The 115343-nt window shown below is 52.4% G+C and carries 90 protein-coding genes and 1 tRNA gene (1 of these 91 running past the window's edge); 55 read left to right on the plus strand and 36 right to left on the minus strand.

Features of this window, described 5'->3' with window-relative positions:
* The first annotated feature begins 72 nt into the window (after positions 1-72).
* Positions 73-708, plus strand: a complete 636-nt coding sequence (locus ACTUJZ_RS02155) for a response regulator transcription factor (RefSeq protein WP_463634616.1) — start codon at positions 73-75, stop codon at positions 706-708.
* A 78-nt stretch (positions 709-786) separates the two neighbouring features.
* Here the strand turns inward: ACTUJZ_RS02155 and lipA are convergent, their stop codons facing one another.
* The 14 genes from lipA to ACTUJZ_RS02225 all read right to left on the minus strand — a co-directional run bounded on the left by lipA (position 787) and on the right by ACTUJZ_RS02225 (position 14428).
* A complete protein-coding gene (gene lipA, locus ACTUJZ_RS02160) occupies positions 787-1749 on the minus strand; it encodes a lipoyl synthase (RefSeq protein ID WP_463634617.1) in 963 nt (320 codons plus the stop codon).
* Positions 1742-2326, minus strand: coding sequence for a lipoyl(octanoyl) transferase LipB (gene lipB, locus ACTUJZ_RS02165; RefSeq protein ID WP_463635226.1), 585 nt, complete (start codon positions 2324-2326; stop codon positions 1742-1744). Before lipB ends, lipA begins: the two co-directional genes overlap by 8 nt.
* A 72-nt stretch (positions 2327-2398) precedes the next feature.
* Entirely contained in the window at positions 2399-2662 is a 264-nt protein-coding gene (gene ybeD, locus ACTUJZ_RS02170; RefSeq protein ID WP_463634618.1) for a DUF493 family protein YbeD, read from the minus strand.
* 89 nt (positions 2663-2751) lie between these two features.
* Entirely contained in the window at positions 2752-3945 is a 1194-nt protein-coding gene (locus tag ACTUJZ_RS02175) for a serine hydrolase (protein ID WP_463634619.1), read from the minus strand.
* A 175-nt stretch (positions 3946-4120) separates the two neighbouring features.
* Positions 4121-5068, minus strand: coding sequence for a septal ring lytic transglycosylase RlpA family protein (locus tag ACTUJZ_RS02180; RefSeq protein WP_463634620.1), 948 nt, complete (start codon positions 5066-5068; stop codon positions 4121-4123).
* The gene (rodA, locus tag ACTUJZ_RS02185; RefSeq protein WP_463634621.1) at positions 5065-6186 is read right to left on the minus strand and encodes a rod shape-determining protein RodA; all 1122 of its coding nucleotides are present in this window, start codon (positions 6184-6186) and stop codon (positions 5065-5067) included. The genes ACTUJZ_RS02180 and rodA overlap by 4 nt, the downstream gene beginning before the upstream one ends.
* Positions 6183-8102 carry a penicillin-binding protein 2 gene (mrdA, locus tag ACTUJZ_RS02190; RefSeq protein WP_463634622.1) on the minus strand — a complete coding sequence of 640 codons (1920 nt, stop codon included), beginning with the start codon at positions 8100-8102 and terminating at the stop codon, positions 6183-6185. The genes rodA and mrdA overlap by 4 nt, the downstream gene beginning before the upstream one ends.
* A gap of 6 nt (positions 8103-8108) precedes the next feature.
* A complete protein-coding gene (gene rlmH / locus ACTUJZ_RS02195) occupies positions 8109-8579 on the minus strand; it encodes a 23S rRNA (pseudouridine(1915)-N(3))-methyltransferase RlmH (RefSeq protein ID WP_463634623.1) in 471 nt (156 codons plus the stop codon).
* 72 nt (positions 8580-8651) lie between these two features.
* A complete protein-coding gene (gene rsfS, locus ACTUJZ_RS02200; protein ID WP_463634624.1) occupies positions 8652-9002 on the minus strand; it encodes a ribosome silencing factor in 351 nt (116 codons plus the stop codon).
* Positions 8995-9645, minus strand: a complete 651-nt coding sequence (nadD, locus tag ACTUJZ_RS02205; RefSeq protein WP_463634625.1) for a nicotinate-nucleotide adenylyltransferase — start codon at positions 9643-9645, stop codon at positions 8995-8997. Before nadD ends, rsfS begins: the two co-directional genes overlap by 8 nt.
* Entirely contained in the window at positions 9645-10667 is a 1023-nt protein-coding gene (gene holA, locus ACTUJZ_RS02210; protein WP_463634626.1) for a DNA polymerase III subunit delta, read from the minus strand. Before holA ends, nadD begins: the two co-directional genes overlap by 1 nt.
* Positions 10668-10670: 3 nt before the next feature.
* Positions 10671-11177: an LPS-assembly lipoprotein LptE gene (locus tag ACTUJZ_RS02215; protein ID WP_463634627.1), complete on the minus strand. Its 507-nt coding sequence runs from the start codon at positions 11175-11177 to the stop codon at positions 10671-10673.
* Positions 11177-13780, minus strand: a complete 2604-nt coding sequence (leuS, locus tag ACTUJZ_RS02220) for a leucine--tRNA ligase (RefSeq protein WP_463634628.1) — start codon at positions 13778-13780, stop codon at positions 11177-11179. The genes ACTUJZ_RS02215 and leuS overlap by 1 nt, the downstream gene beginning before the upstream one ends.
* A 120-nt stretch (positions 13781-13900) precedes the next feature.
* Positions 13901-14428, minus strand: coding sequence for an SRPBCC family protein (locus tag ACTUJZ_RS02225; RefSeq protein ID WP_463634629.1), 528 nt, complete (start codon positions 14426-14428; stop codon positions 13901-13903).
* A gap of 145 nt (positions 14429-14573) precedes the next feature.
* Here ACTUJZ_RS02225 and ACTUJZ_RS02230 point away from each other — a divergent pair, with 145 nt between their 5' ends.
* Positions 14574-16967: a Lon protease family protein gene (locus ACTUJZ_RS02230; protein WP_463634630.1), complete on the plus strand. Its 2394-nt coding sequence runs from the start codon at positions 14574-14576 to the stop codon at positions 16965-16967.
* A gap of 92 nt (positions 16968-17059) precedes the next feature.
* On the opposite strand, the gene ACTUJZ_RS02235 is transcribed toward ACTUJZ_RS02230, so the two are convergent.
* Both ACTUJZ_RS02235 and yhbY read right to left on the minus strand, forming a co-directional pair.
* Entirely contained in the window at positions 17060-17836 is a 777-nt protein-coding gene (locus ACTUJZ_RS02235) for an SDR family oxidoreductase (RefSeq protein WP_463634631.1), read from the minus strand.
* A gap of 96 nt (positions 17837-17932) precedes the next feature.
* Positions 17933-18226, minus strand: a complete 294-nt coding sequence (yhbY, locus tag ACTUJZ_RS02240; RefSeq protein WP_463634632.1) for a ribosome assembly RNA-binding protein YhbY — start codon at positions 18224-18226, stop codon at positions 17933-17935.
* A 520-nt stretch (positions 18227-18746) separates the two neighbouring features.
* Between yhbY and ftsH the strand changes: the two genes are divergently transcribed.
* The 7 genes from ftsH to ACTUJZ_RS02275 all read left to right on the plus strand — a co-directional run bounded on the left by ftsH (position 18747) and on the right by ACTUJZ_RS02275 (position 24688).
* A complete protein-coding gene (gene ftsH, locus ACTUJZ_RS02245; RefSeq protein WP_463634633.1) occupies positions 18747-20696 on the plus strand; it encodes an ATP-dependent zinc metalloprotease FtsH in 1950 nt (649 codons plus the stop codon).
* A gap of 99 nt (positions 20697-20795) precedes the next feature.
* Complete coding sequence (gene folP, locus ACTUJZ_RS02250; protein WP_463634634.1) at positions 20796-21635, plus strand: dihydropteroate synthase; 840 nt, start codon at positions 20796-20798, stop codon at positions 21633-21635.
* Between the two features lies 1 nt (position 21636).
* Positions 21637-22983, plus strand: coding sequence for a phosphoglucosamine mutase (gene glmM, locus ACTUJZ_RS02255; RefSeq protein WP_463634635.1), 1347 nt, complete (start codon positions 21637-21639; stop codon positions 22981-22983).
* A 96-nt stretch (positions 22984-23079) separates the two neighbouring features.
* Entirely contained in the window at positions 23080-23820 is a 741-nt protein-coding gene (tpiA, locus tag ACTUJZ_RS02260; protein ID WP_463634636.1) for a triose-phosphate isomerase, read from the plus strand.
* A gap of 10 nt (positions 23821-23830) precedes the next feature.
* Positions 23831-24187 carry a preprotein translocase subunit SecG gene (gene secG, locus ACTUJZ_RS02265; RefSeq protein ID WP_463634637.1) on the plus strand — a complete coding sequence of 119 codons (357 nt, stop codon included), beginning with the start codon at positions 23831-23833 and terminating at the stop codon, positions 24185-24187.
* Positions 24188-24194: 7 nt separating this feature from the next.
* Positions 24195-24279, plus strand: a tRNA-Leu gene (locus tag ACTUJZ_RS02270).
* Between the two features lie 250 nt (positions 24280-24529).
* Positions 24530-24688 carry a YqaE/Pmp3 family membrane protein gene (locus ACTUJZ_RS02275; protein ID WP_463634638.1) on the plus strand — a complete coding sequence of 53 codons (159 nt, stop codon included), beginning with the start codon at positions 24530-24532 and terminating at the stop codon, positions 24686-24688.
* A 179-nt stretch (positions 24689-24867) separates the two neighbouring features.
* Here the strand turns inward: ACTUJZ_RS02275 and ACTUJZ_RS02280 are convergent, their stop codons facing one another.
* From ACTUJZ_RS02280 to ACTUJZ_RS02300, 5 genes are all read right to left on the minus strand, one after another.
* On the minus strand, positions 24868-26187 hold the full coding sequence (locus ACTUJZ_RS02280; RefSeq protein WP_463634639.1) for a DUF2254 domain-containing protein: 1320 nt from the start codon (positions 26185-26187) through the stop codon (positions 24868-24870).
* Positions 26188-26361, minus strand: a complete 174-nt coding sequence (locus ACTUJZ_RS02285) for a DUF1328 domain-containing protein (RefSeq protein WP_463634640.1) — start codon at positions 26359-26361, stop codon at positions 26188-26190.
* A 29-nt stretch (positions 26362-26390) separates the two neighbouring features.
* Complete coding sequence (locus ACTUJZ_RS02290; RefSeq protein WP_463634641.1) at positions 26391-26834, minus strand: hemerythrin domain-containing protein; 444 nt, start codon at positions 26832-26834, stop codon at positions 26391-26393.
* A 170-nt stretch (positions 26835-27004) separates the two neighbouring features.
* Positions 27005-28345: an NADP-specific glutamate dehydrogenase gene (gene gdhA, locus ACTUJZ_RS02295; RefSeq protein ID WP_463634642.1), complete on the minus strand. Its 1341-nt coding sequence runs from the start codon at positions 28343-28345 to the stop codon at positions 27005-27007.
* Positions 28346-28409: 64 nt separating this feature from the next.
* Positions 28410-30035, minus strand: coding sequence for a diacylglycerol kinase family protein (locus ACTUJZ_RS02300; protein ID WP_463634643.1), 1626 nt, complete (start codon positions 30033-30035; stop codon positions 28410-28412).
* 232 nt (positions 30036-30267) lie between these two features.
* On the opposite strand from ACTUJZ_RS02300, the gene ACTUJZ_RS02305 reads away from it, so the two are divergent.
* Both ACTUJZ_RS02305 and ACTUJZ_RS02310 read left to right on the plus strand, forming a co-directional pair.
* A complete protein-coding gene (locus tag ACTUJZ_RS02305; protein ID WP_463634644.1) occupies positions 30268-30816 on the plus strand; it encodes a DUF2878 domain-containing protein in 549 nt (182 codons plus the stop codon).
* On the plus strand, positions 30813-31502 hold the full coding sequence (locus tag ACTUJZ_RS02310) for an SDR family NAD(P)-dependent oxidoreductase (RefSeq protein ID WP_463634645.1): 690 nt from the start codon (positions 30813-30815) through the stop codon (positions 31500-31502). Before ACTUJZ_RS02305 ends, ACTUJZ_RS02310 begins: the two co-directional genes overlap by 4 nt.
* Positions 31503-31537: 35 nt before the next feature.
* On the opposite strand, the gene ACTUJZ_RS02315 is transcribed toward ACTUJZ_RS02310, so the two are convergent.
* A complete protein-coding gene (locus tag ACTUJZ_RS02315) occupies positions 31538-32092 on the minus strand; it encodes a hypothetical protein (RefSeq protein ID WP_463634646.1) in 555 nt (184 codons plus the stop codon).
* Between the two features lie 392 nt (positions 32093-32484).
* Between ACTUJZ_RS02315 and ACTUJZ_RS02320 the strand changes: the two genes are divergently transcribed.
* The 6 genes from ACTUJZ_RS02320 (at position 32485) to ACTUJZ_RS02345 (ending at position 39211) form a co-directional block, all read left to right on the plus strand.
* Positions 32485-33000 carry a hypothetical protein gene (locus ACTUJZ_RS02320; protein ID WP_463634647.1) on the plus strand — a complete coding sequence of 172 codons (516 nt, stop codon included), beginning with the start codon at positions 32485-32487 and terminating at the stop codon, positions 32998-33000.
* Positions 33001-33009: 9 nt separating this feature from the next.
* Positions 33010-34017, plus strand: a complete 1008-nt coding sequence (locus ACTUJZ_RS02325) for a DNA topoisomerase IB (RefSeq protein ID WP_463634648.1) — start codon at positions 33010-33012, stop codon at positions 34015-34017.
* 335 nt (positions 34018-34352) lie between these two features.
* On the plus strand, positions 34353-35852 hold the full coding sequence (gene putP, locus ACTUJZ_RS02330) for a sodium/proline symporter PutP (protein ID WP_463634649.1): 1500 nt from the start codon (positions 34353-34355) through the stop codon (positions 35850-35852).
* Positions 35853-35865: 13 nt separating this feature from the next.
* Complete coding sequence (proB, locus tag ACTUJZ_RS02335; protein ID WP_463634650.1) at positions 35866-36975, plus strand: glutamate 5-kinase; 1110 nt, start codon at positions 35866-35868, stop codon at positions 36973-36975.
* The gene (locus ACTUJZ_RS02340; RefSeq protein WP_463634651.1) at positions 36972-38219 is read left to right on the plus strand and encodes a glutamate-5-semialdehyde dehydrogenase; all 1248 of its coding nucleotides are present in this window, start codon (positions 36972-36974) and stop codon (positions 38217-38219) included. Before proB ends, ACTUJZ_RS02340 begins: the two co-directional genes overlap by 4 nt.
* A gap of 113 nt (positions 38220-38332) precedes the next feature.
* Positions 38333-39211, plus strand: coding sequence for a mechanosensitive ion channel family protein (locus ACTUJZ_RS02345; protein WP_463634652.1), 879 nt, complete (start codon positions 38333-38335; stop codon positions 39209-39211).
* On the opposite strand, the gene ACTUJZ_RS02350 is transcribed toward ACTUJZ_RS02345, so the two are convergent.
* Entirely contained in the window at positions 39208-39762 is a 555-nt protein-coding gene (locus ACTUJZ_RS02350; RefSeq protein WP_463634653.1) for an HNH endonuclease, read from the minus strand. The two genes, ACTUJZ_RS02345 and ACTUJZ_RS02350, sit on opposite strands and share 4 nt — an antisense overlap.
* 342 nt (positions 39763-40104) lie before the next feature.
* Between ACTUJZ_RS02350 and pnp the strand changes: the two genes are divergently transcribed.
* Both pnp and ACTUJZ_RS02360 read left to right on the plus strand, forming a co-directional pair.
* The gene (gene pnp / locus ACTUJZ_RS02355; RefSeq protein WP_463634654.1) at positions 40105-42222 is read left to right on the plus strand and encodes a polyribonucleotide nucleotidyltransferase; all 2118 of its coding nucleotides are present in this window, start codon (positions 40105-40107) and stop codon (positions 42220-42222) included.
* A 58-nt stretch (positions 42223-42280) separates the two neighbouring features.
* Positions 42281-42589 (plus strand): DUF1244 domain-containing protein, encoded by a 309-nt coding sequence (locus ACTUJZ_RS02360; protein WP_463634655.1) that lies wholly within the window; start codon positions 42281-42283, stop codon positions 42587-42589.
* An 18-nt stretch (positions 42590-42607) separates the two neighbouring features.
* On the opposite strand, the gene cdd is transcribed toward ACTUJZ_RS02360, so the two are convergent.
* Complete coding sequence (cdd, locus tag ACTUJZ_RS02365) at positions 42608-43189, minus strand: cytidine deaminase (RefSeq protein ID WP_463634656.1); 582 nt, start codon at positions 43187-43189, stop codon at positions 42608-42610.
* On the opposite strand from cdd, the gene nlpI reads away from it, so the two are divergent.
* Entirely contained in the window at positions 43184-44077 is an 894-nt protein-coding gene (gene nlpI, locus ACTUJZ_RS02370) for a lipoprotein NlpI (RefSeq protein WP_463634657.1), read from the plus strand. The genes cdd and nlpI overlap by 6 nt on opposite strands.
* Before the next feature lie 8 nt (positions 44078-44085).
* Positions 44086-45525, plus strand: coding sequence for a tetratricopeptide repeat protein (locus tag ACTUJZ_RS02375; protein ID WP_463634658.1), 1440 nt, complete (start codon positions 44086-44088; stop codon positions 45523-45525).
* On the opposite strand, the gene cysZ is transcribed toward ACTUJZ_RS02375, so the two are convergent.
* Positions 45522-46259 (minus strand): sulfate transporter CysZ, encoded by a 738-nt coding sequence (gene cysZ, locus ACTUJZ_RS02380; protein ID WP_463634659.1) that lies wholly within the window; start codon positions 46257-46259, stop codon positions 45522-45524. The two genes, ACTUJZ_RS02375 and cysZ, sit on opposite strands and share 4 nt — an antisense overlap.
* A gap of 220 nt (positions 46260-46479) precedes the next feature.
* Here cysZ and smc point away from each other — a divergent pair, with 220 nt between their 5' ends.
* From smc to ligA, 3 genes are read left to right on the plus strand one after another with little or no spacing between them, the layout of a single operon-like run.
* Positions 46480-49944, plus strand: coding sequence for a chromosome segregation protein SMC (gene smc / locus ACTUJZ_RS02385; protein WP_463634660.1), 3465 nt, complete (start codon positions 46480-46482; stop codon positions 49942-49944).
* Positions 49945-49964: 20 nt separating this feature from the next.
* A complete protein-coding gene (zipA, locus tag ACTUJZ_RS02390) occupies positions 49965-51203 on the plus strand; it encodes a cell division protein ZipA (protein WP_463634661.1) in 1239 nt (412 codons plus the stop codon).
* A gap of 58 nt (positions 51204-51261) precedes the next feature.
* Positions 51262-53301, plus strand: a complete 2040-nt coding sequence (gene ligA / locus ACTUJZ_RS02395; protein ID WP_463635227.1) for an NAD-dependent DNA ligase LigA — start codon at positions 51262-51264, stop codon at positions 53299-53301.
* 37 nt (positions 53302-53338) lie between these two features.
* Here the strand turns inward: ligA and ACTUJZ_RS02400 are convergent, their stop codons facing one another.
* Positions 53339-53878 (minus strand): DUF2062 domain-containing protein, encoded by a 540-nt coding sequence (locus tag ACTUJZ_RS02400; RefSeq protein WP_463634662.1) that lies wholly within the window; start codon positions 53876-53878, stop codon positions 53339-53341.
* A gap of 293 nt (positions 53879-54171) precedes the next feature.
* Between ACTUJZ_RS02400 and ACTUJZ_RS02405 the strand changes: the two genes are divergently transcribed.
* The 7 genes from ACTUJZ_RS02405 (at position 54172) to ACTUJZ_RS02435 (ending at position 61766) form a co-directional block, all read left to right on the plus strand.
* Complete coding sequence (locus tag ACTUJZ_RS02405; protein WP_463634663.1) at positions 54172-56277, plus strand: DNA internalization-related competence protein ComEC/Rec2; 2106 nt, start codon at positions 54172-54174, stop codon at positions 56275-56277.
* Positions 56278-56370: 93 nt separating this feature from the next.
* Positions 56371-58116, plus strand: a complete 1746-nt coding sequence (gene msbA, locus ACTUJZ_RS02410) for a lipid A export permease/ATP-binding protein MsbA (protein WP_463634664.1) — start codon at positions 56371-56373, stop codon at positions 58114-58116.
* Between the two features lie 12 nt (positions 58117-58128).
* The gene (gene lpxK, locus ACTUJZ_RS02415) at positions 58129-59151 is read left to right on the plus strand and encodes a tetraacyldisaccharide 4'-kinase (RefSeq protein WP_463634665.1); all 1023 of its coding nucleotides are present in this window, start codon (positions 58129-58131) and stop codon (positions 59149-59151) included.
* Positions 59151-59345 (plus strand): Trm112 family protein, encoded by a 195-nt coding sequence (locus tag ACTUJZ_RS02420; protein ID WP_463634666.1) that lies wholly within the window; start codon positions 59151-59153, stop codon positions 59343-59345. The genes lpxK and ACTUJZ_RS02420 overlap by 1 nt, the downstream gene beginning before the upstream one ends.
* Positions 59346-59349: 4 nt before the next feature.
* Positions 59350-60096 carry a 3-deoxy-manno-octulosonate cytidylyltransferase gene (gene kdsB / locus ACTUJZ_RS02425; protein ID WP_463634667.1) on the plus strand — a complete coding sequence of 249 codons (747 nt, stop codon included), beginning with the start codon at positions 59350-59352 and terminating at the stop codon, positions 60094-60096.
* 18 nt (positions 60097-60114) lie between these two features.
* The gene (locus ACTUJZ_RS02430) at positions 60115-60774 is read left to right on the plus strand and encodes an SDR family oxidoreductase (RefSeq protein ID WP_463634668.1); all 660 of its coding nucleotides are present in this window, start codon (positions 60115-60117) and stop codon (positions 60772-60774) included.
* Entirely contained in the window at positions 60768-61766 is a 999-nt protein-coding gene (locus ACTUJZ_RS02435) for a Kelch repeat-containing protein (protein ID WP_463634669.1), read from the plus strand. The genes ACTUJZ_RS02430 and ACTUJZ_RS02435 overlap by 7 nt, the downstream gene beginning before the upstream one ends.
* 13 nt (positions 61767-61779) lie before the next feature.
* Here ACTUJZ_RS02435 and rimO read toward each other — a convergent pair whose 3' ends face one another.
* On the minus strand, positions 61780-63240 hold the full coding sequence (rimO, locus tag ACTUJZ_RS02440; RefSeq protein WP_463634670.1) for a 30S ribosomal protein S12 methylthiotransferase RimO: 1461 nt from the start codon (positions 63238-63240) through the stop codon (positions 61780-61782).
* 137 nt (positions 63241-63377) lie between these two features.
* Between rimO and ACTUJZ_RS02445 the strand changes: the two genes are divergently transcribed.
* A complete protein-coding gene (locus tag ACTUJZ_RS02445; RefSeq protein ID WP_463634671.1) occupies positions 63378-63851 on the plus strand; it encodes a DUF2919 family protein in 474 nt (157 codons plus the stop codon).
* Between the two features lie 17 nt (positions 63852-63868).
* Here ACTUJZ_RS02445 and ACTUJZ_RS02450 read toward each other — a convergent pair whose 3' ends face one another.
* Positions 63869-64276 (minus strand): hypothetical protein, encoded by a 408-nt coding sequence (locus tag ACTUJZ_RS02450; protein ID WP_463634672.1) that lies wholly within the window; start codon positions 64274-64276, stop codon positions 63869-63871.
* A gap of 37 nt (positions 64277-64313) precedes the next feature.
* Entirely contained in the window at positions 64314-65090 is a 777-nt protein-coding gene (gene tcdA, locus ACTUJZ_RS02455; protein ID WP_463634673.1) for a tRNA cyclic N6-threonylcarbamoyladenosine(37) synthase TcdA, read from the minus strand.
* 202 nt (positions 65091-65292) lie between these two features.
* Between tcdA and ACTUJZ_RS02460 the strand changes: the two genes are divergently transcribed.
* From ACTUJZ_RS02460 to ACTUJZ_RS02470, 3 genes are all read left to right on the plus strand, one after another.
* The gene (locus ACTUJZ_RS02460) at positions 65293-66258 is read left to right on the plus strand and encodes a glutathione S-transferase family protein (protein WP_463634674.1); all 966 of its coding nucleotides are present in this window, start codon (positions 65293-65295) and stop codon (positions 66256-66258) included.
* A gap of 307 nt (positions 66259-66565) precedes the next feature.
* Positions 66566-67984, plus strand: coding sequence for a mannose-1-phosphate guanylyltransferase/mannose-6-phosphate isomerase (locus ACTUJZ_RS02465; protein ID WP_463634675.1), 1419 nt, complete (start codon positions 66566-66568; stop codon positions 67982-67984).
* Positions 67981-69456 carry a phosphohexomutase domain-containing protein gene (locus ACTUJZ_RS02470; protein ID WP_463634676.1) on the plus strand — a complete coding sequence of 492 codons (1476 nt, stop codon included), beginning with the start codon at positions 67981-67983 and terminating at the stop codon, positions 69454-69456. Before ACTUJZ_RS02465 ends, ACTUJZ_RS02470 begins: the two co-directional genes overlap by 4 nt.
* Here the strand turns inward: ACTUJZ_RS02470 and ACTUJZ_RS02475 are convergent.
* Both ACTUJZ_RS02475 and ACTUJZ_RS02480 read right to left on the minus strand, forming a co-directional pair.
* Positions 69453-69875, minus strand: coding sequence for a DUF3429 domain-containing protein (locus ACTUJZ_RS02475; RefSeq protein ID WP_463634677.1), 423 nt, complete (start codon positions 69873-69875; stop codon positions 69453-69455). The genes ACTUJZ_RS02470 and ACTUJZ_RS02475 overlap by 4 nt on opposite strands.
* Positions 69876-69975: 100 nt before the next feature.
* Positions 69976-71256: a citrate synthase gene (locus ACTUJZ_RS02480; protein WP_463634678.1), complete on the minus strand. Its 1281-nt coding sequence runs from the start codon at positions 71254-71256 to the stop codon at positions 69976-69978.
* A gap of 687 nt (positions 71257-71943) precedes the next feature.
* On the opposite strand from ACTUJZ_RS02480, the gene sdhC reads away from it, so the two are divergent.
* The 12 genes from sdhC to ACTUJZ_RS02540 all read left to right on the plus strand — a co-directional run bounded on the left by sdhC (position 71944) and on the right by ACTUJZ_RS02540 (position 96237).
* Positions 71944-72318 (plus strand): succinate dehydrogenase, cytochrome b556 subunit, encoded by a 375-nt coding sequence (gene sdhC / locus ACTUJZ_RS02485; RefSeq protein ID WP_463634679.1) that lies wholly within the window; start codon positions 71944-71946, stop codon positions 72316-72318.
* Positions 72312-72659 (plus strand): succinate dehydrogenase, hydrophobic membrane anchor protein, encoded by a 348-nt coding sequence (gene sdhD, locus ACTUJZ_RS02490; protein ID WP_463634680.1) that lies wholly within the window; start codon positions 72312-72314, stop codon positions 72657-72659. Before sdhC ends, sdhD begins: the two co-directional genes overlap by 7 nt.
* Position 72660: 1 nt before the next feature.
* Complete coding sequence (gene sdhA, locus ACTUJZ_RS02495; protein ID WP_463634681.1) at positions 72661-74433, plus strand: succinate dehydrogenase flavoprotein subunit; 1773 nt, start codon at positions 72661-72663, stop codon at positions 74431-74433.
* A 15-nt stretch (positions 74434-74448) separates the two neighbouring features.
* Complete coding sequence (locus tag ACTUJZ_RS02500) at positions 74449-75159, plus strand: succinate dehydrogenase iron-sulfur subunit (RefSeq protein WP_463634682.1); 711 nt, start codon at positions 74449-74451, stop codon at positions 75157-75159.
* A 173-nt stretch (positions 75160-75332) separates the two neighbouring features.
* Entirely contained in the window at positions 75333-78152 is a 2820-nt protein-coding gene (locus ACTUJZ_RS02505) for a 2-oxoglutarate dehydrogenase E1 component (protein WP_463634683.1), read from the plus strand.
* A gap of 9 nt (positions 78153-78161) precedes the next feature.
* A complete protein-coding gene (odhB, locus tag ACTUJZ_RS02510; protein WP_463634684.1) occupies positions 78162-79718 on the plus strand; it encodes a 2-oxoglutarate dehydrogenase complex dihydrolipoyllysine-residue succinyltransferase in 1557 nt (518 codons plus the stop codon).
* A 153-nt stretch (positions 79719-79871) separates the two neighbouring features.
* On the plus strand, positions 79872-81038 hold the full coding sequence (gene sucC, locus ACTUJZ_RS02515) for an ADP-forming succinate--CoA ligase subunit beta (RefSeq protein WP_463634685.1): 1167 nt from the start codon (positions 79872-79874) through the stop codon (positions 81036-81038).
* Complete coding sequence (gene sucD, locus ACTUJZ_RS02520; RefSeq protein WP_463634686.1) at positions 81038-81910, plus strand: succinate--CoA ligase subunit alpha; 873 nt, start codon at positions 81038-81040, stop codon at positions 81908-81910. Before sucC ends, sucD begins: the two co-directional genes overlap by 1 nt.
* Positions 81911-82362: 452 nt before the next feature.
* Positions 82363-85203, plus strand: a complete 2841-nt coding sequence (locus ACTUJZ_RS02525; RefSeq protein ID WP_463634687.1) for a TonB-dependent receptor — start codon at positions 82363-82365, stop codon at positions 85201-85203.
* 337 nt (positions 85204-85540) lie between these two features.
* A complete protein-coding gene (locus ACTUJZ_RS02530; RefSeq protein WP_463634688.1) occupies positions 85541-88570 on the plus strand; it encodes a TonB-dependent receptor in 3030 nt (1009 codons plus the stop codon).
* Between the two features lie 9 nt (positions 88571-88579).
* Positions 88580-92959 (plus strand): alpha-1,6-glucosidase domain-containing protein, encoded by a 4380-nt coding sequence (locus ACTUJZ_RS02535; protein ID WP_463634689.1) that lies wholly within the window; start codon positions 88580-88582, stop codon positions 92957-92959.
* A gap of 263 nt (positions 92960-93222) precedes the next feature.
* Entirely contained in the window at positions 93223-96237 is a 3015-nt protein-coding gene (locus ACTUJZ_RS02540) for a TonB-dependent receptor (RefSeq protein WP_463634690.1), read from the plus strand.
* 79 nt (positions 96238-96316) lie between these two features.
* Here ACTUJZ_RS02540 and ACTUJZ_RS02545 read toward each other — a convergent pair whose 3' ends face one another.
* The 4 genes from ACTUJZ_RS02545 to hutI all read right to left on the minus strand — a co-directional run bounded on the left by ACTUJZ_RS02545 (position 96317) and on the right by hutI (position 102111).
* On the minus strand, positions 96317-99157 hold the full coding sequence (locus tag ACTUJZ_RS02545; RefSeq protein ID WP_463634691.1) for a family 16 glycosylhydrolase: 2841 nt from the start codon (positions 99155-99157) through the stop codon (positions 96317-96319).
* Complete coding sequence (locus ACTUJZ_RS02550) at positions 99154-99816, minus strand: hypothetical protein (protein WP_463634692.1); 663 nt, start codon at positions 99814-99816, stop codon at positions 99154-99156. The genes ACTUJZ_RS02545 and ACTUJZ_RS02550 overlap by 4 nt, the downstream gene beginning before the upstream one ends.
* A gap of 152 nt (positions 99817-99968) precedes the next feature.
* The gene (gene hutG / locus ACTUJZ_RS02555; protein WP_463634693.1) at positions 99969-100916 is read right to left on the minus strand and encodes a formimidoylglutamase; all 948 of its coding nucleotides are present in this window, start codon (positions 100914-100916) and stop codon (positions 99969-99971) included.
* The gene (hutI, locus tag ACTUJZ_RS02560) at positions 100906-102111 is read right to left on the minus strand and encodes an imidazolonepropionase (protein WP_463634694.1); all 1206 of its coding nucleotides are present in this window, start codon (positions 102109-102111) and stop codon (positions 100906-100908) included. The genes hutG and hutI overlap by 11 nt, the downstream gene beginning before the upstream one ends.
* Before the next feature lie 188 nt (positions 102112-102299).
* Between hutI and hutU the strand changes: the two genes are divergently transcribed.
* From hutU to ACTUJZ_RS02585, 5 genes are all read left to right on the plus strand, one after another.
* Positions 102300-103994, plus strand: coding sequence for a urocanate hydratase (hutU, locus tag ACTUJZ_RS02565; RefSeq protein ID WP_463634695.1), 1695 nt, complete (start codon positions 102300-102302; stop codon positions 103992-103994).
* Positions 103981-105543 carry a histidine ammonia-lyase gene (gene hutH, locus ACTUJZ_RS02570; protein WP_463634696.1) on the plus strand — a complete coding sequence of 521 codons (1563 nt, stop codon included), beginning with the start codon at positions 103981-103983 and terminating at the stop codon, positions 105541-105543. Before hutU ends, hutH begins: the two co-directional genes overlap by 14 nt.
* A 42-nt stretch (positions 105544-105585) precedes the next feature.
* Positions 105586-106146: an RNA methyltransferase gene (locus ACTUJZ_RS02575; protein ID WP_463634697.1), complete on the plus strand. Its 561-nt coding sequence runs from the start codon at positions 105586-105588 to the stop codon at positions 106144-106146.
* 740 nt (positions 106147-106886) lie between these two features.
* A complete protein-coding gene (locus tag ACTUJZ_RS02580; protein WP_463634698.1) occupies positions 106887-107720 on the plus strand; it encodes a PEP-CTERM/exosortase system-associated acyltransferase in 834 nt (277 codons plus the stop codon).
* Positions 107721-107812: 92 nt separating this feature from the next.
* Positions 107813-109708 carry an alpha-amylase family protein gene (locus ACTUJZ_RS02585; protein WP_463634699.1) on the plus strand — a complete coding sequence of 632 codons (1896 nt, stop codon included), beginning with the start codon at positions 107813-107815 and terminating at the stop codon, positions 109706-109708.
* Positions 109709-109790: 82 nt separating this feature from the next.
* Here ACTUJZ_RS02585 and ACTUJZ_RS02590 read toward each other — a convergent pair whose 3' ends face one another.
* Entirely contained in the window at positions 109791-110393 is a 603-nt protein-coding gene (locus tag ACTUJZ_RS02590) for a hypothetical protein (protein WP_463634700.1), read from the minus strand.
* 415 nt (positions 110394-110808) lie between these two features.
* On the opposite strand from ACTUJZ_RS02590, the gene ACTUJZ_RS02595 reads away from it, so the two are divergent.
* The 3 genes in view from ACTUJZ_RS02595 to ACTUJZ_RS02605 are tightly spaced (at most 60 nt apart) and all read left to right on the plus strand, a layout consistent with a single transcriptional unit that may run on beyond the window.
* A complete protein-coding gene (locus ACTUJZ_RS02595; RefSeq protein WP_463634701.1) occupies positions 110809-112686 on the plus strand; it encodes a glycoside hydrolase family 13 protein in 1878 nt (625 codons plus the stop codon).
* A gap of 35 nt (positions 112687-112721) precedes the next feature.
* Positions 112722-114185: an MFS transporter gene (locus ACTUJZ_RS02600; protein ID WP_463634702.1), complete on the plus strand. Its 1464-nt coding sequence runs from the start codon at positions 112722-112724 to the stop codon at positions 114183-114185.
* Between the two features lie 60 nt (positions 114186-114245).
* Positions 114246-115343 carry the 5' portion of an alpha-amylase family glycosyl hydrolase gene (locus ACTUJZ_RS02605; RefSeq protein WP_463635228.1) on the plus strand. 540 nt of this gene lie beyond the right edge of the window, so only the first 1098 of its 1638 coding nucleotides appear in the window; its start codon is at positions 114246-114248; its stop codon lies beyond the right edge, outside the window.

Here is a 115343-nt window from a genome sequence, read left to right on the forward strand (position 1 = left end):
GGCTTTGTCAGCTGGGCGGATTAGTCTAAAGTGTAATAAACAAAAACCGTATAACGATAGTAGAGCTCAACTATGACGCAGATTTTAGTGGCCGACGATCATCCGTTGTTTCGTGAGGCATTGCGCAGTGCGTTGACCCCATATTTTGCTGAGGCAGAAATACTGGAAGCCGACTCGCTTGAATCCATGATGATGGCTCTGGATAGCCAGCGCGATATTTGCCTGGTCCTGCTTGATTTGACCATGCCTGGTGCCGAGTACTTTAACGGCCTGATTACTCTCAAAGAAGCCTACCCGGACATGCCGGTAGCGGTGATTTCAGCCAGTGAAGGCATCGAAGTGGTGGCACAGGTGATGAGCCTGGGCGCCAATGCGTTTATTCCCAAATCAACACCCACCCGCGAGATTGCTGATGCCCTCATGGCTGTGCAGGAAGGTCAGAGCTGGGTGCCTGAAGCCATGCAACATGATTTGGCAGCGGTGAATGAAGATTTGGCGCAGCTGCTGCAGCGCTTTCGCGAACTGACGCCCAAGCAAATTCAGGTGTTGTCATTTTTACGTGCCGGCCTGATGAACAAACAAATTGCTCATGAGATGAATGTCACTGAAGCCACTATCAAGGCTCACATCAGTGCCATATTGCGCAAACTGGAAATCAACACCCGCACCCAGGCGGTGTTACTGATGGACAAACTACAGTTGTCGTAGCGCATTAGCGATAAAAAAAGCCCCGCTTTAATGCGGGGCTTTTTGTTTCTAATGCTTAGACAGGGCAAACCTGGCAGATTATTTGACTTCTTTACCGGCGGCTTGCTGGTCGGCATGGTAGCTGGAGCGAACCATCGGGCCACAGGCAGCCTGACTAAAGCCGATATCTCGAGCATAATCACCTAACATATCAAACTCAGTCGGGTGCACATAACGTTTAACCGGGTAGTGGTGGCGGCTAGGCTGCAGATACTGGCCAAGGGTAAGCATATTCACACCATGGTCACGTAAGTCTTGTAAGACTCCTTTGATTTCTTCGGCATCTTCACCCATGCCCATCATCAAGCCTGACTTGGTGGGGATCTCTGGGTGCTGCTCTTTGAATTTTTTCAGCAGGTCCAGTGACCACTGATAGTTGGCGCCCGGACGACACTCGCGGTACAAGCGTGGAATGGTTTCCAGATTGTGGTTGAACACATCCGGGACCCCGTTTTTGAAGATTTCCAGCGCCCGGTCCATCCGGCCACGAAAATCTGGTACCAGCACTTCAATGGTGGTTTGAGGGCTGTGCTCTCGAATGGCATTGATACAATCGACAAAATGCTGGGCGCCGCCATCACGTAAATCATCGCGGTCCACCGACGTGATCACCACATATTTTAAGCCCATCTCAGCGATGGTAGTGGCCAATTTTAATGGCTCTTCAGCGCTCGGTGGCAGCGGTTTACCATGGCCCACATCGCAAAACGGGCAGCGGCGGGTACAAATGTCACCCAAAATCATAAAGGTGGCGGTACCATGGTTAAAGCATTCTGCCAGATTGGGGCAGCTGGCTTCTTCACACACCGAGTGCAGTTTATTTTTGCGCAGGGTTTGCTTAATGTGATCGATGCGCTCTGTGGTGCGCGGCAGTTTGATCTTGATCCACTCCGGCTTGCGCAGCATTTCTTCTTTTTCCGTGGGGATCACGGTGACCGGAATGTGTTTGACTTTTTCATCGTCGCGGAGTTTTACCCCGGCTTTAGGACGTGCATTACTCATCAAAACCTTCTTTATACTCTGTTTGCTGAATGTCGAGCTCATCCAGTAATTTATTTATGAGGGCAGGGCCGCAATCTTCAAGCGAGCCCGGGCCGCCCAGGGTGGCACAATCCACCATTTGCATGCCGGCATAGCCACACGGATTAATGCGACTAAACGGGCTTAAGTCCATCGCAACATTTAATGCCAGCCCGTGAAACGAACACCCGCGGCGAATACGCAGGCCCAGCGAGCAGACCTTTTGCTCATCCACATACACGCCAGGCGCATCTTTTTTGGCATAGGCCTTGATATGATAATCGGCTAATAGCGCTACCACCGCATTTTCCATGGCGGTGACTAGATGACGCACACCCAGTTTACGGCGCTTGATGTCCAGCAGCAGATAAATCACCTGCTGACCCGGCCCGTGGTAGGTTACCTGACCGCCGCGATCCACATTGACCACCGGGATATCCCCGGCCATCAAAATGTGCTCGGCTTTGCCGGCCTGGCCCTGGGTAAATACCGCATCGTGCTCCACCAGCCAGATTTCATCGGCAGCGTCGCCATCCCGGGTATCGGTAAACGCCTGCATCTTTTGCCATACCGGCGTATATGCCTGGCGGCCTAACTGGCGTACTACCAGCTCAGGTGTGTGGCTAGTCACTTATAATACAACCCTGACCAGTTCAATCTTGGCCAATTCGGTGTAAATGGTTTCCATATGCTCTTTACTGGTCACTTTAACGCTGACCGACACCGAATGATAATTGCCCTTGCTACTGGGTTTTACCGTGGGGGTATAGTCGCCTGGCGCGTGCTCTTGTAAACAGGCCACGACCTGATTGGGCAGATCATCATCTGCCACACCCATCACCTTAAACGTCTGGTAGGTGGGGAAATCCAGTAACTCATCAAAACGGGTATCCATAAGATATCCTTTACTGCAAAACTAAAAACGGCCAGATTGTAACAAATCTGGCCGCAGGTAAACTAGGTTTTGTTGTGTTTTAGGCGGGCTTACTCTTCCCAGCCCACCTGCAACATGGCCCAATCCCAGATGCGGTCGAACAATCCGCCCTGATTAACTTCCTGTAAGGTCACCAGCGGATACTGAGCCACATCTTTGCCTTCCAGCTGGATATACAAAGTACCTACAACCTGGCCTTTATCCAGCGGCGCTTCCAGTTTTTTGTCCAGTTCGAAGTTGGCTTCCAGATTATCCGCCTGACCCCGTGGGATGGTAATTGGAGTAGCCTGGTTGATGCCCAGGTCAACCGTTTCCCGGTCACCCATGTAGATGCGGTGAGCCACAAAGCTTTCGCCGGCTTTGTATGGGGTCACGGTTTCATAAAAACGGAAGCCATACCGTAATAGCTTCTTGTTTTCGACTTTACGGGCGCGCTCAGAATCGGTACCCATTACCACTGAAATCAGACGCATATCGCCTTGTTTGGCCGAGGTGATCAGGCTGTAGCCGGCATCTGAGGTATGCCCTGTTTTAATGCCATCCACGTTCAGGCTTTTGTCCCACAGCAGACTGTTACGGTTGTACTGCTTGATGCCGTTGTAGCTGAATTCTTTTTCGCTGTACATGTCGTAGATGGTAGGCGATTCACCCACCAGGGCTTGTGACAAAATAGCCATATCGCGGGGCGAGGTGTAGTGGTCAGGGTCATGCAGGCCGTGGCTGTTGACAAAATGTGACGAGGTCATGCCCAATGACTGGGCATGGGCATTCATCATACTGGCAAACGCACTTTCTGAGCCGGCTACATGCTCGGCAATGGCCACACAGGCATCATTCCCAGACTGGATGATGATACCGCGCAGCAGATCGGCGACCTTCACCTGGGTGCCTACTTCGATAAACATTTTGGAAGAGTCCGGGAATTTTTTTGCCCAGGCATTTTCAGAAATGGTGACTTCGTCGTCCAGGCTGATATTACCGGCTTCCAATTCTTTGCCCACCACATAGGTGGTCATCATCTTGGTCAGACTGGCTGGTGCCAGCTGCATGTCGGCATTTTGCTCGGCAATGACATGGCCGGTATCATAATCCATCAGAACAAACCCTTCGGCCGCCACATCGGGCGCCGGCGGAGTCACTACTGCCGCCTGGGCAGTGGCACACACCAGGCTAAGGCTGATAAGTAAAAATGAGAAAAAACGGACACAGGCCGACTGGTTAGCGCGTTGACTATTATTATGCATGATTGATTTGATACCGTGTTGATGTTGCTAACTGGGTCTTGCGGGCAATTCTAACGCAAGCCCTGCGGTAGGACTAGCTTCTGGCCCAAAAGTTTACTGTATTTACCGGCAAATTGCATATTTCCCCCTGACAGCCCGGTTATAGCCATATTGCGGCCACGTTTCGAGTTTCAGCCTACAGCGCATCGCTCACGGTGTAGGCGTTGGGGTAGCCGTTGTTTTTCAGATCGTCCAGCAGCATTTGTACTTTAAACCGATCGCGCAACGGGCCTAAACGCAATTTATAAATATTGTCGATAAACGGAATTTCGGCGGGCACCTGGTATAGCGTCGATAACACACTGGACAGCGACTGGGCGCGCTTTTGATCCGACACTGCTGCCACCTGGATAAACACCCCGTCCGGCGATGGCCCTGGGGCTCTGGCCGGGCGGGCTTCAGCCTTAGGGGTATCTTCTTCGAATGAAAGCCGGCGTGCTGCTGTGACTGTCAAAGTGCCGCTTTGTGAGCTGGCCTGGCGCTGGGCAGGGGCAGGCACGATCCCGGCATACTGGGCGTAGGGTACCGGCGGCTGATTGCCCACAGTGACATTGTTCTGCTCATCCACATAGATAACTTCCAGTTTGACTTTGGCAGTGCCATGTTGGGCATAGCCAAGTTTTTGCGCTGCAGCATAAGATAAATCAATCACCCGATTGTCATGAAACGGGCCGCGATCATTGACCCGCACAATGGCGGTTTGGTTATTGGCCAGGTTGGTGACTTTGACGTAGCTGGGCAGCGGCAGAGTTTTGTGCGCCGCGGTCATGGCAAACATATTGTAGGTTTCGCCATTGGAAGTCAGGTGGCCATGAAACTTTTGCCCGTACCAGGAGGCATAGCCTTCCTGTACAAAGCCTTTACCAGTTTCGATGGGATAATACTGTTTGCCCAGCACTTCATAGGGGCGCGAGTTGAAGGCCCGATACGGTTCATAGCGCGGTTCGGCATCGCGCATATCCGGGGGCGCATGTTCAAAAGTGGGGGCAGAATCCTGGTGTTGTGCGTATCTTCCTGGCGACTGACAGGCAGCAAGTACTACCACACAGCCGATAAGCAGAAAACGAAAAGCAGCCTTTATCATCGTGACAAAAATCGTTTTTGAGTTCCTATGCCCATCAGAATGCCAAATCCGGCCATCAATGTCACCATGGATGTGCCGCCATAACTGACTAGCGGTAAGGGCACGCCCACAACGGGCAATAAACCTGACACCATGCCCATGTTTACAAACACATAGACAAAAAAGGTCAGGGTGATACTGCCGGCCAGCAATTTGCTGTAGGCATCCTGCGCGCGGGTGGCAATGATCAGCCCGCGGCAAATAATAAATATATAGATCGCCAGCAGGCCAATCACACCTAACAGGCCAAATTCTTCACTGAACACAGAAAAGATAAAGTCGGTGTGGCGCTCCGGCAAAAATTCCAGCTGCGACTGAGTGCCCTGCAGCCAGCCTTTTCCTTGCACACCGCCCGAGCCAATGGCAATTTTTGACTGAATAATATGATAGCCGGCGCCTAGCGGGTCGCTTTCCGGGTTTAAAAAAGTGATCACACGTTGCTTTTGGTATTCTTTCATCAAGAAAAACCACATCACAGGCAAAAAGGCCCCGCCCAGGCCAGCCACAATGCCAATTAAGCGCCAGCTCATGCCGGCCAAAAAGATGGCAAAAATGCCTGAACTGGCAATCAGCAGCGAGGTGCCTAAATCCGGTTGTTTGGCGATGAGAATGGTGGGCACCACAACCAGCACAAACCCGGTGACTACCTGGTAGGTTTTGGTGGGCAGGGTAAATTTGCTGATGTACCAGGCCACCATCATAGGCACCGCCAGCTTCATCAGTTCTGAGGGCTGAAAACGGATAAATTTTAAATCCAGCCAGCGCTGGGCGCCTTTACCCATATCACCGAATAATAATACCGCCACCAACATCAGTAATCCGGCGGCATAGGCATAGGGCGATAAACGCCGGTAAGCCATGGGCGGCACCTGTGCCATCACCAGCATCACACACAGGCCCACCGCGAGGCGGGTAAACTGACGCTCGAGTTGGGCCATATCCTGGCCAGAGGCACTGTACAGGGTGACCAGGCCCACGCCCATCAGGGTCAGCAGGCCCACCACCAAAATCACATCGATGTGAAAGCGCGCCAGCAGGCTTACTTTGTTCGGGTTAAGGGTAGTCTTTTTTTGCTTCACGGCGTGGCCCCTGCGGCTTGATGGTTGGCCAGCTCGCCGGCCGGCTGGTCTTCCGGCGCGGCGCTGTGTTCAAAATAATAATCCATCACCTGACGAGCCACCGGCGCGGCATTGGAGCTACCGCCACCGGCATTTTCAATCACCACGGTGACTGAAATCTGCGGATCCTCATAAGGCGCAAAGCCCACATACATGGCGTTATCGCGTAGGTGCTCGGCAACTTCGTCCTCTTCATAAGATTCATTCTGGCCGATAGAAAATAATTGGGCGGTACCGGTTTTGCCTGCCGATACATAGGCAGTGTCTTTAAAGGCATTGCGGGCTGTGCCTTCTTCGCCGTTGACCACCTGCCACATGGCATCCAGCACAATGTCCCAGTTTTTTTCTTCCTGCACTAAATAGGGGCGCAGGGTTTTAGGCGGCTCGGTTTGTACCTGACCGTCATCCTGCATAAAGCCCTGCATGATCTGCGGCACATAGCGGGTGCCGTGGTTGATCAGAGTATTAATGGACTGGTTCAGCTGAATGGGCGTGGTGGTCCAGAAACTTTGGCCAATGCCCACCGGGATGGTGTCGCCAATGTACCAGGGCTGATTGAACCGCGCCCGTTTCCAGCCTCGGCTGGGCATATTGCCGTCAGATTCTTCGTATAAATCGATACCGGTGTAATCGCCAAAGCCAAATTCACTCATGGCACTGCTGATTTTATCAATGCCCAGCTGATAAGCCAGGTCATAATAATAAGTGTCACAGGATACTTCGATGGCTTTGGTTACATCCACCTTACCGTGGCCCCAGCGTTTCCAGTCACGCCATACGTGAGACACATTAGGTAAGCGGAAGCGGCCAGTGTCACGGATAGTGTAATTTTTATCGATGGTATCCGAGTCCAGACCTAACAGCGCAAGGTGCGGCTTGATGGTGGAGGCGGGCGGATACTGGCCCTGGGTGGCGCGGTTAATCAGCGGCCGGTCTGGTGAATTGAGCAGCGCTGCATAATTGGCCCGGCTGATGCCATGCACAAACAGATTAGGGTCATAGCTGGGGTTGGAATACATCGCCAGTACCCCGCCGGAGGCCGGGTCGGTAACCACAACGGTGCCACGCTGGTCTTGTAGGGTGGCTTGCACTGCCTGCTGCAGTTTCAAGTCAATATTGAGCACGATGTCGCGCCCGGGAACCGGTGGGTCCACATCCAGGGTGCGAATGATACGGCCCTGACTATTGACCTCTACCTGCTGGTAACCCACCTCGCCATGCAACACATCTTCATGATATTTTTCGATACCCAGTTTACCGATATCATGGGTGGCGGCATAGTTGGCTTCCTGGCCGGCTTCGATGATTTTTTGCAGATCTGTTTTGTTAATTTTGGCTACATAGCCGAGCAAGTGGGTAAGGGTGTCGCCATACGGATAATGCCGGGATAGCCGCGCTTCGATGGACACCCCTTTAAAACGGTGCTGATGGGACGAAAACAGCGCCACCTCGGTTTCGGTCAGCTGGGTTTTGAGCGCCACCGGTTTAAAACGGCGTTGGCCTTTGAGGGTGGCAAAAAAGTCTTCCTGGTCTTCGGTGCTGATATCTAATATACCGGCTAGCTTGGCCACGGTGGCTTCGACATCATCAATTTGTTCAGGAATGAGTTCAAGACTGAATACCGGCCGGTTTTCGGCCAGTAAGATCCCGTTACGGTCATAAATCAGGCCGCGGTTGGGCGCCACCGGCAATATCTTGATACGGTTGCCGTTGGAGCGGGTCTGATAATCCTCATGTTGGGTCACCTGCAAGGAATACAGGTTACTGACCACCACACCCAGCATTGCCACCGCAATCAATAAGGCAATCAAACAGCGGCGGGCAAATAAATTTGCCTCAGCGCTATGGTCGCGGATGTGCTGGCGTTTGCGGGCCATCAGTGATTATTCCCGGTGGTAGGGGTGGTTTTGGGTGACCGACCAGGCCCGGTACAGGCTTTCGGCCACAATGATGCGGACCAATGGATGGGGCAGGGTGAGCGGTGACAGTGACCAGCGCTGTTCGGCTAGCGCCTGACATTGTGGAGCCAGGCCTTCCGGGCCGCCAATCAGCAAGCTGACATCGCGTCCGTCCATTTTCCAGGCATTCAGCTGGCTGGCAAGCGCTGGAGTGTCCCAGGGTTTGCCGGTCACTTCCAGTGTCACCACCCGGTTACCTTTGGGAATTACCTCTAACGTCGCTTCGCCTTCTTTGTGTAGGATCCGCTTAATATCGGCATTCTTGCCCCGCTTGCCGGCAGCAATTTCGGTAAAATACACTGGCATATCGGCCGGAAAGCGGCGAATAAATTCGTCCACACCAGTTGTTACCCAGGCCGGCATCTTGGTGCCTACCGCCACAATCTGAATTCGCACACCCTTACCTACATCGTTATGGCTTACATATGACCGGCAGTCCATTGGCGCTACCGGTACGGCTCTCCCGGGTTACGCCCAGAGTTTTTCCAACTGATAAAAATCACGGGTTTCGTCCTGCATCACATGGACAATAACATCCCCTAGATCTACCAGCACCCATTCACCGTTTTCTTTTCCTTCGACACTCAACGGAGCATGGCCGGCATGTTTGGCTTCTACCTGCAGATTATCGGCGATGGCCATTACATGACGTTTGGAATTGCCGGAACAGATGATCATGGTATCGGTGACGCTTGATTTGCCCTGCACATCCAGCTCAATGATGTCGCGGCCCTTCATGTCATCAATTTTATCAACCACAAATTGCTTAAGTTTGTTTCTCTCCAAAAGGTCTCCTCGTGAGGCAACAGCTTCAGACATACAGTCTATTCTCTCTAATATAGTTTAGTACAGATGGTTGCAGCCAGGTATTCAGCCAATCGTTATCATGCACAGGCTCGGCCAGCGCAGCGCGTAAACGGGTGGAAGACACTGGTTGTAATCGGGTACGGGCAAAGTATAACGCGCCGGCGGTTTGCCGGTGCAGTTGTGTCGGGTCGCCTATTCTATGGTCTGCGGCCAACTTATCAAGCTCCGCCGGGATTTTTTGTGCTCCGGTATCACGGCGCATCACCACCAGGTTGGCCAGTTCCAATAGTGCCGGCCATTCGTGCCAGCTGGTCAGGCTGACCCAGGAATCTTCGCCCATGACAAAAATCAATGGCTGCCGGGCCTGCTGCTGGCGAAGATGGCGCAATGTTTTGACCGTATAAGACGGCTCGGGAAGCGACAACTCGACCCACTCGGGCGCCAGTGCGGGTTCATCCTGCGTGGCCAGTTTGACCATGTTGACCCGATGTTGTTCCGCAATACCGCCGGTATCTTTGTGCGGCGGCAAACGGCACGGCATCAGATGGACACGGTCAACACCGATCTCGCTGGCCACCTCTAATGCACAGCGCACATGGCCTAAATGGGGCGGATTGAAGGTGCCACCCAGCAGACATCGTGGAGCCGGCTGCATCAGGCCCCCAGTGGCAGCGCCAGCTGCACCCCTAAAAACAGCATCACCAGATGACAAAGCTTGATATAAGGACGGGCCACCTGATGCTGCTTAAAGGCTACATCGGCATCGCGCAGGCTGTCACGGATCTGAGCCAGCTGGGCGGTGGATAAACGATTTAGTGCAGCTTGATAAGCTGCCTGACGATTACGCCAGATGCCGTGTTTTTGCCACGCGATGGGCTGGCGCTGTTGCAGTTGCTGATGCAACTTCCACAACGTCTGCCATTCCCGGGCCAGTGCCCACAGTACAATGGCCGGTTCGATGCCTTCACTTTCCAGCCGATACAACATTTTGACTGTACGGGTTTGATCGCCCGCCAGCATCACATCCACCAGTTGAAACACCGTAAAACGAGATTGGTCCACCACCACCTGGCTGACTTGTTCGCGGGTCACAGATTGGCCGGCAAACAACAGGCTGAGTTTTTCAATTTCTTGATGTGCAGCCAGCATATTGCCTTCGGTGTAGTCAGCCAGCAAGCTCACCACCTCATTGTCTGCCTGCAACTGATGCTGCTGTAAAGTCTGGCGCAGCCAGTCATTGAGCGCCTTGCCTTCCAGCGGATAGGCGATGGCAAACACGCCAACAGCATCTAAGGCCTTAAACCATTTGGTTTTTTGCACATCTTTGCCGATACGCGGGCCGTGGATGATGAGCAGTACATCCTGACCTAAGGTGGCGGCTACCTCTTGCAGCACCTTGGCGCCTTCTGTGCCCGGCTTGCCGGAAGGCAGTTCCAGCTCAATCAGCTGCGCCGAGGCAAACAGCGACATAGCCTGGGTGGCTTCAATTAACTGATGCCAGCCAAACTCGCCATCGGCGGTCAGTACTGTGCGCTCATCAAAACCTGCCTGGCGGGCATAATCACGCACTGCCTGTAACATGGCAAATTTTTGCTGTGGCTCATCCCCAAACAGCATATAACACGACTTTAAGCCGTTGCGCAGCTCCTGGGAAAAACGGTTAGGGAAGACCTGCACCGGTTACAGCTCACTGGCCTGTAGCGACAGCCGGCGAATGATCCGGTCAGCGGCTTCTTTACGCATTTCACTAACCACCAGCTCCAGCTCGCGGGACTTGGCCAGTACCTTGTCAGGATCATCCTGATAATCGCGGACAATCTCAAAATAACTTTGCAGCGGCTCATGGCCCGGGAAGGCCACAGTATAGCGTACACCTAAGATAAGCTCATACTCGGCCACCTGGCCGGTGGAAAACACCGACAGTAGACGGCGTTCCAGCACCTCCGGCTGCAGCCGGATCAGCACGGTGGACTCGGGATCTGGATTTGCTTCGCGGGTATGCGGTATCTGATAGGTGGATAATCGATCATCCAGTTCCCGCACCAGCAGTGAATGCGGCGCGATGGCGCTTAGCGCCACCTGGTCTACCTGCGGCGGCAAGGTTTGTGCGCCGCGCAGATGAAAACCGCAGCCGGCCAGTTGCCCCAGGGCAACCAGCAATATCAAAAACTGACTCAGTCTGCGCATCAGTTAGCCACGATATTAACCAGCTTACCGGGCACCACAATCACCTTACGGATGGTTTTGCCTTCAGTGAACTGGGCGACATTGGGCTGAGCTTTGGCTACTTCTTCTACTTCGTCTTTGGAAGCTGACGCACTGACCGTGATTTTTGCCCGCAGTTTGCCATTGACCTGCACAATGATCAGTTTTTCATCTTCTACCAGCGCTGCCTGGTCAGCCACTGGCCAGCCCGACAATTCAATGGCAGTCGTGTGGCCCAGCTGCTGCCACAAGGTATGGCAGATATGCGGGGTGATGGGGTTTAACAGCTGCAGCACGGCTTCGATGGCCTCGCGCATGACCGCCACATCCTGACCGTCTTCCTGCGGCGCTTTTTGCAGATGGTTAAGTAGTTCCATCACCGCAGCCACCGCGGTATTGAAGGTTTGGCGGCGGCCCACATCGTCAGTCACCTTATCGATGGTGCGGTGCACTTCGCGGCGTAAATCTTTTTGCGCTTTGGATAATGCGGCCACATCCAGCGCCGGGGCAGCCGGACCTGCCAGATGATCCTGAACCAGTTTCCAGATGCGGCGCAAGAAGCGGTGGGCGCCTTCCACGCCTGAGTCTACCCACTCCAGGGTTTGTTCTGGTGGCGCGGCGAACATAGTAAATAAGCGCACGGTATCGGCGCCGTACTGGTCGATAACATGCTGCGGATCGATGCCGTTGTTTTTCGACTTGGACATCTTGGTCATGCCGCCGTGGATCACCGGCTCGCCCGACTCGGTCAGCCAGGCTTTGATAATCCGGCCTTTGTCGTCTTTTTCAGTGGTTACTGCAGACGGCGCGTGCCAGGTTTTTTTGCCCTGGGCATCTTCTGTGTAATACGAGTCGGCCAGCACCATGCCCTGACACAGTAGACGCTTGAATGGCTCATCAGAATCAACCAGGCCTTCATCACGCAACAATTTATGGAAAAAGCGTGAATATAATAAATGCAGGATGGCGTGCTCGATACCACCCACATACTGGTCGACTGGCAGCCAGTAATTGGCCTGAGCCGGGTCCAGCATGGCGTCCTGATTTTGCGCGCAGCTGTAGCGGGCATAGTACCAGGAAGATTCCATAAAGGTGTCGAAGGTATCGGTTTCACGCAGCGCGGGCTGACCCTGGTAGGTGGTTTTAGCCCACTCGGGATCAGCTTTAATAGGCGAGGTGGTGCCGTCCATTTCTACATCTTCAGGCAAGCGGACGGGCAGTTCATCGGCCGGAACCGGCACCGATTCGCCATTTTCCAGATTGAGCATGGGAATAGGCGTGCCCCAGTAGCGCTGGCGGCTAACCCCCCAGTCGCGCAGGCGATAATTCACCTTGCGTTTACCGTGGCCCAGACTCTCCAGTTTGTCGGCAATCTGGTTAAAGGCATCGTCAAACGCCAGGCCGTTAAACTCGCCCGACTCAATCAGGGTGCCCGGGCTGGTAAAGGCGGCCTGGGTTAAGTCACAGGTCTCTTCACTGTCGGCGGCCGGCGTGATCACCTGTTTAATGGGTAAATCGTATTTGGTGGCAAATTCCCAGTCACGTTGGTCGTGGCCAGGCACGGCCATCACCGCACCGGAGCCATAATCCATCAGCACAAAATTGGCTACCCAGATAGGGACTGGCTGGCCAGTCAGTGGGTGCACTGCATACAGGCCAGTGGCACAGCCTTTTTTCTCCATGGTGGCCAGCTCGGCTTCGGCCACCTTGGTGTTTTTACATTCTTCGATAAAGCGGGCCAGCTCAGGATTGCCAGCCGCGGCATACTCGGCCAGCGGATGCTGGGCAGCAATACCCACATAGGTCACACCAAACACAGTATCCGGGCGGGTGGTATACACATCCAGTTGCTGCAGCTCATTGACCGGCTGTTGCAAATCAAAGGTCAGTTCCACCCCTTCAGAGCGGCCAATCCAGTTGGCCTGCATCGCACGTACCTGTTCCGGCCATTGCTCCAGCTGTTCTAGATCTTGCAGCAATTCTTCGGCATAGTCGGTGATTTTAATAAACCACTGAGGAATTTCTTTTTGCTCTACCACTGCGCCTGAGCGCCAGCCGCGGCCATCCACCACCTGCTCGTTAGCCAAAACAGTCTGGTCTACCGGGTCCCAGTTTACTGTGGCGTTTTTCTTATACACCAGGCCTTTTTCATACAGACGGGTGAAAAACCATTGCTCCCAGCGGTAATAATCAGCTTTACAGGTAGCTACTTCGCGGTCCCAGTCATAGCCAAAGCCCAGTGAACCCAGCTGGCCTTTCATATATTCAATATTGGCGTAGGTCCATTTGGCAGGGGCGGTCTTGTTATTGATCGCGGCATTTTCCGCTGGCAGACCAAAGGCATCCCAGCCCATGGGCTGCAGCACATTTTTGCCCTGCATGCGCTGAAAACGGCTGATCACATCGCCGATGGTATAGTTACGCACATGGCCCATGTGCAGTCTGCCGCTGGGGTAGGGGAACATCGACAGACAGTAAAATTTTTCCTGGTCGGGGTTTTCAGTTGCTTTAAAAGACTGGTTATCTTGCCAGTATTGCTGAACCTGCTGCTCAATCTCTTTCGGGGTATACTGTTTTTCGGCCATGAAAATCGGGCTTCCGCGTTGAATAATTGGTAAATACACTTAGCCGTATAGAATACCCCAGCGGTAAGGCCAGCCACAATAGGCCAGCCGGTTTTTCTGGCGCTGCTGGGCAATGTTTGCTCAGTTGGCCTGGTTCACATACGCTACCAGACGACTAAGTTGCGCGGCCTGTACGGTGTCGACCACCGGGGCCAGCTGCTCAAAGCCGTCGGGGTTAAACCCGTGCACGCGATAGCTTACGGTGACAGTGGTGCCGCTTCCTTGTTTGGTTAGTTGCCAGGTTAGCGCGCCATTGACGCCCATGGCCTGCAGTGGGCCCAGCCCGCCGGTCATGATCAGTTTTTTGCCCGGCTCCACCAACACCACCTGCATATGCTGGGCGCTTTTATTGTGTTTAACTTCACAAAAACAGCCGCCGGCCCGCGCATCAATGGAAAAAGTGCCACGCCACCAACTGTGATCTTTAGGCCACCACAGGTCCACATCCTGGGTCAGCGCGCGCCAGACCCGGTCGACCGGCAAGCGGGTAGAAGCGTCATTGCTGATCACAAAACCATGGGCCGAGGCCGCCTGCACTTCGGCCTGTGCCGGGGCTGCTACCACTGCGCTTCCCAACAGCGCAGCAAAAAGAAAATCAGTGGCTTTCATAGCCTTATCCCTTAAAGATTGCGATACTTAAGCCTATATGGGTTTAGTGCCCTGCACAATGTTCGTGCGCGACTGTTTATGAAAGACAGTTTGGCCGAACCATTGGCTCTGAGAACCACATCAATAAAAAGAGACACGCACATACATGACCAGCGCAGCAGATTTGCACCGGCTTTCCTATGACCAGCTTGCCCCGGCGTTAGACGAGCAATTTATCGCCACTACCTTAAAAGATCCGAGCGCTCTACATGCCACTTTTATCGGTCAGGAGCGCGCCAAAGAAGCCCTGGAATTTGGCTTAGGCATTCAGGCCAGTGGATATAATCTGTATGTCATGGGCGAGCCGGCTACCGGGCGCTTTTCACTGGTTAAGCATTATCTGGAACGTGAAGCCGCGCGGCTCAGTGCACCGGCTGACTGGTGTTATGTGGCCAATTTGGAAGATGAGCGCGAGCCGCTGTTACTGCGCCTGCCGGCTGGCCAGGCCGGCTTGTTCCATAAAGCCATGCAGCGGCTGGTGGACGATGTGGTGGCGACGTTCCCGGCGGCCTTTGATAACCCCGGTTATCAGCGTAAAAAAGCAGCCATCAGTCGCGAGTATGAACAGCGCTACGATCGGGCCATTGCCAGTGTGGAGCGCTTTGCCAATGCCAACCATGTGGCGATGCAGGAAAATCAGGGCAGTATTTCATTTGCCCCCACCGAGGCCAGCGAGGTCATCACCGAGGCGCAGTTTAGCCAGTGGCCGGATGATCAGCGTGATGCTTATTTTGCACTGGTGGATGAGCTGGAAAACCGCTTAAGCGAAAGCCTGATCAGCTTGCCGGTTTGGCGGCGAGAAAATGCCGAAAAATTACGTCAGCTTAACCGGGATACCGCCCAGGCCGGCGTAAAACCGCTGGTGAAAGCCTTGTTACATGACTATGCCGATCATTTGGGTATTGTGAAATACCTGCGCCAGCTGCGCGATCATTTGCCCGATACGGTGGTCTCTATCTGGCTGGATGAACAAAAAGAAGACAAAGAAGATGACAGCGAGCAGCGTGCGTATTTAGAAGAGCTGTATCTGCCCAATGTGCTGGTCAGCCACCAGTTTGATGCCAGTGCGCCCATTGTGTATGAGCCTAATCCCAGCTACCAGAATCTGTATGGCCGCATTGAATACAACAATATCCAAGGCAGTGTGTACACGGACTATCGGATGATCCGTCCCGGTGCGCTGCATCGGGCCAACGGCGGCTATCTGCTACTGGATGTGGACCAGCTAATTGATCAGCCCTATGTGTGGGACACCCTTAAACTGGCTATTAAATCCGAGCGCTTAAAAATGGCGTTGCCCCAGCAGGAAGTTGGCCTGGTCAATGCCATGATGCCGGATCCGCAACCCATGCCGCTGGATGTCAAAGTCATCTTATTAGGCTCGCGGGATCTGTATTACACCTTGCAGGATTACGATGATGAATTTGACGAGCTGTTTCGGGTACTGGTGGACTTTGATTTAGAAATCCCGATGCAGCCCCAGGCGTTATACAACTTTATCGGCCGGGTACATCAGCATGCGCTGGAGCAGGGGCTGGCGGGGATCGAGGCGGATGCCATGGTCCGTTTGGTGCAGCATTCGTTGCGCATGGCCGAACACCAAAGTAAGTTGTCGGCGCATGTGGCTGATGTGCTGGAGCTGGTTAATGAAGCCATTTATTTTTGCCGCCAGGCTGATGCGCAAACCCTGGCCGCAAGGCATATTGAGGTTGCCCTGCAGGCCAAAAAACGGCGCACCGGCCGGGCCAGTCAAACCTTATTGGACGATATCAAAGAAGGCCATGTGCTGATTGAAACCAGCGGCCAGGCGGTAGGTAAGGTCAATGGCCTGACCGTGCTGGAAATTGGCGATACGGTGTTTGGTACGCCGGCGCGTATCACCTCTACCGTGTATGCCGGGGCCAATGGCGTGGTGGATATTGAGCGAGAGGTGGAGCTGGGCCAGCCGATCCACTCCAAAGGGGTGATGCTGTTAACCGGCTATCTGGGTAACAAATATGCGCAGCATTTTCCGCTGACCTTGTCGGCTAACATCGCGTTGGAACAATCTTACGGTCACATCGACGGCGACAGTGCATCGCTGGGTGAACTGGTCGCACTGATTTCTGCGCTTACGGAAATACCGGCGCTGCAAAGTCTGGCGGTAACCGGCTCTATTAACCAATACGGCGAAGTGCAGGCAGTAGGTGGCGTAAATGAAAAAATCGAAGGCTTTTTTGATCTGTGCCAGCACCGCGGCCTGACCGGTGACCAGGGCGTGATCATTCCCTATTCTAACCAGGTTAACCTGGTGCTGGATAAGGTAGTGATCGATGCTGTACAGCGTGGTCAGTTTCATATCTATCCGGTTAAAACCGTGGACGATGCGCTGGCGTTACTGATGCAGCGCGAGGCCGGGCTGATCAACAGCAAAGGGCGCTACCCTAAACAGTCGATCAACTACCTGGCCGTAAACCGCCTGTATACTATCTCGCTGATTGTCAGCGGCGCCGACGAATAAGCGGTAACCCGCTCAATTCTTAGCTCATAAAAAATGAGCCCACAAAAAAGCCCGGCAAGTGCCGGGCTTTTGATCATTTAACACACGTTGAATCACTTAGGCGGCATACGCAGACCACCGTCTAAGCGCACGGTTTCGCCATTTAAATAACTGTTAGCCGCCATATGTGTCACCAAACCAGCAAACTCTTCCGGCAGACCCAGACGCTTGGGGAAGGGCACATTGGCTGAAAGTGCATCCTGGACTTTTTCCGGCATGGCCAGCAACAACGGAGTGCCCATCACCCCAGGTGCAATGGTATTGACCCGAATGCCCAGTGGGGCCAAATCTCTGGCCATGGGCAGGGTCAGCGCAATGATGCCGCCTTTACTGGCAGCATAGGCAGTCTGGCCAATCTGACCTTCGTAGCCGGCAATGGAGGCTGTGTTTACAATCAGCCCGCGTTCACCGTCATCGTTTAACAGTGCCTGGGTGGCCATGGCCTGAGCGGCGAGTCGCGCCACATTAAAGGTGCCTACCAGATTGATATCGATGGTGTGTTGAAATTTATCCAGCGGGGCAGCCTGGCCTTCTTTATCCAGCGTGCGGCCGGCCGGTGCCACGCCAGCGCAATTAACGCACAACTGAAGGCCGCCAAAGCGTTGCTGAATTTGCTCGATGGCCGTTTGCACCTGACTGGCATCGCGCACATCCACTTTATAAAACGCACTGTGGTCAGCGCCAAGCTCTTCAACCCGCTGTGCGCCCACTTCTTCGTTAATGTCCAGCAATGCGACATTGGCGCCGGCATTGCGCAAGGCTACCGCGGTGGCGTGCCCCAAACCGGAACAGCCGCCGGTGACCAAAGCAGTGATACTGTCTAATTGCATATGGTGTATTCCATTTCGCTAAATGTGAATAGGAATACTACTGTGTTACACAAAAAATAACTACGCTGCTACAGCCTGTTAACAGATTTGAGCCAATTATTTTGGCAACTGAATTTTACGTTCTTCGGTAGGACGGTATAACACCAGCATGTGGCCAATAACCTGAACCTTTATCGCGTCAGTTTCACGCACAATCGCGTCAACAATCAAAGATTTTTCTTCGCGATCATCGGTGGGGATCTTAACTTTAATTAATTCGTGATGGCTTAGCGCATTGTCGATTTCTGCAACCACGCCTTCAGTCAGGCCATTACCGCCAAGCTGTACTACGGGTTTTAAAGAATGAGCCAGTCCCTTTAGGAACTGTTTTTGTTTATTGGAAAGTTTCATTATGTGGATTTCTTTAATTAATTAGCGGTTATAACTTGAAAAGCCGTATTCTAACGCCATCTTGACCACATTCCCAATCACAATGTGCGTCAGTGCGAAAAAAGCGGCTGTGAATGACATCAAGGGCTGATTTCAGGCAAAATTTTAGCTGGCTGCACTGATTGATGTGCAGGTTGAACAGAATAGTTAAAACTCTCGTAGTTAATGTGTTATTCCGCATCGAGCAAAATTCTTAATTTCAGGCGGTGTGAGGTGCATGTTACCGGTAATAGCACTGCTTAATACAACGTTCAGGACATGGTGTCGGTTTGGCACTGTGGTTAACACCCGAAACCCTGTCAGTAGGATGGGGGCGTTCGCGGGGGCCTATCTGGTGGCTAGTGGCTATAAAGTATAGTAGTCTTACAGATAGCGAGATAAGGAACGATTTTCGTCCGGATCTGCAGCAGGCAGTTTCACTGGGTTACCAGGCGGCTGTTTAGGTAAAATCTGCACCGGTTTTTTTTAGAGGTTAGTAGCATTGAGCGATATGGCAAAAAATTTAATTTTATGGTTAGTCATCGCTGTGGTTTTGATGTCGGTTTTTCAGAGTTTTTCTCCGAGTGAATCGACACGAGCACAGACGGATTACACAACCTTTTTGAAAGAAGCAAACCAGGGCAACATTCGGGAAGTCCGCATTGACAGCGAATCGCGTGAGATTCGTGGTACCAAGCGGTCGGGTGAAACCTTTGTTACCTATATTCCATATTATGACGATAAGCTGATCTCTGATCTGGCGTCTAAAGACATTCGCATTTATGGCGAACCTACTGAAGAACCGTCGATTTTAACATCGATCTTTATCTCCTGGTTCCCAATGCTGCTGTTGATTGCGGTGTGGATCTTCTTCATGCGACAAATGCAGGGTGGCGGTGGCCGCGGTGCGATGTCGTTTGGTAAGAGCAAGGCCCGCCTGCTGGGTGAAGACCAGGTGAAAACCACCTTTGCCGACGTGGCCGGTTGCGACGAAGCCAAAGAAGATGTATCTGAGCTGGTAGATTTCTTACGCGACCCTTCTAAGTTCCAGAAACTGGGCGGTAAGATCCCCACCGGTGTGCTGATGGTTGGCCCGCCGGGAACCGGTAAAACATTGCTGGCCAAAGCTATTGCTGGCGAAGCCAAGGTGCCGTTTTTCACTATTTCGGGCTCTGACTTTGTCGAAATGTTTGTGGGTGTGGGTGCCTCACGGGTTCGTGACATGTTCGAACAGGCAAAAAAATCCGCTCCGTGTATCATCTTCATCGATGAGATCGATGCAGTGGGTCGCCAGCGTGGCGCCGGCTTAGGCGGTGGTCATGATGAGCGTGAGCAAACCCTGAACCAGATGCTGGTGGAAATGGATGGCTTTGAAGGTCATGAAGGTATCATCGTGATTGCTGCCACCAACCGTCCTGACGTACTTGATCCAGCGTTACTGCGTCCCGGACGTTTTGACCGCCAGGTGGTAGTAGGCCTGCCAGATATTCGTGGTCGTGAGCAAATTATCAAGGTGCATGCGCGTAAAGTGCCGGTGGCGGATAATGTGGATGCGGCGGTGATTGCCCGTGGTACGCCTGGTTTCTCGGGTGCCGATTTGGCCAACCTGGTCAACGAAGCAGCCTTGTTTGCCGCACGTGCTAACAAGCGTTTGGTGTCGATGGAAGAGTTCGATAAAGCTAAAGATAAGATCATGATGGGCGCAGAACGTAAGTCGATGGTAATGTCGGAAGACGAAAAAGCCATGACTGCCTATCACGAAGCAGGTCACGCCATTGTCGGTCGACTGGTGCCAGAGCACGACCCTGTGTACAAGGTATCGATTATTCCACGTGGCCGTGCGTTGGGTGTCACCATGTATCTGCCTGAAAAAGATCGCGTGAGTCACTCCAAGCAGCATCTTGAGAGCATGATTTCGAGCCTGTTTGGTGGCCGGATTGCTGAACAAATCATCTACGGTGATGACAAGGTAACCACAGGGGCGTCTAATGATATTGAGCGGGCGACTGAAATTGCCCGTAAGATGGTAACCCAGTGGGGTCTGTCTTCTAAAATGGGACCTATGTTGTATGCCGAAGATGAAGGGGAAGTGTTCCTAGGCAAGTCGATGTCGAAGGCGTCAAGCATGTCAGATGATACGGCACGTGCTATCGATGCCGAAATCAAGGCAATTATCGACAGCAACTATGATCGTGCGAAGAAAATTTTGGAAGACAATACTGACATCCTGCATACCATGAAAGATGCGTTGATGAAGTATGAAACCATTGATGCCAAACAGATTGATGATCTGATGGCTCGCCGCGATGTGCGTGCACCGGCTGATTGGGATGATCACAACCCAAGAGACGGCGATAAGCCCAGCGGCGGCAAGCCCGCCCGGGAAGGGGAAATCACCGATGACGGGGTCGACAAACCGTCTGTGGGTAAGCCCGGCGATTTACCCGGCTAACACCAACAAAACGCCAGCTTTGCTGGCGTTTTTTGTATCTGCGTCGATCCGCCCAGCGGTGTATGCAGTATGTTATTTGCAGTTAATAATAATGATGTTATGAAGTTTAATCAGCACACACTTGCATTGACCAAGCCGCGGGTGATGGGGATCCTCAATGTCACCCCAGACTCTTTTTCTGACGGCGGTCGTCATCACCAACTCCAGGATGCCATCGATCAGGCTGCAGCCATGCTGCAGGCTGGTGCGTGTTTTATTGATGTGGGTGGTGAATCGACTCGGCCAGGCGCGCCACCGGTCAGTGTAGATGAAGAACTGAACCGCGTGATGCCGGTGGTAGAAGCCCTGGCTGCCCGTTTTGATACTATTATTTCAGTGGATACCAGTAAGCCTGAGGTGATGCGCCAGAGTGTGGCTGCCGGCGCCGGTCTAATTAACGATGTGCGCGCCCTGACCCTACCGGGCGCACTGGAAACCGCAGCCGAATGCCAGGTGCCGGTCTGCCTGATGCATATGCAGGGGCAGCCGGCCTCGATGCAGCAGGCGCCCCAATATACCGATGTGGTGGCTGAAGTACGTCAGTACCTGGCGCAGCGCGTGGACACCTGCGAAGCAGCGGGTATCGGGCGTGAGCAGATCATTCTGGACCCCGGATTTGGCTTTGGCAAAACCCTGGCGCATAATTACCAGCTTTTGGCCGGGCTTAAAAAGTTGATGGCCGATGGCCTGCCGTTATTGGTGGGCATGTCCCGCAAGTCCATGGTGGGGCAGGTACTTAATAATCATGTGTCGCAGCGTTTGGCGGGCAGTCTAGCGCTGGCTACCCTGGCGGCACACGCGGGCGCGAAAATCATTCGCGTGCACGATGTAGAACAGACAGTGGACGTGGTGCGGATTGTACAGGCGTTCCACGAACACAATGCTCAAGGAGAAGTATAAAATGGCAGAACGCAAATATTTCGGAACCGATGGGATCCGCGGCAAGGTGGGCGAAAACCCGATTAACCCGGAATTTGTCACTAAGCTGGGCTGGGCTGCCGGTAAGGTTCTGGCTGGTCGCGGCACCAATAAAGTATTAATTGGTAAAGATACCCGCATCTCCGGCTATATGCTTGAATCCGCATTGGAAGCCGGGCTGTCGGCCGCCGGCATTAACATTGGGTTATTGGGCCCGATGCCCACGCCAGCCATTGCCTATCTGACCCGCACCTTCCGCTCAGAAGCCGGTATCGTGATTAGCGCCTCACATAATCCTTATTATGACAACGGCATCAAATTTTTCTCGGCTGACGGGTTTAAGCTCGACGATGATATTGAAATTGCCATTGAAAAAATGATGGACCAGCCGATGGAGTGTGTCGCTTCTAACAAGCTGGGTAAAGCCATGCGGGTCACTGATGCTGCCGGCCGCTACATCGAATTTTGTAAAGGCACTTTCCCGTCAGATCTGTCTTTGAGTGGACTAAAGATTGTGGTGGATTGTGCCCACGGTGCAACCTATCACATTGCACCCAATGTATTATCTGAACTGGGCGCTGAAGTCATTGAGCTGGGCACCGATCCTGACGGGTTGAACATCAATGATAAAGTGGGGGCCACCTCGATGCAGGCCACCCGCAATGCAGTGCTCGAGCATCAGGCTGATCTGGGTTTTGCCTTAGACGGTGATGGCGACCGCATCATGATGGTGGACCACAAAGGCAACATTTTAGATGGCGACCAGATCTTGTATATCGTGGCCCGAGACGCTTTAAAATGCGGCCGTCTCAATGGCGGCGGCGTGGTGGGTACCCTGATGACCAATCTGGGGCTGGAAAATGCGCTGACCAAGCTGGGCATTCCGTTTGCCCGCAGTAAGGTGGGCGATCGCTATGTGATGGAATTATTGCAGCAAAAAGGCTGGGCCATTGGCGGCGAAAGCTCCGGGCATGTGTTGAATCTCAACCTGGCCTCCACCGGCGATGGGATCGTGGCCGGTTTACAGGTTCTGACCTCCATGCTGCGTGCTAACATGAACCTGCATGATTTAAGCAAAGGATTTGAAAAGTATCCGCAGCAACTGATTAATGTGCGCTACACCCCGGGAGCCGATAATCCTATCGACTCCGCCCAAGTGCTGGATGCCAAACAAACCGCCGAGCAAGCGTTGGGGGATACCGGCCGGGTATTGTTAAGAAAAAGTGGCACTGAACCCCTGATCCGTGTCATGGTAGAAGCGCAAAATGATAGCGACGCCAAGCAGTGGGCAGAAAAGATTGCCGACGTTGTGCGTGAAGTGGCCAATTAATTGAATTGCGTTAGTTAATTGATATTTATACTTGTATAATCGGGCGGGAGTCGGTACTATCACGCCCGCTTTTAAGACAGGGTAAGGTCTAAGCATATGAATACAAGAACCCCGATGGTAGCCGGCAATTGGAAGATGAACGGCGACCGAACGTTGGTCGAGCAGATGACCAATAAGCTCAACCAACAGGCGTTTGATCAGGTAGATGTGGTGGTATGCCCACCAACAGGCTATTTGACTATGTTCAATGCACAATCCTTTGCGCTGGGTGGCCAGGATGCCAGTCATCTGGAAAATGGTGCACATACCGGTGATACGTCGGTGGCAATGCTGAAAGAGCTGGGTGCCCGCTATGTGATTATCGGTCACTCTGAACGTCGCCAGGATCACAAAGAAACTAATGTGTTGGTGGCGCAGAAAGTAGCGCGGGTATTGGCTGCAGGCCTGACACCCATTTTTTGTGTGGGTGAAGCCTTATCAGTGCGTCAGCAGGGCGAGCAAAATAAGTTTGTTGGCAGCCAGTTAGGCGCGTTGTTCGGTGAATTAAGTGCCGCCCAGGTAGCCCAGTGCGTAATAGCATATGAACCTATCTGGGCCATAGGCACCGGCGAGACCGCCAGCCCGGAGCAGGCGCAGGATGTACACCGCTTTATTCGCGGTTACCTGGCCGAACACGATGCTGAAATGGCGCAAAAAGTGCGTATTTTATATGGCGGTAGTGTAAAGGCTGACAATGCAGAAGCGTTGTTTGCCCAGCCCGATATTGACGGTGGCCTGATTGGTGGGGCCAGCCTGAAAGTTGATGATTTTATAGCAATTTGCCAAGCGGCAATTTGACGAGGAAGTTATGGTATACGAAGTGCTTTTGGTAGCATACCTGGTAGTAGCGCTGGTGCTGGTTGGATTCATTCTTATCCAGCAGGGTAAGGGAGCAGACATGGGTGCCTCTTTTGGTGCCGGTGGTTCTAATACCGTGTTTGGTTCCTCCGGCTCGGGCAATTTCATGACCCGTACCACGGCGATTTTGGCCACTTTGTTTTTCCTGGTATCACTGGTGCTGGGTAATCTGAGTGCTAACCGGGAACAAGCCGGTTCTGAGTGGAACAACTTAGAAGCACCAGTGGAACAACAGGTGCCAGCTGCCACTCAGGAAGATGATATTCCAGCCGGTGATAACGGTTCTGGTTCGGATACCCCAGATTAATAAATTCGCGGAAGTGGTGGAATTGGTAGACACGCCATCTTGAGGGGGTGGTGACTTCGGTCGTGCGGGTTCAAGTCCCGCTTTCCGCACCAAATTGAAAACCGGCCTGTTGGCCGGTTTTTTTGTGTCTGTAATTCTTACAGCAATTTAACCAATAGCAGGCAGGTTTTTTCTCATTAGCCTGGCATTTGCTAATTCAAGTTTTGTAACTCACTGAATTTAAAGTTCAAAAATAACGGTGCACAGACTCATGCGAAGTTATGTTGTGGCAGAAACCTTGCAACAGACTTAAATAATATTGCATCAATACCATTTAAGCCAATAACGCAAGAGGACCGCAACATGGATATTCTTCGAATTTTACTCTCAATACTTCTGCCTCCGCTGGGTGTGTTTTTACAGGTGGGCATCGGTGTACAGTTCTGGATTAATGTCGTGCTCACGCTGCTGGGTTATATCCCCGGTATCATTCATGCAGTGTACATTATCGCCACGCGCTAAATCGCGCCGCAGGCTGCTTTCCCGGATGACTTTCATACCGGGAACAGCCCGCGACCTGTTCGCCTTCATTTGTTGCTTTTCTGCCGTTAGCGGCTGCATACTCAGTGCGGGCTAAACCCGCTCTTCATCAACATTGTTTTCCCGCGCTAGCCCGTCATCAACCCCAGGCTATCTTTTGATCATTTGAACGGCACAAATGCCTGGCTGACAGTGTGCTTATCTTGTTCGCTAATGGGGCTGTCTAAAATCATCACATAGGTTGAGGTTGCATGCTCTTTAAGCAGCGCGTGAAAGGACTCAGGCAGATGTTTGTACAGGGTATGGAGGCACTGCAAAATGTGCAGTGCGATGTCCACGTGGGTGCGGCCAGCCTGACGAATTTGATTAAAGGCGGTATCAATCACGCCGCTTAGGGTAAAGGTTCGACGCTTCAACCACACTTCGTTATTTTTATTCACCACACAGGGAGCGGGAAATTCCCGGTTCGCCATGTGCAGGCAACTCGCCGTCAAGCGGTCCAGACAGGAAATCGCAGTGACTGGATCATTGATGCCTGGAGAGAGCGCCCGTAAGGCCAGCTCTACCATCTGGCCAATGGCAAACTCGGGGTCTTGTACCGGGGTGCGGCGATTGCCCAGAATGAACCAGTCTAATAAAGAAGCATAGAATTCCGGAGGCCGGTTGTAACGGGAATGAACTATAAGCACCGTGGCATGGGGAAACACGTGGTCCCCGGAACGTGCGCGTACTTCAAAGCCTTCCAGACCGTCGAATTCAGCACTAAGTAACTTTGTATAATTAATCGACTGCACATACCCACTCGTGCGCAGGGGCACCTCGATTTGATAGTGTGAAGGCTCCAGCAAGGCCTCAGGTACCGGTTGTTCGCGGGGGTTACTTTCCGGGCGCGGCAGAAGCTGATCAATATTATTCATCAAGTCCATATAACAACGATAGATCACCTCGTCGGCCTGGATAAAGCGACCGATATGATGGATAAAAAAGATGATGGCAAAAATGTCAGCCGTGGCCAGCAGGGCAGAAATAGCACTGAGTAATGACAATGCGTCTTTGTTTTCACTAATGCTGCTTAGATGGTGCAGTGCGATCAGGCAAAAAATAAAAGTGGAAACCAACAAGCCCAGTACCAATTGGGTGCCTTTATCCAGCATAAATGTGCGCAACAAACGAGGGCCGAATTGCGACGAGGCCATGGTCAGCGCAACGATGGTCATGGAAAAAGCAATACTGGTGGCAGTGATAATGGACGTGGCGATGGTCGCCAGAATTTGTTGCGCGCCGCCTTGAGTCACTAACGGAACAAATTGCAGCAGCGGACCCGGTAGAGAAGGGCGTTTAACCAGCCATAAGCATAAAAAGCACAGGAGGGCAGAAGCAACAATCATACACACCGGAATAAACCAGTAGCTGGTTGTTACTCCTTCCCACCAGGTGCGAGCCCGAAACGTTAATTCGGGAAACCGATGCCTGGCATGCATCTATTTTCGTGTACCTCCGCGAACGACCGAGGCGATCAATGAGATCACCAGCAGAATAACAAATCCATAGAATAAAAATTGCGCGATGGTGGTGGCTGTACCGGCCGCACCGCCAAAACCAAAGATTGCGGCAATTACTGCGATAATTAAAAATATCAGTGCCCATTTTAACATGACATTCTCCTCACTGTTGTTTTCCAGCCTTAGTGTTTGGCTAGCTCATTTTCCATTTCCTGCCGGTATTCACCGGCGAGTGTGGTTTTGGCAGATTCGTCAAGAACCTTGCCGGCGACCTGAAAAAACTCTTGTTCTTCATCTGCAAGATGATGCTCTACTTTTTCTTGCAGACTCTTAAGGTGGTTTAGCCAGGCCGGTGAGCTCATATCGGTTTCTTCCAGTGTTTCAATGAGCTCATCAATTTCGTGATGTTCTGCGATGCCATGTCGGGACATCTCGATAGTACGGTCAGATTCCATCAACTTGGAGTAAAAATAACGTTCTTCAGCGACTGCGTGACTTTCCAGTTGCTCTTTAAGCTGGTCAAAATATTCGCGCCGGGCGGGGGTGTCGCCACTGGTCTCGGCAAGGATTTTAAGTAAGTCGCGTTGCTTATCATGATCTTCACGCAGCTCTTCAAAAATTTTCATTACCTGCTCCTGTCTGGATTACATAAAGACTAAAATGCTAGATTTATTCCAATCACGCAGGGTCGATAAAAAAGCGGATTTTTCAGTAGGTTATGAAATAAAACGCCATTCTGCGGAGCAGAACGGCGCAAGCAACTAAGAAGTTCTTACACAAAAGCGGGCGAAATCTGCTAGATACCCTGCGCCACCATGGCGTCAGCTAACCGGCGGAAGCCAGCGATATTGGCGCCTTTCGCATAGTTGATACGGCCATCCCCCCGGCCTTCTTCCACACATTGCTGATGAATGCTCTGCATGATTTCTTCCAGGGTTTCATCAATTTGCTCGTAGGAGCCGCGCCGAAAACTGGCGTTTTGCGACATTTCCAGGCCGGAAATGGCTACGCCGCCAGCGTTTGACGCTTTGCCTGGTACAAACACAACCTGATTGCGGTCAAATTCTTGGTGTGCGCCATCGGTACATGGCATGTTGGCACCTTCCAGCACATAGCGGACTTTGTTATTGACCAGTGTCTTGGCGGCGTCCTGATCCAACTCATTTTGCGTGGCACAGGGCAGGGCCACATCCATCTTGATGTGCCACGGAGTTTTGCCATCATGCCAGTCAGCATCAATATTGCTAGCCAGGGCGCTAAGCACATTTTTTTCTTTGGGTTTGTTATCCATCGCCCACTGTATGTCCTCTTCGCTCAAACCCTTTTCGCATACCAGGCAGCCGCGGCTATTGGATAAGGTCACTACCTTGCCGCCATGCTCAGTAGCTTTAAGCGCCGCATGCAACGCTACATTGCCGGCTCCGGAGACCCCGATACGTAAACCCTCGATACTTTCATGATGCTGTTTGAGCACAGCCTGCAACATGTAAATCAGGCCAAAGCCGGTAGCTTCGGTACGTACATGGCTGCCGCCAAAGCTTAAATCCTTGCCGGTCAGCACGCCACCAAAGCGGTTATTGATTCGCCGGTATTCGCCGTACAAAAAGCCGATTTCACGCGAGCCAACGTTGATATCGCCAGCCGGGACATCAGTATTGGGGCCAATATGGCGTTGCAATTCGCGCATAAAAGCCTGACAAAAGCGCATGATATCCTGTTCCGGGCGTCCCTTAGGGTTGAAGTTAGCGCCGCCTTTGGCTCCGCCGATGGGCAGTCCGGTCAATGCATTTTTAAAGCACTGTTCAAACGCTAAAAATTTTAAAATGGATTCATTGACGGTAGGGTGAAAGCGCAAGCCGCCTTTGTAAGGGCCAATCATGCCATTGTGCTGGACTCGCCAGCCCTGGTGAATCTCAATCTCGCCTTCGCTGTTCATCCATTGAATGGAAAAATGGATAATCCGTTCGGGCACACTCAGGCGGCGCAAAACATCATAGTGTTTATAGTCTGCATTAGCGTGGTATACATCAATCACATCCCGGGCGATATCTCGGGTGGCTTGCAGATATTCATCCTGGTGCGGATTGAGTTGGGTGATCCAGTCATTAAAGTCGTCAAAGTTTGATTGGTTGCTCATCGGTCACTTATCTTTTATGCCTACGGATACTGTGAGTACCTGCCAATCAAACACTCCGATCATCTTAATCCAGTTCACTGTAGGAAAACACCCGCAAACTGGCTGGTTTACATTCAATAGTGATAGTCTCTGCCTGCCAAATTTCGCCGTCCAGCGCATACTGTTTTTGTTGATCAAAAGTAATTCTTACCTTCTTAACCCTGCGATGCGCCAGACGCTGCGAGGATTTTTTGCTGGCAGCATCACTGAATACAAGCTCCGCCAATGATAAAAATTGTTCATCAGCATCTTCCTGAGGTTGCAGCCAGGTGATATCTAACAAGCCGTCGGTCATGTCCGGTTCATCACCCCCCTGGGCCAGCGCGGTTGTCAGAGGAGCGGCATTAGCCACTACAAAACTGGGTGTGGTAAGGGTTTGCGGTTTGTCATTATCAAACGTTACGGTAAGCTCCTGGGCCTGATTCTGACTGATGGCCTCCCATAATCCTTGCAGATAAGCAAGTTGGCCGCCGTTATCTTTTTGCTCGCGATCCGCCGATGAAATCATTTGCTGTTCAAAGCCCACAGCTGCAACCATCAACATGACTTTATCGTTACACACCGCGGTATCCATGGTAGTAGTATGATTTTCAACAATCACACTGCAGGCATGGCTAATGGGCACCAGGCGTGAATAAAATCCATGGATCACCTGACTCAGGGCATTGGCTGTGCCCAGCGGCACAACCCCTAGCGTCACATCGCGGCCGATACAGGCATGAGCCGCTTCTGAGATGGTGCCATCCCCACCACAGGCCACAATAATTTTCGCCCCATTGTCGATGGCCTTTTGCGCCAGCACGGTACCATTTTGTTGCTCAGTGGTTTCATACACCGCCACTTTAAAATAAGGATTCAGCTGCGCCAGGATGTCATCTTTTTCATCCTGCCATTTACCGCCCCCGGCCACCGGATTGGCAATCACCGCCAGCGTACGGGTCAGATTCAGACGCCCGCCTTGTTTGACTTTTTTCAACGAACGCAATTGGTGCTTATTCAGTCGCGCCGTAGAGCGTACCGACTGAATCTTATTCATGGCGTCCATAACCGATAGAGTGTCGTCACGCGCTAACAAATAAGCTGCCATGGTCAGTACTGAACGGCCGCGGCCCAACGCACAGTGCACCACCACCTTGCGGCCGGAGGCAATTTGCTGATCGATCCAGTTAATGGCGGTGTTGAGTTGATCTTCAGTGGGACTGGTGTGGTCTAGCACCGGAATATTCAGGTAGTCCAAATCCTGCTGGTAAGCGGTCCAGTCCAGCCCGTCGAACTCTGCGGTAACATCCAGAATGGCGTTGACCCCGTTGGCTTTGAGTTCCTTCACATCTTTACCAAACAGGCGGCAGGCTAAAAACAGGTGGTCATCGATTTGCTGGATGGCCGGCACTTTGTCATGTTTGCGAGCATAGTGATTGTACGCACCGGTACCGATTAAAAATGGAATGAACAGCCAGCGCACATAGATGGGTATGCTGCCATCTTCTCGCTTGCGAAACATCGACGGGTAGTTGCACAGATAGGCCAACGACACCGCTCCCAATGAAAAGGCAATCCAGCCAAACAGTAAGGTGGCAATCAGGGTCGGCACCCACACCGCCAGTAGTAGCGCAATGACCATGCCCAACAAATAATACTTCACCATTTTCACCGGAACAGATCCTCCTTTTGCGGATGGGGCAACTTGTTATGAACCGCTTGCAGCTCGCTGCGTAACAAAATCACGGTGTTATCAAAAAGATAACGCATGATCCGAAAATTGGTTCAATTTTAGGTGTATACCGGCCTGGCTATGGGGTAACCGGTATTGGGCAACACAGAGTCATTGTTTGCCAACCAATATGATGCACCTGATTACAAAAGGTTAATGCAGAAATTTTGCCATGAATGCCACAACGCTGACAAAAATTGCAAACTTTGTCTGGTTTCAGTCGATCTGGGCACTGGCCATCTTCACCCAATATCGCTTCTGGTACGTCATCGGCGGTTTGTTAATTCTTTTCTATATTTTATCCAATCAGCGTCTGCGCGACCTGGCCTGCATGGGCGCCATTATGGTGCTGGGAACACTGATTGACAGTGTTCTGACAATGGTCTCAATTTTTGTATTTACCGGGCCCACCTTTTTTGTACCCATCCCCCTGTGGTTGGTCGCACTGTGGGGCGCTTTTGCCCTGACATTGTCCTACAGTCTGAATTATTTACAGCATCGCTATGCTATTTGTGCTGCACTTGGCGCAGTATTTGGGCCCATTAGTTATTGGGCGGGTGAGCGATTTAATGCAGTAGAGTTTGACTATAGCCTGGCGCTGACCCTAGGCGTGCTGGCCGCAGTGTGGGCGGTAACTTTTCCGCTTTGTGTCTGGATATGCAAGCAGACAGAGCAACATTTTTCTTTCAATTCAGCAGCAACAGCAAAGGAGCGAACATGACACCCATTGTATTTGTAACCGGGGGTAACCGGGGCATTGGCCTGGAGATTGTACGAGGTTATGCCAAAGCAGGCTGTAAAGTGTTAATGGGTAGCCGCGATGAAGAAGCCGCCGAAGAGGTCAAAGAGGATATTGTCGGCGCCGACATTCAGGTGATAGAAATTGATTTATCCAGCGAGCAAAGTGCTATAGATGAAATCGTTCGGGCCGAAGCGGTATACGGACGAATCGATGTGCTGGTCAACAACGCCGGCGTAATGGATGACGCCAAATGGGATGAACTGGATATCAGTAAGCTGAAACGTTCGATGCAGGTTCATGTCAACAGCCCACTTGCCCTTATTCAGCAAGTCCTGCCAAATATGCTGGAGCGTAATTATGGCCGGATCGTGAATGTGTCATCCGGCTGGGGCTCATTTGCCGAAGGTATGGAAGGGCCGCTGGCCTACGCTGTCAGTAAGGCCGCACTTAACGCCATGACCCTAAACCTGGCCAATCAGATTGACCCGGACAAAAATGTCAAAATAAATGCGATGTGCCCGGGCTGGGTGCACACCCGTATGGGCGGGCGAGATGCACCGCGCTCTCCGGAAAAGGGGGCCGAAACAGCAATTTGGTTGGGCCAACTGGAAGAAGACGGGCCCAGCGGGCAGTTCTTTCGGGACAAAAAACAAATCGACTGGTAAACCAATGAAAGGTTGGCCGCTGGCCAACCTTTTTCTTATGATGCCGCTTCAACCACTTTGCGACTTTTTCGGTCCAGCACGTCACTGACTGTTTTTACTGACTGGTTTTTTTTCAGGTTAACCACGATGGCAAACTGCTTGCGCCGAATAGCGTGGCGTACGGTGTCGATAATTTCACTGCGGTCCGGACGCAGACTCACCAGCCCGGCGATAAACAGCCCGACAAAGATGCCGGGGCTGATCATGGCGATATAGGTGAACAAAGGATTGTTACGGGTAAGCGCGGGGCCGAAATTCACCAGCAACCAGCCTACCAGCATACCGATGACCAGACCCAGTGCTCCTAACAGCAGATGGGCATGCCACATATGCCTACCCAGTTTTTGGCTATCGCCTTCCAGTTTTTCACTAAAGTGAGCATCGTTAGGATCAATGAGAGTAACCTGCGCGCGGCTGATTTCGGTGGCCTCTTCCAGCTCGGCCAGGCTGTCGCGGGCTTGTTGCTCGTTATCAAACACTGCAGCGATTTGAGTATGTTGTGAACTTAACACTGCAGCGCGCATTTCTTCCAATGTGGAATCTTGACTCATAACAACTACCTGATGTTGTTCCGCCATACAACCCGGGCGGAAAATAACCAAATAAATAAATAAACAAACCATAACAAATAACCAAGAAACATGCCGCTCATGCCCGATGTTTTTTTGCTGTGCCAGCACAGACTTAGCTACCGCCTGGCCGCTGGGCGCTGCTTCACTGCGCAACATTTGCCCGTCATGTGCAATATTTTCCAGTCTGCCTATACTCAGCCAACCGCGTAGTCAGGCGAAGTTCCCCGCGCTACCACGGACAGAGTTAGGTATGACACTGGCTGACCTCTCATTCAAAAATGGTAGGCCTGACTGGCAAAACAATTGCAACTTTGTTTTCAAATAAAGATGCGCTGGTAACAAATCAGGCGCTTAAACCCCGGAGGCCCGGCATGACCACATCACTGGCCATCATTCACTCCAGTTGCACAGAGAGTACACATTCACTTACCCACGCTCTAGAACAGGGGATCAGTGGCGGGCAAGGCAACGCTACGGTATTTAGCGCCCGTGACGCCGTAGCGCAGGTAAACCAATTGCACCTTTTTGACGGTTTGATATTTCAGCCTGGCGTTGCCCGGTTTGATTCAAAGTGTGAATTTACTGCGCTGATGCAAGCCAGTGGGCCATGTCGTGAACAAGGCTTATGGCGCGACAAGGTAGCGGCTGTTCTTGGCGACCCTGCGCTGTCACAGCCGCAGCAGCTGTCTTGTCTGCTGGAATTATCGTTATTCTGCGCTTCCCATCATATGATTTGGGTCGCCGATGAAATGACCGGGCGGTCAGTACCCGTGCAGGCAGCCAGCGGCGATGATTGGGGGCTCTCTGCCAGCACCGCATCCGATGCATCGGCCTACCTGTTCGGGCAGCGCGTGGCGGGGGTTACCAAAATGTGGCAACACGCATAAGGAGCAGGCATGAGTGCAGCGGAGCTAGGGATCCGACGCAAAAAATTTGGTAAAGGGTTTGCGTATTACTATGCCAGTGGCCGCAAAGTAAACGCTCAGCGGGTTTTGAAGCGTATTGACAGGCTAGTGATCCCGCCCAATTGGCAGGATGTGCAGATTGCCTCAGAACCCTCAGCCGATTTACAGGTGACCGGTTACGACCAAAAAAATCGCAAACAGTATATATATCACCCGGACTGGCACAAGCGCCAGCAAGCGGCGAAATTTAGCCGGCTGGCCGAATTTGGACAGGTATTACCTGACTTTCGCCAGGCCTGTTGGCAATGGGTGGATCAACCTGACTGGCAAATTGATAAAACCCTGGCGCTGGTGTGCCTGTTACTTGACCACACCGGCTTACGTATTGGCAATCGCCAATACACCCAGCAAAATCAAACCTATGGCCTGACCACCCTGCGCCGTAAGCACGTGCAACAGGCCGATAGTCAGGTCAGTCTGTCGTTTGTGGGTAAACACAACAAACCGCGGCAGGTAGATATCGAAGATCCTGAGCTGGCTGACCTGGTCTCGCAAAGTGCTCAAGAGCGTGGCTATGCCTTGTTTCGTTATGAAGATGAGCGTGGTCGCTGGCACGACGTGGATTCTGATGATGTAAACCAGTTTATTCATCAGCATCTCGGTGAGCAGTATTCGTGCAAGGATTTTCGTACCTGGGGTGCCAGCCGCTTCGCGCTGTTGTCGCTGCCGGACATCGAACAACAAATTTTGCAAAATCAGCGCCGTAGCTGGCCAGCGACCCTGACTAAACACGTCGCTAAGATGTTGGGCAACACGCCCACGGTGTGCCGCCAGTATTATTTGCATCCGCATTTGTTTCGCCTGGTGGAAAGCGAGCAGCACCGCCAGCCTATGATAGAGCAAATGAATCAAATTTTGGCCAATGTCAGGATCGCCGATGAATCCATTAGCCAGACTGAGCAGATATTAGGTCAGATAATCGCCGAAAAAGCTGGCTAAAATATAATTCAATTGAAATGAATATAAATCCGCTTTGAATGGAAAAATAGGCGGTCATTTCACACTCTGTTAACAATAAAGTGCTTAACAATTAGCGCTATGAAAAGCTTTAAAATCACGCATATGCCTTAACAAGCTTGAGGTTTTAAATGTTAACAGAGGGTTCAATAATCATTTGCGTTGAAGTGGCTGTTTCAGGCAGTCATCCCACCTTACGCATTTGCAATCCTCACTTTTTCACTGATATAGTTAGAACTCAAATTAAAGGGTGACGCTTGAAAAATACTAATTCAGCGTCATACATGATTAACGAATGAAGGAGTCATCGACCGAATATGCCGATTGAAAGCTACATTTCACTGGCGATTTATTTTCTTGCCATGCTGGGTATCGGGCTATTTGCTTACCGCGAATCTACCAGCGATATTTCGGGCTACATTCTGGGCGGACGTGCCGTGAGTCCCCAGGTAACCGCATTATCAGCCGGCGCATCTGACATGAGTGGCTGGATGCTAATGGGGTTGCCTGGTGCAATGTTCGTAACCGGGTTTGATGCTATGTACATTGCAATCGGCTTGTTGGCTGGTGCACTGGCAAACTATCTGCTGGTAGCGCCAAAATTGCGTGTGTACACCGAGGTGGCTGATGATTCGCTAACCGTGCCGGAATTTTTCGCCAAGCGGTTCGGCCAGGCCAGCTCCAGTATTCGCATTGTGTCGGCAGTTATCATTGTGCTGTTTTTCACCTTGTATACGTCGGCGGGATTGGTTGCCGGCGGCAAGTTATTTGAAAGTGCCTTTGATGTGCAATATGGCTGGGGCTTGATTATTACCTTAGGCGTGGTGGTGTCTTACACCTTGCTGGGCGGTTTTTTGGCAGTCAGCATGACCGACTTTGTGCAGGGCTGCATTATGTTTGTGGCACTGGTACTAGTACCGTTTGTGGCTTTTACCGAGTTTGACAGTGCTGCTCAGATGAGCGCCGCAGCCGGCGAGTCTGTACCCGGGCTGGTGGAATCCTGGCAGGCCATGACAGCGGTAGGGATTATATCAAGTTTAGCCTGGGGCCTGGGTTACTTTGGTCAGCCGCACATTATTGTGCGCTTTATGGCAATTCGTTCGGTCAAGGCGGTTAGCACTGCGCGCAATATCGGCATGTCGTGGATGCTGGTAACCATTATTGGTGCGCTAGGTACCGGCTTTGTCGGGATTGCCTATGCCAATCAGTTTGGCTTGCAGGTGGATGACCCGGAAACTATTTTTATTTTATTTTCACAACTGCTATTTCACCCGCTAATCAGTGGTTTTTTAATGGCAGCTATCTTAGCCGCTATTATGAGTACCATTTCTTCCCAGCTGCTGGTCTCAGCTAGCTCGCTGACCGAAGATATTTATCGGGTGGTCACCTCTAAAGAGGTGGATGAGAAAAAAACTGTCACTATTGGCCGAATTGGTGTAGCCGGAGTGGCTCTGGTGGCGCTGCTGCTGTCGATGGATTCGTCAAATACCATCTTGTCGCTGGTGAGCAATGCCTGGGCAGGATTTGGGGCGGCGTTTGGTCCATTGGTGCTGTTTTGTCTGTATAAGAAAGACCTGACGCAAAAGGCGGCGCTGTGGGGCATTATTTCCGGCGCAGCAACAGTCTTGTTCTGGATTTATGCCCCTGTATTAGCAGACGGTAACACGCTAAGTAGTGTTATTTATGAAATCGTCCCCGGCTTTATCGTCAGTACACTGACGCTGTGGGTGATATCAGCACTGGACCATGCGCCAAGCGAAAATGTGCAGAAGATGTTTACGCAGGCCAGTCAGGAATTAGCAGAACAACAGTCTTAAGGTGATTGAAGCTATGAATCGTGCAAATTGGAAACGCATTGTAATTAAAGTAGGAAGTGCCCTGATTGCGCCAAATCAGCAAGGTTGCAGCAGCCATTACTTACTGAGCATCGCGCAGTTTATTGTTAAATGTCGGGCAGAAGGGATCCAGGTGATACTGGTATCTTCAGGCTCCGTGGCTGCTGGCTCACACATGTTTCCAAATCAAGAAACGTCTGACATTGCAGTTAAAAAAGCAATGGCAGCGGCGGGGCAGACCGAAATGATTTCAACCTGGGATAAACTGTTCGACTTTCCGTCGGCCCAGGTGCTGCTGACTCACGCCGATCTGCGTGACCGCGAACGTTATGTCAGTGTTCGCGAAACGCTGTTTTCATTGTTGGACAATAATATTTTGCCCATTGTAAATGAAAACGACACTGTCACTACCGACAAACTGAAGGTAGGTGACAATGACAATCTGTCTGCCATGGTAGCCGCCGCCGGCGATGCCGATGCATTAATTATCTGTTCAGATATCGACGGGTTGTATGACAAAAATCCCCATGAAAATGACGATGCAAAACTGCTCTCATGGGTTGAAAACATTGATGAAAGTATCTATGCCATGGCCGGCGGCGCTGTCAAAGGCGGGGTGGGTACCGGTGGTATGCGCACCAAAATTGAGGCAGCCGAAAAAGCGGTTTCCCATGGTATAGACACCTTCATCATCAACGGCTTTACCGAGCTGTCGTTTAATATGTTGCTGGACGGTAAAAATCCGGGGACCCACTTCCAGGCGTACGAAGTACCGATGGAAGAAAATGTGCACTGGATGCGACATACATCCAATGCGCAGGGTGAAGTCATTGTGGAGAGCAACTTTGCTGCCTCCCTGGAAGACAATACCGATGAGTTAACCAGTAGTGAGATTGTAGATGTTAAAGGCGAATTTTCTGTCGGCGATACCATTTTGGTGCGTAAAGATGACGGCACCAAGCTGGTAAAAGCCAGATCCAATTACAGCAGTTGTCTGCTGAACTTTATCGCCAAGCAGGATAGCGAAGAATTCGCTACCGAGTTTGAAGAAAAAACCGGTCCTATCATCTCGAATCAACACTTAGCAAATTTGGAGAAGGAATGAGTTTAATTACCCAACTTGCGCATGACGCGAAACACGCTGCTACCCGATTGGCAGTGCTTGATACCGCCAAAAAAAACGAAGTATTAAAAGATATGGCGGCGGCCATTCGCAATAACAAAGACCACATCAAGTCGGTAAATGAAAAAGAAGTTGCACGGGCGAAAGAAAATAACTTAGATGCAGCGTTGCTGGACCGTTTGGTTCTGGATGACGACCGCATTGAAGATATGGCCAAAGGGATCGAGGTCATTATTGACCTGGATGACCCAGCCGGTCAGACTCGGGATATCGGCACCCGTCCTAATGGCATTAAGATTCAAAAGATGCGCATCCCGTTAGGCGTCGTTTGCATGATTTATGAGGCGCGTCCTAATGTAACAGCCGATGCTGGTGCATTATGCTTTAAGTCTGGTAACGCGGTTATTCTGCGTGGTGGTAAAGAAGCGCTGGATAGCAGCCTGGCTATCGCAGGCCTGCTGCAGGATGTGCTGGAAAAACATGATTTGCCAAAAGCACTGATTACGGTAGTGCCTAATCCGGACCGTGAACTGATGCAAGAGTTGATGGAACAGCGCGATTATATTGATGTGATTATCCCTCGCGGTGGTGAAGGGTTGATCAATTATGTAACCGAAAATTCCAAGGTACCGGTTATTCAGCACTTCAAAGGTGTGTGTCATTTGTATGTAGACAAAGATGCCGATTTGGACCAGGCGCTGGATATTTTGTTAAACGGCAAAACTCAACGTACCGGCGTATGTAATGCGTTGGAAGGGCTGGTGGTACACAAAGCGGTTGCTGATGACTTTTTACCCCGTGTGGCCAAAGCATTTGCTGAACACGGTGTGACAGTGCATGTAAACAAAGCGGGTAGCCAATACTTTGATAATGCCGATGTGATTGGTGACGATGAGTTTGGTACCGAATATCTGGGTCTGGAAATTGCCATTCGGGTAGTTGACGACTTTGATGCGGCGCTGGGCCACATTGCTGAATTCGGCAGTAACCATACTGAAGTGATTTGCACCAAAAACATGGATACTGCCAAGATGTTCCAACTGGCAGTTGATGCGTCTGTGGTGATGGTCAACGCGTCATCGCGCTTTTCTGACGGCAGTCAGCTGGGTCTGGGCGCCGAGATTGGTATCGCCACCACTAAGCTACATGCCTACGGGCCTATGGGCTTAGAGTCTCTGACCACTGAAAAATATCTGGTGCATGGCGAAGGTCAAATAAGAAATTAATCCTGCGGGATTGTTACCCTTCACCGCATTCGTCATAATAGACACCGGGCTGAAAAGCCCGGTGTTTTTTTATGCGCATCAGAATGTTATCGATGCAACCAGGGAGATCGCTAGTGCAGTACACCGTTGATGTTTTTTGGCAGCAGCTGACCACCTTTGCCTCTGACAATAAAATTGTCACTTCGGCAATCATTGTCATCCTGTTTTTGCTGTTGCAACGCGGCGTACTGAAGCTAATTCGCCTGCGCAGTCGGCGCAAGGGCGAAGATCGTCGGCATACCTTGAATCTGCTGGAGCAAGTCAGCAACGGCATTTTGTTTATCTTGTTGATCCTGGTGTGGGGCTCAGAAATCCAAAGCCTGGCTATTTCCATCGCCGCGTTTATGGTGGCCATTGTGATTGCCATGCGCGAATTTATTCAGTGCTTCTTGGGCTTTATTTATTATCTGGGCGCCAAACCCTTCCGGGTAGGTGACTGGGTGCAAATGAATAAGGTGGTGGGCGAAGTGGTGGAAATGGATTGGGCTAAAACTGCCTTGTTGGAAATCGACGAGGAAACCCATGATTACACCGGTAAGCATGTGTATGTGCCTAATAGCCACCTGGTTACTCAGATGGTTAAAAACCTGAACTTTTTACGCCGGTATAAACTGCACACCTTTTCGATTACCAATGATGCCAAGCTGAACCCGTATAGCCTGCTGCCTTCTTTTATTGCCCGGGCCCGCGCCCATTGTGAGTTTTACCGCGATGTGGCCGAACGGTATAAAAGTCTGATTGAGCGCCATATGGAAGTAGAATTTATTCAGATTGACCCAACTATTGGTATCGAGACCAATGAATACGGCCATATCGTGGTGTCGGTGGCGCTGTTTTGCCCCACCGATGAAGCCCATGATCTGCAGCAAAAAATTTCGGCTGACTGGATGAACCTGTGGCATCGTGCCCTGGCCGAGCAGGATGCATCGGCCGACAAACCAGCGGTCAGCTAAGCGGTAATCTGCCAGTCTCGGCGGTGGGTAAAATGGCTACTTAAAAACACCATCTGGTCGGCCAGAATACGCCGGTTCATTAAATAAAATCGCTCATACACGTTGGGCCTGAAGGGCACCGCTAATAATGGCATTCCGGCTTCTTCCGGCGTGCGCGCGCCTTTGGCATGATTGCAGCGCTGGCAGGCAGTAGCCACATTGGTCCAGCTGTCCTGGCCACCGCGCGAGCGCGGTAAAATGTGATCCCGAGTTAGCTGGCGCGGCGTAAATGTCTGGCCACAATACAAACACAGGCAATTATCGCGGCGGAACAAATAGCGGTTGGTCAGGGCGATCTTGCCAGACAAATCCGTTACCTTGCCATCACAGGCAATGATCGATGCCAGCCGCAGCCGGCTCTGCACCCCCAGACAATTTATTCCCCCATGCAACACTCGACTGTCTTCACCCAGCTCGAATAAAATTTTATTTTGGCAGTAGAGCCGCGCCGCCTGCTCGGGGTGGATCCATTCCTGGGGCATGCCGGCTTTGTTTAAGCGTAGTACTAGCATCCGTTAACTCCCATCATCGCCTACTATTAGCATACGTCGAAATACGCCATAGTGATGAAAATATCAGCAAAAAGGCAGTTTTTTTACCAATTTATCAGCTGCTGAAGCGGCAACGGGCGGTGGCGAGAAAATATCACAGATGTTTGCTTGGCATTTTTGCCACCCGTTGGTAGGGTAACTGCCATTTAGGGGGGCGGCGAGCCGCCGTGAGACGTAAAAGCGGCCACCGCCTCAGATAATTATTTCGCGCTAATGGTATTGCTATCATTTCAAAGCTATACTATGCGCCGCGTTGAAAAGCGAAAAATTTAGCTAAAGAGACAAGTAAATAAAGGACAAATAGTGACTCCTATTACAAAATCATTTCAGTATGGTCAGCATACTGTCACGTTAGAAACCGGCGTAATTGCACGTCAGGCAACCGCTGCTGTGATGGCCAGCATGGACGACACGTCTGTATTAGTCACCGTAGTGGGTAAAAAAGAAGCCAAAGAAGATCAGGACTTTTTCCCGTTAACGGTTAACTACCAGGAAAAAGCCTATGCTGCGGGTAAGATTCCGGGCGGCTTTTTCAAGCGTGAAGGGCGCCCGTCTGAAGGCGAGACCCTGATTGCGCGTCTGATCGACCGTCCAATTCGTCCATTGTTTCCTGAAGGCTTCAAAAATGAAGTTCAGGTAGTAATCACAGTGATGTCGGCCAATCCAGAAATCCCTACCGACGTCATTTCAATGATTGGTACATCTGCTGCGCTGGCCATCTCTGGTATTCCGTTCAACGGCCCGATTGGTGCAGCCCGGGTTGGTTATTCTAACGGTGAATACATTCTGAATACCCGTGCGTCTGAAGCTGAAGAAAGCCAGCTGGACCTAGTGGTTGCTGGTACCCAAAGCGCCGTATTGATGGTGGAATCAGAAGCCAGCGTACTATCTGAAGATGTGATGCTGGGCGCGGTGATGTTTGGTCACGAGCAAATGCAAACTGTGGTTGATGCTGTTACCGATTTTGCTGGTCAGGTCGGCACGCAAGCCTGGGACTGGCAGCCAAAAACCGAAAACACCTCGTTAAAAGACAAGGTTAACGCGGCTGCGCACAGCGGCATGGTTGAGGCCTATCAAATCTCCGACAAGATGGCGCGTAAAGATGCGGTTACTGCTGTAACTGAAAAAGCGCTGGCCGAGATCCTGGAGCAGGATCCAGAGCAAGACCAAAAAGAAGTGCTGAATCTGCTACACGACCTGGAAAGTGACGTGGTACGTTCACGCATTCTGGCCGGCGAGCCGCGTATCGATGGCCGTGACCCGGCAATGATCCGTGCACTGGACGTTGCGACTGGCGTATTGCCCCGGACTCATGGTTCTGCGTTGTTTACTCGCGGTGAAACCCAGGCACTGGTTGCTGCCACTCTGGGTACAGAGCGTGATGCGCAGATGATTGACGAGCTGCAGGGCAAGCGCGACAGCCGCTTCATGCTGCACTATAACTTCCCTCCATACTGTGTCGGCGAAACCGGTATGATGGGCTCCCCCAAGCGTCGTGAAATCGGCCACGGTCGTCTGGCCAAGCGTGGTATCCAGGCAGTAATGCCAAGCGAAGAAGATTTCCCATATGTGGTTCGTGTGGTGTCTGAAATCACTGAATCAAATGGTTCGTCGTCTATGGCGTCTGTGTGCGGTACTTCTTTGGCGCTGATGGATGCCGGTGTACCGATCAAGGCTTCTGTGGCGGGTATTGCCATGGGTCTGGTGAAAAGTGATAAAAACTTTGTGGTTCTGTCGGACATTCTGGGTGACGAAGATCACCTGGGCGACATGGACTTTAAAGTGGCCGGTACTACCGACGGTATCACTGCACTGCAAATGGATATCAAAATCGAAGGTATCACCAAAGAGATCATGCAGATTGCCCTGAAGCAGGCTAAAGAAGCGCGTCTGCACATTTTGGGTGTGATGGATGAAGCCATCGCGGGTCACCGTGAAGAACTGAGCGAATTTGCACCGCGTATTTACACCATGAAGATCGACCAGGATAAGATCCGCGATGTCATTGGTAAAGGCGGCGCCATGATTCGTCAGATCACTGAAGAATCTGATACCAACATCGAAATCGAAGATGACGGTACCATTAAGATCTTTGCCACCGAGCGCGCTAAAGCCGATATTGCGATTAGTAAGATCGAGCAGGTGACTGCAGAAATCGAAGTGGGCAAAACCTACCACGGTAAAGTTACCCGCATCGTTGACTTTGGTGCTTTTGTAGAAGTGCTGCCGGGCAAAGAAGGCCTGGTCCACATTTCTCAAATCGCTCACGAGCGGGTGAACAAGGTGTCTGATTACCTGTCAGAAGCACAGATGGTGGATGTCAAAGTAATGGAAATTGACCGTCAAAACCGGGTTCGTTTAAGCATCAAAGAGCTGTTGGAAAAACCAGCACCTAAAGAGCAAAACGAACAAGGCGAGTAAGCGTCATTGTGATATGTAAGAGGAGGCCGCTGGCCTCCTTTTTTGTTTGGAGAAAATCATGGATAAACAACTACAAACTGAAATCGAAGCTGCCACCTTTCGGCACTTACTGGATCATCTGGATGCGCACAAAGAAGTGCAAAATATTGAGCTGATGGTGTTGGCCGATTTTTGCCGGAACTGCCTGGCCAAGTGGTATGTAGCCGCGGCCAATGAGCGGGGTGAAGAACTTGATTATGAAGCTGCGCGGGAGATCATCTATAAGATGCCGTATGCCGAATGGAAAAAACTGTATCAATTACCCGCGACGCAGCAACAGCTAGACGCCTACCAGGCCCGTCAGGCGGAAAAAAACGCCAACGGCTAGGCAGACGCCGCTAAACTTTTATTTGGCCTGGTAACGAAAGGCCCGGGGCAACAAATCACCCACTGAGGCGTGCTCAGGCTCGCCCAGTTGGGTGGCCATATAGACCGGTACATCATCGCCGGCAAATTCGGCGATCTTTTGACGGCAGCCACCACAGGGGTAGCAAGGCTCGTCATTGGGGCTGGCGATGACAATGGCTTTAATGGTGCGCTGGCCGCCAGCGACCATGCTGCCGATGGCGGTGGCTTCAGCGCACTGGCCCAGCGGGTAGGCGGCATTTTCAACATTACAGCCGGTGAAAATCTCACCGTCTTCGGTGATCAGGGCGGCGCCCACATTAAACCGGGAATAAGGGGCGTGCGCATGCTGTTGCGCAGCAAAGGCGTGTTTTGTTAACGCCTGAAGTGTTTTACTGTCCATACAATTCCTGTATTCACGCACAGAGGCTTTACTTTTTCTGACAAATGGGCGATGGTTGCGCCTGTTAAGCAGCGGCAAAAAATGCCGAATTGATGTGCTGGCCAGTGATGTGTGTAAAGGGTGACAACGTGAATACCCTATTTCAAAGTTTACAAAAGTGATGCCATTTTTAACATGCACAAACTAATATGTCTCATTGTTTTTTTGCAATCTGCCTTGCTTTTGGGTGGATGTGCTCAAACTCCCACCGAATCCGGTCAACCGCAGATGGGCAACCTGCTGCTGGCGGAGCCGATCCCGGTGAGTCCGCGGGCACAAATGGCGATTGTGCGTTACAACCAGATTCTGGCCAGTGAAGAGCTCAGTGACGATGAGCGCGCCGAACTCGTGTTTCAGCGTGGCATGTTATACGACAGTGTTGGCCTGGGTGGGCTAGCTCAATTTGATTACAGCCAGGCCTTGCAGCTAAAACCGGATATGGCGGCAGCTCACAATTCCATGGGCATCCACTTTATCCAGCAAAACGAATACATTCAGGCCTACGAAGCATTTGACTCGACCCTGGATATCAACCCTGACTACGATTTTGCTTTTTTAAACCGCGGTATTGCGCTGTACTACGGTGATCGAGCTGATCTGGCGGTGAAAGATCTGCAAATGTTTTACAGCAAAGAGCCTGGCGACCCGTTTCGCGCATTGTGGGTGTATTATGCATTAGCGCAACAGGATGATAGTCAGGGCCAGGCATTTTTGCTCCAGGTCCGCGATGAGTTGCAGGAAGGCCACTGGGCCATCCGGCTGGTGGATTTTTACCTGGGCGAGTTGTCGGAACAGCAATTGCTGGGCACTCTGATTGAAGGAATTGGCAATCAGCGCGAGCTGACTGAACGACTGTGCGAAGCCTATTTTTACCTCGGCAAGTGGCACAGTGCACAGCACAACAACGGCATCGCGGCCAATTATTTCAAGCTGGCGCTAAGCACCAATGTGCATGATTATGTCGAGCACCGCTATGCGCGCAAGGAATTGCGACTGTTACGCCAACATCCCGATGATGCCGGCCACTAAGCAACGCTATGCGCGGGTTAATCATTGCTTTGTTGTCGCTGGTGCTGGTGGCCTCCGACTGGGGCCGTTATCCTCCACAATTGTTACACAACGCCGGTCAGGCCGACGCGCCTGGTGCGCTGTTGTGGGCGGCCGCCCGTCAGGGCAGTAAAACCGCTCAACAACAGCTGGTTGCCCTGGCTAAACAACAGCAGCAAGACTATTGGCTGGAGCAACTGGTGCGGCTGCGCAATCCCGAGGCAGCCTGGGCCCTCTACGAACTGAATGCCGAAGCGGCCGACAGTGACCGCTTGATGCGGCTGGCCGCATTAGGTGGCGTACCCCAGGCCCAGATGGAGCTGGCCTTAAGCCATGATAATGCCAACGGCCGTGAAAAATGGCTGACCCGGGCAGCCCGCCAGGGCCACTTACCGGCTCAGGCGGCACTGGCTGACTGGTATCTGCTAAAGCAACAGCCGGAAGCAGCCCGTCCATGGCTGGAAAAAACCGCCAACGACTATCCTCAAAGTGCGTTTCAACTGGGCCGCATGCTGTTTGAGGACGGCCAGAGCGAGCAGGGCGTGGCCTGGCTGACCCGGGCCAGCGATGGCGGTCATGAGATGGCCAGCCGCTTGCTGGGGATCATGCAACAGTATTCACCGCAAACCAGTGCTCAGGTAGCGCCGGTAGCCTGGCCGCCGGCTGGCCAGTGCGCGCAAAAGATTCAGATGTTTGCGACCTCACTGTCCAGCATTGAACGGGCCAGCCAGTTGTATACTGAATTTACCCGGGATGACCGCCTGGCGAGCCTGCCAATTTGTTTGCAGCCTCCGATTTGGCTGGCAGAAGATGAACTGACCTGTTCAGCCAGCTGGCAGGGCGCAGAGCGCTTAGGCTGTGATATCACCATGATCAGCGACGCCATAGAAACCCGTCAGGCGACCCATGTGATTGTGGTGGATGATGCCGGCAAAGCCAATGTGAACAATGGCGTGATGTACCTGGATTTGTCCGACAGTTATTCGGTGATGGTGCACGAACTGGCGCATTTTGCCGGCTTTGTGGATGAATACCCGCTACCCGATGCGGTGGCTGAACAATATTGCGATGGCCGCAGTGTGCCCAACCTGGTGGTGGCGGGAAAACTGACCTATGCACCGCTTAGCCGGGTGCAACAGTGGGTGGGGCTGGATGAGCAGCTACAGATTGCGCCGTCGCGTTCGTGCGCGGCGCTGGGCCAGACCGCCTACAAACCCAGCAATCAGATCACGTTCATGGAACACCATGACAGCGGTGAGATCCCGCCGTTGTATCTACGCTTATGGCAACAACAACTGGCCGAGCCCGAGCAGCAACGGCCGGTGTTTATGAATCTGTTTCAGCGCTTTCACTATGGCGGCGAGCAGGCCAAGGCCGGTAAGTGGCTTAAGCGTTACAATGCTTTTAATGCCACCCCGGCATCTGACTAGATCATTTCTTCGCGTAATTCATGCACCCACATGGCGGTGGCGCCACAAATGGCCACCGGCATCACGATAAAATTCACCACCGGGATCAGCGAAAACAGGCTAACCATCATGCCAAAGGACAGGGCACGGCCTTTGTGCTGACCTAAGTGCGCCCGCATGCGAGTAAATGGCACTTTGTGGTTATCGTAGGGATAATCACAGTAAACAATGGCCTGCATCCAGGCGGAAAATAAAAACCAAATCAGCTGACCGATGATCGGGACAAATAAAAACAACAAGAAAAACCCGGCTGCCCGGGGTAGATACCACATCAGTTTGGCCAGTTCCCGGCCTAAGGTACGGGGAACATCCTTAACCAGGCTAAGCAGGCCTTCGTCGCCCAGATCCTGCCCGGTGAGATGGCGCTCCACTTTTTCAGCTAAAATGCCGTTAAAGGGCGCGGCAATCCAGTTGGCCAGGGTGCCAAAGAGTAAGGCAAACACCAGTAACACACTGATCACCGCAATCGGCCATAATAAATACAGCAACACAGTTTTGGCCCACCCCAACCAGTCGGGCACCATATTGAGCAGATACGCAATACCGAGCTCAATCTGGCCGAATAAAAAATAAAATGCGGTGGCGAACAACAGTAGATTGACCGCCAGCGGCACAAAAACAAAGCGCTTTAGGCCTTTGGTTCGGATCAGGCGAAAGCCACTGCTAAAATAGGCCACACCACTTCGTTGTATCATTGTTTCTCCTTGTGCAAATTACGCCAGTATAGCGGGCCGGGCCTGGTGCCGGCCAAATCTGAATTGTTACAACCTGTGAGTTCTGCTACAGTTCACCCATAATAATAACTCCCTGTCTATGAACGCAAACGCAGTATTTATGCGCCAATATTATGCGCCAACCTCGTGATACCGTCCGGCGGCCTCGCGCGCCATCTGCTCAGCAAAGGATACGCTCGCGGTGCGGCTAAAAAAAATCAAATTGGCCGGCTTTAAGTCGTTTGTCGATCCCACCACGATCCCGTTTCCCGGCGACATGACCGCCATTGTCGGGCCCAATGGCTGTGGCAAATCCAATGTGATTGATGCGGTACGCTGGGTGCTGGGCGAAAGCTCGGCTAAAAATCTGCGTGGCGATGCCATGACCGATGTGATTTTTAATGGCTCGTCGGCACGTAAGCCGGTGGGGCAGTGTTCGGTTGAGCTGGTGTTTGATAATGACAGCCAGCGCCTTAGCGGTGAATACGCCGGCTATGCCGAATTAGCGGTCAAGCGGCTGGTGACGCGGGAAGGACAATCCACCTATTTTTTAAATAACACCCGTTGCCGGCGTAAAGATGTCACCGATGTGTTTTTGGGCACCGGGCTGGGTCCGCGCAGCTATGCCATTATTGAACAGGGCATGATTTCCCGACTGATTGAGTCGCGGCCCCAGGAATTGCGTAATTTTTTAGAAGAAGCCGCCGGGGTGTCGCGCTATAAAGAGCGTCGCCGGGATACCGAGCATCGGATCCGGCATACCCAGGAAAACCTGGAACGGCTGGATGATGTGCGCGGCGAACTGACTGCGCAGTTGGACAAATTATCGCAACAGGCTGCAGCGGCCAAACAATACACCGAGCTAAAAGCCCAGGAGCGTCATCTCAAAGGCCAGCTGGCGGCATTACGCTGGCGTGGCCACGATACCCAGTGCCGAGCCCTGACCAGCCAGCAACAGGTCGCGCAGCGGGAACTTGATGCGTTGCAGGCCAGCGCCCAGCAAGACGAAACCCGGCTGTTACTGGTGAAGGAAAAAGCCAACCAGGCGCGGCTGAAACTGGATGATTGGCAACAACAAAAATTTACCCTGGGCACAGATATAACCCGCCTTGAGCAAAGCAGCCTGCACAGTCAACAGCGGCTTACAGCCATTGAGCAGCAACATCAGGAATTAGTGGCCCAGCAAGGTGCCTTGCAGGATGCAGTCGCCGAAGCACGCCAGTTAGCGCAGGCAGCCACAAATGAACTGGCTCAATTGCAGCCCGAATATGATTTAGCGCAGGCCCAGCGCGAGCAATGTGATGAGGCACTTCAGCAGGCCCAGGAGGCACAGCTGCAGGTGGCCAGCACGCTCCGTGATGTGCAGCAGCGATATCAGCATAAAAAAGATGAGGTTCAGCAGGCACACAGCCAGATCCAGTCGGCGCTGAGTGTGCAACAGCGAACCTTTGAGCGTTTACAGCAACTTAAAAAGGATGTGGCTGAGCTGGAACAGCAGACCTACGAGGCAGATTTGGCTCAGGCCCGGGACCAGCAACAAACGCTCACTCAGGAGGTTTCAGCGGCCGACCAGCAATACCAGCAGGCCGAACAGCAATTGGCTGAGGCCAGGCAGGTGGATGATAGCGCGCGGCAAGCCTATGCGGCCTGCCAGTCGCAACAGCAGTCATTGGACGCGCGTATCGCCGGCTTGCAACAGATGCAGCAGGCTGCTACACAAACCACGCCGTCAAGCTTTTCGGGCCAGCCGCTGTGGCAGCACATTCAGGTTTCACCCAACTGGCAGCAGGCAGCTGAAAGTGCCCTGGCATTTTTACATCAGCCGTTGGTGCAAGATGCTAACGGCGCCAACGAGAATGAGACGCTACCGCCCGGCAAGCTGATCCTGGCCCCGGCGCAGTTACATAAGCCAGATACAGGGGTATCGCAAACGTTGGCCGGTGTGTTGGAGCAGGGCAGCCTGGTACCCAAGGTATTTAACCAGTTTTTGCTTTGCCCCGATGCCACGCAGGCTCGGGCCCGGCAGGCTAGTTTGTGCCCCGGACAGTGGTTGTTGACCGCTCAGGGCGAGATTTTTGGGCCCGACGCCAGCTTTGTGCCAGGCCAGCACGATAATGCCGGTGCCCTCCAGCGCACCACCCAGATTGCAACATTAACTGCCGAACTTGAAGCTGTTAACGCACAGCTGCAAACTTCTGATCAGGAGCGCGCTGACGCAGCCGATGCGTTAGAAGCCGCTCGCCAGTATGCGCTGGAGTGCCACAGCCAGTGGCGCGCCCGCCAGGCCAGCCTGCAGGCGGCCAACGAACGTATTGAGTTATTAGAGCAGGCACAACAGCGGCATGCCGACCGGCTAAATAAACTGCGTGAAGAGTATGCCCGCCAGCAGCAGCTGGAGGCTGATGAAGCCGGACAGCTGGAGCATCTGAGTGATTCGTTAGGCCTACTGGAAGGCCAGCTGGAGGCGCTGGGTGAGCAAACCGACGAACTGCAGGGGCGCCATGACCAGCGCGCGGCCGAGGTTGAACAGCAGCGCGCCCGGCAACGTCAGTACACCAGTCAACAGCATCAGCTGGCGCTGCGCATTGAACAACAATCCAGCCAGCAAACCCGATATAGTGAACAGGCTACTCGTAGCGACCAGCAGCAACAACGAATTGCTGCGCAACTGGCCGGTTTAGAAGAGGAAATGCAGCAATTAGCCGCCCCCCTGGACAGTCAGCACACTCGCTTACAATCATTGCTGGCCGCGCAGCAGGAGTTGGAAGCTAATCTGACTAAGGCGCGCGATGAGCTGACCCGGCACGAGCAGGTGATTAACGACAGTCAGCAAGCCCAGCAGTCCTTACAACAATCTTTGCACAGCCGGCAGCAGCGCATTGACAGCCTGACCATTGAAATTGAAAGCCAGCGCGCCCGGGCCGATGCACTGCTGGAGCAATTTAGCGAGCTGGATACCCGGTTGCAAACTGTGCTGGACACCCTACCGTCTGATGCGCAGGAGAGCACATTGCAGCAAGCGCTGACACGCTGTTCTAAAGCGGTAGCGCGACTGGGCGCTGTCAACCTGGCCGCAGTACAAGAGTACCAGCAACAAGCCGCCCGTAAAGCACAGCTGGATGAGCAGTGTGAGGATTTACAGGAAGCGCTGGAAACCCTGCAGGCTGCCATCCGCAAAATCGATAAAGAAACCCGCAGCCGCTTTGCCAGTACCTTTAATCAGGTTGACGAAGACTTAAAAGCACTGTTTCCCAAAGTGTTTGGCGGCGGCTCAGCTTACCTGGAATTGACCGACGATGATCTGCTGGAAACCGGGGTGACCATCATGGCGCGTCCGCCGGGTAAGAAAAATAGTACGATTCATCTATTAAGCGGTGGAGAAAAAGCGTTAACCGCTTTATCATTGGTTTTTGCAATTTTCAGGCTCAATCCAGCGCCATTTTGTTTACTTGACGAAGTGGATGCGCCGTTGGATGATGCCAATGTCGGGCGTTTTTGTAACCTGGTGTCAGAGATGTCGCAGACAGTGCAATTTATATATATCACCCATAATAAAATTGCTATGGAAATGGCAACCCATCTCACCGGGGTGACAATGGCCGAACCGGGCGTGTCACGCATGGTGGCGGTGGATGTGGATGAAGCCATGGCATTCGTAGAAGCATAACAAAGGGCGACTTAATTAAGATGGAAGATGAATTACGTCTGTCATTATTGATCATCGGAACCTTTATCATTGTTGGCGTTTTGGCGCACGGCATGTGGAAGATCCGCAAAAATAATCAGTCTGAACGGCGACGCGAGCGAGTTGAACCCGGCAACTGGGATGACAGCCAGTGGCAGGATGACTCAACCGACGATCCATTATTTGATGAACGCGGCGGCCAGGAAGATTACGATGAACTGGGTGTGGGCAAGGTGCGGGTCGTATCCGAACGTCGCCAGCCTGAAAGTTCAGCAAGCGCCAGCAGCGAGTCAACTGCTGATCACAAAACCGCGGCGCCCGCTGATGCGCTGACAACTTCATCGACAACAGAAAAACCTGTGGCGGAAAAACTATACGGCTCGGTGGTGAGCAACCCTAAGCCACATATGCAGTCCTCCGCAAGTACCGGCACAGCATCTGATGAGCAGTGTGACGAAAACATTCCGGCGCCACCGGGCTTTTTGCTTAAAGAGTCGGATGATAAAGCGAAAGCCGCGACGTCTACTGAAGCGGCTACGCCAGTATCCCAGACGCCCGAGTTCGCAGACGCTGCCCACAAAGCAGAGCCCGATATGGAGGCGTTTGAGTTAGACAGCCAACAGCCGCAGGCTGACCAGGCAGAGTCAGACCAACACAAAATTCGCCGGCATAGCAGCCCGCGTCAGCGCCAGGAACCTAATTTTGGCGATGATCAGATGCGCATCGATTTTGATGAGCCTAAAGCAGCCGTTGCCAAAGCTGATGGGCAGACCGACGAGCCGGCCAGCAAGGCTGAGACTCAACCTGCACAGCAAGAGGTGCTGATCTTGAATGTGCGCGCTGCAGATAATAAAGCCATCTCAGGAGCGGCGTTATTGCCATTGTTGCTGACATTAGGCTTCAAATTTGGTGACCAGGATATCTTTCATCGCCATGTAAATTCTAACGGCAAAGGCCCGGTGCTGTTCAGCCTGGCCAATATGTTCAAGCCTGGCAGCTTTGACATCGATAATCTGGAAGTATTTAGTACCCAGGGTGTCTCGCTGTTTATGATTTTGCCCATCGAAGGTGATGCGCATCAGGTGTTTAATATGATGCATAATGCGGCGCGCAAAATTGCAGATGAATTTGATGCACAGATCCTTGATGGCCGGCGCAGTGTGCTGACCAAACAGGGCTTGCAGCAATATATCGAAAAAATCCGAGAGTTTGAACGGCGACGGATGGTTGCCCGACACTAATCTGCCGGCCATCCTGTTCAGGGTGGCCTTTTTATTTATCGACACTATTTTTAAGGCTATGGCTGAAAACAACCCGTCAGTAGAACAACAAATCACTACGCTGCGCGACACCCTGCGCGACTATAACCATCAATACTATGTACTGGATGCGCCCACCGTGCCGGATGCCGAATATGACCGGTTGATGGAGCAGTTAAAAGCACTGGAGGCAGCCCATCCGCAGCTGCGCAGTGACGACTCACCCAGTCAGAAAGTGGGTGGCCAGCCGCTCACCGCCTTTGAGGAGGTGGCGCACGAAGTGCCCATGTTGTCGCTGGACAACGCTTTTGATGATGAAGCGGTGCTGGCGTTTGAGAAACGTCTCAAAGACCGGTTGAAAGACACCGCTACGCTGACGTTTAGCTGTGAGCCAAAGCTTGATGGCCTGGCGGTAAGCTTGTTGTACGAAAACGGTAAACTGGTGCGGGCAGCCACCCGGGGCGATGGCCAGGTGGGTGAAAACATCACCGAAAATGTAAAGACCATTGCCAATGTGCCGTTGCGTTTACGTGGCGAGCAGTTACCAGAGCGGGTCGAAGTCCGGGGTGAAGTTTTTATGCCCAAAGCAGGCTTTGAAAAGTTAAATGCCCGGCAAAAAGCCAACGATGGCAAAGTGTTTGCCAATCCGCGTAATGCTGCAGCTGGCAGCCTGCGCCAGCTGGACTCACGCATCACCGCCAAGCGCCCGCTGATGTTTTATGCCTACTCATTAGGGCTGGTCAGCCCGGCAGACTATACCTTGCCAGCCACCCATAGCGCACGCCTGCACCTGGTGACCCAGTGGGGTCTGCCATTGTGCCCGGAAGTGGCGACTGCCACCGGCGGGCAGGGCTGCCTGGATTACTATCAGCAAATTCTGGCGCAGCGCGAAGCACTGGCTTACGACATTGACGGCGTGGTGTTCAAGGTTGATCCCATCGCATTACAGGAAAAACTGGGGTTTGTGGCCCGCGCACCACGCTGGGCCATCGCCCAGAAGTTTCCGGCTCAGGAAGAAATCACCCGTCTGGTAGATGTGGAATTTCAGGTGGGCCGAACCGGGGCAATCACGCCGGTGGCCAGGCTTGAGCCGGTGTTTGTCGGTGGCGTGACCGTGTCCAATGCCACCTTGCATAACCAGGACGAAATTGCCCGGCTGGGAGTGAAAATTGGCGATGCGGTGGTGATCCGCCGCGCCGGCGATGTGATCCCACAGGTGGTCTCTGTGGTCAGTGCTCAGCGCCCCGATGACGCACGGGACATTGTGTTTCCGGCCCAGTGCCCGGTGTGCGATTCCCAGGTAGAAAAGCTGGCTGATGAAGCTGTCGCCCGCTGCACCGGCGGTTTGATCTGTGCAGCTCAGCGCAAGCAGGCGCTTAAGCATTTTGCTTCACGCAAGGCCATGGATGTCGATGGGCTGGGCGATAAACTTATCGATCAGTTAGTCGATGCTGATTTGGTGCACAGCCCGGCTGATTTTTTCCGGCTGGACATCGGGCGCCTGATTGGACTGGAACGCATGGCTGAAAAATCCGCGGCCAACTTGCTGGCATCGCTGGAAAAAGCCAAGCAAACCACCCTGGCCAAATTTTTATACGCGCTGGGTATTCGCGAAGTAGGGGAGTCCACTGCAAATAATCTGGCTGTGGAATTTGGTACCTTAGAAGCCGTGATGGAAGCCAGCGTCGAACGCCTGCAAGAGGTAAATGATATTGGCGTGGTAGTGGCTCAGCATATCTTTAATTTTTTCAGCGAAAGCCACAATACCGATATTGTAGCTGCACTGCGGGCCGAAGGCGTGCACTGGCCGGCGCCGCAAGCTCCGGCGGGTGAGCAGCCACTGGCCGGCCAAACCTGTGTGCTGACCGGGACCTTTTCTCAGATGAATCGCAATGATGCCAAAGGCTTGTTACAGCAGCTGGGGGCGAAGGTGGCCGGCTCGGTGTCAGCAAAAACCGATTTTCTGGTGGCTGGCGAAAAAGCCGGCTCGAAGTTGACCAAAGCGCAGGAACTGGATGTGGCGGTGTGGGATGAAGCGCGCTTGCTGACACTGTTACGTGAGCATGGCCTGATTGAGTAAAACCCTGGCGGAGTAACTCTGTACGCAGCCGGTGAGCTTACCGGCTGCTATCCTTTGAGCGCTGAGCGCGCGCCTGGCGGCGGGCATCCCAGGCTTTTTGTACCGAAAACCGCCAGACATAATTCAGACCAAAATACCCCACCAGACCTGCCAGAATCGAACAGATGGCACACCCCACCAAAAAAGCCGGGCCAATGGTGCTCAAACTCTCTACCACCCACTGCCAGTTAAACTGAAATTCGAAGTGGGTGGGCTCGGTCCCAAGTACAGTAGTGCCCACTTTATAAGCCGCGTAGAATATCGGTGGCATGGTAAACGGATTCGTGATCCACACGGTGGCCACCGACAACGGTAGATTAGCGCGAAAGGGAACAGCGGCGGCAGCAGAAAGCCACATTTGAAAGGGCACCGGCCAAAAGGCAAAAAACAACCCGATGCCAAAGGCACCGCGGGCTGACCGCCGGTTCAGATGCCACAGATTCGGTTCGTGTAACAATGTGCCGAACATCTTGAGTGCACGGTTTTGTTTGACCGTCTGGTGGTCGGGCAAAAAACGTTTAATAAACTTTCTGGGCATAGCAGGAATCAACACCACAAATTGCATGATGAGGCAACGGAATGCAGCATCTTACCACATACTGGCTGGCCGGCTTTTGCAGCGCAGCAATATCTGCTTTGTTCTGGCCCATGTTGCCTCATCCATTTATTCTGGCCGGGCTGTTTGCCGCGGCCTGTGCATTACACCTGATCGTGCGCCTGCGTTGGCGGCGTGTGTCTTTTGTACCGCTGCTTACCCAAAATAGTTTGCCCACGAGCAGGCAAAATCCTGTTCTTGTGTTGGCAGGCGGCGCACTTGCCGGTGCATGCTGGATGGCGAGTGTAGGGTATTGGTACAGCACTTGGCAACTGCCACAGTCAAATAAAGCGGATCAACAGGTACTGACCGTACAGATAAGCGCCTCCAGGGCCCGGCAACCACAGGGTTGCCAGCTTCAAGGTTTGATTCTGACCGGTCGCCATTTAGATGCGCTGTGGCAACCTACGGTGTCGCTCACCTGGCCGTTATCCGCGCCATGCCCTGCCACAGGAACCATGCTTACTGTACGGGCACGGTTGCGGGCTCCGGTAGGCCTGATCAACCCGGGGGCCTGGGATAGTCAGCGCCAGTTTGTGGCCAATCGCCTGGTGCGGCGTGGCACCATCAAATCGGTGCTACAAAGTGTCCCCTTATCAGCAGACTCCTGGCATCAGCAAGCAGCCCGGCACCTGGTCCTGCTAGACCTGAAGTATCAGCGCTGGACGGCCGCCTTGCTGGTGGGTAACCGCCAGCTATTACAAGCTGCTGACTGGCAAACCCTCATCGACACCGGCACCGCGCACCTGTTCAGTATCTCCGGCATGCATCTGGGGCTGGTAGCTCTATGGGTGTTTGCCGCCACCCGCGTTGGAGTGTATTTGCTGGCACGGCTGGGGTGGCTACGCCAACAGCCCGATATTTTTTACCCTGGTGCGCTGTTTACTCTGGCAGCATGCAGCGCTTACACCGCGCTGGCCAACTGGCAGTTGCCGGTGTGTCGGGCGTTGCTGCTGGTGGGGCTGTTTTTTAGTCTGCAGGCACTGGGCCGGGCGGTCAGCCGACTCTGGCTGGCCTGGGTAATGCTGGCGGCCTGCCTGCTGATGTTTCCTTTTGCGGTATTCTCGGCCAGTTTATATTTAAGTGTTGGCGCTGTGGGGATCATCTGGTTGTGGCAGTGGTCGGCCCAGCCACCGCTAACAACATGGACGCAAAAAGTAGCGTGGGCATGCAGGATGCAGCTGGCGCTGACCGTATTGATGATACCGCTGACCCTGGGCTGGTTTGGTCAGCAAGCGCTACTCGCGCCGCTGATTAATTTGTTGCTTGTGCCGATAATTACAGTGCTATTGCCGCTGGGCTTGCTGGCGTTGCTGGCCAGCTTGAGTGGGGTGGATCCTGCCGGACTGGGGTTACACGCGTTTGATGCCCTACTGGGGCAGGTTATGCAGGTGCTGGCCTGGGTGGCCGAATGGCTGGCGCCGGTAAGCCTGAATATAGGGGCAGCCGCACTGGCGTGCGTGTTTATTGCCTGTTGTTTGTGGCTGGTACCACGGTTTTGGGGGCGCCGCCGCGTAAGTTTGATCCTGCTGCTGGCGCCGTTGAGTTATACCCTGGCACTGAATCCGGCGCACTGGTACGTGCATGTGGTGGATGCCGGCCAGGGCACCGCGGTGATCATCAGCCGGGGCCGCTCTGCCATTATTCTGGATACCGGGCCGCAATTTGGCGATCATAGCGTGGCGCGGCGGCAGATTGGGCCACTGCTGACATTTTTGGGCATTCACCGGGTGGAAGCCATCTTTATCAGCCATCTGGACAATGATCATGCCGGGGGGCTGGCAGCCTTGCTGCAACTACCTCAGATCGGCCCGAACACCACTGTGGCGACCGCACTGGATAGCTGCCAGGCCGGCATGCAGCGCCAGCACCTGGGGCTGACCATCCGCGCGCTGTGGCCGCCTCCGGGCAATCGGGTGGATGATAACGACCACTCCTGTGTACTGGCCATCGACGATGGCACCACCTTTTTGCTGGCCCCGGGCGATATTGAGCGCGCCGGCGAATATGCGCTGCTGTATTCCAAACAACTTGATACCGGCTCTTTTCGCCGCACCGATATTTTGCTTGCACCGCATCATGGCAGTCAAAGTTCTTCCAGCGCACGCTTTGTTGCCACTCTGCAGCCGCGCTGGGTGGTGTTTACCCAGGGATACAACAACCGCTGGGGCTTTCCTCATCCGTCGGTGGTGCAGCGTTATCGTGATTATCAGGCTCAGCTGCTGGCGACCGGCCAGCGTGGCTATATTCGTTTTGCAGTAGCCGATGGCAATGTACAGGTGTCCACCGCCAGTCAGCACTTGTGCCCGCGCTGGTATCATCAGCGAGCCGCCACCTTCTGATTGATGACAGAGTGCGCATCCACCTGCCTAAATTATGGAATTTGCGTGTAACCAGTTACAATGGCGCCGATTTTTAATTATGTGAACAGATTCATGCAACAGACCGACTATTCGCGCGGCCAGGTGCGACGCTTTTTAGGCTATCTGCGCGACTATAAACTGGAATTTACTGTGGCCATCATCGGCATGATTGGCTACTCCGCGCTGGACACCTATGTGGTGGCGCATTTAAAAACCCTGATTGATGAGTCGCTGGCTAATAATGACAGCCAATTTTTGACCATGGCGGCGTATGCCATCGTGCCGCTGTTTATCCTGCGCGGCGTGTTCAATTTTATGGGCACCTACACCTTAGGCTGGATCGGCGCCAAGGTGGTGATGCGGATGCGCCAGCAGTTGTTTGAAAAATATCTGCATCTTCCCGTAGCCTTTCACGACAAACAGGCGGTGGGTACGCTTATCAGTAAGGTCACTTACGACACTGAGCAGGTAGCCAATGCCGCTGGCAAAGCCTTTTTGACCCTGGTGCGCGAGGGCGCGCTGGTCATCGGCCTGCTGATTGTGATGTTTTATTACTCATGGCAATTGTCGATGATCTTTTTGTTAATTGGTCCGGTGGTGGCGGTGATTGTGGCGTTGGTCAGCAAGCGCTTTCGCAAGGTCAGCCGCAATATCCAGCAATCCATGGGCACGGTGACCGCGGCGGTGGAACAGGCGGTCAAAGGCCACAAAGTGATTTTAATGTTTGGTGGTCAGCAAATTGAGCAAGAACGCTTTGCTGAAAAAAATAATCACAACCGCCAGCAAAATATGAAACTGCAGGTCACCCAGATTTTAAGTGTGTCGTCGATTCAGGTAATCGCCTCTATTGCACTGGCCTTTGTGTTGTACATGGCCAGCCTGCCGTCGATGATGGAAAATCTGACAGCCGGTACCTTTGTCAGTGTGGTGTTTTATATGGTGATGTTATTAAAACCGCTAAAACAGCTCACCACAGTTAACAACGAATTTCAAAAAGGCATGGCGGCCTGCACCAGCATTTTTGAGATTCTGGATAAAGATCCGGAGCCAAATCAGGGTAACCAGGTGATAGAACGTGCAGACGGACGCATTGCCTTTGAGGATGTGACCTTTGCCTACCCGGACAAAAGCGTACCGGCGCTTAAAAATATCAACTTTACCGCGGAGCCGGGCCAGACCATTGCCCTGGTAGGCCGCTCCGGTAGTGGTAAATCCACCATCTCGGCTTTGCTGACCCGCTTTTATGCCCCGCAGCAGGGTACTATCAGCATTGACGGGGTACCGCTGCAGGACATTGAACTGACCTCATTGCGCCGCCAGTTTGCGCTGGTCTCACAGCACGTGGTGCTGTTTAACGATACCATTGCCAACAACATCGCCTACGGTGCGAACCAGTCGGTCAGTCGAGACGAAGTGGAAAAAGCCGCGGCCATGGCCCACGTTACCGAGTTTGTTGAGCAGTTGCCCGAGGGCATGGATACCATAATTGGCGAGAATGGCTTGATGCTTTCAGGCGGCCAGCGTCAGCGTATCGCTATCGCTCGGGCCATTCTGGCCAAAGCGCCAATTTTGATTCTGGATGAGGCAACCTCGGCGCTGGACACCGAATCAGAACGCTTAATACAGGATGCGCTGGAAACCCTGCAAAAAAGCTGTACCAGCCTGGTGGTGGCGCATCGCTTATCCACCATTGAAAATGCCGATGAAATCATGGTGGTGGAGCAGGGCGAGATTATTGAGCGGGGTCGTCATCAAACCTTGCTGGACAATAACGGCCCGTATGCCCAGCTGCATGCCTTACAATTTGGCGACAAATAAGCCGGAGGCAGTGTGACAAAGCTTGAACAAGCCTGGTATAGCCGCAAAAAGTGGGTCTGGTTGCTGTGGCCGCTGATGGCGCTGTTTTTTATTATCAGCAGTTGCCGCCGCTACCTGTACACCGCCGGCTTTAAAACCAGCACCCGGCCTGCCAATTGTTTTATTATTGTGGTGGGTAATATTTCGGTGGGGGGCAATGGTAAAACCCCGGCTGTGTTGGCCATCACTGAGTATTTAATTGAGCTGGGGCTGCGACCGGGTATCTTAAGCCGCGGTTATGGGGGCAGCCATAAAGATTATCCCCATCGGGTCAGCCCTGACGATCCGGCAGAGCGGGTTGGCGATGAGCCCAAACTGATGGGGCTGCGCAGTGGCGTGCCCGTGGTCATCGACCCGGATCGGGCCCGCGGCGCGGCTTACCTGGTGGATGAGCTCGGCGTTAATGTGATTGTGTGTGATGATGGCCTCCAGCATTACCGGTTACAGCGTGATATGGAAATTGTGGTGATGGATGAACGTCGCTATGGCAATGGTTATTTGCTGCCTATGGGGCCATTGCGGGAAGGCGTCTGGCGGCTGGATACTGTAGCCATGATCCTGCACAATGTGGTTGAGCCGGCGCACGCCAGCTTGTTAGGGGTCAGTGCGCAGCAATACCCTATGGCGCTGGTACCGGCTCATTTTGTTAACGTGGCTGACCCAACCCGCCGGCTCAGCGCAAAAGCGTTTATGGCGCAAAACCCACAGGTGGTCGCACTAGCCGGGATTGGCAACCCACAACGATTTTTTACCACCCTGGCCAGCCTCGGTATGCAGGTAGATCAGACCCGGGTCTTTGCGGATCATCATCAGTTCAGCGCAGCCGATGTGCCACCCCAGGTAGTGGTTATGACCGAAAAAGACGCGGTCAAAATGACCGATTTTGCGCACCCGGATTGCTGGTATTTACAAGTTTCTGCCAGTCTGCCGCGTGCATGTTACACCCAGCTTAGCCAGCATCTGCAAAAAGCAGGGCTACTGAAAAAGGAAAAATAATGGCTTTTGATAGTAAATTGTTAGATGTGGTGGCCTGCCCGGTGTGCAAGGGTAAGCTGATTTTAAGCCAGGACAAAACACAGTTGTTGTGCCGTTTTGACCGTCTGGCCTACCCGGTCAAAGACGGCATCCCGGTCCTGATGGAAAGTGAAGCTACCCAGCTGACCAGTGAACAGCTGGAAGAAAGCAGGTAGGCCTATGGAATTCTGTGTCATTATTCCCGCGCGCTACGGTTCGAGCCGGTTTCCGGGTAAGCCACTGGCCGACATCAAGGGGCAGCCAATGGTGCGCCATGTGGTTGACCGGGCGCGCGAAGCGGGCGCAGCGGATGTGATTGTGGCCACCGACAACACCGATATAGCCGATGCGGTCACCGGCCATGCGCAGGTATGTATGACTGCCGCGACCCACAACTCTGGCACCGAGCGGCTGGCCGAAGTGGTGGCCGCGCGACAATTAGCGCCCGACACCATTGTGGTCAATGTGCAGGGGGATGAACCTTTTGTACCGGCTGCCAATATTCGCCAGGTAGCCACCAATTTAGCCCAGCACCCACAGGTAGCCATGGCCACATTGGCCACGCCATTTACCAGGGCTGAGGACATCGCCAACCCGAATATGGTCAAGGTGGTGGCAAATGCACACGGTGAAGCGCTGTATTTTTCTCGCTCGGCCATGCCCTATGATCGGGCCGCAATGCTGGAAAAAACACAAGCGGTAGATCCACAGCACTATTTACGACATATTGGCTTATATGCCTACCGTGCCAGTTATATCCAGCAGTATGTGGCGTATCCGGCCACTATTCTGGAACAGCTTGAATCATTAGAGCAGCTACGGGCATTGTGGTATGGCGATAAAATTCATATTGAGGTGGCCGCAGCGCCGCCCCCGGTGGGCATTGATACGCCCGATGACCTAAGCGCGCTGCTGGATACTTTGTAACAGCAAAGGAGACAGCCGATGAATGTGGTGATTAGCGGTGCCAATCGCGGCATTGGCCTGGCGCTGGTGCAGGCGTATTGCCAGCGCGGGGCAACAGTACATGCGTTGTGTCGACACAGTAGTGAGGCGCTAAAAGAAACCTGCGCCCACATTCACACCGGAGTGGATCTGGCCAAACCGGAAGGGCTGGCCGATGCGCTGGCCGGCCTCGAACATGTTAGCATTGATATCCTGGTTAACAATGCCGGCGTGCTAGGCCACGAAACCCTTTCTGACTGGGACCCCAATACCATCGAATACCAGTTTAGGGTCAATGCGCTGGGGCCTTTACTGGTTACCCAGACATTGCTGCCACGGTTGTCAAACGGCAGTAAGATTGGCCTGGTGACCAGCCGTATGGGATCCATGGCCGATAATGGGTCGGGCGGCTATTATGGTTACCGAATGTCCAAAGCTGCGCTCAATGCCGCCGGCGTTTCGCTTGCCCAGGACCTCAAGCCCCAGGGGATCGCAGTGGCCTTGCTGCACCCCGGTTTTGTTAAGACCGACATGGTCAATAATGCCGGTGATGTCTCGCCGGATGATGCGGCAGCCGGGCTGATTGCCCGACTGGATGCGCTGACCCTTGAGCACACCGGGACCTTCTGGCACGCCAATGGCAGTAAGCTGCCATGGTAAAGCGGATCGTAACACTTCTTGCCTTACTCGCTGCCAGTATGCCCGGCCAGGCGCAGGAATCTCTGTACTGGTCGGCAGGTCCGGCGCTGCCGCAACCCACCCAGGAAATTTACCCAGCGGCGGATGACCAGCATATTTTTGTGGCTGGCGGCTTAAGTGAAGATCCAAACGGTATTGTATTACGTGATGGATTTTACCGCTTGTCGGCCAGCCAACAGCAGTGGCAATCTTTGCCTGTACTACCCGAACCGCGGCATCACGCCATGCTGGTGGCGCGGCCAGATGCGGTGTGGATGTTTGGCGGGTTTGTTGAGGGTCAGGACGGGCAGTGGATCAATACCAACAATGTGCTGCGTTTCGACCGGCAAACCAATCGCTGGCAACAAAAAAATCCGTTGCCAGTGGCTTTGTCAGAAACGGTTTCGGTGGTGCTGAATGACAAAATTCATCTGATTGGCGGACGCAGCCCGGCCGGTGAGGCCAATGGTCGCTGGCATGATCATAAGGATACCGACTGGCACGGGGTATTTGAGCCCAAAGCCGGGGTATGGAAAACCGCGGCACCGTTACCCACCCCCAGAAATAGCGCCTGTGCAGTGGCCTATGCAGGTAAGATCCATGTGATTGGAGGTCGCCAGGTAGACAAAGGCAACCTGGATACTCATGAACAGTTTGACCCTTCCAGCGGCAAGTGGACCACCCTGAAACCGCTGCCTCAGGCGCAGGCTGGCCTGGCGTGTGTTGCATACCGGCACAATATCTATGTGTTTGGTGGTGAGCATTTTGTCGGAGAAGGCGGGGTGTTTTCTGAAGTCTGGGAATATGACATTGAGCGCCAGCGCTGGGCACAGGTCTCCACCATGCCCATCCCCCGACATGGCTTAGGGGCGGTGATTCTGGCCGATCAGGTATGGTTGATTGGCGGCGCAGCCAAGGCCGGCGCCGCCCAAACCTCGGCGGTGGTGAGCAAGCTTAAACACCGCGGAGAGTAAGCTGCCTGATATCTCAGGCTGGGCTTTGTTCAGCCTCATCAACAGCGTCTTCATCCACAGCCTCACCTTCTGCAGGTACAGCCCACACATCGTGGGCATCGGCGTGGATCACCTCTGCCCAGATCCGCTCACCTGGCTGCACATCGTACACGCCATTAAGGTGCACAAGGCCATCCACTTCTGGTGCATCGGCATAAGTACGGCCTACCGCGCCTTCGCTGGTGACCTCGTCAATGACTACCAGATATTCCTGGCCGATGCGCTGTTGCAGGCGCTCAGCACTGATCTCACTTTGTACTGCCATAAAACGGGCGTGCCGTTCCTGCTTCACTGCTTCCGGTACCGGGTCGGGTAAGTCATTGGCCTTAGCCCCTTCCACCGGTGAGTACATAAAACAGCCCACGCGGTCCAGTTGTGCCTCCTGGATAAAGGTCAGCAGTTCTTCAAATTCTTCCTCGGTTTCACCCGGGAAGCCAACAATGAAGGTTGAACGGATAATCAGTTCCGGGCAGATCTCACGCCAGGCACGAATACGCTCCAGGGTCCGGTCAGCACTGCCCGGACGTTTCATCAGTTTTAGAATACGCTTACTGGCATGCTGTAACGGAATATCCAGATAGGGCAGGATACGGCCTTCATTCATCAGTGGGATCAAATCATCCACATGTGGGTACGGATAGACATAATGCAAGCGTACCCACATGTCGAGCTCGCCCAGTTTGCTACTCAGTTGCTGCAGATGGGTTTTGACCGGCATGCCATCCCAGAAGCCGGTGCGGTGTTTTACATCTACGCCGTAAGCGCTGGTATCCTGAGAGATCACCAGTAATTCATTCACGCCGCCGGCTTTTAACCGCTTGGCTTCATCTAAGATTTCCCCCACCGGGCGGCTGACCAGGTTGCCGCGCATCGATGGAATAATGCAAAACGTGCAGCGATGGTTACAGCCTTCAGAAATCTTTAAATAGGCATAATGGCGCGGGGTCAGTTTGACGCCATGGTCTGGCACCAAATCCGCAAATGGGTTGTGCGCCGGCGCCGGCAGATGGGTGTGGACCTGATTCACCACTTCCTCGTAGGCATGGGGGCCGGTTACCGCCAGCACATTGGGGTGCACTTCACGGATTTCATCGTCTTTAATGCCCAGACACCCAGTCACGATTACCTTGCCATTTTCTGCCAGGGCTTCGCCGATAGTATCTAAAGATTCCTGCACCGCGGCATCAATAAAGCCGCAGGTATTAACTATTACCAAATCGGCATCATTGAAGGTGGGTACCACATCATAACCTTCGGTGCGCAACTGGGTCAGAATGCGCTCTGAATCCACCAGATTTTTCGGGCAACCTAAGCTAATAAAGCCGATCCGCGCGCGCTCAGTGGCGGCGTTTGCGCTGGCCGGTTGGTCCTGTAAAACTTTTACCGGGGTGCTTAAGGTAGTGGTGGGATTAGGCGTAAATTTTTCTACGGTCATGGCAACTTCTGGTGCTGGTGCATAATGGCGCGCAAGTATAGCAGGTCGCACAGCGAAGGCTAGCCCGGCGATAGCGGACCTGGCCTCTGTCGCGGCGATGATTTACCATAGGCAGGTATATTTTGTCAGGAAGCTGTATGCCTGTTTTACCCCTACCATTGAGTGCTTACGATGACGCCGGAGTGATCAAACCGCCGCGCTGGCTGTACTGGTTGCTGGCGTTAAATTGTCTCGACTGGCTGATGCTGGTAATGGCACTGGCCAGCACCCGACACACCACACAGTTACTCAGTTTGTTTTATCCGCAGCAAACCTTGCTGTGGGCAAAACTGGCAGCCACCGTGCCGTTGATTGTGGCTCTGTTATTACTGGGTAATCGAAGTCGTCTATGGAAAAAGCAACGCTATGGCTGGTGCAAATTGTTGCTGCCGCTGATTGTCGCCGGAGTGATGGCAAATGGTGTGGTGATCGTAAGCCAGCTAGCGCAGTTGCACTGGCAGTTTAGCGGCGTCTTAGCCGGCCAGTTGAGCCTGGCCAGCTTGCTATTGGTGCTGGTGGTGCGCAGTCGGCACTGGCGGTTGCTGGTTAAAGACTGGCAGCAGCCCGCCTGAACAGGGTGGCGGGCTGCTTATTGCGCCTGGTAACTCAAGGCCAGCTCGAAATAACGCTGCACACTGACTTTACTGTCATTCACCAGGCGCTCGTAGCAAATGCCGGCAAAGGCGTAAGAACGATCGCCCACATCTAACACGATAAATGGCGCTTGCGGGTCACTTTCATCATAGCGCCACTGGCCACCCGCCAGCTTGCGAAACGTTTCTCCTACATAGGCACCATAGATATTACAAATGGTAAACACCGCGGTGTCTTCCAGTGCTTTGTCTTTAAAGGTGGTGATAAACTGTAAGATGATCTCATCCACCAGGGCCACACTGGCCCGCGAATAATCCAGTTCAATAGAAAATTCACTGCGTGCGGTTTCCACCGCATTGTCCGCCGAGTCAATCATCAATGCGTCGAGTTCTTGTTGTTGCATGTGCTGTGTACTCCTTAATCTATGACCGCGCGGCGGATCAATTGCCGCTGAGTTTATTTACCACGCTGGCCGCGGCCATCATGCCAAAGGTGGCGGTAACCATTACCGAGGCACCGAAGCCGCCGGCGCAATCCAGCCGGGTACCATTTTCCATCACTGATTTGTTATAGCATACACTACCGTCAGGTTGGGGGTAGCGTAATTGCTCGGTGGAATAAATACATTCCACGCCAAACCTGCGCTTGGGGTTTTTACTAAAGCCGTAATCCCGGCGCAGTATTGAGCGTACTTTTGCAGCCAGGGGATCCTGGATGGTTTTGGCCAGGTCGGCGCGGGTGATTTGGCCCGGATCTATCTGGCCGCCGGCTCCACCCACGGTGACCACCGGAATTTTTTGCCGTTTGCAGCTATAAATGATGGCCGCTTTGGCTTTAATGCTGTCGGTGGCTTCGATTACCGCATCAAACGCCGGCGTGATCATCTCACGCACATTCTCCGGCGTGACAAAATCCTCTAAAGCATTCACTTCAATACCCGGGTTGATGGCCTGCAGGCGCTGCGCCATCACATCTACTTTGGCCCGGCCCACGGTGTCGGTCAACGCATGAATTTGGCGATTGGTATTGGTCAGGCAAATATCGTCCAGATCCACCAGGGTGATTTTGCCAATGCCTGAACGTGCCAGCGCCTCAGCACTCCATGAGCCGACACCACCAATGCCAATCACACAGACATGAGCCTCAGCCAAAGTGTCCAGGGCTGCGGCACCATACAAACGGGCGGTGCCACCATAGCGTTGGAGATCGCTTGTCATACTCTACCTTAAATAACTGTTCGGCAGGTGGACTGCCACAAAAAGGGCCGCAGTATAACAAATCTGACTCCGCCCGGCATCGCTGGCGAGGGCTTTACAGGATTTATGAGTGATTTGCCCAGGGCCGAGCAGCAAAGCAATCCGAAAGGAGCCAGTCTGCGTTCAAATCCCACTAAAAACAGATGCCAGACAGGAGAACAACATGGGATTATTAGTGGATGGCCAATGGCAGGATAAATGGTATGACACCGATAGCCACGATGGAAAATTTGAGCGCCAGGAAGCGCAATTTCGCGATTGGGTAGAAGCCAGTCCGGAGGCGCGCTTTCCGGCCGAATCCGGTCGCTACCATTTATATGTGTCGCTGGCCTGCCCGTGGGCACACCGAACTTTGATCATGCGCAAGTTAAAAAAACTGGATGATCATATCAGTGTGTCGGTGGTTTCCCCTGAAATGCTGGACGAGGGCTGGACCTTTGCCGGATACCCGGGCGCCACCGGCGACACCTTATACCGCCACCAGTATTTGCGCGAACTGTATACCATGGTGGATAGCAATATCACCACCCGGGTGACCGTGCCAGTGCTTTGGGATAAACAGCAAAAAACCATCGTCAGCAATGAGTCCGCCGATATCATTCGCATGTTTAACCGGGCCTTTAATGAGATCACCGGCGATGAGACCGATTATTTTCCGGACAACCTGCAAGAAGAAATCGAGCAAATTAATACCCTGGTCTATCACAATATCAATAACGGGGTGTACAAAGCGGGCTTCGCAACCACCCAGGAAGCCTATGAAGACGCGGTCAACGCAGTCTTTCGCGCGCTAGATATCGTAGAGCACCGCCTGGCCAGCCAGCGCTACCTGGCCGGCACCCAAATCACCGAAGCAGACTGGCGCTTATTTACCACACTGATCCGGTTTGATGCCGTGTATCACGGGCATTTTAAGTGCAACCGTCAGCAAATATCCGATTATCCGGCGCTAAATGGCTACATGCGCGAACTGTATCAGCACCCCGGCGTCGCCGAGACCGTCAATTTTGACCATATTACCCGGCACTATTATTACAGCCATACTATGATTAATCCGACCCAGATTGTACCTGTAGGGCCAAAGCTGAACCTGGATGAGCCCCACGGGCGCGATGAGATGTTTATCTAAGCGCAACGCGCTCACTCAGCCCTGGCGGGCAGTTAACTGGATGGCACCGGGCAGGCTGGTCTGATGCTTGCTTCGTGCCCGCTAACTCTTTAACTCTGTGCCCAGAAGCTCGTAAGGGCGGGGTGAACAGGCATAATTGGTCATCATATAGTCGTAGCACTAAATTTATTACAACTAATAGTCATCTTTTGTCACGTTTTTTAAGTATGAAGGCCAAATAGCTATGTTATTGATTGATTAGGCTGTATAGCTTGCATAACATAGTGGCAGGACTCTTGCGTTGACGCAGTAAAGCATAGGATAGAACATGAAACCAGTAATTCTGGCCGGTGGCTCTGGCAGCCGCCTGTGGCCAAAATCTCGCGCCGCCCTTCCCAAGCAATTTCTTGCTCTGACATCTGAACAAAGTATGTTGCAGGAAACCTTATCCCGGCTCGACGGCATTGATGCCAAGAATCCCATTGTGATTTGTAATGATGCCCACCGCTTTTTAGTGGCAGAACAATTACGTCAAAAGCAGGTGGCGCACGGTGGCATTTTATTAGAGCCAGTGGGCCGTAATACCGCGCCAGCCATTGCGCTGGCCGCATTACATGCGTTGCAGTCAGATGCTGATGATAATTTACTGGTGCTGGCTGCCGACCACCTGATAAAGCACACCGAACCTTTCCACAAAGCCATTGCTCAAGCCGAGCAGTTGGCCAATGCCGGCTACCTGGTAACCTTTGGCATTGTGCCGGACGAGCCGCACACCGGCTATGGGTATATCAAAGCGGCGCAGGAACTGGAGCCGGGTTTTGTGGTGGACCAGTTTGTAGAAAAGCCAGATGAAGCCACAGCCCGCGAATACGTCGATTCGGGCAAGTATTTCTGGAACAGCGGCATGTTTATGTTTAAAGCCAGTCGCTATCTGGAAGAGCTGGAAAAATACAACCCGGAAATGCTGGCCATCTGTAAAAAAGCCATTGAAACCGAAGCCAAGGATTTAGATTTTATCCGTATCTCCGAAGAAATCTTTAGCTCCTGCCCGGACGATTCCATCGATTATGCGGTCATGGAAAAAACCGCCAAGGCAGCCATGATCCCGCTGGATGCCGGTTGGTCAGATGTGGGTAGCTGGTCATCGTTGTGGGACACCGCCAATAAGGATGCACAGGGCAACGTCATCAAAGGGGATGCAATCCTGGAGGATGTACATAACAGCTACATTAATGCCGAAGGCCGGCTGATTTCGGTCATCGGGCTGGATAATGTGGTGGTGGTGGAAACCAAAGATGCGGTGATGGTAGCCAACAAAGACAAGGTGCAAAATATTAAGCAGGTAGTGAACCGCTTAAAAGCTGAAAAGCGCCCTGAATTTGAATTCCATCGCGAAGTATTTCGTCCATGGGGCAGCTACGATTCCATTGATAGCGGTGCCCGTTTCCAGGTTAAACGGATCACGGTCAAACCGGGTGAAAAATTATCGGTGCAAATGCACCATCACCGCGCCGAGCATTGGATTGTGGTTTCTGGTACCGCCAGTGTCACCATTGGGGAGACTACCCGGATGGTGACCGAAAACGAGTCTACCTATATCCCAATTGGCGAAGTACACGCACTGGAAAACCCGGGCAAGATCCCATTGGAGCTGATTGAAGTGCAATCCGGTGCGTATCTTGGCGAAGACGACATTGTGCGCTTTTCAGACCGTTATGGTCGTACCGCGAAAAAGGCCGACGCATGAGTAAAATTACCTGTTTTAAAGCTTACGATATTCGCGGTGAACTCAATGTGCAGTTAGACGAGGCGGTGGCATACCGTATCGGTTATGCATTTGCCTCGGTGTTGGCTGCCCGTACCGTAGTAGTAGGGGGCGATGTGCGCTTAACCTCGACCCCGTTAAAGCTGGCCTTAAGTGCCGGCCTGATTGACGGCGGGGCCAGTGTCACCGACCTGGGCATGACCGGAACGGAAGAGATTTACTTTGCCACTAAACATTTAAAAGTGGACGGTGGTATCGAGGTCACAGCGAGTCATAATCCCATTAACTATAATGGCATGAAACTGGTCAAAGCCGGTGCTATCCCCATTAGCGGTGACACCGGCCTGCATGCTATCCAGCAGGCGGCTGAACAGCTCGATACCGATTATGTGAATGAGCGTTTGATGGCCTATACCGGCAATCAGCCCATTGATAGTCGCGCCTTTTACGACGGCCATAGCCACATCACTCAGGCAGCATTGATACAATCCGGCCAGTATCAGCAGGACTCTTGTCTGGATGCCTATGTTGAGCATATTTTATCGTATGTCGAAGCGGCCAATTTCAGCCCGCTCAAGCTGGTGGTCAATGCTGGCAACGGCGCGGCAGGCAAAGCGCTGGATGCTATCGAATCCGGGCTGCAGGCGCGCAATATTCCGATTGAATTTGTTAAGGTGCATCACGAGCCGGATCCCAGTTTTCCTAACGGGATCCCCAACCCACTATTACCGGAAAATCGGGCAGATACCGCTGCTGCAGTGCGTGAGCACAAGGCAGACTTCGGCATTGCTTGGGATGGTGATTTCGACCGCTGCTTTTTGTTTGACGCCGACGGCGAATTCATCGAAGGCTATTACATTGTAGGTTTGCTGGCGCAAGCCTTTTTGGAAAAAGACCCGTCAGCCAGCATCATCTATGATCCGCGCTTGTACTGGAATACCGAGGCCATCGTGGCCGAGCTGGGTGGCACACCCATCAAAAGTAAAACTGGTCATGCTTTTATCAAAGAGCGGATGCGCAAGGAAGATGCGGTTTATGGCGGCGAGATGAGTGCTCATCATTATTTTCGCGATTTTGCCTACTGTGATACCGGTATGATCCCTTGGTTGCTGGTGGCTGAACTGGTGTGTGTGAAGAAAATGTCGCTGGCTGCCATGGTAGAACAGCGCATTCAGGCCTATCCGTCATCTGGTGAAATTAATAGTAAGCTCACCGATGCGGATGCAGCGCTAGAGCGGGTGCTGGCAAAATACAAGCCAGCGGCAGAAGTGGTGGACGAGACTGACGGGATTGGACTGGAGTTTGGCAGTTGGCGCTTTAATTTGCGTAAGTCCAACACTGAGCCGGTGATCCGGCTCAATGTTGAGTCCAAAGGCGACATTGCCCTGATGGAGCAAAAAACTGCAGAACTGCTTAGCCTGATCCGCCAGGAAGATGGTCAGCCTGTAGCTTAATTATTCATAAAAATCATCCAGGCGTGGCACAGCACCACTACGGTGGTCAGTGCCACGCGAAATGCCATATAACTCATGATCTGCGCCTTTGGCAGTGCCAGGGTAAACTTGTCATACAACAGCACGCCCAGGTACGACATGGACAGTATCCCCAGGGTGCGTACATCCGCACCTAAGATCAGGCATCCCCAACCAATAAGGGTCGGTAGCATAGCGATATACAGCTGATGACTGGTGGTCTGTTTGGTGATCGCATCATACCAGTGGATCCCGCCAAAAAATGACAGCAGCACGGCTGAATACAGAGTGAAATAATGCAGCGCGGCATAATCACCCAGCACACCAAAGATAGCCAGTAGTGGCAGGCCGACAAACGGCAGCAGGCCGGCAGCACCTAACAATACAGCCGGGTAGGGCATAGTGAGTCCTCGCGTTGATTTATCTTCATACAAGCCAGCTTAATACGCTGGCCCAAACAAAAATAGCGCCCAAAGGCGCTATTTTTTTCAACCATCCCAATTATTTATTGATTGGGGTGTATTTGCGCTTGCTGTAACCTTTGTACAACTGACGCGGACGACCGATCTTTTGTTTTTCATCGCTCATCATTTCGTGCCAGTGTGAAATCCAGCCTACTGTACGGGATAGGGCAAAGATACAGGTAAACATGTTGGTCGGAATACCAATCGCCTTCAGTACGATGCCTGAATAGAAATCAACATTCGGGAACAGTTTCTTCTCTGCAAAGTACTCGTCTTCCAGCGCGATACGCTCCAGCTCCATGGCAACATCCAGCAGTGGATCCTGCACATCCAGCTCTTTAAGTACTTCGTGGCAGCTTTCACGCATCACAGTGGCGCGTGGGTCGTAGTTTTTGTAAACCCGGTGACCGAAGCCCATCAGACGGAACGGGTCGTTCTTGTCTTTGGCACGTTCGATAAACTCAGGAATACGATCCACACTGCCAATCTCTTCCAGCATGTTCAAGCAGGCTTCGTTGGCACCACCGTGAGCCGGACCCCATAAAGAGGCAACACCGGCAGCGATACACGCGTACGGGTTGGCACCGGATGAACCTGCCAGGCGAACTGTTGAGGTAGACGCATTTTGTTCATGGTCAGCATGCAACGTAAAGATACGATCCATAGCACGCTCGACCGCCGGGCTGACTTCATAATCTTCCGCCGGCACTGAGAACATCATGTTCAAGAAGTTAGCTGCATAGCTCAAGTCATTGCGTGGATACACAAAAGGCTGACCCACGTTGTACTTGTAGCACATCGCTACCAGCGTCGGCATCTTAGCAATTAAGCGATGTGCACTGCGCATACGCTCTTCTGGATTGCCGACATCCAAATCGCTGTGATAGAACGATGACATCGCACCAACGGTGCCACACAGCATCGCCATCGGGTGGGCATCATTTCTGAAACCATGGAAGAACATGTTAATTTGTTCGTGCACCATCGTGTGACGGGTGATGGTTTTACGGAATGTTTCATATTCTTCTTTGTTCGGTGCTTCGCCGTTCAACAGCATGTAACACACTTCCAGGTAACTGGCGTCACGCGCCAGTTCCTCGATGGGGTAGCCGCGGTGTAACAATACACCATTGGCGCCATCGATGTAGGTGATCTCAGATTCGCAGGATCCGGTCGCCATAAAGCCGGGGTCAAAGGTAAAATACCCGTGAGCGCCCAACGAACGTACATCAATTACATCTTGTCCTTCAGTACCGGACCAAATAGGAAGTTCTATTTCCTTGTCGCCCGCTTTTAAAATGGCTTTCTGATCTGCCATACATTGCTCTCCTCAGAATGGTTCTGTTTTCAGCAAATTCGTCAAAATAATGGCGCTTTGCTGGGAAAAGTGGCGTATTTGTACTTTATTATGCATCCCGAAGTCAATTTAAATGCATATTTGTACAATATATATTCTAGATTGTCGCAAATTATCACCCACGCTGTTGCTTTTTTGCACCAATTGTGTGGGTTAAAAAATCTTCACGCGCTAAGCCCAGGCCTAAATATGTTTAATGCCACGATAAAAATCATAATGTTAGCGAATAGTTAGCTCACCCGATGCGCCATGATGAAGGGAGTTACCGCACTTACGGGGTGGCTGTCGGCAACCGATCACACTTTGTCTGCGTAGTGATTGCCGTCAGAGGCTGCTAAACTGCCCCTGTTTATACATTTAAGGATAGCCTTTCTGATCAAGTATTCAGCTAATACCGCTGACCTGCCGGCTTAATGTACGACCATGGTGGCAGACGTCTACAAAAAATTGTAATTATACAATGTGCTAGATATACTCGGGCGTGCTTAATTTCAGACACATCTAGGTGCTGTTTAAAGCAACCTTAAGTTCACAAATTGTTAATAGCTCAACGGATGAGAACGTTAACATTAATAAACGGAATTGCTCAGTCAGGACATAAAAACAACGAGTAATTCATTGTCCCTACGGATAAAACAGGCATAAATTGTGAAAAAGCAAAGACCAGTTAATTTAGAGCTCAATACCATTAAATTTCCGCCTTCTGCTATTTCGTCAATTCTTCACCGCATCACCGGCGTCGCAATGTTTTTTGCGCTGCTGTTTGTTATTTGGGCGTGGGCTGTATCAGTGTCCTCGCCTGAAGGCTTCGAACAAGTCCAGGGCCTTATGGCTGGCGTCTTGGGTAAAGTAATTGCGATTGGCACCTTATCAGCACTGACCTACCACATCTTAGGTGGTGTGCGTCACATGGTGCAGGATAAGGGCTACTGGGAAGAACTTGAATCAGGCAATCTGAGTGCAAAAATCATCATCGCACTATGGATTATCCTGACCATCGTATTGGGAGTAGTACTATGGTAACGAATCAGGCAAGCGTCAAACGTAATGGCATTCAGGATTATGTTTCATTACGTACCACCGCAGTAATCATTTTCGCTTTCACGCTGGTAATGGCGTGGTTTTTTATCACAACAGACAATCTTACCTTTGATGTGTGGCAAGGCTTTTTCTCCAGCCTGACCATGAAGGTGTTTACCCTGGCAACGCTGGTATCCATCATGATTCATACCCGCATCGGGTTATGGCAGGTACTGACTGACTACATCAAGTCAACCTCAGTGCGCGCAACACTTCAGTGGGTTCTAAACCTGATTGCGTTTGCCTACGTGCTTGTTGGTCTGTTTGTTCTGTGGGGTGTGTAATATGAGTTTACCAGTACATGAGTTTGATACCGTTGTGATTGGTGCCGGTGGCGCCGGAATGCGCGCTGCTCTGCAAATTTCACAATCTGGCAAATCCTGCGCACTTTTATCAAAAGTGTTTCCAACCCGTTCACATACTGTGTCTGCCCAGGGTGGTATCACAGTAGCGTTGGGCAATTCCCACGAAGATAACTGGGAATGGCACATGTATGACACTGTAAAAGGGTCTGACTACATTGGCGACCAGGATGCCATTGAATACATGTGTGAAACCGGCCCGAAAGCCATTCTTGAAATGGAAAACATGGGGCTGCCCTTCAGCCGTTTCGAAAACGGTAAAGTGTACCAGCGCCCATTTGGCGGCCAGTCAAAGAACTTTGGCGGCGAGCAGGCCGCTCGGACCGCTGCAGCCGCTGACCGTACTGGTCACGCCTTGCTGCACTTGCTGTATCAGCAAAATGTAAAAAACAAAACCAAAGTATTCAGTGAATGGTACGCGCTGGACCTGGTGAAAAACCAGGATGGCGATGTAGTTGGCTGTACCGCCATTGATATCGAAACTGGTCAGGTAGTCTATTTTAAATCTCGTGCTGTGGTTCTGGCGACCGGTGGTGCAGGGCGTATCTTTGCCTCAACCACCAACGCGCACATCAATACGGGTGACGGTATTGGTATGGCATTGCGCGCCGGTGTCTCTGCACAGGATATGGAAATGTGGCAGTTCCACCCCACCGGGATTGCCGGTGCTGGTACGCTGGTAACCGAAGGGTGCCGGGGTGAAGGTGGTTATCTGCTTAATAAAGACGGTGAGCGCTTCATGGAGCGTTATGCACCAAATGCTAAAGATTTGGCTGGCCGTGATGTTGTGGCCCGTTCGATGATGACTGAGATCCGCGAAGGCCGTGGTTGTGAAGGCCCGTGGGGCACACACATCAAACTGAAGCTGGATCACTTAGGTAAAGATGTATTGGAATCTCGCTTGCCGGGTATTCTGGAATTATCACGTACTTTTGCCCACGTCGATCCGGTAAAAGAACCAATTCCGGTTATCCCTACCTGTCACTATATGATGGGGGGTATCCCAACTAACGTACATGGCCAGGCCCTGCGTGTGGATGAAAACGGCAACGATCAGGTGGTTAATGGCTTGTTCGCTTGTGGTGAAATTGCCTGCGTATCGGTTCACGGTGCTAACCGCTTAGGCGGTAACTCACTGCTTGATTTGGTAGTATTTGGCCGCGCAACCGGTTTACACCTGGGTGAAAAGCTTAATGAAATGAGTGCTACCCGCAATGCCAGTGAGTCTGACCTTGAAGCTGCCATGAGCCGTTTCAACCGTTGGGAGAACTCAGAAAAAGGCAAAGGTGAAGATCCGGTTCAAATCAAAAAAGACATGCAGAAATGTATGCAGCTTAACTTCTCGGTATTCCGTGAAGGGGATGCAATGGCCGATGGCCTGAAAGAGTTGCGCGAAATTCGCGAACGTTTGCAGCATGCCCGTTTGGATGATAAGAGTTCAGATTTCAATACCCAGCGTATTGAGTGTCTGGAGCTGGACAATCTGATGGAAACCGCTTACAGCACAGCCGTAGCGGCGAACTTCCGTACTGAAAGCCGTGGTGCCCATAGCCGCTTCGACCATCCGGATCGGGATGATGAAAACTGGCTGTGCCACACCGTCTTCCGTCCGGAAGATGATTCAATGGTGAAGCGCCAGGTGAATATGTCACCTAAGCTGCGGGAAGCCTTCCCGCCCAAAGCGCGTTCTTACTAAAAAAGGTTATCAGTCATGAAGCTAGATATTTCTATTTATCGCTACAACCCGGAAGAAGACAAAGCACCGCGCATGCAAGACTACCAACTGGAGGTTGATGACGGTGTGGATCTGATGGTATTGGATGTGCTGCTTAAGCTAAAAGAGCAGGATCCTACTTTGTCTTTGCGTCGCTCCTGCCGTGAAGGTGTATGCGGCTCGGATGGTATGAACATGAACGGCAAAAACGGCCTGGCATGTATTACCCCTATCTCGGCACTGGGCAAGGGCAAGATTGTGATTCGCCCGCTGCCAGGCTTGCCAGTGGTACGTGATCTGGTGGTTGATTTAACCCAGTTCTATACCCAGTACGAAAAAGTGAAGCCGTTTTTGATTAACGATGCTAAGCAGCCGCCGGCGCGAGAGCATCTGCAGTCACCAGAAGAACGTGCTAAGCTGGATGGTCTGTACGAGTGTATATTATGTGCATGTTGTTCAACCTCTTGCCCCTCGTTCTGGTGGAATCCGGATAAATTTATTGGTCCGGCAGGCTTGTTACATGCGTATCGATTCCTGGCCGACAGCCGTGACACCGCCACGGAAGAACGGCTAAACGACCTGGATGACGCATTTAGCGTATTTCGTTGCCATAACATCATGAATTGTGTCAGCGTATGTCCTAAAGGATTAAACCCGACAAAAGCCATCGGTAAAATCAAATCGATGCTATTGCAACGGGCTGTTTAGTTAAAATTCTGTAAATAAAAAATTTACAGAGTGTGAACCCCTAAATGGCCATCCCTTCGCGGATGGCTATTTTTTTATATACGTGGCCTAAATGGTTGGTTCTGTTGTAAATAACAGTCATAATAAGCGCCTCGTGTTATTTCAGTTTTTACAAAACGTAGCAAGGCACAAAAATGCAAGAAAGCGTGATGAAAGCATGGTGGGATTCGTCGCACATGGCTGGCGCCAATGCCGCCTATGTCGAAGAGTTGTACGAAATGTACCTCGAAGATCCGCAGAGTGTTTCAGATTCCTGGCGACAAGTCTTCGATAACCTGCCTAAAGTAGAAGGGGCAGAACTAGAAAAAAACCATTCTGCCATTCGTGACCAGTTCAAAAAACTGGCCGCATTAGGACCCACCGCGAGAATGGCCACGCCTTCTCAGGACAATGCCAGCGCCGCCGACGGCCGTCAGGTCAAGGTGCTTCAGCTTATCAATGCGTACCGTTTTCGCGGTCATCAGCACGCTAATCTGGACCCGTTAGGCCTGTGGCAACAACCTCGGGTGCGGGATTTAGAATTATCTCACCACAATCTTTCCGAGTCTGATTTCGACAGCATCTTCAATACTGGATCGTATGCCTATAACGGCGAATCGATGTCACTGGGCGATCTGTTCAAATCGCTGAATCGGACCTATTGTGGCTCGGTAGGTGCAGAATATATGCACATTACTGATACCGAACAAAAGCGCTGGATTCAACAAAAAATAGAATCTGTGCAGGCCAAGCCGGAAATCAGCAAAGACCAGAAGTTATCCATTTTGAAAGGTCTGGTGGCTGCTGATGGAATGGAAAAATACCTGTCTTCAAAATTCCCGGGCGCCAAACGCTTCTCGCTGGAAGGCGGCGATTCACTGATTCCGATGCTTAAAGGCCTGATCAGCGAAGCCGGTACTGCCGGGGCCAAAGAAGTCGTCGTGGGCATGGCTCACCGTGGCCGCCTGAATGTACTGGTTAATGTACTGGGCAAAAACCCGTCGGTACTGTTTGATGAGTTTGCCGGTAAACATGATGAAAGCTTAGGCTCGGGTGATGTGAAGTACCACGCTGGCTATTCATCTGACTTTGCTACGCCAGGCGGTAATGTGCACCTGGCACTGGCGTTTAACCCGTCACACCTGGAAATTGTAAATCCAGTGGTGATGGGCTCTGTACGTGCCCGCTTAGTGCGCCGTAACAACGATACCAGCGCGGTGTTGCCTATCACCATTCACGGTGACTCAGCCATTGCCGGTCAGGGTGTGGTGCAAGAAACCTTTAATATGTCTGAAACCCGCGGCTTTGCAGTGGGTGGCACAGTCCGCATCGTGATTAATAACCAGGTGGGCTTTACAACCTCCAAGTTGGAAGATACCCGCTCCACGCAATACTGTACTGACATTGCTAAAATGGTGCAGGCGCCGATTTTTCACGTGAATGCTGATGATCCAGAAGCCGTGGCTTTTGTCACCAAGCTGGCGCTGGAATATCGCAACAAGTTCAAAAAAGATGTGGTGATTGACCTGGTGTGCTATCGCCGCCACGGCCACAACGAGGCCGATGAGCCGAATGCCACCCAGCCGCTGATGTATCAGAAAATCAAAAAGCATCCGGTACCCCGCGTATTGTACGCTGATCAGCTGATCGCCGAAGGCATCATTGAGCAGCGTGACGCGGATAAGATGCTAGAAGATTATCGCGCCGCGTTAGACCACGGTGCCTGTGTAGTAGATGAATGGCGGCCGATGACCGAGCACTCGGTGGACTGGTCACCGTTTTTAGGCCACGACTGGGATGTGGACTATGATGGCAGCATCACGGTAGAAAAACTTAAAGAGCTGGGCGAGAAAATTACCAGCTTTCCGGAAGATGTGAAACTGCATTCACGGGTCAATAAGCTGTATCAGGATCGTAAGGCGATGGTGGCCGGCGAGAAAAAACTCGACTGGGGAATGGCTGAAAACTTAGCCTATGCCAGCCTGGTGGATCACGGTAGCAGCATTCGTTTTACCGGCCAGGATTCGGGCCGTGGTACCTTCTTCCACCGTCATGCGGTACTCCACAACCAAACCGATGGCTCCACTTATATGCCACTCCAGCATATCCGTGAGGGTCAGGGCGAAATCGAAATATACGATTCTGTGTTGTCAGAAGAAGCGGTAATGGCATTTGAATACGGCTTTGCCACAGCAGAGCCGAGCTGTCTGACCATTTGGGAAGCACAATTTGGTGACTTTGCCAATGGCGCGCAGGTGGTGTTTGACCAGTTCTTAAGTTCTGGTGAAGCCAAATGGGGCCGTTTATGTGGTCTGACAGTCTTGCTGCCACATGGTTATGAAGGGCAGGGTCCGGAGCATAGTTCTGCACGTTTGGAACGCTTCTTACAATTGTGCGCCGACCACAACTGGCAGGTGTGTATCCCCTCGACACCGGCACAGGTATTTAATATGCTGCGTCGTCAAATGCTGCGCCCCATGCGTAAGCCGTTGATTGTCATGTCGCCTAAGTCGCTGCTACGGCATGCGCAGGCCACCTCTAGCTGGGAAGAACTGGCCGAAGGGGTGTTCCACAATGTGATTGGTGAAGTGGATGATCTGGACCCGTCAGAGGTCAAGCGCGTGGTCATGTGCTCGGGCAAGGTTTACTACGATTTGGTCGATCAGCGCCGCAAAAATGAGCAAACAGACGTTGCCATCATCCGATTGGAGCAGCTTTATCCATTCCCGTCTGAGGAATGTGCTAAAGTCGTGGCCCAGTACAGTCACGTCAAAGATTGGGTTTGGTGTCAGGAAGAGCCACAGAATCAGGGTGCCTGGTATAACAGCCAGCATCATTTCTGGGCAACCATTCCAGAAGGCGCCAAGCTGTCATATGCAGGCCGTGAAGCATCGGCTTCACCTGCCGTAGGTTATGTATCAGTCCACAATCAGCAGCAAAAAGCCCTGGTTGAAGACGCACTCACGATTAAATAAGGAACAATGATGACAATTGAGATTAAAGTTCCGGTCCTACCAGAGTCAGTTGCCGATGCCACCATTGCAACCTGGCACGTCAAGGCCGGTGACTCGGTAAAACGCGATCAGAACCTGGTTGATATTGAAACCGATAAGGTAGTGCTGGAAGTTGTAGCACCTGCCGACGGTGTTATCAGTGAAATCATTAATGACGAAGGCGAAACCGTGTTAGGCGAACAGGTTATTGCTAACCTGGACGAAAACGGTAAAGCTGACAGCAAAGCCAAGGCTGATGAAAGCGACAAAAAGTCATCTCAAGATAGCCAGAAAGACGAAAAGTCCAGCGAAAAAGCTGAAGCTAAAACTGCGGACAAAGGCGGTAAAACAACCGACGTAAAAGTACCGGTGCTGCCTGAGTCTGTGGCCGACGCCACTATCGCCACCTGGCATGTGTCCGTGGGTGAGCAAGTTAGTCGTGACCAGAACCTGGTTGACATCGAAACCGACAAAGTGGTGCTGGAAGTGGTTGCCCCTGCGGATGGTTCCGTGGCGGAAATCCTGGCTGAAGAAGGCGCCAATGTGTCAGCCGAAGAAGTGATTGCCAAGTTTGTTGAAGGTGGCACTGCCCAGGTGGCCAAAGATTCTACCGATGAAGGTGTTGAATCTGATACTGACAGCGACAGTGACGCACTTAGCCCGTCGGTACGTCGTTTACTGGCGGAAAAAGGTATCGATGCTGCCAAGGTCAAAGGCACCGGTAAAAATGGCCGGATCACTAAAGAAGATGTGGAAAAGCATCTGAAATCTGATCAGGGTCAAAGCAAATCTGCATCGGCATCAAAATCGCAACAGCAGGAGCAGCCAGCTGAACTGCCTACTGGCGAGCGTACTGAAAAACGCGTACCTATGACGCGTCTGCGTAAGACTATCGCGAACCGTCTGCTGGAAGCCAAAAACTCCACCGCCATGCTGACTACGTTCAACGAAGTCAACATGAAGCCAATCATGGACCTGCGCAAGCAGTATCAGGACAGCTTTGAAAAGCGTCACGGTATTCGCCTGGGCTTTATGTCTTTCTATGTGAAAGCGGTAACTGAAGCCTTGAAGCGCTTCCCTGAAGTGAATGCGTCGTTAGATGGCGATGATATTTGCTATCATAACTACTTTGATATCTCTATTGCGGTATCAACACCACGCGGCCTGGTAACACCGGTATTAAAAGATACCGACACGCTGGGTATGGCTGGGGTAGAAAAAGGCATCAAGGACCTGGCAATCAAAGGCCGTGATGGCAAACTGACCATGGCAGAGTTGCAGGGCGGTAACTTCACCATTACCAATGGCGGGGTATTTGGTTCATTGCTATCCACGCCAATCATCAATCCGCCGCAAAGTGCGATCCTGGGTATGCATAAAATTCAGGAGCGTCCAATGGCGGTCAATGGTAAAGTAGAGATCTTACCAATGATGTATCTGGCGCTGTCTTATGACCACCGTATTATCGATGGTAAAGAATCGGTCGGCTTCCTGGTCACAGTAAAAGAAATGCTGGAAGATCCAACACGTCTGCTGTTGGATGTCTAAGACTTTTGTCGCACTGAATTGTGTGTAACGGCACCCTGAAGGTATCCTTGGGGTGTCATAAGCACATTGTCGGCTGGCCTGCGGGCTGGTCGGTCAAGTTAATCAAGTCGCTCTAAGCGGCTTTTGTCTTACTAATAATCGGAAAGAAACACCATGAATTTGCATGAATACCAAGGTAAGCAGCTATTCAAAGAATATGGCTTGCCTGTTTCTGAAGGATTCGCATCAGACACACCAGAAGGTGCTGTTGAAGCGGCTGACCGCATTGGCGGTGAAGAATGGGTTGTAAAATGTCAGGTCCACGCAGGTGGTCGCGGTAAAGCGGGCGGCGTGAAGCTGTTCAAAAACAAAGATGACATCCGCGCCTTTGCTGAGAAATGGCTGGGCAATAATCTGGTGACTTTTCAGACAGATGAAAATGGTCAGCCAGTAAGCAAAATCCTGGTTGAGTCGTGCACTGACATCGCCAACGAACTGTACTTAGGTGCTGTCGTTGACCGTGGCACACAACGTGTTGTGTTCATGGCCTCCACCGAAGGCGGTGTTGAGATTGAAACTGTTGCCGAAGAAACACCAGAAAAAATCCTAAAAGCTGAAATCGACCCAATCGTTGGTCCGCAGCCGTATCAGGCACGCGAAATGGCGTTCAAACTGGGCCTGGAAGGCGACCAAATTAAGCAATTTGTTAAGATCTTCATGGGTCTGGCGAAAATGTTTGAAGAACTGGACGTGGCGCTGATTGAAATCAACCCTCTGGTTATCAAAACTGACGGCAATCTGCACTGTCTGGATGCCAAAGTTGGTATCGATGGCAACGCGCTGTATCGCCAGCCTAAAGTAAAAGCTATGCACGATCCTTCGCAAGAAGATTCGCGCGAAGCTCACGCTGCGCAGTTTGAACTGAACTATGTGGCTCTGGATGGCAATGTTGGCTGTATGGTTAACGGCGCTGGCCTGGCCATGGGTACCATGGATATTGTTAATCTGCACGGCGGCAAGCCAGCCAACTTCCTGGATGTTGGTGGCGGTGCGACCAAAGAGCGTGTTGCTGAAGCATTCAAAATTATCTTGTCTGATGACAACGTAAAAGCCGTTCTGGTTAACATCTTCGGCGGTATCGTCCGTTGTGACATGATTGCAGAAGGTATCATCGGCGCAGTAAAAGAAGTAGGCGTAAATGTCCCTGTGGTAGTACGTCTGGAAGGTACAAATGCCGATAAGGGTCGTCAGGTTCTGGCTGACTCTGGCCTTGATATCATTGCTGCAAGCAGCCTGACTGACGCAGCTCAGCAAGTTGTTAAAGCGGCGGAGGGCAAATAATGTCAGTTTTAATCAATAAAGACACTAAAGTAATTTGCCAGGGTTTCACTGGCGGTCAGGGTACCTTTCACTCTGAACAAGCCATTGCCTATGGTACGCAGATGGTTGGCGGTGTAACGCCAGGCAAAGGCGGCACTGAGCACCTGGGTCTGCCAGTATTTAACACAGTGCGTGAAGCGGTTGAGCAAACCGGTGCCACTGCATCTGTGATCTATGTACCTGCACCATTTTGTAAAGACTCAATCGTTGAAGCCGCTGATGCCGGTATTGAACTGATTGTTTGTATTACAGAAGGTATCCCTACGCTGGATATGCTGTATGTTAAAGAATATGTTGATGCCAAAGGCGTACGTCTTATCGGTCCAAATTGCCCGGGTGTGATCACGCCAGGAGAGTCTAAGATCGGTATCATGCCTGGTCATATTCACAAGCCAGGTAAAGTGGGCATCGTGTCTCGCTCTGGTACTTTGACGTATGAAGCAGTTAAGCAAACTACGGATGAAGGTTTTGGCCAGTCTACCTGTGTAGGCATCGGCGGTGACCCTATCCCGGGTTCAAACTTCATCGATATCCTGAAATTGTTCCAGGACGATCCGCAAACTGAAGCCATCGTGATGATCGGTGAAATCGGCGGAACAGCAGAAGAAGAAGCTGCTGCATTCATTAAAGAAAATGTGACTAAGCCAGTAGTTTCTTACATCGCAGGTGTTACAGCGCCTCCGGGTAAGCGTATGGGCCATGCCGGCGCCATCATTGCCGGTGGTAAAGGTACGGCAGATGAAAAATTTGCTGCCCTTGAAGATGCGGGTGTGAAAACCGTTCGCTCTCTGGCCGACATCGGTAAAGCACTACGTGAAGCGACCGGCTGGTAAGCTGTTGTATTTATATGTGTTATAAAAAACCCGCCACCTGGCGGGTTTTTTGTGTAATAACAAAGCTATTATCTTTAAGATTATCTGCTTAATAATTAATCTGTTTAAACTTCAACCCTTCTGAATCAGGCTTACTTTAACAATTCTTAACATCCGCAAAAGCTATACCAATTGCGTGCTACTTTTTATTTGCATTTGCTCATCCTAAAATTTATCTAACCCCTTTTAATCCAACAAAAACAGCTACTTAAAATATCTATTTTTGATCACAAACCAGCAGTGTTTTTTTACGACTGTTAATTAGATGTATAAATTTGCGTATGAATACGTATGCAAAAGATTGTCGTGCTGTGGTCTTTAAAGATAGGATTTAGCCTGATTTTTACATCTGTCCTGCAAAAGCAAAAATAACAACAGCAGGGTTTTGTGGATAGTAATGGGACACCTACATAATGAAACACTTTAAACCAAATTTAATTAAAATCGCGCTAATTGCAAGCGGCCTGGGCACTGTGGGTGCACCAGCGCTGGCGCAGCAAGACATCGATGCCGTTTCTGCTCAGCCTGAAGAGCCACCGGTAGAAGTTATTGAGGTTTCTGGCATTCGCGGCAGTCTGCAGCGAGCCCAGGCTATCAAGATGGATAACACCTCAATTGTAGAAGCGCTATCTGCGGAAGATATTGGTAAATTGCCTGACACCAGTATCGCCGAATCCCTGGCGCGCTTGCCTGGTTTATCCGGTGAGCGTCGTAACGGCCGTACCAGTGGTATTTCGGTGCGCGGTTTTAATGAAAACTATGTGGGCACCTCACTAAATGGCCGTGAGCTGTTAGGTATGGGTGACAACCGGGGTGTCGAATTCGATCTGTATCCTACTGAGATCATTTCAAATATTTTGGTATACAAAACCCCAGAAGCGGGCATGGTTACGCAAAATATTGGTGGCTCTGTAGACCTGCAAACTGTTAAGCCACTGGTTGCTGAGCAAACCTTTACCATCAATGGTACCTACGAAAAAAATGCCGAAGATGCGGCTAACCCGGATTTTGATGACAACGGCCACCGTTTGTCGTTCAACTGGATTGATCAGTTTGCCGATGACACATTAGGCGTAGCACTAACTTTTGCTACCATGGAGTCGCCGCGTCAGGAACAACAGTTCCGCGGCTGGGGCTACCCGAATGCCGAACCAGGTACAGGTGCTGAAGGCATTGATATTTCCAAAGATTCGGTTTCTATTCTGGGCGGACACGATAGCTTTGCTCGTTCAGCTATGATGGAGCGGGATTCTGTTGCTGCGGTTATTCAGTGGGCACCCACCGATAACCTGACCATGCAGCTGGATGCCCTGTACATCGACTTTGTGGAAAACGATGCACGCCGTGGTGTCGAAGAAGGCGGCCCGGTGTGGGGTGGTGTGGATTACACCGTAACCGAAGTGCAGGATGGCCTGGCTACCCGTGCTTATCACGATGGTTTTTATAGCGTTATTCGTAACGATGTGCGTGAACAGGAAGCCGAGTTGAAGACCTTTGGTCTGAACTTAGAATATCTGCTGAATGAAAACTGGAGCATCCACGCCGATGTGTCTACCGGTGAAGTCGATAAAACTATTACTGACGTCGAAAGTTACTCGGGTACTGGCCGTGCTGGCACCGAAGGTCGCGCACTCACTGCGCGCTCGTGGGAAATGACCGGGGACGGCGTGATGTTTTCTGATCACCCAAGCCTGCCTACCATCGATCTGACTGATCCGTCACTGATCCGTTTAGCCGGCCCGCAGCCATGGGGCCAGTCGTTGACAGATGAAAATGGTAACCAGTTATTTGCTGCTGACGGCCAGGATGGGTTTGTTAACCAGCCAATCTTTAAAGAAGAACTGGATTCAGTACGTCTGAGCACCAAGGGCTTTGTTGAATGGGGGGTATTCTCAGGTATTGAGATTGGCGCAATCTATTCTGATCGCACAAAATCCAAAGACAACAACGGTGCATTCCTGGTATCTCCAGAATATCCAGCCAGTGGAGCGATTCCTGATGTGTTAGGTGTAACCTCGCTGGACTTTGTGGGTATCGAAGGTATTTTAGCCTATGACGCACTGGGCCTGTATAACAGCGGTTACTATGATGAGCTAAATGCTCAGCAAATCGAAACCGGCCGTTTAGGTGATACCTACACGGTTGAAGAAAAACTCACGACGTTTTATACCAAGCTGGATATCGATACGCAGGTAAGTGATATTTATATCCGTGGTAACCTGGGCTTACAGGTGGTGCATGCTGACCAGCAATCTACCGGTTTTGCCACCACTAAAAATGAACTGGGCTTTGTAGAGTCGCTGCCAGCCTCCGGTGGCGCAGATTACACCGATGTTCTGCCGACACTTAACTTAAGCGCTGAAATTGGTGAAGGGGAATTCGTCCGGTTAGGTCTGGCCAAAGTACTGACTCGCCCGCGTATGGATGATATGCGTCCGAACAACCAGGTGTCTTTTGCCTTCCAGGATGCACGTATCACCAGCACCGATCCGGATAACTCACCGTGGAGTGGCAGTGCGGGTAACCCTGAGCTGAAACCGTACGAAGCTAACCAAATTGATTTGGCTTACGAAAATTACTTTGCCGATACTGGCTATGTGGCTGTGTCCTGGTTCTTCAAAGATCTGAAAAACTGGCACAGAAGCAATGCGGTACAAACGGACTTCAGTGAATTCTATATTCCAAGCATTCACCAGGGTTCTGAAGGGCAGGTACCTGAGTTGTTTGTCGGCGAGCGTAGCCGCCCGGAAGATGGCTATGAAGGTTTTGTACGTGGCTATGAAATCCAGGGTAGCTTACCCGCTGAACTGATCCATGAATCATTGCAAGGATTTGGTTTGTTTGCCAGTGCCACCTTCCTGGATGGCCAGGCCGATGCCTCACCGGGCACCACTGAAACACGGATCCCCGGTCTGTCAGACGAAAACTATAGCCTGACGGTATATTATGAAAATGCTGGCTTTGAGATCCGGGTAGCCGGGACCAAGCGTTCAGATTACCTAACTGAAACCCGTGGTCTGAGTTTGGCTCTGTCAGATTCAACTAACCAGGGCGGTACCTTTATTGATGCACAGATTGGTTATGATTTCAGCGAATCTGGTATTCAGTCACTGGAAGGCCTACGTGTCACCTTGCAGGCGCAAAACCTGACCGACGAAGAAGATGTGCAGACAGCTGGCACTGATTCCCGCCAGGTCACATTGCACCAGTCTTACGGTGCTAACTACCTGTTAGGCTTTAATTACTCGTTTTAATTAAGCCACAGAGCAAGCAAAAAACCGCAGCGCCCCAGCCTGCGGTTTTTTTTGCATGTTTATGTCTGTATGGCGCGAGTGCGCTGGCCAATAAGACCGTGTACGTTGATTGCCATATTCTATACATTCAATGGCGTTGCTGACCACATCACGAACATTCCTATCTGCGTTAACGCTTCTGTTACTTTTGTGAACGATATGTATATTAATTTGTTATGAATACGTATGCATGATGTTGCTCTAAAATTGAGCAAAACGATATATTTCGGGTGAACCCTTCGTGTAAAAGGGATGGGATATTTTTTACACGAAAATAACACGGAAAAAATGGGACACCATGAATATATTTAAACCGAATTCCATAACCGCTGTGCTGATGGCAAGCGGGCTGTCTTTGACGCCGCTGCTCGCTGCCGCGCAGGAAAACACCACGCCCCCGGATGAAGAAGCCGTTGAGCGCATCGAAGTCAGAGGGTTTAGTACCAGCCTGATAAAATCACTCAATCAAAAACGCTTTTCCGATACGGTCACCGAACAAATCTCAGCCGATGATTTAGGTGGTTTACCGGATGTATCAATGGCTGATGCACTGACCCGTCTGCCGGGGATCTCCGCGGTTCGTACCGGCGGTCAGGCAGCCGAGATTAACATCCGGGGTCTGGCCGGTGATTTTGTGTTCTCGACCCTCAACGGGCGCGAACAGGTTTCCACCAGTGGCAGTCGGGCCATCGAATTTGACCAGTATCCTTCTGAGCTTATCAACTCTGCGGCAGTCTACAAATCCCCAAAAGCGTCGCTGATTGAAGGCGGTGTGGCCGGTACCGTGGAATTAAAAACCGCCAGTGCCTTAAATAACGAAAAAGTGCATACCTTTAATGCCAATGTGCGCGGTATGTACAACGACCGGGCCAGCGAAGTGTCGGATGCCACCGAATTCGGTCACCGTGTCAGCTTTTCCTATCAGGGCCAGTTTTTTGATAACACAGTCGGGGTTTCGGCCGGGTTTGCCCGCTTATATCAACCCAGCGTAGCCACACAGTTTGTCGGGTTTGCCAATAACCAGCAGATTGATGTTGATGGCATCGAAGGCGATACGGACAACGCCGGCACCGATTGCCCCGAATGCGAACTGGTCAGCGAAGGCTTTGAGTTGCAACACAGTGGTGGTGAAGAAACCCGAAACGGTTACATGGCCTCGCTGGAATGGGCGCCGTCGAATGTGTTTTCTATTAAAGCCGATGCCTTTATCTCAAAATTTGATACCGAAGCCTTTGCTCGTGGCATGCGGGTGAAGTTAGGCGGGCCGAATTCTGAAATTACCAATCCGGTGGTGGTGAATAATGCGGTGATTGGTGGTGTCTTTTCCCGCACCGATGACAATTTCGCCCGTGTAGAGCTGGTCAATGATGATAACCAGGATTTTGATAAAGTTGAAAGTTATGGCATCAAAGCAGACTGGCAAATCAGTGATTCGCTGAATGCCCAGTTTGATATTTCACTGTCTAAAGCCGAAAGTAACTTCAGAAATGGATTGCTGTGGAGCTTAGTCGCCGAAGACGCGGCTGCTGCAAACCCGGTATTAGACGAAAATATTCAGATCGCCTACCGCTTAAATGAACTGAATTTGCCGGATGTGGCGTTTAATCAGGCCGACGCCTTTGATGACATCAACCGGGTAATGCTGAGTAAATATGGTATTTACCCGTTTGAAAATGAAGATGAGCTGGATGCGTATCGCGTCGATTTTCAGTATTACACCAGTACCCCGTTTGTCTCGTCCTTGGAATTTGGTTACCGCTACTCCGATCGTGAATACAATAACCAGCGCTCGGTATTTGAATACGGCGATGATGGGGCCTTTTCTGTTAGCGAGCCAGCGCTGCGCCTGACCGAGGACATGGTCGAGCAGGTTAACTGGTCGGGCGATTTTAGTTATTTCCCCAGCTATCTATCGATTAACCAAGATGCTGCATTGGCTGCCTGGTTCCCTGAAGGCCGGCCTGAACCGGTACAAACCTGGGGCCCAGGTGCCGCCGGTGTCATTAACGGCCCGGGTACCGGCGACAACACAGCCTGGACCATTCAGGAAAGTGGCCAGGTATTTGAAACCGTAAATGCCGCCTACCTGATGGCCAACCTGGATTTTGAAGCCGGAATTCCCATTACCGGTAACATCGGTGTGCGCTATGTGCGTTCTAAACAAAGTGCTACCACCTTACAACGCGCCACCCAATTGATCACCGATGAAGAAACCGGTAACCAGATTGAGGTCAGCGATCCGGCAGCCGGGGCGCAAAATATTACCGACGAAGTGGGCCTGGTGAATAACTTCTACCGCCCGACAGTACTCAGCCACGAATTTACCGACTGGCTGCCGTCACTGAACTTAAACTTTAAGCTTACTGACCAAACCCAACTGCGCTTTGCTGCGGCCAAGGTCATGGGTCGGGCGCCTATTAATCGCTTTGCGGCCAATGCTTCTACCACCGTAGAAGATGTCAGCGCGGTAATGGACCGCGATTCCGGCGAAGTCACCTTGTCACGGCCTACTGCCAGGGTGAATGGATCGTCGCGCAACAGCCCGTATCTGGACCCATTCTACGCTACCCAGTATGACCTGTCGTACGAGTACTATTTTAGTGAGTCAGACGGCGCCATCGTAGTAGCCGGCTTCTATAAAGACATTGATTCGTTTATCGAAAACATTGGCATTGAACCGTATGATTTTGCCGCTAATGGCTTTGTCACCCCGGATAATGTACAGGTCCCGGTATTCTTAGAAACCGAATTTGTCGGTCAGGAGCCAGAAGCAGCCACCGATGCCAACGGCGATCCGCTGTTTGTCACGGTCCCGACGGAAAATGGCCGTTACGACACCGCCGTTAACAACGCCAAAGGCGGCTACATACGCGGTATTGAGATTGCCTACACCCATATTTACAGCATGCTGCCTGGCTTATGGTCCGGCTTAGGGGTGGATGCCAGCTACTCCTATACCGAAAGTGAAATTCAGCGCACCTTAAGTGATGGCGTGTTTGCCAGCCAGTTGCCCGGATTGTCGGAAAATGTGGCCACGCTGACTGTGTTCTGGGATTACAACGGCTTTGAAACACGGATTTCCGGCCGCTACCGCGATGCGTTTGTGTCGGAGCAGGTGGCCGTGAATGACCAGACCGTTAACTTTGCTGAAGAGCTGGTAGTGGATTATCAGGCATCGTATGACTTTACCGATAATCTTAGTGCTTTATTCCAGGTGAACAACTTAACCGACGAGCCCACCCGCAGTTACTTTGGTAACCAGGCGCAAACCGGCACCATTCAGTTTTTCGGCACCCAGTATTATCTGGGTATGACGTACTCGTTTTAAGGACTGAGCATGAAAACAATAACTTCAGCGCGTTTGCGTCAGCCTGAGCCTCTTTCGGAGTTTGCTATGTGTATGAGATCTTTCTCAAGGATGGTGGCTATTTGCTTTGCTGCCTTATTTTTTCTCACCGCCTGTGGCGGTGCGGATGTGGAATCGGGTAACAGCAATCTGCTGACCTGCGACGTACCCAATGTGCCTAATGAAAGTGGCACCGAATGTGTGCCGCCACCGCCTATCGCCTGCGATCCGCCCACTGTGCCCAATGAAGCCAACGATGCCTGTGTGGTCGGTGCCAATCCGGACCTGCCAGACCCGGTCTTTTTCCCAGGCGCCAACCAGGCGGTGTTGTACTACAATCGCGGCGATGTGGATGCCGATAATACGCCTAATGATCCGGCCTACGATGGCTGGAAACTGCATACCTGGAACAATGATGAATGTGATGCCTACGCCGACCCTGATACTGCCTGGGACAATGGCCGCACCATCTCGGGCATCGACCCCACTTATGGGGCCTACTGGGTACTGGACTTAAAAGCCGATTATGGCAGCTGCCACAATTTTATTATCCATAAAGGCACCGATGATGCCGGCAAGGAAATGGGGGGCGGCGATTTTCAGGCGTCATTGGTTCAGGATGATGAAACCTATGTGCGCATGAATTTCACCTTATCCGGTGAACCCACGCTGTTTGAATATCCCATCGACAGCTTAGGTCCGCAACCGGTTGAAATTGAAGGCGCGGCAGCGCACTGGCTGGATGCTAACACCTTTGTATGGAATGCCCCTGAGGCAGTCATGGAGGTCAAACTGCATTATTCGGCTGATGCCAGCTTAGAAACCTCGCTGGAAGAAGGTTTAAATGGTGAAGTGTTTGCGCTGCAATCTGCCAGCCTGAGCGAAGAACAGCGTCAAATCTATCCGTATGTCGCCGATTGGCCAGCCTTTGCCGGCGACTGGAGTGCCGAGGACGCCAAAGCGGTGCTGCAAACCCAGACCGTACTGGGCGGTTATGATAGCGATGGCAAACTGATTGCCGCTACCGGCATTCAGATTGCCCGGGTGCTGGATCAGCTGTATACCCAAAGCGACAACGATGCCGATGAAGCAACGTTAGGCGTAACCTATGCCGATGGCCAAATCACGGCCCGGGTGTGGGCACCTACTGCGCAATCGGTGGCGTTGCTGAGCTACAACGACAATAAAACGCTGGCAAACCGCATCGACATGCAGCGCGATGATGCCTCCGGTGTCTGGAGCTACACCGGCGATATGGCGCTGGACCGTACCTTGTACCGCTATGAAGTGACCGTGTATACACCGGCCACCGATGCCATTGAAACATTGGAAGTGACTGACCCGTATTCGGTGTCGGTGACCACTAACGGGCGTTTTTCACGCTTTGTAAATCTGGCCGATGATGACTTGAAACCTGCCGGTTGGGATGATCACAGTGTACCGACCATCGCCAACCCTGAAGATGCAGTGATTTACGAAGGTCATATTCGTGATTTCAGTGCCCGCGATGAGTCGGTCAGTGAAGAAAACCGGGGTAATTATCTGGCCTTTACCGAGACCAACAGCGCACCGGTCATGCATTTGCAAAAGCTGGTGGATGCCGGCCTGAATTATTTTCATATTTTACCAGCCAATGACATTGCCTCTATCAATGAAGACCCGGCCCAGAGCATCAATTTATACAGCACTATCGGCGATCTGTGCCGATTAAACCGCGATGCCACTGTATGTGACGAAGAAGCAGCCGACGCGCGCATCATTGATGTGTATGAAAGCTACTCGCCGTCGACAGAGCAGGGCAAAGCACAGGAGCTGACTCAGCAACTGCAAGGGATCGACACTTTTAACTGGGGCTATGATCCACATCATTTCAGTGCGCCGGAAGGCAGTTATGCCAGCGATGCTGAATCGGTGGCCCGAATTGTGGAAATGCGTGCCATGGTGCAGGCTTTGCACGAACTGGGTCTGCGTGTGGCGCTGGATGTGGTGTACAACCACACCAATGAATCAGGCGTGTTTCCCAAGTCAGTACTGGATAAAACCGTACCCGGCTATTATCACCGTTATGATGCAGAAAGCGGCGAAATTATTCGTGAAACCTGCTGTGAGGACACCGAGCCGCAAAATGTCATGATGGAAAAGCTGATGAAGGATTCTCTGGTGATGTGGGCCAGCGAATACAAATATGATGCTTTTCGCTTTGATATCATGAGCCAGGCCACCGTGGATACCATGGTGCGTTTGCGCGAAGCCGTCCAGGCTGTGGATGCAGATAATTATTTTTACGGTGAAGGCTGGGTGAAAACTTACCCGGGCTACGAGCAGGCCAGCCAGTTCAACATGGCTGGCACGCAAATCGGTACCTTTAATGACCGCATTCGTGAAGCGGTGCGCCAGGGTAATATCTTTAGCCGCGATGCCTCTACCGGGCTGGCTGACCAGGACAAGGTCAAAATGAGCCTGGCCGGTACGCTGACCAACTTTTTACTAGAAACCCACACTGGCGCAGCAGTAGAAACTCAGGCACTGGGCGGCTATGCGCTGGACCCGGCAGATATCATTAACTATGTATCTAAGCATGATAATGAAACGCTGTGGGACCAATTCAACTATACCTTGCCCGATGATATTTCACTGGCCGAGCGGGTACGTGCGCAGAATATCGGCATCAGCATTCCGTTGATGGCGCAGGGCATTCCGTTTTTGCAAATGGGTGGCGACATGTTGCGTTCTAAATCTATGGATCGTGACAGCTACAACTCAGGCGACTGGTTTAACTATGTAGATTTCACCTACACAACCAATAACTGGAATGTAGGCCTGCCGCCGGCAGAGAAAAACGAAGAAAGATGGCCGGAGATGCTGCAGTTTATCTTCGAACCTGAGCGTGATGCCCAGATGTCCGATATTTTGTATGCGTCCGACATTTTTGCCGAATTTTTACAAATCCGTACGACCTCGCCCTTGTTCCGCCTGACCACAGCAAAAGCGATCAAGCAGCGTGTGGGCTTTCATAACCTGGGTAAAAATCAGCAGGCTGGCCTGATTGCCATGAGTCTGGATGATGGGTTTAATGAAAGCGATGAAACCCCGTTAGCTGACCTGGATCCGTCGGTGGATGCCATGATGGTGGTGATCAACACCGGCTATAGCGAAAAGACCATTGAGGTGGCCACGGCCAGCGGCTTCCAGCTGCACCCGGTGCTGGCCAATTCGATGGATGCTACCGTTGCCAGCGCCTCCTTTAACGAAGGTGAAAATGGCGGACAGTTCACGGTACCGGCGTTGACTATGGCAGTGTTTGTTAAACCGCAAAGTGGTGCCCAGGGTTATGGTCTGTCGGCCATCGCCACCTCAGGTGCACCAGATGTGGCCCCGTACAATGACACTACCGTGTTGCTGCGTGGTGATATGAACAGCTGGGGTACCACCGACAGCTTCACCTATCAGGGTGATGGCGTCTACACGGCGAGCGCGATGCTGAGTGCCAACAGTACCTATGGTTTCAAAGTGGCCTCTGAGGACTGGTCTACGGTCAATCTGGGCGCCGATGTAGTGGCAACGGTGGCGCTGGATGAGGTGGTGACTTTGCGTGCTGGTGGTGACAATCTGGCGTTTACCGCACCGACTGATGCCTTGTATGAGTTCGTGCTGGATGCCTCAGCGGATAAAGATGCCCCGGTACTGACAGTGCGTTATGAAGAGCCATATGCCAATACCACAGTGTATTTGCGCGGTGATTTTAACAGCTGGGGGACCGATAATGCCTTTACCTATCGGGGTGACAAACTGTATGGCGCGGCTATCACTCTGGATCCGGGGACCTATCAGTTCAAAGTCGCCAATGAAGACTACAGTGTGGTCAATTTTGGCGCGACGCAGGACACTGCCGAAGCGCGTGCTGTTGCGGTAGATGGGCAGGTCGCATTGGCCGACAATGGCAGCAACCTGGAAGTCACGATTGAGGAAACCAACGACTATGTGTTTGTGTTTGATCTAACTGACGCGGCTAACCCGGTGTTAAAAGTGTTTGTGGAAGACTTCTTTGCCGGCACCGCGGTGTATCTGCGTGGCGAGATGACCGACTGGGGCACCAGCGCGCAGTTTGCCTACCAGGGCGGGGGTGTCTATACCGTCACCGTGACCCTGGACGGCGGGCCCAAACAGTTTAAAGTGGCCTCTGAAGACTGGAGTACGGTGAACCTGGGCAACCCGGATGATGCAGCCAGCAACGAAGTGTCACTGGGCAAGATGAAAATCCTGGGCACCAGCAATAACAACTTGCTGATCGATGCCCCGGCAGGCACTTACCTGTTTACAGTTGAAGGCCCGGATAAATTGAATTTGCGCCTGACGGTGACAGCCATATAATTGGTACCTAATACCAACGTTGAAAAAGCTCCTACGGGAGCTTTTTTTATTTGGTATGCAAATGAATATGCAGGATTGGCGGTTATTTAGGCATTTATGTCGGGTATATTAAATAGTTATGCAGTTTGCCGTGTGTGTATGTCGCCTGGCGATGATGTTTGTTAATTCGTTTTCATCTTTGATTGTATCTCTGCAGGCTGTGGCCAACAGCCCGACAATAAAAAGATGTAAAAACAATTATCTATCCATTCCAGGGAGCAAACATGCTAAGACAAAGTGTGATCGCACTGGCGATCAGCACTGCCATCGGCGTATCAGCACCAGCGCTGGCCGCCGGCGGCAGCACCTCCAGTATCTCCGGCCAGATTGAGGCCTCTGCTCAATCGCAACTCACAGTAACCGCCACCAACCCAGAAACCGGGTTTTCTCGTACCGTTGAGGTTAATGACGATGGCAGTTATCGATTTGCCAAAATGGACACCGGTACTTATGTCATCCAGATAAAACGTGAAGGCGCAGTAGTTGCCGAAGTCCAGATCCAGGTCAACCTGGGTTCATCCAAGCGCGCTGATTTTAATGTGGCAGCGATGAATGCCGAGCGTATTGAAGTGACCGGCGCGCGGGTGTCAGCCATTGACTTATCCTCTACCGATTCCGGCCTGATCCTGGGCGAAGAACAAATCGATCGCATGCCCATTGCCCGGAATATTACCGCGGTAGCGCTGTTGGCACCCGGCGTGGTGCAGGGCGACTCCGGTTTTGGCAATGTAGCCTCGTTCGGGGGCGCTTCGGTGGCTGAAAATGCCTGCTATATTAATGGGCTAGAAGTGACCGACACCCGTCAGGGCTTAGGCTGTGGCGCGGTACCATTTGAAATGTACAAAGAATTTCAGGTCAAAACCGGTGGCTTTTCGGCCGAATACGGCCGCGCAACCGGTGGCCTGATTAACGCAGTGACCAAAAGCGGTACCAATGAATGGCGCTTTGATTTTGTTGCCAACTGGGAACCATCTGCCTTACAGGAAGAAGGCAATGTGAGCCGTGGCCGGGGCAGCACCGGGCGGGTGTTTCGTGACCAGCGCTTAAATGAAAACGACGAGTGGGATTACAGCATCTCGGCTGCCGGTCCTATCATAGAAGATAAGCTATTTATCTATGCCTTGGTCAACCCACGCTCGGTATCGCGGGACTTTACCTATGTATCGGGCTCTGATGAATTTACCAGCACCGATCAGTTGCGTCATCGCGAATCCAGCGGCTCCGACAATCTGTTCTGGGGTGCCAAGGTGGACTGGGACATCACCGAAGGCCATCGCTTAAGCTATTTTGCTTATTCGGACCAAAACGATGCCACCGAAGATGTGTTTGAATATGATCCGGAAACCCAGACCATCGGCGATTACTCAGGCTCGTTTTTACGTAAGCGCGGCGGCGAAGCACAAAGTGTGACGTACACCGGCTATCTGACTAACGATTTGTCGGTCACCGCCATGTGGGGCGAAATTGAAACCCAGTACGAAACCGCGCCCACCAATTTAGAATGTCCCACTATTGCTGATGAACGTGATGGCGGCAATGCACCGCAATGCGGCCCCGGCGGTTCTTTTGGTGACAACTTTGATGAAAATACTCAATACCGATTGGACATTGAATATTACTGGGGTGATCATCTGATCTCTGCCGGTATCGATAAACAGGATCGCGCCACTACGCGTATCACGCGCCCGGTGGGCGGCCATTCCTACCGTTATTTCACGCTGGCGTCCGGCTCTACGATCCAGGGTGACAACGGTGCGCTGTACACCAACAACACCAATGCGGCGCAGGATTTGGTCTCAGACCGCATCTTTGACGGCGGCGGGTCGTTTGAGTCAAATCTCACCGCGTATTACCTGGAAGACAAATGGCAGGTGACCAATAACCTGATGCTGACCTTAGGTGTGCGTAAGGACATGTTTGAAGGGGATGGCACCACCGGCAAAACCCTGTTTGACTTTGATACTGATATAGCACCGCGCTTAGGCTTTAGCTGGGATGTGCTAGGGAATGGGGAGTCCAAGCTGTACGGTAATTATGGCAAGTATTATCTGCCCATCGCCAACAACACCATCTACCGGGCCGCCAGTGGGGTGAGCGATACCACCACGTATTATACCTTTAATGATATTGATGGGCGCACCGGCGCACCGCTGGGCATCGATCCGGTCAATGGCGCGGTAGGTAACTCGCAAACCACCTCGTCGGTATCGGCAGTTCCCACCCAGGCTACTTTTCAGGCCCAGGAAGCCGATCCGTTCTCCCGTGACGAATATATCTTGGGCTACCAGTTCAGCGTGAATGATTCGCTCACCGCAGAAATCACCGGTACTTATCGTGAAGTCACCAGTGCACTGGATGATTATTGCGGTATTTATGCCTACCCGTATTGTGTGATGCTTAACCCCGGCGAAGACATGAGCTGGTTTAAAGATGGCTATTACTGGGATGGCGAGCAACTGGATGAGTCCAAGCTGCCGTTGTTTGACGGTGAAGCCGACGAGGGCTCGCTGACTACCCATTCGGCCGAAACCCTGCAACTGCCAGAAGGGGAAAACGAATACACCTCGGTACAGCTGAAGCTGAATTATGTTGCCGATGTGTACCGCCTGAACTTCCAGTATACCTGGGCGCGCAGTGTGGGTAATTTTGAAGGTGCGGTGAAATCTGATATCGACCAGGCTGATGCCGGTATCACCCAGGACTTTGACTTCCCGGCATTGATGGACGGTGCCTACGGTTACCAGCCTAATGATCGTCGTCATACCTTCAAACTGTTTGGCTCCTATGATGTAACCGACAACCTGGTGGTGGGCTTTAACTCCTCACTGCAAAGCGGCCGACCGCTGACCGCGTTTGGGCAAAGCTATCCCAGCACTGACCCGAATGTGTACGGCAGCTATGGGGATACTTACTATGTCCGCACCGGTTGTACTGTGGAGTTAGGCGCTGATGAGGTTTGTGCCCAGGCGGATAAAGAGTTTGGCTTTAACCCGCGCGGTACTGCCGGACGTACGCCGTGGACCTTTAATCTGGATGTCTCGGCAGCGTATCAGTTTACCTATCAGGACGTAGATATGCGTATGGCGGTGAATGTACTGAATCTGCTTAATACCCAGGAAGCCACCTCGACCAATGAGCATTATGAAATTGAGGAAGGCACAGTCAATCCGTTTTATGGGGCTGCTTATTCGTGGCAGGCGCCACGCTCTGTACGTTTGACCTTTGAGGCACGCTATTAATCTGCGGTTAAATGGACACAGTGCACATTTGAGTGCAAAGTAAAAAAAGGCCCGGCAAAGCCGGGCGTTTTTGTATGTGCTAGGGGTGAAGTACAATGTTGTCTAACTGCACCACCGCACCGGTGGCTTTGCCCCAGTCAGGAAATACCAGCAGTAAGTTGAACTGCTCCAGCGTCAGACCTTGCTGGGCTAAACTGGCCAGGCTGAAGGTGTAGGTTTGCCATTCTCCCACTACCGGGCTGACCCCGTTAAGGTTATCGGTGAGCAGGATCTGAGCAAAACTGCCGTCGGCGCCTTCGGCTTTTAGCAGCCAGTTGGCGCTGGGATCCTGCGGCGCAGCGGCTACCTTGATATCCATGCTTACCGTACCGCTGTACAGGGCAGATACATCATGGGGCGTCGCTGCCCGTAAACCAGACACGGTCGGGGCTGGGCCAAAGTAGTCCAGCTGAGCTACCGGGCCGCGTTGGCTGTCACCCACCATAGACACCTGCGCATTGGCACAACAATCCCACAGCGACCAGCCTTGCGCCAGGCCGTCATCCAGCAGGGCAAAGGTATCGTTGACCATCACTACGGTGGGGCTATTGTCGGTTTCGCCGCTGCCGGTCAACATAACATTGTCCAACTGCAGCACCACACCTTGTTGGTTACCCCAGGCCGGAAAAATCACCAACGGGGTATCCACCTTGGTCAGATCCAGCGTCGAGCCGGGGTTAGCCAGCAAATCAGCAATGCTGATTTCATAGCGGGTCCACTCGCCGGTGGGTGGCGCGGCAATAGCAAAATCACCGGAGGAGCAGGGGTGGCCACAATCCATTTTAATCATAAAGTTCTGGGTGGCACGCGGATCTTCCAGCACTTTCAGATCAAAAACCAAGGTGTCAAAGCCGCTCACATTGATGGGTTGCGGTTTGCCTTCAGCATCAGGACTGGTTTGAAAATACACCACCGACTCGTTGGTGTTAAAGGTCAGTTGCTTGACCTCGCCATGACCACCGTCAGCGCTGACAACCTGTTCAGCCAGCACCGAGCCGCTAGCCACATACTGGCCTAACGCGAAGGGCGCACGATCGGCATCATCAAACACCACCAACTCGGTCGTGCCGGCCAAGTCGTACTCGTAGCGCACATTGTCCACTTGCACCGTGATAGGGCCATTGGCTTCCAGTACAAAGGGGTTAACTACCTGATCCAGCTGTGCCTGGTTGCCTGGCGCGTAGCGGTTGCCGGCGGCCAGCAGGGTATCCATATCCAGTACCATACTGTGCCATTGATCATCCTCTGGCAGGGCGAGCGCGGTATCGCTCACAGCTGGCCAGCCGCTGTCGATTTTCACCAACAGCTGGGTGTCTGCTGCGCGATCCACCACCCGCAGGTCAAACTTGAGTTTACCCAACTGCTCAAAATGCGCCAGGTTGATAGGTTCGCCGGCATTAAAGAACAGATTGCCGCTGTTACCCGTTTGCTGCATCTCAAACACCTGGCCGCGCTCAGCCACAGCCGGCTGGCTGCTGCTGACCGTGCCCTGCGGGTTGTAGCTTTGTACTGCCAGAGCATCATTTAGGGCATCATCAAATAACATAAATTGTGGCCCGCTACCGATGGCTGAAGATACGCCGGGCAAGGGCGGGGCGCTAACCCCAGGCACTTGTTCTGCCTGCTCACCCACTGTGGCGCAGCCCTGGCCAGTGGCCGGATTGACACTACATTCATAGACTCGTACATAGTCTATTTCCAGGGTTTGCGGAAAGACCGATTCATCAATTCCGGTAGCGTTAGTATTGCCCGCCCAAGAGCCGCCCACCGCCAGGTTTAACAACAAATGAAAGCGTTCGTCAAACGGCGCGCTGCCGGTGCCGGTTTGCCACTGACCATCGGCATCCTGATACTGGGTGTACCAGCCTGCTTCGGTTTGGGTGGCAAAATGATGGCCATCCACATACCAGCGGATCTCGCCTTGTTCCCATTCGATGGCATAGGTATGAAAGCCATCGGCCGGGCTCTGGCCGCCGGGCAGCCGATAATCTGCACCGGCGTGTACATTGCCAGGCCAGGCACGGCCAAAGTGCAGGGTGCCATAGACCCGGTTTTCGGCGGTGTCCGGGGCTGACGGGTCGTCAGACGGGGTGCCCAGGTTCACCGCTTCCATGATGTCAATTTCACCCGAGGCTGCCCAGGTGCCATAGGTATTGTCGCTGGGCAGCATCCACACTGCCGGCCAGGTGCCCTGGCCCTTGGGCAATTTTGCGCGGATTTCAAAGCGCCCATAGGTCCAGTCGCCTTTGTCCAGGCTACGCAGCCGGGCCGACGTGTAAGGCAACGTGGTGACACTGGCCGGGTCGCCCTGGGGGTTATCCGGGCCAGTGAAATCTTCGCGCTGGGCTTTGATGACAAGCTTGCCTTTATCAATAAACGCATTGTCGCTGCGGTCGGTATAACATTGCTGTTCGTTGTTGCCGCCACCCCAGCAATTGGTTTCAAAACTCCATTTACTGGTATCAATGGCCCGCCCGTTAAACTCATCCTGCCACACCAGTTGCCAGTTATTGCCCGGTCCCTGGCGGGTCATCAGTCGTGCCTGCAGGTTCATCCGCTTGCGGGCCAACGCCATGCGCACCGGGATCACCACAGATTCACCGGCCGCCAGCGCCGGTACCGGTAAAAACAGCATGTCGTCTGCCCGTCGGCCGTTGGTCACCGTATGACTGCTGCGCACGATTTGCAGGCGCGCATCATCGGCCAGCGTCTGGTCAGCAGTATTGGTTACCGTAATATTGACCACCATTTCACGCTGGATGCGATCAAAAAATGGCCGGCTTTGCTGGGTGCGAATATTCTCGGCCGGGCTGTACTGCGCCATTACATCGGGGGCCTGACCCAGCAACAGGACAGAAGCTAAAGGTGCAAGGTATTTCATACGCGAGCCTCCTTAATAGTGCGACGACGGCTTAGTAACAAGCCCATGCCTGCCAGCACTAACGGCGCTGACGCCGGGGCGGGCACATTGGCCAGCGCAGTGATAGAAAATTCATCAATAGTGAGGCTGGCCGGGGCGCCATCAAAATTACTTACTAACTGTACTTCAAGGAACCAGCCTGGCTGGGCGGCAAACATCGGGTCCAGCATCATACTGCCCTGGTAGTGGGCAAAGCCGTTGATATCAGGCTGGCCAAACAGCGTGCCTGGCTGGCCATCGGCGCCAAAAAACAAACCGTCGCCCTGGGTGAAGCCGATAGACAAATAGTCGGCAAAGAACGCCTGCTGGTCAGTGAGGGCACTGTCTACACTAAAATCGTAGGAAAACTGCAGCGGGGCGGTGCCGGCTGCGCTTAGGTCCAGCGGCTGAAACAACGTATTAAACATCGCCATTGAATTATCGATGATAATAGTCGCCGCGCAACCCGTGGAGGAGGGGGCGACGGTAAAGTCGGCCGGGTTTCCGGGCATACCGTCAGAGTCGGTAGACCAGCCAGACAGATCGCACTGGCTGAAATCACCATTGTCAATTATGTTGGCAGAAGCCGGGGCGGCTACCAACGCGGTGCCCAACAGCAAGGCAAGACAGGTTGTTTGCATGTGTGTCTCCAGGTGTATTCCATGTGTGGTATTAGTAATGGTAGCGCTTACATTTTTACGGCAACCGTTCCCTGGTTCAGATAAGGTGGGGAAGATAACAAAATGTTAGCGCTTACAAGCTAACGCCTGAAAAACAAAAAATCAACAAACTATTAACCTTTTGTGCGCCGCATGGCTTGCGTTAGTTCAAAGCCCAAGCGCGCAGCCAGTCGTGCGGTACGCTGTTGTTCATCATGAAAAGGGTTCATTTCGGCCAGGTCGGCCAGGCGCCAGATAATATGATGTTGCTGGCAGTGGCTGGCCAGCCAGCGAATGATGAGTACTGCTAAGGCAGGATCAATGCCCAGCGCTGCAGGGGCGCTCACTCCCGGTGCCTGGGCAGCGGGAAATGCATCCAGGCACACCGTGACATAGATTTCATCAAGATGAGCCAGAAACTGGGTGAGGTGGCTCTTGGCTGTGTCGATATCTAATGCCACATCCTCTACCCACAGGGAATTGGTGCGACGGGCCGTGGCAAATAAAGCCGGGGTATTGGCGGCTGCCGAGACGCCCAGACAGCAATAGTTGAACACCTGCTGGTGGGCCTGGCACCAGTCGGCAACTTCCCAAAAGGGTGTGCCCGATGAGCCGTGGGGAGCTGGGCTGCGCAAATCCAGGTGGGCGTCAATATTGATAATACCCAGCCGGTGGCCGGGGCGCGCCAGCGCTTGTAACGCTAAATAACTGCCTTTGGCCATATCATGGCTGCCGCCCAGGCCCAGTACACAGTCACACTGGCTCAACATAGTTTGTAAGGTCTGACAAAAACGGTCCTGTGTAATAGCCAATTCATCGGCGGCTTCGATATCACCAAAATCTACCAGGGCACCGGGTCCGTGCCACGGCAGATTAGACATCGCCTGGCGCAGCGCCGCCGGGCCCTCGGCAGCGCCAGGCCGGCCCTGATTCAGGCGCACACCCAGGTCACTGGCATAACCGAGCACACCTACCGCCAGAGCCCCGGGTGTCCTATCCGGGTCGCTAACAACCTGATGCCAGCGCTGCTGGTCTAGTGCATCGCTATCTTTGCGGCCCTGCCAGTGTTGTTTAGACCACACGGCGGCCAGCCAGCCATTTTGCCACCGGCCGGTGGGCATTCATTTCATAGATCAGTTCACTGGGGTCATTGATGGCCCACAGGCAACAATCAGCTTGTTGGCCAGGGGCCAGGCTGCCGGTATGATGCAGCCCCAGCGCCCGGGCGGCGTTAGTGGTAATGCCACGTAGCGCCTCAGTTACTGTCAGGTTAAATTGTAAACAGGCTAAGGTGGCGCATGTCAGTAAGGAAGCAATGGGCGAGGTACCGGGATTACAGTCACTGGCAATGGCCATAGGCACCTGATGCATTCGTAATGCCTCTATAGGCGGCAGCTGGCATTCTTTTAGGTAAAAAAATGCGCCGGGTAACAACACCGCAGTGGTCCCGGCACGGGCCAGGGTCGGCACATCGTCCGGGGCCAGGTACTCGATATGATCCACACTCAGCGCGCCGTAACGGGCGGCTAAGACGGCGCCTTTTTGGTCACTGAGCTGCTCTGCATGTATTTTGAGCGCTAACCCCGCTTTTTTTGCAGCATCAAACACCTGCTGAGTGTGAGACAGATTAAAGCCCACCGATTCACAAAAGACATCCACTGCGTCTGCTAGTTGCTGCCGGGCAATCAGCGGGATCATGTGCGCACACACAAAGCGTATGTAGCCGTCGGCATCCTGCTGATATTCCGGTGGCAGGGCATGGGCTCCCAAAAAAGTCCGCACAATATGCATAGGTACATGGTCGGCCAGGCGTCCGGCGATGGTCAGCATGCGTTGCTCGGTCAGCTCATCCAGACCATAACCGGATTTAATTTCGACGGTAGTCACACCTTCGTCGGCCAGTCGTGAAGCCCGCTGAATAGCGCTATCCAATAATTGCTGGTCAGAAGCCTGACGGGTGGCGCTGACAGTGGCGCTGATGCCCCCGCCACGAGCGTGGATCTGAGCGTAGCTGAGGCCGGCCTGGCGCGCCTCAAATTCATTAGCGCGGCTACCGCCGTACACCAGATGTGTGTGGCAATCTATCCAGCCAGGCAGGCACCACATGCCCTGAGCATCAATGGTCTCGGTGTGCACAAAGTCGCCGTCAGGCACGCGCCCTACAGCCAGAATTTTACCGCCGCCAAGCCACAGCTCCGTGTCCCGTTCGATGCCAATGGCTTCCGGGTTGCCGGTCATGGTTGCCAGATTCACATTGCTGATGCGAACTGCATGCATAATGTCTCCTGCTGATGATAAATAACCTCGGGCTTGTTGTTCCAGGCGCCACAGGCTACATTAACAATATGTTAACATTGAGTCATTTATATGCAGTCTGGCCTATTTCAGATTACTGTCGGTTGGTGCCTGATACCTGTGCAGCCGGGCGGCACTAAAACCACGCCGATTTCCATGGGAGAGCTTGTATGAACCGCCACGATCCCAGCCGCCAAATCCGGGCACCCCGGGGCACTCGCCTGACAGCGACCAACTGGCAATGTGAAGCTGCCTTGCGCATGTTGATGAATAATCTGGACCCTGAGGTAGCTGAGCATCCCGAAGCGCTGGTGGTGTACGGTAGTATCGGGCGTGCAGCCCGCAACTGGCAAGCCTTTGACAGGATTGTTAGCACCTTACAGCGGTTGGCGGATGACCAGACGTTGCTGATCCAGTCAGGTCAGCCTGCCGGTGTCTTTACCACCCACCCGGATGCGCCCCGGGTCCTGATCGCCAATTCCAATCTGGTGCCACACTGGGCCACATGGGAGCACTTTCATCAGTTAGATCAACAAGGCCTGATGATGTACGGGCAGATGACCGCAGGCTCGTGGATGTATATTGGTTCGCAAGGGATTGTTCAGGGCACCTTTGAAACCTTTATGAGTGTGGCCGAACACCATTTTGACGAGCAGCCCGCCGGACGCTGGATCCTGACCGGTGGCCTGGGGGGCATGGGCGGGGCTCAGCCACTTGCAGCCACCATGGCTGGATTCTCGATGCTGGCGGTAGAGGTGGATGAATCGCGCATCGATTTACGGCTCAAAACCGGCTATCTGGATTGCAAAGTCTATCGGCTAGAGGATGCGTTACGACGGCTGCATCAGGCCCGCGAAGAAGGCAAGCCGGTGTCAGTGGGGCTATTGGGTAATGCCTGTGACATTTTTACTGAGCTGGCAGAGCATGCGCAGTGCCCGGATGTAGTTACCGACCAAACCAGCGCGCATGACCCGCTCAATGGTTATGTGCCTAGCGGCTGGTCGCTCAGTCAGACCGAACAAGCCCGCCAGCATCAGCCTGAACGGGTCATCGCTGCTGCCCGCCATTCCATGGCCCGCCAGGTACATGCCATGCTGGTGCTGCAAAAACGTGGTGCAGTGACCTTTGATTATGGCAACAATATTCGCCAGATGGCTCAGGAAGACGGGGTGCACAACGCCTTTGATTTTCCCGGGTTTGTGCCTGCTTATATTCGACCATTGTTTTGCCAGGGGATCGGGCCGTTTCGCTGGATAGCCCTGTCGGGTGACCCGGCTGACATTGCTGCCACCGATGCTAAAGTCAAGGCCTTGCTGCCGGATAACGACAGACTGCACCGCTGGCTGGATATGGCCAAAACACGGATTCAGTTTCAGGGGCTGCCCGCCCGGATCTGTTGGGTGGGTCTGGGCGACAGAGCCCGCCTGGGTCTGGCCTTTAATCAAATGGTCCGGGATGGCGAGTTGTCCGCCCCGGTGGTGATTGGTCGTGATCATCTTGACTCAGGCTCGGTGGCTTCACCGAATCGCGAAACCGAAGGCATGCAGGATGGCTCCGATGCTGTGTCAGACTGGCCGCTGCTCAATGCCTTGCTCAATACCGCCAGTGGCGCCACCTGGGTCAGTCTGCATCATGGTGGCGGCGTGGGGATGGGCTTCAGTCAGCATGCCGGCGTGGCCATTGTGTGTGATGGCAGCGAGGCAGCCGATGCGCGCATTGCCCGGGTGTTGCACAATGATCCGGCCACCGGGGTAATGCGCCATGCCGATGCCGGCTATGCGCTGGCACAACAGTGCGCGCGCGATCATCAGCTGGATTTACCCATGCTTGATAACCTGTCAGAAGCTAATCATGGCGCAGACTGATATTGTCCTGACCCCCGGCCAGCTTAGTCTGGCGCTGTGCCGGCGGTGCATCCATCAGTCATTTACTCTGAGTCTGGCTAATAGCGCGTATCCGGCCATTGAAGCCGCTGCAGCCACTGTACGAAATGTCATTGCCCGGGGCCAGACGGTGTACGGCATTAACACCGGCTTTGGCCTGCTGGCCAACACTCGCATCGCCCCGGCCGAGTTGGCCACCTTGCAGCGCAGCATTGTATTGTCCCATGCTGCCGGCTTTGGCCCGCCTATGGCAGCCAGCACCGTTCGCCTGATGCTGTTATTAAAAATTAATTCGCTGGGCCGCGGTATGTCCGGGGTGCGCGCCGAGGTCATTGATGCGCTGCTGGCGTTATTTAATCATCAGGTGTGGCCGGTGATCCCGGCCCAGGGCTCGGTGGGTGCTTCGGGCGATTTAGCGCCGCTGGCGCATATGAGCGCGGTGCTGCTGGGCGAGGGCGAGGTGTGGTTAGACGGTACGCGTCAACCGGCCAGTGCGGGTCTGCGCCGGGCCAATCTGCAGCCGCTGACATTAGCGCCTAAAGAAGGCTTGGCATTGCTTAATGGCACCCAGGCTTCTACCGCATTTGCATTAGAAGGGCTATTTGCTGCTGAGCGGGCGTGTGCCAGCGCTCTGGCGGTAGGCGCATTGTCGGTGGATGCAGCCCGCGGCTCCCGGGTGCCTTTTGACCCGCGTATCCACGCTGCCCGCGGTCATGCCAGCCAATCTTTTTGCGCCGACATACAGCACCAGTTACTGGGTAGCTCAGCCATCGGCCAGTCTCATGTCAGCTGCGAAAAAGTGCAGGACCCGTACTCCTTACGCTGCCAGCCGCAGGTAATGGGGGCGGTGGTGGAACAAATCCGTCATGCGGCCACCATTTTACATACCGAGGCCAATGGCGTGTCGGATAACCCACTGGTGTTTGCCGAGGATGACGCTATTTTGTCCGGGGGCAATTTTCACGCCCAGACCGTCGCCATGGCGGCAGATAATCTGGCCCTGGCGCTGGCCGAAACCGGCGCGCTGAGTGAACGTCGGGTGGCACTGTTAATTGATGGCAGTTTGAGTGGGTTGCCACCGTTTTTGGTCAACAATGGTGGGGTTAATTCCGGCTTTATGCTGGCTCAGGTAACATGCGCTGCGCTGGCCAGCGAAAACAAATCACTGGCTCATCCAGCCTCGGTGGACTCGCTGCCCACCTCAGCCAATCAGGAAGATCATGTGTCTATGGCCCCGTATGCCGGGCGGCGCTTACAGGCTATGTTTCAAAATGTGGCCGGCATTGTAGCCATCGAATGGCTGGCTGCGGCCCAAGGCATCGACTTTTTACGCCCGCTCGCCACCAGCCCCATGTTGCAGCCCGTGCATCAGCTATTGCGTCAGCATGTGTCTTTTTATGACAAAGATCGCTTTTTCGCCCCGGATATCGCCAGTGCCACAGAGCTGGTGGAGCAGGGCGGGTTGCACCAATTATTGATGGAGTTGCTCCCGCCCATAAAAAACTTGCTAAATAGTGACCACACCATCTAGGCAGACCTCACAGAGTTTGGCATACTTTGCCGCCTTTTTTTCATGACTGAGAATGCTGTGGTGTCTGTTCCCAATTCTGCCCATCAGGGCCTGGTTTCGATCGGGTTGCTCAATCCCAAATCGGCCACCAATGTGGCGTCGGTGCTGCGGGCGGCAGGTTGTTATGGCGCATCGAGTGTGTTTTACACCGGCCAACGTTACGGTTATGCCAAAGACTTTAATGCCGACACCAAGGCTATGCACAAAATCATTCCGACCATTGGGGTTGATTGCCTGGCCACCGCCATTCCCCGTGGTGCCACCCCTGTGGCCATCGAACTGGTGGAGGGGGCGACACCGTTACCGGCTTATCAGCATCCGGACAATGCCTTTTATGTATTTGGCCCCGAGGATGGCTCGTTAAGCCAGCAGGATGTGGATATGTGCCAGGATGTGGTGTATGTGCCGACCCGTTCGTGCATGAACCTGGCAGCCACCGTCAATGTGGTGCTTTATGACAGAATGGCTAAATCTGCCTATGCCCATAGCGACACTCTGATCCGCCAAAGCCGCGATGGCAACAATCAGACTCGCCGGCAGGGCAAGATGTTGCCTTCCTACTAGTAGTGTTTCCATTTACCAACATCTCTAATAAGTAGTTGGTCTTATGTCATTTTTTTTAGCAACACCCGACAGAATCAGGGTTTTATGCGCATTTGATATTTTCCGGGTGATGCCAAATGGCAACAAGTTTTGCCGCCCAAGGCTTATCCGCTGTTCAGACCAGTTATTACAAGGGTGTAATATTTCGACAAACTCAGCGACCCTGTATTATTCTTTGGTATAAAGTTTCAAAATATATGCAGGGTGGCCCGGCCGGACCCTGGCGGTTACGCGTAGCCTTGCTTTAATTCCCTCATACTGGTTACACAATCAGTGATCTTATTGTTTTATAAGAAAGTAATTCTTGCTGACTGTATTTACTAAAATCACTGAGGGTCGAAAACCGCAAGTTGCTGGCCAGCAACGCCGGTCAGTATGGCAGCAATAGCATGTGCCACAAACATCAGACTGGCACAATAGTTGATATCCCCCAGATACAATAAATTTTACATCCTCATAAATAAAATTGACCTCAAGTTCGTCCAGACGCAATGTCATTACACATCACTGATTAGTTTACTTTAGTGCATGTTTGAGGCAGTGTATCTGGCGCGCGAGCCCATCGAAGGATTCTTTTTGCGCTTCAGGGAAGTCAATTTACGAGGTATAGCAAAATACTATTTTGACAAACGGGAGCTAAAGTGAAACGTCGCTTGCTAAATGCGTTTAAAAGAGTACACCAAGTACCTGGGATCAAACAGATGATCCGCCCTGTTGTGCGTCGCAAAATGAATAAAATTATTGATGCTGCCGCGGACCACTTTTTCGAACACTTTACGTTGGTGGTAGCCAACGAGGAGCATGAACAGCGCACCTGTTTTAAAACCCGCCACCAGGTGTATTGTGAAGAAATGGGCTTTGAGCCGCCGCAGGCTTCGCAAATGGAAGTGGATGAGTTTGATGAGTTTGCCTTAAGCTGCTATATCAAACACAAAGCCACCGGAAACTGCGCCGGAACCATCCGACTGGTGATGCCGCAGCACCCTGGTCAGTTGTTGCCGGTAGAACAAAATTGTCCAGACGCCATCCGCATGGATGAGCACAGTCCCCAACGTTACCCGCGTTTTCAGGTGTGTGAAATCTCCCGCCTGGCCATCCCCAAACAGTTTCGCCGCCGTCGCTCCGACAGCAATGTGTCTCCGGTGACCGGTAAGTCCCTAAACGGCAGTGTCAAAAACGATTCGCCCGGGCGTAATTTTCCATACTTATCTCTTGCGTTGTATTTTTTCGCTGCCAGTATTTGCATCTTGCGTGACATCGAAAACGTATACGTGATGATGGAACCAAAGCTTGCGCGCAGTCTGCGGATGTTGGGTATTAACTTTCAGCAGTTGGGACATGAAATTGATTATCACGGCAAGCGTGCCGCCTATCAGTTATCACCCACTGAATTTATGCAACAAATTTCACCGGCTTTACAGCGTTTTCAGCGTAAGATTATGAACGAGTTGGAAGAAGTGCCGAATTTTGGTGCAATCTTCCGTCATCAGCCGTCGATTTTGACCAAGATCCACGCCGAGCAACAGGCTGCCTAAATTGGTTGAATACGTATGCAGACGATAGGAGCACAGCGCTAAATAACGGTATCCTTGGCCTATGTTGATAGGATGTAAAAGGAACGTTAGTTATGCCTGTAAAACTTCGCGCAAGCTGGCTGGCTGTGACACTTGCCACAGCCGGACTCGGCCTCGCTGCCTGTCATACACCGGCTGATCAGCAGCAACCGGTGGCCGGGGAGCAAACCATGTCAGTAGAACATGTCAAACCTGTGGTCTATCAGGTTTTTACCCGCCTTTACGGCAATACCAATACAACCAACGCACCGTGGGGCTCCATCGAGCAAAACGGCGTAGGCAAATTTGCTGATTTCACCGACCAGGCCCTGGCCGAAATTCACGCCATGGGGGTTTCTCATATCTGGTACACCGGTGTACCACACCATGCAACCGCCACTGATTACACAGCCTACGGAATATCGTTAGATGATCCGGATGTGATCAAGGGCCGCGCCGGCTCACCTTATGCGGTTAAAGATTATTACAACGTTGACCCGGATTTGGCCACCGACCCGGCTAACCGTATGGCGGAGTTCGAAGCCCTGATCGCTCGTACTCATGCTAATGACATGCAGGTGATCATTGATATTGTACCCAACCATGTGGCCCGCCAGTATGAATCCATCAGTGCACCTGATGGTGTTGAACCGTTAGGGGCCAGTGACGATACCAGTCAGGTCTATCAGCGCGATAACAATTTTTATTATGTGCCGGGTGAGGCCTTTAAAGTGCCGGCTCATCCAGACGGGTTTTCTCCTACCGGCGGTGCCGGTCATCCCCGCGAGGATGGCCTGTTTGACGAACAGCCGGCCAAGTGGACCGGGAATGGCGCACGGGCGGCTCAGCCAGATAAAAATGACTGGTATGAAACCGTTAAAATTAACTATGGCGTAAAGCCAGACGGCAGCTACGATTTTGCGACCCTGCCAGAGACTTATGCCGACCAAGACCATGCTGCGCATCTGGCCTTTTGGGAAAATAAAGATCTGCCCGATTCCTGGTACAAGATGCGTGATATCGCGCTGTTTTGGCTGGACAAAGGTGTTGACGGCTTTCGTTTTGATATGGCCGAAATGGTGCCGGTAGAATTCTGGTCCTTTTTGAATGCTTCGATTAAAGCCAAAAATCCTGATGCATTTTTGCTTGCCGAGGTTTATCAGCCGGACCGTTACCGCGACTATCTGCACCTGGGAAAAATGGATTATCTGTACGACAAAGTGGGTTTTTATGATTCGCTAAAGGCAGTGATGCAGGGTAAGGCATCCACGGCGGTACTGGATGACGCCAATCAGCAGGTGGCCGATATCGCCCCGGCGATGCTGAACTTTTTGGAAAATCATGATGAACAGCGCATTGCCAGCCGGGAATTTGCCGGTGATGCAGCCAAAGGAAAACCCGCCCTGGTGATCTCGGCACTAAAAAGTGCTGCACCAATCATGATTTATTTTGGTCAGGAAGTCGGGGAAGATGGCAGTGAGGAAACCGGTTTTGGCGATCCGTCACGAACCACTATCTTTGATTATGCCGGAGTACCGGCGCATCAACGCTGGATGAATGATCATCAATTTGATGGCGGCCAGTTAACCGACAGTGAAACGCAACTACGCCGCTATTATAGCCAGGTTATGAATATCGCGGCCTACCACCCGTCGATGCAAAGCCCGTTTGTGTCATTGCAACAAGCGCACACGCAGGCTAGCCATCCGGACACTGTATACAGCTTTGCCCGCACCCATGCAGACAAACCGCTGGTGGTGGTAAGCAATTTAGGCGAGGCAGAAGCCTCCGGAAGTGTGAATGTGGCAGCCGCTGTACCGGATGCGGTGAAAAACCAGGGGCCGGTGCAGGCCCGGGATTTATTGACCGGACAGACACTGCCACTTGAAGCACAGAGCCAGCAATGGTTGCTGGATTATCGCCTGGCCCCGAATGCGTCAGTGGTGGTGGAAATCACCGCAGGAAAATAGCCACACATTCCAATATACGTGTCGTTGACGGTCAGCGGCTGAGAAACAGGCAAGGCCAGTCTATCTGACCTTGCCTTTTTTATTAGTGGTGGGTTTGAATTACCAGCAATTGATCGTTTTCATAGATTTGATTGAGCGAGACTTTTTCCGTTAGCCAGCCGGTGGGCGAGCCGCCTACATCATACAGCTTGCTAAACGAAATAAACTCCCGTTCTACCCGCACCAGTATATCATCAATACCTCTGTCATAGGTTTGCAAGTCGGCTTCCGAGAGCGTACTGGCATCCACCTTGGCCGGCAGTGCCAGATAACGGGCATTAGCTGCAATATCGCACAACAACACACAATTGTTGCGTTCGCAGCCCTGGGCCATGGCCATCAGCCGCGCCTTGCATTGCTCATCAGTTTGATAGGCCACAAAATGCTGGCCGGCGGCTTTGGGTACGCCTTTGACTTCGGTCAGCAAGCAGCCGCCCTGATGTTCGATGGTATGCGCATCTTTTTGGATGATAGCCGGGTTGGGGCCTGCCTGGCCCTGCGAAATTTCCACATCACGGGTCATGCGCTTAAGAATATCCAGCGACACATTCCGGCAAAAATGGGCTACCTGCAGGTAGCTTACCGGTGAGGTCGGATGAAAAGCATTAAGCGTGTTGGCAAGATTTAAAATTGTTGGGTTTAACATAACCAATCCTTCACAAAACATCCCACTCCAGGATCGCTCATCCGCACAACATGGTCGGCTGCGTCCTGCTCTGGTGGGGTGGCTAACCGCTTCTACAGCCAACAGTGCCAGATGCCAGCACAACCGTGCTGGCGCCGAATCTTTTTACTAGCAACTTATTGCTAAACAATAAGTGTAGAACAGCGCGTAACAGGCAGCCAAATTTTTAACACTAAATATAAACAAATGGTTACATAGTTACGCGTAACAAAGGCCAGCATGAAAAAGGACAAAAATGTGTGCGCAATTCCCTGCGTTCCAGCGGTTGAATACGTATGCAAAACCTTGGTAGACCACAACCACAAAGGGTAACATCCTGTTAACCTGGTTTGGCCGCTTTGTGTAGTTGGCGTTAACAATTCGAATAAGGATTAACATGCAGCGTTTTACTTTTTCCGGCAGGGTTGTGTTTGCTTTGGGCGCACTGGCTGCACTCAGTGTACACGCCGCAGCGCCGGCTGATGAGGCCGGTTTGCAGATCTCGCCGCCACACTGGTGGGCAAAGATGGCCGAGCCCCAGTTGCAGTTAATGGTGCATGCCCCCGATGTGGCCCATGCCAGCGTGCGCGCTACCCAGCCGGGTCTCAATATCACCGCCACCCAGGCCTTGGACAGCGCTAATTATTTATTTGTAGATGTGGATTTGCGTAATACCCGACCCGGTGATTATACGTTGGAATTTGTGCAAGAAGGGCAGGTCATCTACACCCATACCTACACCATTGCCGCACGCGAAAAGGGCAGCGCCCAGCGCCAGGGGTTTGATCAGACCGATACCATTTATCTGGTGACGCCAGACCGCTTTGCTAATGGTGATACCAGCAACGACCAGATGACCGGCTATGCTGAAGGGCTGGATCGTAGCGCGCCGGGTGGCCGTCATGGCGGTGACATTCAGGGTATGCTGGCGCACTTAGATTATATCGCCGAGATGGGCTTTACCCAGATTTGGTCGATGCCACTATTAGAAAATGCAATGGATGCTTATTCGTACCATGGCTATTCCACCACCGACTATTATCAGATTGATCCTCGTTACGGTAGCAATGCCCTGTACCGAAAATTCAGCGATGCTGCTGCCGAACAGGATATTGGCATCATCATGGATATGGTGCTCAATCATATTGGCAGCGGTCATCTATGGATGACTGACAAACCAGCATTGGGCTGGATTAATAATAATGGTGAGTTCACGCCGACCACCCACCGTCGCGAAGTATTACACGATCCCCACGGCGTTCTGGCTGATGAGCAGGCATTCAGCAACGGCTGGTTTGTACCCACCATGCCCGATCTGAATCAACAAAATCCGTATCTGGCTAACTATCTGATTCAAAATGCCATTTGGTGGGTCGAATATGCTAACTTGAGCGGCATCCGGGTGGACACCTATTCGTATTCGGATAAAGATTTTTTATCGCAGTGGACCACGCGGCTGATGCAGGAATACCCCAACCTGAACATTGTAGGTGAAGAATGGACCACCAACCCGGTGATAACAGCTTACTGGCAGGCCGGCTCTTACCGTGCCGACGGCTACGAATCAGCCTTGCCCAGTGTGATGGATTTTCCGTTACAGGCCACCCTGGTAGATGCACTGACCCAGGATGAAAGCTGGGGCACCGGGTTAGTGTCCTTGTACAACCTGCTAGCAGGGGATTTTATTTACGGTGACCCGTATAACCTTGTGATCTTTGGCGATAACCATGACATGAGCCGGATTTATACCCAATTGGACGAATCCTACCCGCTATGGGATATGGCGATGACCTTTTTATTGACCGCGCGGGGCATTCCGCAGGTATATTATGGCACCGAACTGTTGATGGCTAACCCGGACAATACCGATCATGGCATTATCCGGCAGGACTTTCCCGGCGGCTGGCCAAACGATTCGCGTAACGGGTTTAGCGGTGAAGGGCTGGACCCTCAGCAGCAAAAAGCGCAACAACGGATGAAATCATTACTGTCTCTGCGCCAGGCCCATCCGGTGGTCACCCAGGGGCAGTTTGTTCACTATGTGCCTAAAGATGGCGTGTATGTGTATTTTCGTGAAGGCGGTGAGTTTGATGAATCGGCCATGGTGGTGCTGAACAAAAATAGCCATGAGGTAACCCTGGATCTGGCTCGTTTTGTTGACCAGTTAGGCCATGCTGAAAAAGCCACCCACTGGGGCAGCCAGACACAAACCGAGCTGGCAGACGGGACGCTAAGCGTTTCTGCGCAAAGCGCCGGTGTGTGGTTGATTCAATAATTTTTTTCTATCTATAACGATAATAAGTGGTAGCTATGCATACAACACAACCCAGACTAAATTTCTGGCAAATCTGGAATGTCAGCTTTGGTTTTTTGGGCGTACAATTTGGTTTTGCTTTGCAAAATGCCAACGTGTCGCGCATTTTGTCCGATTTGGGCGCCGACCTGCACTCGCTGTCGCTGTTCTGGCTGGTGGCGCCCATCATGGGCCTGCTTATTCAGCCCATTGTGGGGGCGGCTTCTGATCGTACCTGGAATCGGCTGGGGCGGCGGCGGCCATTTATCTTAGCCGGTGCTATTGCCGCAGCCATTGGCATGTTTTTGATGCCCAATGCGCCACTATTTGTCGCCTTTATGGCGCCAATGATTTTTGGTGCGCTGATGCTGGCGCTAATGGACGCCTCGTTTAATATTTGTTTTCAGCCTTTTCGCTCGCTGGTGTCAGACATGGTGCCCCCCGAGCAGCGTAATATTGGCTATTCGGTGCAGTCGCTGCTGATCAATATTGGTGCGGTCATCGGGTCAATTCTGCCGTTTGTGCTGACCAATGTGGTAGGGCTGGAAAATACTGCGCAACTGGGCGAAGTGGCGCCTTCGGTGGTCTGGGCCTTTTATATCGGCGCCACCGTATTGCTGGGTACCGTGATTTGGACAGTGATCCGCACCAAAGAGTATGCCCCCAAAGAATACAATCACTACAAAAATGTGCAGGAAGAGCCGCTACCTGAAAACAAGCCTCCCGTGGGCGTTCGTTTGCGCGAGTTCGGCAAACTGGTGGTGAATATGCCCACTACCATGAAGCAACTGGCGGTGGTGCAATTTTTCTCCTGGTTTGCGCTGTACATCATGTGGGTTTATACCACCCCGGCTATCACCCAGCATATCTGGAATGTGGACAAAAAATGGTTCGACCCCAGCTACATCGCATCGGTGCCCATGGTGCCGGAAAGCATCGTCATTGCCAAAGGCGCCGCCGGTGACTGGGTGGGCATTCTGTTCGCCGCGTACTCGGTATTTGCCGCGATCTTTTCTGTCTTTTTGGCCCGCCTGGCCGACAAATTTGGCCGCAAGTTTATCTATAGCCTGTCGCTGCTATTAGGCGGCCTGGGCTATATCAGTTTTTTGGTGTTTCAGGACCTGACCCTGGTTAATGTCAACCTGCTTATTACCGAGGTGACCGTGCCCATGGGAGCGGTGAAACTGTTGCTGCCCATGATCGGAATTGGTATCGCCTGGGCGGCCATCCTGGCGATGCCCTATGCCATGCTGGCCGGGGCGTTGCCACCGCAAAAAACGGGAGTGTATATGGGGATCTTTAATTTCACCGTGGCGGTGCCGCAAATTGTGGCCGGGTTGTTCTCTGGTGCCATCTTAAGTTATTTGTTTGATAACGAAGCCAAATACATCATTGTGGTGGCGGGTGTCTCCATGCTCGCCGGTGCGGTTTCGGTCTTTTTTGTGCAGGAGCCTGAACAGCCTCCTGCCTCCCCGGTATAAAGGAGTGAAAGTGTGAAGCAGTTTTCTAAAACCTTGTTGGCCATGGGCGTGGGCCTGGTCATGGCCGGTTGTAATCAAACCGGTACGCCGGCCAGCAGCGCGCCCGAGCTGGTGATCCAGGGCACTGATGAACCTTTTGCCAAAGAAGCCATTTATTTTGTGGTTACCGATCGCTTTGTCGACGGCGACCCCAACAATAATTATGAAGAGCAGGGCGGCGAGTATCCGACCTGGGATCTGCGCCTGGACGGCCCCGACGGCAAATTTGCTAATGTGGGCTACATGGGCGGTGACTTACAGGGCGTGCTGAATAACGCCCGCTACATTAAAGAGCTGGGCTTTACTGCAGTATGGCTGACGCCGGTACTGGATAACCCGGATCAGCACTTTACCGGCAGTGAGCAAATAACTTATGGCGGACAGTTCAAAGATGGCGGCAAAGCCGGCTATCATGGTTATTGGGCCACTAACTTTTACAAAGAAGATGAGCATCTGGTCAGTGATAATCTTACTTATAAGGATTACACCGCTGCCATGCGCGAGCAGTACGGCTTAAAGTCGGTGTTTGATATTGTGGCCAACCATGGCTCACCCAGTTACACCATGCCACAAGATCAGCCTGGCTATGGCGAGCTGTACGATCAAAATGGCACCCTGGTGGCAGACCACAAAAATCTGCACCCCACCGAACTGGACACCAGTGACCCGCTGCAGGCATTTTTCTATCCGGTACCGGATCTGGCCGAATTGTCGAACCTGGATGACAGCAACCCAGATGTGCAGGATTACCTGATCAATGCCTATCTGTATTGGATTGAGCAGGGCGCCGATGCCTTTCGAATCGATACTATCCGCCATGTCAGCCACGATTTTTGGCGTACCATGTCAGACCGCGTGCGTGCCGAACACCCGGACTTTTTTATGTTTGGTGAAAGCTTTGTCTACGATGCCAATTTTATCGCCCAGCATACTCTGCCCAAAAATGGGGGCGTCAGTGTGCTCGATTTTCCCATGCAAAAAGCCATGAACGAGGTATTCGGTAAAGACGGTGGTGACTATTCGAAACTGGCCGAAGTACTGCACCTGACCCACGGTCCGTATGCCAATCCGTATGAGCTGACTACCTTCTACGATAATCATGACATGCCGCGGATGGAT

The organism is Alteromonas sp. WD8-37, from assembly GCF_055326825.1.

Bases quoted from the DNA above. Each gene is read 5' to 3' on its own strand.
- ACTUJZ_RS02155 (WP_463634616.1), top strand. From the start codon at position 73: ATGACGCAGATTTTAGTGGCCGACGATCATCCGTTGTTTCGTGAGGCA.
- lipA (WP_463634617.1), bottom strand. From the start codon at position 1,749: ATGAGTAATGCACGTCCTAAAGCCGGGGTAAAACTCCGCGACGATGAA.
- lipB (WP_463635226.1), bottom strand. From the start codon at position 2,326: ATGCAGGCGTTTACCGATACCCGGGATGGCGACGCTGCCGATGAAATC.
- ybeD (WP_463634618.1), bottom strand. From the start codon at position 2,662: ATGGATACCCGTTTTGATGAGTTACTGGATTTCCCCACCTACCAGACG.
- ACTUJZ_RS02175 (WP_463634619.1), bottom strand. From the start codon at position 3,945: ATGCATAATAATAGTCAACGCGCTAACCAGTCGGCCTGTGTCCGTTTT.
- ACTUJZ_RS02180 (WP_463634620.1), bottom strand. From the start codon at position 5,068: ATGATAAAGGCTGCTTTTCGTTTTCTGCTTATCGGCTGTGTGGTAGTA.
- mrdA (WP_463634622.1), bottom strand. From the start codon at position 8,102: ATGGCCCGCAAACGCCAGCACATCCGCGACCATAGCGCTGAGGCAAAT.
- rsfS (WP_463634624.1), bottom strand. From the start codon at position 9,002: ATGTCTGAAGCTGTTGCCTCACGAGGAGACCTTTTGGAGAGAAACAAA.
- nadD (WP_463634625.1), bottom strand. From the start codon at position 9,645: ATGCAGCCGGCTCCACGATGTCTGCTGGGTGGCACCTTCAATCCGCCC.
- ACTUJZ_RS02215 (WP_463634627.1), bottom strand. From the start codon at position 11,177: ATGCGCAGACTGAGTCAGTTTTTGATATTGCTGGTTGCCCTGGGGCAA.
- leuS (WP_463634628.1), bottom strand. From the start codon at position 13,780: ATGGCCGAAAAACAGTATACCCCGAAAGAGATTGAGCAGCAGGTTCAG.
- ACTUJZ_RS02225 (WP_463634629.1), bottom strand. From the start codon at position 14,428: ATGAAAGCCACTGATTTTCTTTTTGCTGCGCTGTTGGGAAGCGCAGTG.
- ACTUJZ_RS02230 (WP_463634630.1), top strand. From the start codon at position 14,574: ATGACCAGCGCAGCAGATTTGCACCGGCTTTCCTATGACCAGCTTGCC.
- ACTUJZ_RS02235 (WP_463634631.1), bottom strand. From the start codon at position 17,836: ATGCAATTAGACAGTATCACTGCTTTGGTCACCGGCGGCTGTTCCGGT.
- yhbY (WP_463634632.1), bottom strand. From the start codon at position 18,226: ATGAAACTTTCCAATAAACAAAAACAGTTCCTAAAGGGACTGGCTCAT.
- folP (WP_463634634.1), top strand. From the start codon at position 20,796: ATGAAGTTTAATCAGCACACACTTGCATTGACCAAGCCGCGGGTGATG.
- glmM (WP_463634635.1), top strand. From the start codon at position 21,637: ATGGCAGAACGCAAATATTTCGGAACCGATGGGATCCGCGGCAAGGTG.
- tpiA (WP_463634636.1), top strand. From the start codon at position 23,080: ATGAATACAAGAACCCCGATGGTAGCCGGCAATTGGAAGATGAACGGC.
- secG (WP_463634637.1), top strand. From the start codon at position 23,831: ATGGTATACGAAGTGCTTTTGGTAGCATACCTGGTAGTAGCGCTGGTG.
- ACTUJZ_RS02275 (WP_463634638.1), top strand. From the start codon at position 24,530: ATGGATATTCTTCGAATTTTACTCTCAATACTTCTGCCTCCGCTGGGT.
- ACTUJZ_RS02280 (WP_463634639.1), bottom strand. From the start codon at position 26,187: ATGCATGCCAGGCATCGGTTTCCCGAATTAACGTTTCGGGCTCGCACC.
- ACTUJZ_RS02285 (WP_463634640.1), bottom strand. From the start codon at position 26,361: ATGTTAAAATGGGCACTGATATTTTTAATTATCGCAGTAATTGCCGCA.
- ACTUJZ_RS02290 (WP_463634641.1), bottom strand. From the start codon at position 26,834: ATGAAAATTTTTGAAGAGCTGCGTGAAGATCATGATAAGCAACGCGAC.
- gdhA (WP_463634642.1), bottom strand. From the start codon at position 28,345: ATGAGCAACCAATCAAACTTTGACGACTTTAATGACTGGATCACCCAA.
- ACTUJZ_RS02305 (WP_463634644.1), top strand. From the start codon at position 30,268: ATGAATGCCACAACGCTGACAAAAATTGCAAACTTTGTCTGGTTTCAG.
- ACTUJZ_RS02310 (WP_463634645.1), top strand. From the start codon at position 30,813: ATGACACCCATTGTATTTGTAACCGGGGGTAACCGGGGCATTGGCCTG.
- ACTUJZ_RS02315 (WP_463634646.1), bottom strand. From the start codon at position 32,092: ATGAGTCAAGATTCCACATTGGAAGAAATGCGCGCTGCAGTGTTAAGT.
- ACTUJZ_RS02320 (WP_463634647.1), top strand. From the start codon at position 32,485: ATGACCACATCACTGGCCATCATTCACTCCAGTTGCACAGAGAGTACA.
- ACTUJZ_RS02325 (WP_463634648.1), top strand. From the start codon at position 33,010: ATGAGTGCAGCGGAGCTAGGGATCCGACGCAAAAAATTTGGTAAAGGG.
- putP (WP_463634649.1), top strand. From the start codon at position 34,353: ATGCCGATTGAAAGCTACATTTCACTGGCGATTTATTTTCTTGCCATG.
- proB (WP_463634650.1), top strand. From the start codon at position 35,866: ATGAATCGTGCAAATTGGAAACGCATTGTAATTAAAGTAGGAAGTGCC.
- ACTUJZ_RS02340 (WP_463634651.1), top strand. From the start codon at position 36,972: ATGAGTTTAATTACCCAACTTGCGCATGACGCGAAACACGCTGCTACC.
- ACTUJZ_RS02350 (WP_463634653.1), bottom strand. From the start codon at position 39,762: ATGCTAGTACTACGCTTAAACAAAGCCGGCATGCCCCAGGAATGGATC.
- ACTUJZ_RS02360 (WP_463634655.1), top strand. From the start codon at position 42,281: ATGGATAAACAACTACAAACTGAAATCGAAGCTGCCACCTTTCGGCAC.
- nlpI (WP_463634657.1), top strand. From the start codon at position 43,184: ATGCACAAACTAATATGTCTCATTGTTTTTTTGCAATCTGCCTTGCTT.
- ACTUJZ_RS02375 (WP_463634658.1), top strand. From the start codon at position 44,086: ATGCGCGGGTTAATCATTGCTTTGTTGTCGCTGGTGCTGGTGGCCTCC.
- cysZ (WP_463634659.1), bottom strand. From the start codon at position 46,259: ATGATACAACGAAGTGGTGTGGCCTATTTTAGCAGTGGCTTTCGCCTG.
- zipA (WP_463634661.1), top strand. From the start codon at position 49,965: ATGGAAGATGAATTACGTCTGTCATTATTGATCATCGGAACCTTTATC.
- ligA (WP_463635227.1), top strand. From the start codon at position 51,262: ATGGCTGAAAACAACCCGTCAGTAGAACAACAAATCACTACGCTGCGC.
- ACTUJZ_RS02400 (WP_463634662.1), bottom strand. From the start codon at position 53,878: ATGCCCAGAAAGTTTATTAAACGTTTTTTGCCCGACCACCAGACGGTC.
- ACTUJZ_RS02405 (WP_463634663.1), top strand. From the start codon at position 54,172: ATGGCGAGTGTAGGGTATTGGTACAGCACTTGGCAACTGCCACAGTCA.
- msbA (WP_463634664.1), top strand. From the start codon at position 56,371: ATGCAACAGACCGACTATTCGCGCGGCCAGGTGCGACGCTTTTTAGGC.
- ACTUJZ_RS02420 (WP_463634666.1), top strand. From the start codon at position 59,151: ATGGCTTTTGATAGTAAATTGTTAGATGTGGTGGCCTGCCCGGTGTGC.
- kdsB (WP_463634667.1), top strand. From the start codon at position 59,350: ATGGAATTCTGTGTCATTATTCCCGCGCGCTACGGTTCGAGCCGGTTT.
- ACTUJZ_RS02430 (WP_463634668.1), top strand. From the start codon at position 60,115: ATGAATGTGGTGATTAGCGGTGCCAATCGCGGCATTGGCCTGGCGCTG.
- ACTUJZ_RS02435 (WP_463634669.1), top strand. From the start codon at position 60,768: ATGGTAAAGCGGATCGTAACACTTCTTGCCTTACTCGCTGCCAGTATG.
- rimO (WP_463634670.1), bottom strand. From the start codon at position 63,240: ATGACCGTAGAAAAATTTACGCCTAATCCCACCACTACCTTAAGCACC.
- ACTUJZ_RS02445 (WP_463634671.1), top strand. From the start codon at position 63,378: ATGCCTGTTTTACCCCTACCATTGAGTGCTTACGATGACGCCGGAGTG.
- ACTUJZ_RS02450 (WP_463634672.1), bottom strand. From the start codon at position 64,276: ATGCAACAACAAGAACTCGACGCATTGATGATTGACTCGGCGGACAAT.
- tcdA (WP_463634673.1), bottom strand. From the start codon at position 65,090: ATGACAAGCGATCTCCAACGCTATGGTGGCACCGCCCGTTTGTATGGT.
- ACTUJZ_RS02460 (WP_463634674.1), top strand. From the start codon at position 65,293: ATGGGATTATTAGTGGATGGCCAATGGCAGGATAAATGGTATGACACC.
- ACTUJZ_RS02465 (WP_463634675.1), top strand. From the start codon at position 66,566: ATGAAACCAGTAATTCTGGCCGGTGGCTCTGGCAGCCGCCTGTGGCCA.
- ACTUJZ_RS02470 (WP_463634676.1), top strand. From the start codon at position 67,981: ATGAGTAAAATTACCTGTTTTAAAGCTTACGATATTCGCGGTGAACTC.
- ACTUJZ_RS02475 (WP_463634677.1), bottom strand. From the start codon at position 69,875: ATGCCCTACCCGGCTGTATTGTTAGGTGCTGCCGGCCTGCTGCCGTTT.
- ACTUJZ_RS02480 (WP_463634678.1), bottom strand. From the start codon at position 71,256: ATGGCAGATCAGAAAGCCATTTTAAAAGCGGGCGACAAGGAAATAGAA.
- sdhD (WP_463634680.1), top strand. From the start codon at position 72,312: ATGGTAACGAATCAGGCAAGCGTCAAACGTAATGGCATTCAGGATTAT.
- sdhA (WP_463634681.1), top strand. From the start codon at position 72,661: ATGAGTTTACCAGTACATGAGTTTGATACCGTTGTGATTGGTGCCGGT.
- ACTUJZ_RS02500 (WP_463634682.1), top strand. From the start codon at position 74,449: ATGAAGCTAGATATTTCTATTTATCGCTACAACCCGGAAGAAGACAAA.
- ACTUJZ_RS02505 (WP_463634683.1), top strand. From the start codon at position 75,333: ATGCAAGAAAGCGTGATGAAAGCATGGTGGGATTCGTCGCACATGGCT.
- odhB (WP_463634684.1), top strand. From the start codon at position 78,162: ATGACAATTGAGATTAAAGTTCCGGTCCTACCAGAGTCAGTTGCCGAT.
- sucC (WP_463634685.1), top strand. From the start codon at position 79,872: ATGAATTTGCATGAATACCAAGGTAAGCAGCTATTCAAAGAATATGGC.
- sucD (WP_463634686.1), top strand. From the start codon at position 81,038: ATGTCAGTTTTAATCAATAAAGACACTAAAGTAATTTGCCAGGGTTTC.
- ACTUJZ_RS02525 (WP_463634687.1), top strand. From the start codon at position 82,363: ATGAAACACTTTAAACCAAATTTAATTAAAATCGCGCTAATTGCAAGC.
- ACTUJZ_RS02530 (WP_463634688.1), top strand. From the start codon at position 85,541: ATGAATATATTTAAACCGAATTCCATAACCGCTGTGCTGATGGCAAGC.
- ACTUJZ_RS02535 (WP_463634689.1), top strand. From the start codon at position 88,580: ATGAAAACAATAACTTCAGCGCGTTTGCGTCAGCCTGAGCCTCTTTCG.
- ACTUJZ_RS02540 (WP_463634690.1), top strand. From the start codon at position 93,223: ATGCTAAGACAAAGTGTGATCGCACTGGCGATCAGCACTGCCATCGGC.
- ACTUJZ_RS02545 (WP_463634691.1), bottom strand. From the start codon at position 99,157: ATGAAATACCTTGCACCTTTAGCTTCTGTCCTGTTGCTGGGTCAGGCC.
- ACTUJZ_RS02550 (WP_463634692.1), bottom strand. From the start codon at position 99,816: ATGCAAACAACCTGTCTTGCCTTGCTGTTGGGCACCGCGTTGGTAGCC.
- hutI (WP_463634694.1), bottom strand. From the start codon at position 102,111: ATGCATGCAGTTCGCATCAGCAATGTGAATCTGGCAACCATGACCGGC.
- hutU (WP_463634695.1), top strand. From the start codon at position 102,300: ATGAACCGCCACGATCCCAGCCGCCAAATCCGGGCACCCCGGGGCACT.
- hutH (WP_463634696.1), top strand. From the start codon at position 103,981: ATGGCGCAGACTGATATTGTCCTGACCCCCGGCCAGCTTAGTCTGGCG.
- ACTUJZ_RS02575 (WP_463634697.1), top strand. From the start codon at position 105,586: ATGACTGAGAATGCTGTGGTGTCTGTTCCCAATTCTGCCCATCAGGGC.
- ACTUJZ_RS02580 (WP_463634698.1), top strand. From the start codon at position 106,887: ATGATCCGCCCTGTTGTGCGTCGCAAAATGAATAAAATTATTGATGCT.
- ACTUJZ_RS02585 (WP_463634699.1), top strand. From the start codon at position 107,813: ATGCCTGTAAAACTTCGCGCAAGCTGGCTGGCTGTGACACTTGCCACA.
- ACTUJZ_RS02590 (WP_463634700.1), bottom strand. From the start codon at position 110,393: ATGTTAAACCCAACAATTTTAAATCTTGCCAACACGCTTAATGCTTTT.
- ACTUJZ_RS02595 (WP_463634701.1), top strand. From the start codon at position 110,809: ATGCAGCGTTTTACTTTTTCCGGCAGGGTTGTGTTTGCTTTGGGCGCA.
- ACTUJZ_RS02600 (WP_463634702.1), top strand. From the start codon at position 112,722: ATGCATACAACACAACCCAGACTAAATTTCTGGCAAATCTGGAATGTC.